We start from the raw sequence: 115343 nt of genomic DNA, 5'->3' as shown, positions 1-115343 counted from the left end.
ACTCCAGCATCAAATCCACCTGCAATATTGTTTATGGACAATGCAACTCCTAAAACAATTGCTTCAGAAAAACTAATTGTTTTAGAACCATCAAAATCTGCTTTTTCTGGATTACGTAAAACCCCCATAAGTACACTACTATCTTTAGATTCTACGGTATCTTTTTGACTCAAGAAAGGCTGACATAAAATAAACACCCCGATTATTCCTAAAACGACTGCTCCAATAATGTTTGCTGTGAACTCTGAAATAAATAATGCGATCCAATTCCCAAAAAATCCAGCTAGTAAAGTAAATAAAAATCCAAAAAATGCGATGATAAAATTGTTAAGCCACGAAATTCGAATTTTACGAATGCCATATGCAATCCCAACACCTGCATTATCTAAATTAGACGCAATCCCGATTAAAAAAATTGAAAATAAAACTGCCGTACTCATCGTACAGTCACCCCTTTTCTCACTTTTCGTTGCATATTATGAAAATGTTGAGCAACTGTGCCTGTCTGTTTCATATACTTGTAATAAATGCTCAACATTTTTTCAACGATAGACAATAGAAAAGGAGTGCCTACATTATGCCCAATGGAAATCCAAATGAGCGGCTCGGTAAATTAATAAAGAAACTGTTAAAGGAGCGCGCTCTATCTATGCGCCAACTAGGAACACTTACAAATATTGATCCTGCAACAATTTCAAGAATAATTAATGGCAAACAACAACCGAAGCAAAACCATTTACAAAAGTTCGCAAACTGTCTACAAGTTCCACCGCAATTATTACTTGATGAAATGTACCCTAACTCTCCACACATAAATAAGGAAAAAGCAGATATGTACACATCTCTCGATACAATTCAACAAACATTACAATCCTCTAACCTATTCGACTTCGAATACACAACAACTCGTGTAAAACAAGAACTTGAAAATTACGAGCGCTATGCTCAAACTACTGAAGGCGAAAAACGTATTCACGAGAGTTTCAAAAGTAAAATAGAACAAATTGATAGTGCTGGTCCTTTCATTGAGCAATTAACAAATATGTACCAACAATTTTGTACAGAAACCATTTCAACCGAAGAGCGTGCAATTATTGGGGGTGCCTTACTATATTTCATTTTATCAACAGACATTATCCCCGATTATCTTTTTCCAATCGGCTATTTAGATGATGCGATTGCCGTTGAATTAGCTAAAGAGAAATTAATTGAAATAAAACGAAAAACATAGAAAAATAAAGAACTATTTCAGTTGTTTATGTTCAACTCTGAAATAGTTCACTAAAAAAGCGTACAAGTACATACCTGTACAATTTCAATATACTAATCTATTTTTTTGTATGACACCATTCATATATGAACGCTGTTATTACTTTTGTAAATTCAATTAACTGCTCAACTTCAACTTTCTCATTTATTGAATGAGCTTCTTCTAATGTACCTGGTCCGTAAATAACAGCTGGAATGTTAAACTCACTAAACCATCCGCCATCAGTTACCGTTGCTGACATATCTAAAATTGCATTTTTAGATAAAATAGATTCATGTACTGAACTTAGCGTTTTGACAGCAAAATGTTCGCTATCTACTTCTAAAGAAGGAAAAATTTCGCCACGATCCACAATCATTGATTCTCCGCCCCACTTAAATTGTGGTGGGTTCTCTCTTAACCATGGATCTGCTGCTGCCACTTTTCCTAAATACTCTTCTATTTCTTCTATTATTTGTTCATGCGTTTCATTTGGATAAAAATGTACGGTTATCCACAATCGGCACTCATCCGCAATAAATGCCGCATGACGTCCTCCTTCAATAACAGCTGGATTAATTGTTGTTGTTCCAGATGGATAGCCTTCATATGTTTTCATGACTGCCCAATGACGCTCTAATTCTTGTAAGCTTTGGACAATCTTCATCATTTTCTCAATCGCACTCGCTCCAAATAGACGTCCTCCAGCATGGATCATTTGTCTACGTGTTGCATCATGAAACGTTTGCGGGCTTTTCACTGTAATCCATCCAGTAATTACGCCGCCCTGCCCTTGCATATGTAAATTACTTGTATCAACTACTACTGCAAAATCAGCATCATAACCACGCTTACAGCATTGAAGTGTCCCTGCTTCTCCTACTTCTTCGCCAATTACCGATTGAAAAATTAAATCTCCAGGTAATTCAATCCCCACTTCTTCTAAAAGCTGAATAGCAAATAAGGCTCCAGCTAGTCCACCTTTCATATCTGCTGCGCCTCTCCCAACTAACCAACCATCTTTTATAAACGGCTCAAACGGCTTTGTTTCCCACGGTTCGTCCTTTGATACTTCTGCAACATCTATATGTCCATTAATAATGAGACTTTTATGTGACTCACTTGCTGTCCCCTTTTTCACTCCAACAACATTCGGATCATTTGGATATACATCCCACTTATCAATACTAAAATTTCGTTTTTTTAGAAACTCCGCAACAAATTCTTGCGCCTCATTTGTATTTCTTGCTGGTGGTGCTGGTGTTTCAAAACGAATTAAAGTTTTTGTAAGTTCTAGTAGCTCCTCTTTTCGTAAATCAATCTGTTCTAATAGCTGTGAAACTTCTTGATTCATTGCTAATTCCCCTTTGCATACGTAGTATGTTTCCAAATTTATTTTCACAAAAAAAGAGACTGTTTACAATCTTACAGTCTCCAAATTAATCACTATTATAAACTTTCTAATTCAGTTGTATTTGTCTTTTCATTATGTTCTACTTTACTTCTCTTATTTCTGGTAGCACGATAAAATAGTAAACAAACAATCATAAATGGAATACCACAATACAATGCCATTCTTTGTTCTGGAATAAAAGCCATAGCTACAATTACTGTTAAATTTAACACTAAAGCAAGAATTGGAACAAATGGATACAGTGGTGTTTTAAATTTCAAATCCTTAATATCTCCCCCTTGCTTCACGTATGTCCTTCTAGCTAATAGGTTAGATAAAGCAATAGATGCCCAAACTAATATCGCTCCAAACCCAGCAATAGAAAGAAGCCATAAATAAACTGTATCTTCCGCATAAATACCTGATAGTAATGAGAGACACCCTACAAACGTACTTACAATCAATGCATAAATAGGAACACCGTTTTTAGATAACTTACCAAAAATCGGGCTAATCATTCCTTGATTAGACATCGACCATAGCATACGAGAAGTTGCATATAATCCTGAATTCGCAACTGATAGTACCGCTGTAATAATAACGAAATTTATAATATCAGCCGCATAAGGAATACCAATTTTATCAAATACAACTACGAATGGACTTTCTATCACGCCTGCTTGCTGCCAAGGAAATAGTCCCGCAAGAATAAAAATGGATAGTACAAAGAAAACAAGTATGCGCCAAACTGTATTATTAATTGCCTTCGGGATCGTTTTCTCTGGATTTTCACTCTCACCAGCTGCAATACCAACTAGTTCTGTTCCTTGGAATGAAAAATTAACTGCAATCATCGTAATTAAAATTGCTGATAATCCATTTGGGAACAATCCACCATAATCAGTAAAGCTAGAAAACATCGGTGCTGGTTCATTTCCTTTCATATCTAGAAAACCAAACATTGCTGCCCCGCCTAAAATGATAAATGCAATAATTGTAATTACTTTAATACTTGCAAACCAGAATTCAACCTCCGCAAAACTTCTTGAAGATAACGCATTAATAACAAAGAGCAATACGGCAAACACTACGCACCAAATCCATGATGATACATCTGGAAACCAACGTTTCATTAATATACTAACTGCAATTAATTCAATGCCTATCGTAGCCGTCCAGTTTAGCCACGACATCCATCCCACTACATAACCCGCTGCAGGTGAAATATGTTTTGTAGCATATGTTTGATACGATCCTGCATCAGGCATCGCAACCGCTAACTCTCCAAGACAGAGCATCGTTAAATACATAACAAATCCACCGACAAGATACGCTACAATCGCTCCTCCAGGTCCAGCTTCATGAATTGTATAACTGGATCCTAAAAAAAGCCCAGTACCAATAACCCCTCCGAGTGCAATCATAAATATGTGCCGACTTTTCAATTCCCTTTTTAATCCTTGGTTTTGATCCATCATATAAATCCCCCCTTTTCACTTTGCAAACCTATTTAATGTAAGCGTTTTTAAAATTCTTCATAGTAAAAATAATTATTTAAAAGAGCAAAAATACACACTACTTATATTAATCACTACCTGTTATTAAAAGGTCATCTCTCACTGTTATTAATAGTTTTTGATCAGCGATAGCTTGTCCTTCTACCACTTCTAATGATTCGATATAACCACTGATTCCCACTTTAATTTCCACCTGCTGCTTATCTATTGTTTCAATTAACGCTAATTTTTCCCACTCATATACGTAAGAACTTTCAGTAACAAATAATTTCTCTACTTTCCCGTAACAAGGACTATACACGCCTTCTATAACCGTCTTCACTTTATAAATTCCTCCCTCTTATTAATTGAAACTGAAACGTTGCATACACTATAAAGATTCATAATCCCCCTACTCTTTAAATTTAGAGATCTTAACTACTATTCATGCAAAATACGTACCAACCTCAATACCTATGTAAAATTAGGATTTCTTACGAAAAAAATCTGCATAACCGCAAAATTTTTCTATCATTTGAAAATTTTTAAGAGAAAATAGCAAAAAAATTTTGCGATTTTATGAGAATTTTAATAAAATTATAAAAAGTCAGTCTTCATAGGGTATAACGAGGAGAAGATAATACATGCATACAGAAGAAATCAATTTTAAAAAGATTATTGAAATGAATGTGCTATACGAAACTTTACTCAATGAACTCGATATCGGGATCCATATTATTAATGAGGAAAGTAAAACGATTATCTATAACCGCAAAATGATGGAAATTGAATCAATGGATCGCTTAGATGTGCTAGATAAAAATCCTTTAGAAGTATTTGCATTTGAAGAAAATAAAAATAGTACTCTTATAGAGGCTTTAAAACTTGGAAAAACAAACAAAAATATAAAACAAACGTATTTTAACAATAAAGGACAAGAGATTACGACGATTAACGATACTTTTCCTATAATAGAAAATGGAAAAATTAAAGGCGCTATTGAAATTTCAAAAGAGATTAGTCATTTAAAGCAAACAATGAAAACGAACCTTTCTCGAAAACAAAATACTAAGTTTACCTTTGATCACATAATTGGTGATTCTAGAGCTATTCAATCGGTCATTACAGAAGCAAAGAGAGTAATACGTACGCCATCCTCCATACTTATAATCGGGGAAACAGGGACCGGTAAAGAGCTATTTGCGCAAAGCATCCATAATGAAAGCCAGCGTTCAACAAAACCATTTATTTCGCAAAACTGTGCCGCTATACCAGAAACCTTAATGGAAAGTTTACTATTTGGTACAAATCGAGGTGCTTTTACAGGAGCAATAGATAAACCTGGTTTATTTGAAGAGGCAAATGGGGGAACTTTGTTATTAGATGAAATCAACTCATTAAGCCCAGCACTTCAAGCTAAATTGCTGCGGGCTATACAAGAAAAAACAATACGAAGAATCGGAGGTACACAAGAAAAAGAAATTGATGTTCGTATTATAGCAACTATTAATGAAGATCCTCTTGAAGCAATAGCACACAATCGATTAAGACAAGACTTATATTACCGATTAAGCGTTGTTACTTTATGTCTTCCACCTTTACGGGAACGAAAAGAAGATATTGCATATCTTGTTCAACACTTTATTGAAAAATACAATATCCAATTTGATCTTAGCGTAAAAGATGTAGATTTAAACGTAAATAACTTCTTCTATAAATACGATTGGCCTGGTAATGTGAGAGAACTAGAACATATAATTGAAGGCTCCATGAACTTAATAGAAGATGAAGATATCATTACAGCGTTCCATATGCCAACGCACTTTCGCAAACTAGCAAAAAAGGAACTGAATATGCAGACTCCGCTAACTAGTCACAATACTGATACGCCACAAACTTTAAAACGTATAATCGAAGAAATGGAAAAGAAATATATCCATCAAATTCTTAAAGAAAATAAAGGTAATATCTCACAAGCTGCAAAATTTTTAGGATTGAGTAGACAAAACTTACAATATCGAATTAAAAAATTGCACTTACACATATGAAATGAATCTTTCTCCAAGTGTAAAGAAACTGGTAAAATATGTTATAATAAACGTATAATATGCTAGAAAGGGGCAATGTATATGAGTAATGATAAGAAGTTGAAGTTATTACACTACTTAGGTCTTTTCCCTACCATTCTATGTATAATGCTATTCATTGATATGAGCAGCTTTCCTCATGCAAAGCTCTTAGGCACAATTAGCGGCTCCTTTGCAGCTATTATGCTTGCTGCTTTTTGGAATTTGAAGCTACGTATGAAGAAAGAGAAATCTTCTTAATTTCAGAGTGCAAAAAAATCGAGCCTTATCAGCTCGATTTTTTTACTTATTATTAAAATTCAACATTCTCCAAATACAATCCACTCGCCTCAGCAAGACAATTAATTTGATTACGTTGTTTTTCCTCTAAAATGTTTGGAATTGCGTCCGCCTCTAATTGCCCTAATCCAACTTCAATTAATGCTCCAACAATTTTCCGCACCATGTTATGAAGGAATCCGTTACCACTTACTCTAATTTGTACAAATCCTGATTCTTCGGAAACATCAAGTGTATACACTTCTCGAACCATAGATTTTTTCTTAGACTTTGCATTTGAAAAGGCAGTGAAGTCATGTGAACCAACTAAATGTTTCGCAGCTTCTTTCATGCTTTTCACATTTAATTGTTTATTCACGTGCATGCTGTATTTACGCATAAATGGGTTCGTATGCTCTTCATTCCAAATTTTATAAAGATATGTTTTTGCTTTAGAATTGTAACGAGCATGGAAACGATCTGGTACTTCTTCTACACTCGTAATACTAATATCATTTGGTAAATATTGATTTAAATACTTTTTTACTTTATGTTCTACTAACTTCTCATCACTTTGAAAGTTAGCTACTTGATTCAAAGCGTGTACACCAGCATCCGTTCTACTACAGCCGATAATTTCAATTTCTTTTCCGACCATTTCAGATATTATACTTTCGATTTTCCCCTGAATCGTATTGTCATTATTACCAAGACGTTGCCACCCTTTATAACGCGCACCATCATATTGAATCGTCAATTTATAATTGTTCATTATATTCTCCTTACTTCCATTCGCTAAATAAAATATACCCTCACATAGCTCCTGCTTTGTGAGGGACATATCCTTATTGAATGTTACTTTCTAACAAGTTTCACTACATTTTCTACATGCGCAGTATGCGGGAACATATCAACTGGTTGTACATACTCCACTTCATAGCTCTCCATTAATGTTTCCACATCACGTGCTAATGAGGACGGGTTACAAGACACGTAAACAACTTGTTTCGGTTTCACTTTTAAAATCGTTTCAAGTAATTTATCATCACAACCTGTACGCGGTGGGTCGACAACAATGACATCTGGACGCCAGCCTTCTTTTACCCACTTTGGTAACCATTGTTCCGCTTTACCAGCTTCATACTTTGCATTTGTGAATCCGTGGCGTTTTGCATTTTTCTTTGCATCCTCAATCGCTTCTGGAATTACATCCATACCACGTACTTCCGCTGCATCATTCGCAAGCCAAAGTCCAATCGTACCGACACCACAATACGCATCCACAATCTTCTCGTTTCCTGTTAAAGCAGCTGCTTTTTTCGCTTCATCGTATAAAACAACTGTTTGTTCTGGATTTAATTGGAAGAATGCGCGTGCTGATAATTCAAATGATAAATCACCTAGTGTTTCTTGAATTACTTCTTTTCCAGCTAATTTAAATGTTTTATCACCGAAAATAACAGATGTTTTACGCCAGTTTACGTTTTGCATAATTGATTTAACACTTGGCATTTGTTTTTGCACTTCTGCGATAAATTGATCTTTATTTGGTAATTCTTCTTTTGTTGTAATAAGTGTGACTTGCACTTCCCCTGTTTGAACTGCAGTACGTGTCACAATTGTGCGTACTAAACCTTTTTGTTTTTTCTCATTGTAAATAGAAACATTTAATTTTTCTAATATACGTCTTACAACTTTTGTCGCTTCATTCGTTGCTTTATGCTGAATCATGCAATGAGAAATATCAATTAACTGATGTGAGTTTTGCTTATATAACCCTGTAATAACCTTTTCGTCTTTACGCCCCACTTGCAATTGACTTTTATTACGATAATGCCATGGATTTTCCATACCAAGCGTCGGACGAATTTTCTCTTCCAGACTGTTATTCATGTACTTCTCAAATGCTTGTACAACGATATCACGCTTTTGATTTAATTGTTCTTTATAATCTAAATGCTGCAATTGACAGCCACCACACTCCTCATATACTGAACATGGTGCTTTCACACGATGTGGTGAGGATTTACGAACTTTTTTCACTTTCGCTTCAGCGAAGCCACGCTGAATTTTCGTTGCTTCAGCAACAACTTCTTCTCCTGGTAATGCCCCTGGAATGAAAACAACTTGTCTCTTAAAATAACCAACGCCTTCTCCGTTAATCCCAAGACGTTTAATTGTCACAGGAAACGTTTGACCAACTTCCAACTTACTCTCTTGTTGCTTTTGTATCATTATTACACCTCTACTCTATACTTTTCCATAAATATAACGCTGCATAACTGCAATATGGTTCACACTCTTGTTTCACTTTTTCTAAAAATGCATCATCAGGCTTATTATCTAATTGAAATACACCTTGCACTGCGCGCTGAATTCCAATGTCTGCTTTTGGAAACATATTTTTCCGACCAAGCCCAAACATTAAAAAGTTTTGCACTGTCCATGCTCCAATACCCCTTATTGGTAACAATTGTGCCGATACTTCTTCTTCTGTTTCGTTTTGTATCCTTGCTAAATCTAATTTACCGCCTACAATATGTTTTGCTAATCCTACTATATATTCGGCTTTTCGCTGACTAAACTTCTGCTCTCTCAATTCTTCTATTGAAATGTTTGCTACTCTTTCTGGTGTTGGGAAAAAGAAAACGCCGTTCTTCTCTGTCCCATATCGTTTTACAAATTGATCTGTTAGCACAGTAGCAAATTTCAAATTTATTTGTTGATGAATAATACAGCGAAGAAGACAAGCGAAATAATCAAATTCTAAAATAATTGGAGTATAAGCATATGTTTCAAATAGTGGACGTAATGATGTGTTTAAAAAATGATTTTGTATATTTTGAAACGGTTCATTCCAGTGAAAAATGGATCTCATTCGTTTCATTACTTTCTCTTGATCTCCTGCCTGACTAGAGATCCAAAACTGTGGATTTTGAACAGTACCAATCCCTTGCAAACGAACAACAATCTGTTCTTCGTCTATAAAAAGCGGGACATAAATTACTTTCTCGTCTAATTGAATAACGTTTAACGGGTCGAAAGATAAACGCTTTAGTACTTCCTCAAAATGGTACGGATATTCTAACGTAACATGTTCGCTCCACATACGTTTCCCCATCCTTTTTACACATCATTATAGCATGAGAAAACCGCAAGCATACATGCTTACGGTTGATTGCTTTTTACTAAATCATCTAGGCTTTTAAAATGATACCCTTTCTCGCGCAAATCATCAATGATTTTCGCAAGTGCTTCTGCATTATCTTTTGATATTGCATGAAGTAACAAAACAGATCCTGGATGAATCATAGTCATTACATTATTATGAGCGTATTGCCATCCTCTTTGCTGATCTACTTTCCAATCAAGAAATGCAAGCGACCAAAACACGTTATAATATCCCATGTCTTTCGTAAGCGCTAGCGTTCTTTCACTAAACACGCCTCGCGGAGGGCGTACATATTTCACTTCTTTTTGCCCAGTAACTTTTTTAATCTCTTCCGTTACGCTCGTTAATTCTTCACGAAGTTTTGCATCATTTACTGTTGTAAAATCTGGATGACTCCAAGAATGATTACCAATAATATGTCCTTCATTTTTCATTCTTAATAATAAATCTTTTTGTGTTTTTATATAATGTCCCGTCACAAAGAAAGTTGCTGGTACTTTTTTCTCCTTCAGTACATCTAAAATCTTTCCTGTATATCCATTTTCGTATCCATTATCAAATGTTAAATAAATATCTTTTTTCTTCGTATCTCCTAAATAAAACCCACCATTTTTTTGTAGTAATTCTGTATATAGTTTCCCTGCATCTGGCACCGTTTCATTTTTAGGACGTGGGATTCCCCAGTTATGTGGTGTATTCGTATAAGCAAATGTTGAAACTGGAACAAGTGCCATCATAATTGAAAAAATGAGACCTATATATAACCATTTATATTTCATAAATAGTCTCCTTTCCATATATAATCGTACCTGTAGTTTCTGTTTCCCTGCTTTCTTTCATGCTGAACATGTTTTTCTATATATACCAAAAAAATGCACCTCGAATAATTCGAGATGCACTTCTCTTTACTTAAATACAGGTTCTTTAAAGCTCGCCAATTTTTCAAGTGATGTTTTATCAACATCAGCATGTAGACTTTTACCATGAGAATCCATCGTTACAACTGCTTTAAAACCATCGATACGTAAATGCCACATTGCCTCTGGGATACCGAATTGTAAGAAATCAACATCTTTCACTTCTTTAATACATTCAGCATAATATTGCGCTGCACCACCAATTGCATTTAAGTACACACCACCGTGTTCTTCTAAAGCTGCTAATGTTTTAGCACCCATACCACCTTTACCAATTACAGCACGAATACCGAACTTTTTCATAATATCACCTTGATATGGCTCTTCACGAATACTTGTCGTTGGACCTGCCGCTTTAATTTGCCAATTATCATTTTCATCTTTCACTACAACTGGACCACAATGATAAATAATTTGTCCCTTTAAATCTACTGGACAATCGTTATCCATTAAATGTTTATGAATCGCATCACGTCCTGTATACATCATGCCGTTAATTGTAACAACATCACCAACACGAAGTTCACGAATTTGCTCTTCTGTAATTGGAGCTTGTAATACGATTTCACGCTGCTCTGTTTGTTCTTGCGCAGCATCTTGCTGAAGTGTATCTTCACCTTCCTGGTACAACCAATCCATAATTTCACCTGTTTCAGGATGAATTGTTACACCAAGACGACGATATGCCCAACAATTATACGCAACAGATACGTAGAAGCTCGCTGGCAAACGATTATATACTCCAATTTTGCAACCTAATAAAGTTGTTTCTCCGCCAAATCCCATCGTACCAATGCCAAGCTTATTCGCATTCTCTAATACATACTCTTCAAGCTTGTGTAATTCTGGAACTGGATTTACATCATCTAATGTACGGAATAATTGATTTTTTGCTAATTCGTAACCTGATGTGCGGTCTCCCCCGATACCGACGCCGATTACTCCTGCGCTACACCCCTGACCTTGCGCTTGATATACTGCATGAAGAAGGCATTTACGAATTCCTTCTAAATCACGCCCAGCTCGTCCAAGTCCTTCTATTTCACAAGGCAGACTATATTGAATATTTTTATTCTCACAACCGCCGCCCTTTAAAATTAAACGTGCATCAATGTAATCTTTTTCCCATTGTTCAAACTTAATAACAGGTGTACCTGGTCCTAAATTGTTTCCGCTATTGTCTCCAAAAAGAGAATCAACAGAGTTTGGACGAAGTTTACCATCTTTTGTCGCCCGCTCAAGCGCACTATAGATAGCTTCCTTCAGTTTTAATTGATTCACACCAACTGGTGTATAAATTTTAAACGTTGGCATCCCTGTATCTTGGCAAATTGGCGAGATATTATCATCTGCCATTTTAATGTTATTCGTAATTGTGCCAAGTGCCATCGCCGAACGAGTTCCTGCATTTTCTCGTTCTTTCGCTTGTTGAATTGCGCGACGAACATCTTTCGGTAAGTTCGTTGACGTTTCAACAATTAGTTGATACATGCTTTCTTGAAGCTTTTCCATTGTTACTTCCCCCTCAATTGTGAACGCTACCAAAACGTTATGAAATGAAAATTCCATTGTTATACTCTTCAGCTGTTTATTTATTTCACGCCATTAAAGGTTAAATGAAATTTTTCACAACTTGATTATACCTTTTTTTCTATATTCCTTCTATTATCCGTACAGAAAAAGGCTGCCAATTTTGTAGTGGCAGCCTTTTTAATATATTATTCGTCTTTTTTAAATTGCTCACATTTCAGTTCTAATTCATCTAACATTGCAAGAAGACGATCTACATCTTCTAATTCTACCTCTTCTGGTTCAATCGTATCAATTACTTCAATGAACATATTTAAACGTTCTTTCAAATATACTAGTTGTGAATCTTTACCTTGAATTGCTTTTCCCATGAAGGCACTCTCCTTTTAATTCGAGTTGCTTTTATTATACCGCAAAAATGATTGCTATGGGCATGTAATTTCATCAATTTCGTCACAGTAATTCATTATAATGTAAGCCCTCTCTCTTTTTTTACAAAAAAGTTTCACTTTATAAAAAGCTCATATTCTTCTATTATAGAGAATGGACAAATTGTTATTTCAATAGTCAAAGGAGTATTTCATATGACGATATCACAAATAATGAAGCCGATTACTCCTTCTTACGATCCATGGGAAGCGTATATGGACCTTGAAGAGTACGGCAAACTACTATTAACAAACGTTGAGTTTACAACGACGACGTTATGCAATATGCGTTGCGAGCATTGCGCTGTTGGTTACACATTACAGCCGAAAGATCCAAACCCGCTTCCGATGGAGCTTTTATTAAAACGATTAGATGAGATTCCTCATTTACGTTCTTTAAGTATTACAGGCGGAGAACCTATGCTTTCAAAAAAATCCGTCGACAACTATGTAACACCACTCTTAAAATACGCCCATGAACGAGGCGTTCGCACTCAAATTAACTCAAACTTAACTATAGATTTAGCACGTTACGAACAAATTATTCCCTACTTAGATGTATTGCACATTTCACATAACTGGGGAACAATCGATGACTTCGTTGAAGGCGGATTTGCAATGATGGAGCGTAAGCCTACTTATGAACAGCGCGCTAAATTATTTGAAAGAATGATTACAAATAGTAAAGCTCTATCAGAGGCAGGTGTACTCGTATCAGCCGAAACTATGTTAAACAAACGAACTCTACCACATATTGAACATATTCACCGTCAAATCGTTGAAGAAATGGGCTGTAAACGTCATGAAGTTCACCCGATGTATCCGAGTGACTTCGCTAGCACACTTGAAATTTTAACAAAAGAAGAAATTCGAAATGCAGTTGAACATTTATTAGAGATCCGTGATGAAAATGTGTGGATGTTATTCGGAACATTACCTTTCTATGCATGTAGTGATAATAAACACGATTTAGCTACACTAAAGAAATTACATGAAAGTAAAAATGTAACTGTCCGCAATGATCCAGATGGTCGTTCTCGTTTGAACGTAAATATTTTCGATGGAAATATTATCGTGACCGACTTCGGTGATGTCCCGCTTCTAGGTAATGTACAAACAAATACACTACAAGAAGCTTACGACAAATGGTGTGACTCAAAAACAGCAAAATCATTAAGTTGCCATTGTCCTGCCGTGAAATGCCTTGGACCAAACGTTCTTGTAAAAAATAGCTACTATCCAAAAGAAGATTTCTTATCAAAAACATCAAACATTATGTTATAAAGTGAAACTTTAATCAGTGGTTGTTTTGTTCATCCCCCACTGATTATTAGCCCACACCAATCGGGAGTTTACGGGCAGCAGGGCCTCCCACCTAACTTCTTTGCTCCAGCCGAATTTTGAGGTGGGAGTTTTACTGCCCGCAAATAGCGGGATAAATAAAAAACGTCAGCTTATAGGCTGACGTTTTTTATTTCATTGTGCATGCGATGAAGAAACAAATTTAAAAAATAAATGATCATGAATTGGAATAGCGGCTCCGATTCCTTGAGATGTAATATTTTTCACGACAAGCTTTTTTTGATTCCCTTTTAACACAAGGTAGACTTCTCCAAATGTTACTTTTCCTTTTTCATTTACTGCTGGTGTATACGCATATAAATATCCAAGTTGACTTGGACTAATATTATAAACACGCTCATGTCCGGTACCATAACCAATGGTTGTTTTAAATGAAAGTGGCAATTGTACTTTTTCAAGCGCTTTTAGAAGCATCATTTTTTTCACATCTGTAGTATCTTTCATATCTGCTGTTAAATCACCTTCGATTGTCTTTTGGGTTTCTTGCTTATAGCGAAGTGGGTATAAGCGATCCCCTCCGCGATTATCATATACATTTCGATTTACTTGCTTATATTCCCAATTAATCGATGTGTCTATTGACTCATAATTTAATGCCCATTGCCCTAAATAAATTTTCGCTCGGTACCCTACTGCAAGCGGTGCATTCGAAATTGTCGTTTCATTAAACATTCGAATTAAATCTGGGTTTTCAATTTTGATATTTGCTGTTTTCAATAGTTCTTGCGCAAACTTACTTGGCTGTAAACGCGGTAAATCTTGTGCATCATTTGGAAATGTATTATCCTTTGAAATATTTAAAACAGATGAAGGCATTTTTACTTCTACCGTTGTCTTTGCAAAACTACTGTTAGGAAATAATAAAATAAACGAGACCATGGTTGAAAGACATATGCTGTATATTCGTTTCACCTGTCTGGCTCCTTCCTATGTAAAGGTATATAAATTACTGTATTTAGTGTTTTCCCTCTGAAGCATTGTTATCCCTATTTTTCATAATAAATAAAAACCAATTCCCATAATGATATACGCAGCTAATAAAGTGCCTCCTTCAAACCAGTTTGTATCCCCATCATTTGAAATAGCAATAGTTAAGAAAACAGCTGTAATCATAGAAACAAGTTCTGGTATTGTAAATACTAGAGGCATCTTTTGTGTAAAAAGCATCGAAAGAAGTACTAACACAGGAGCAACAAACATGGCGATTTGTAATGTAGAACCTACTGCAATTTCTACTGCAATATTTACTTTATTTTTATATGCCATAATAATCGCAGATGCATGTTCTGCTGCATTACCAACAATTGCAACGATAATAACCCCTATAAATAACTCTGACCAGCCAAACGACTTTGCGACCGTTTCAAAAGTATGTACGAGTGCCTCTGACACATAAGCAACTGCAAGTGTTGCTATCGCTAAAACGAGTAGCGCTTTACCTTTGGACCACTCCGGCTCTTCCTCATGCGCTACTTCATCACTTTTATGTTGATATACACCGCGGTGCGTAACTAACTTAAATAGCAATGCAGCAAGATACATAATGATCATGATAATAGAAACACCAATACTTAATTGATACGTCTTTCCAGCATCCATCTTCATTGAAAAAATCTCTGGAATAACAAAAGCTACGACAACAGCAAATATTAATAAAGCTGAATTATGTCTTGCATCATAAACATTGAAACTTTGTCTTTTATACTTAAGGCCACCTATAAAGAAGGATAACCCTCCTACCAATAATAAGTTTCCAAGTACAGAACCAGTTAAGGAAGCTAAAACAACTTCTGTTAATCCTGCCTGGAGTGCAAAAATTGAAATGATAAGTTCCACGGCATTACCGAAAGTTGCATTTAATAAACCACCTATCCGAGGCCCAGAAACAATTGCTAAACTTTCTGTCGCCCTCCCCATAAAACCAGCTAATGCAATAATAGTAATGCAGTATACAGCAAACATAATAGTTTGTGGCCAATGAAGTGTTTTTCCGATTACAGAAAGTGGTACACCTATAAGCGCTACTATGAGAAATATTTTATTAAACATGCTTTTCATCCTTCCATCGTATGTATTTCTCCTCGATATTATTATTATTCATCTCCTAACTTGTCCGATTTCATCACAATTACGTTTAAAAAATCGGATTGAAGAAAACAGTATGAAAGATATTTAAATTATCTTGTCCAGACAGAAAAAATTATGAATTATGAAAAGAGGCTAAAAATATGCACTTAAAAGAAAAAATCGCAACTATTATTCAAGGTCAACGCACTGGTGTATTATCTACTGTACGTAACGATAAGCCACATAGCGCCTTTATGATGTTTTTCCACGAAGATTTTGTACTATATGTTGCAACAGATCGAAATTCAAAAAAGATAACAGATATTGAAAAAAACCCCAATGTACATGTGCTACTTGGACGTGAAGGAAAGAAATTAGATGAGGATTACATTGAAGTTGAAGGCATAGCTTCCATCGAAGAAGATCAAACATTAAAAAACAAATTTTGGACTAATAGCTTAAAACGCTGGTTACTCGGTGCGGAAGACCCTAATTACGTACTAATAAAAATCAATCCTGATACAATTTATTACATCGATGGTGCCGGTACGACCGAGCCCGAGTTTTTACGACTATAAAATAAAAACAAGCCCCCTTAGGTGGGCTTGTTTTGTCGAAAGGTTCTTCTGAAAAAAACAATAAAATAGGTGGAACTTTCTAAAGATTCTGTTATATAATAGCAGTAACTTAAATAAACTGTATTAAAACAGATTGAGGGGAGAAATTAAAATTGATGAAAAGAGAAGAACGAAAAAACATGATTGAGTTTATTGAAAAGAAAAAAGGGATTGAACGTGACGAATTATTATTTATGACAGACGATGAAGTAGAGCATATTTATAATGTAACGTACTTTTTATATGAAGAAATAGCAGAGTAGTATAATAAACCCCCACCTTATTAAAAATATAGGGCGGGGGTTTATTTCGTTTTTATACATGAGAATGATTTTCATGTATAATAATGTAAGATTGGAGGAGTTTCACTATGAGTTCATGGCTATTATTCGCACTATTATCAGCAATTGCTGCTGCCCTCGTATCTATTTTCGGAAAGATTGGCTTAGATGGAATCGATGCCAACGTCGCAACAACGGTTCGCTCTATTATTATGGCATTATTTATGGTAGGAGTTATTATTATACAAGGTAAATTTCAAAATATCGGTGATGTCCTCCTAAATAAAAAAGCACTGCTATTTATCACATTAAGTGGAATCGCTGGTGCTTCGTCATGGCTATTTTATTTTCTTGCGTTAAAAACAGGAAAAGTTTCACAAGTAGCACCTATCGATAAATTAAGTGTAGTATTTTCCATTATTCTCGCGATGATTATATTAGGTGAAAAGTTAAACTTTATGACCGGTATTGGTGTAGTCTTTATTACAGCTGGTGTATTATTTATTGCTTTCAGCTAAAAAAACCGCTATTATTAGCGGTTTTTTCTTTTCCTTATGTAAATCCACACAATCAATATTACAATTGCCGAAACTAATAAAATCCATATTCCATAATGATGTAAACTATATTCAACAAAGCGCCACTTCTCTCCCAGTTTCCAACCTAAGCCAATAAAAACACTTATCCAAATTAGTGCACCACCGTAAGCATACAAACAAAATCGCCACAATGTTAAATTTGAAACTCCAGCAAAATATGCTGTTAAATGACGTACTCCCGGTATAAAGTAGCCAATCATTAAAAGAAATGGACCGTATTTTTCAAATAAAATGTGTGTTTTTTCAATATGATGTTCCTTAATTCTAACTTTCGGACCATATTTTTTTAAAACAGGGAGCCCGAGTTTTAAACCTAATATGTAACTTAATGTAATGCCAAGCATTGCACCTGCCATTCCACTTAAAAAAGCAGCTGTTCCTGACATAACTCCTTTTGAAATGTTATATCCAATAAAAGTCAATAAAAACTCATCCGGTATAGGTAATCCAACAATCCCGCCAGCTAAAGCTATAATAATTCCAAAATATCCATAATGTGCGATTAACTCGCCAATATGTTGTTCCATTCGGAAGACACATCCTATACACGATCGTTATCCCATATTGTGCCCATTCTATCTTTAAGACAAACATGGTATACATATTCACTATACATTGTTTTTATAATGAACTCTACTTCTATTCCATTCCTTAAATAGAGATTTAATCAGTGGTTTTTTATCCATCTCCACTGATTATTAGCCTGAACCAATCGGGATTTTACGGGCAGCAGGGCTCCCACTTAACTTCCTTGCATTCGCTCAATTTTGGAGTAGGAGTCTTACTTCCTATAAATAGCGAGATAAAAAAATAAAAATTCATAGGCTTATTTTTTTGTTACAATAAAGGGAAGTTACTTTTTGCAACGGTTTAACTCTCAAGAAAAATGATATATCTAGCAAAAACATAGTTTGGTCTATATAATGCAACTTCTACCTATTAGAGTAACATGCACCCTTTTACATACAACATCATTTTTCTAAATTATACAGGGGGAACGAACATGACCATTGAAAAACAATTTATCCAAAAGATTTACTATAAAACATTTTTAACAGAAGACTCTTCCATTCCGGTAGCGGAAGTACTCGGTGAAGCATATATAAATGAATCAAAGAATGAATTCTCCAATATATCTAATGTTCGCTTTGCACAAGGTGAAGTTTATTTTCAAACTAACGACTTTGAAGCCGCTATATTCAAATGGGAGAAAGTAAATAATGAACTTGCTCTCTGGGCTATGAAGAATATTGCAGATGCTTATTTCGAATTAGATTTCTTGCCAAAAGCAGAAGAAATTTATACATCTATCCAAACAGAAGATACAACTCTTACAATGGAAGTCTCCCTACAACTTCTTTCTCTTTATATAGAGCAAAATCGTTTAGGATTAGCATTTAAGACGATTAGCGAGGCTGTTGCATTTCAACCAGACTATCCAAATATTACTGCAATCGCTCGATCGTTCTATGAAAAACAAGAAGATTGGAATAATGCTATTGAACTCGCTGTTCAAGAAGGAATTCGAACAAAATCATTACACTGGTTCGATACTTTAATCAATTATGTGAACAGAGGCTTTACTAAAAAAATTAAACCTGAGTATTTCTATGAATCTTTAAAAGCCTTATATACAATTGATCAAGTTCAATTTAAAGAGCTTGTTATCTCACTTTGGAACAGCTATGAAAATGAATCATTCCATCTACCTTGGATTCAAACAATAAATCACCTATTCTTACATGTTGAAGTAGATGCTCATGACGATTGGAATGAAATTTCTACTCGCTATCAAGAGACGTACTTCGAATTGATTACTGGACAACATTTCATGCACGAATTACAAGGACTTGTACCAGATTTATTAACAAATTGGTTTAGTTTAATGAGAGCGGAAGATTCTTTACTTGTCTCCGCAGCAGTATTAGCATGGAATGAAGTTTCACCGACAACTCTAGAATCATTACTCGTAAAAAGCGCAGGTGCCTTACTTTCAAATGCATCAGCTCATGCAAATGTTGATATGGCAGACGTATCAGCATTATTTGAAACGATTGCTGTATGGGCTGAGAAGAATGATGTAGATTTAGGTCATCAATTCACACTACTTGTTCGTGAGTTATACGATTTAACTGTTACACAACTTCTAGTAGCAGGAGCTAGCGATTATGATAAATCAGCCTTTATTAACTCTATACTAGGAGAAAATATATTAAATGAGGCTATAACAACTTCAATTACATTTAAAGATGATAGTCAAACTGAAATAACTGAGCTTACAGAACTAGATATACGAAATATACCAAACTTTGACGAACTTCATAACATACTAGCGGTACCTTCTCAGTCAAAACTAGAAAGAAAATGTATTGAAGTTAAATTACCAAGTAGATTTTTACGAAAAAATAAGTTTTCATTCCTTGTCACACCTACTGTGCATGGACAACTTGACAAAAACAGCTCTCACTTTGAATACTTACAGGCAGCAGATAGTCTCATCTATGTCCTAAATTCAGCTGCACCATTACATGATGAAGAGCTCGATACATTATTATATATTCGTGAGCAAGTACCAAATTTACAAATTAAATTCGTCTTACAAACAATTGATACGAATACTAGTGAAAATATCACGAACAGCATTAAAAAGAAAATACTCGTACATTTCCCAGAAGCACACTTTTTCCCTTACTCTCCTTCACAAGAGAGTAGTGAACAGCTAGGTAACGTAACAGACTCTATTCTTTCTAACCTTACTAAGCGTAACGTGGAAAAAGAACGCATTGAAAAATTATTATGGTTTATCCAAAAAACAATTGCATACCTTGTAAATGAACGTGTGGAATTAGAAAATACGTTAGTGAAATCCGTTCGCTGGAATAAACATATTTTAGTAAAACTTGATGGTTTTATTAATAATCTTACTGCCATTCAAAAAGATAAAATTCGTTCTATTACAGAATCTTATCTCTTAACGAAAGAAGAGATTACGCAGGATATACATTCTCAAATTCCTGAATTGTTGCAGAGTTGCTCTGACCTCGTTCAAGAAGATAGTGATTTCAAACTGGTCCATGAAGAACTAAATGTAGCAATGAATGAAAGAATTCAAAAACATGTACAGCAAGTGCTTCTTCCTAAATTTACTGGGTCTATTCAAGAATGGATTGAAACTGCTCATAATGAATTCATTCAAGCTCAGGCTTATTTAGATGAAATGAGCGATACCTTTAATAAGCTCTATGAGGAAGAGCGTATTAAACTTCCTTGTGATTTCAAATTACTAGATGACTGGGATAGAGATGTTGCAAGAATGACGAATAGAATTACAGTAGCTAACATCAATATTTTATTACGCTTTACACCGACACAATTTTTCTTAAAGAGTGCAGGGAAATTATTCGGTAATATGCAAAAAAATCAATCTATGCTATCAAATAAATATAAACAATATATTGAAACAGAAGATTATACAGAAGTTGCTCAGATGATTTCAAAACAATTCTTCCTTCAATTTGAAGTATTTGAAGGTGCGCTAGAACGGGATATCATGATGTTCTTTAAAGACCCTCTTAGCATATTGAAACAAACCGTAGAAGCAGCCCAACTTGAAATACAAGAAGATGAGCAAACATTAACAAAGCTAAGAACAAACCCAGAAACTTATCATGATCCTTTAACACTCTTTAAATTGCAATTGTTACAACGAAAATTCATGTTAAATATCGACCAAAATAATGAACATATTGCTTCACAAGAAACAATAAATAAAACACCAACTGTTTAAATAAGAAAAACCAAGCAACTAATTCGCTTGGTTTTTCTTATTTTTAATCTACAATTTTCACATGTTCAAATGGATAATATATCGCCATGAACTTTCCTAATACTTCTGTTCTATCAATGAGCCCTAAGCCGTTCCTACTATCCCTACTAACTAAACGATTATCTCCCATCACAAAAATTTTATTTTTAGGAATTGTAATCGGTCCAAAATCTTCAGTTAAATTGATAAGTAATTTTTCTGCCTGTTTTTTATTATTCTTTAAATACTCTTCATTTTTCACTTGATGATTAACATATAATTGATCATTCTTCATCTCAATTACATCTCCTGGTAATCCAATAACTCTCTTCACATAGAAATTATCTGTCTTCACGACAATAATATCCTCTCTCTCATAACTTTCAAATCTCTTTGCAAGTTTATTAATAATTACTTTATCTCCATCTTGTAACGTCGGCCTCATCGATGCTCCTTTTACAGTCGTAGGGAAAAACAAAAAGATTTTTGCCAAAAACACTAATAAACATGCAATTGCAATTATTTCAAAGAATTCACGCAAACATTTTTTCTTTTGCATCATTCCACCATCTCATCATCTTTTTATTTTTATTATAAGTACTCCGACTGGTTAATTTCCACAAAATTCTGAATTATAACATTAGAATATTACAAATATAAAAATAATAATCCCTATAAATTCACTATTTTTATATACTATGTTTTCCATCTATCAAACAGGACTTTTCCTATGAAATTTATGCTTAGAAAGTATAAGATACTACACAAATTAAACAAACAAATATAATAGCATAGCAATAAAAAAGATACTCTCAAAATAGTCTATCAACTATTTTTGAGAGTATCTTTTTATAATCCTACATATACAATACACATCTGCGCTGCGACATATGTAAACCAAATCCAAAGCGGTTCATACTTCAGTTTGCGCCCTCCGATATCTGTCACGCCGATAATAAAATCAGAAATCACAAACAGTAAACCACCAAGTGCTGGTATCCACCATATTCCTATATTCTCGTAATATAAGGCGAATGCAAAACATGCCATTCCTCCAACCCACAAACCGTAAATTAGAGCGCCTATTGTAAAAAGTTTGTCTTGTTTTTCATTTCGAATAAAGAAAAACCACCCTATAATTAGAAAGAGTCCGTATACGAATAAACCGATCCAAAAACCATTCCATGAAATACCTGTTTGTAAAAATGCTTTCACATAGAAACAATGTGCAAGAGCGAAAGTAACCATTCCTCCAATTAATCGATGACCAACTGGAATTAATCCTGCCATAAATAAATCCCCTACAGTTGATAAAGTCATACCGAGTGCAACCCACGTACTGTACTCAGCCGATGGATCTTGTAACCATATCCAAATTGCACTTCCTGTTAAAGAAAAACTAAGAATAAGACGAACTGCTAAAGGTAACGGCATATTATTTCTCGTTCTCTTCGTCTGTCCTATTGCATAAATTGCTCCCATTAAAAAAAGAATAATTTGCCCGACTAACACAATGTAAAGTACATTCATAATATGTTCTCCTCAATAAATGCATTATTCTATCTTTTTTCGTTACATATATCACGTTCTCCTTTTTCTATGTAAAAAAAGAAGAACAATACTGTTCTTCCATTTTAATCGTTTTTCTGTTCTCTATGCTACTTGTTTTTCTTGCTCAACTTTCTTTTTAACCGGGTTACGATTTACTACAATAATTCCCGCTGCGACACATGCTAAACCAAATAGTACAAAGGAATGGATTGCTTCCCCTAAAATTAGACTTGATAGTAGCACACCAAACACTGGTATAAAGAACATATACATCGAGACTTTCCCTACTTTGTTATACTTCATAATTGTATTCCATATACAGAATCCGGCTGCTGATAAGAACGATAAATATATGAGCATAAGTATTGCATGTAGATTAAATGTGAATGGCATCATTCCAACTTGAAATGCACCTATACATAGCAACCCAATTGATCCGAAAATCATCTGATATGCTGTCATATACCCAATATCTAATGTTTTACTACCTTCTTTCGCTAATATGTTTCCATACGAATACATCATGGCTGCCCCAAGAAGTAATAAGCTACCTATTCCAAAATGAAATGATAAACTTCCATCACTCGGTACATTCACTAAAATCACACCGCAAAAACCGATAGCTACTCCAATTACTTTTCGCCTATTTAGAGCATCATCTTTATATAAAAAGTGTGCGAGTAAAATTTGAAAGAATGATGATGTTCCTGAAATAATCGCTCCTTCAATTCCTGAGCTGTAACTCATTCCAATATAAAAACATATATATTGAAGAAAAGTTTGAAACAAGCCAATTTGAACTAACTGCTTTCCTGTTCCTTTTTTGAACTTCATATCTTTTCCTAACGCTTTAAAAAATAATAAGAGCATTACACCAGATAAGAAAAAGCGATAGCCAGCAAATAATATTTGTTCCCCGACTTCTTGTGGCTGAATTCCAAGTTCAGCATAGCTTAATTTAATAAAGGGAAATGCGCTTCCCCATAAAAATGTTGCTACTATTGCAGCAATAAACACGCCAATCGGATGGGTAAAAAATTTCTCTGTCTTCAACTTGATGTCTTCCTTTCCGACCTTTTTATGAACAATATTCATATATACCAAAGGAAATGCGAAAACACAAGTTTTCAGTTTATCCCGCTATTCGCCGGGCAGTAAAAGCCCGATTGGCGAGGGCTAATAATCAGCGTGGGATGAACAAAACCCCCACTAATTAAAGTTTCACTTTATACTAAAACAAAAACATATCATCTAAGAAAAACATATGCTATACTATAGAATAATTACAACATAATAACTATTAAAATCAGATTCAACAGAAATGCTGCTATCCATTATGGATGGCAGCTTTCGTCGTTTTATAGGGGTTTCGATTTTGATTCTTTTTCTCAATAAGAATTCGGAAGGAGCGAGTATTAATGAACGCAGAAGTAAAAACATTACCAGCACAAAAAGATATTTCTCATCCCTCTTTATGGGATACATTAAAGAAACATTATGAACTTATATTTGCAATCACATCTGGTATTTTTATTTTAGCTGGTTGGTTATTCACAAAAAATGATGCATTAAGTGCAGGTATTACTTTCTATATCCTTGCTTATGTAATTGGAGGATTTGCAAAAGCGAAAGAAGGTATTGAAGACACAATTGAAGAGAAAGAGCTAAATGTTGAAATGCTCATGATTTTTGCAGCTATCGGTGCCGCAGTTATCGGTTACTGGGCAGAAGGTGCTATTTTAATCTTCATCTTTGCATTAAGCGGTGCAATGGAATCTTATACATTAAGTAAAAGCCAAAAAGAAATTTCAGCGCTTCTTAATCTACAACCGGAAGAAGCATTACGTATTTCAACTGGAACCGAGGAACGTATTCCAGTTGGACAATTACAAATTAACGATATTATTTTAATTAAGCCAGGTGAGCGTGTTCCTGCTGATGGCACAATTCATAATGGTGAAACAAATATTGATGAAGCAGCTATTACAGGAGAACCTATTCCGAATGAGAAAAAATTCGGCGATGAAGTATTTGCCGGCACTGTAAATTTACGTGGTGCTATCGAAGTTAAAATTACGAAGCCGAGCGATCAAACATTATTCCAAAAGATTATTCGTCTCGTTCAAAGTGCAAAAAGCGAAAAATCACCATCACAACTATTCATCGAAAAATTTGAAGGAACATACGTAAAAGGTGTGCTGCTCGTTGTTGCGCTTATGATGTTCGTTCCTCATTTCTTACTTGATTGGAGTTGGAATGAAACGTTTTATCGCGCTATGATCTTACTTGTAGTCGCTTCTCCTTGTGCTCTAGTTGCAGCTATTACACCAGCAACTTTATCAGCAATTTCAAACGGAGCGAGAAACGGTATTCTCTTTAAAGGTGGTATTCATTTAGAACGTCTAGCTTCAGTAAAGGCGATTGCCTTTGATAAAACGGGAACATTAACACAAGGAAAACCTACTGTAACAGATGTATATGTTCGAGAAGGCATAGCAGAAAGTGAAGTACTTTCTATTACAGCAGCGATTGAAAGTCACTCTACACACCCTTTAGCAGAAGCGATTGTTAAATATGCAAAACATGCTTACGACATTACGATAAAAAAACCAGAAAACGTTGAAGATGTAACTGGTTTTGGATTAAAAGGAATATTAGAAAACAAAGCTTATAAAATTGGTAAAGCTGATTTTATCGGAGAAGAAATAAAAACATTTCATAATGGCATTTCTGCTTCACTTGAAAAAGAGGGGAAAACTGTCGTTTATATTAGTGATGAGGATGGTATTCTTGGACTGATTGCTTTAAAAGATACCCTTCGCCAAGAAACGATAGCGGCTATTCGTGATTTGCAAAGCATTGGTGTCGAAGCAATCATGATTACTGGTGATAATGAAGAAACAGCAAAAGCAATTGCCAATGAAAGTAATATAAAAGAATATTACGCATCATGTTTACCGGAAACAAAAGTTGAAACGATAAAGCAGTTAAAAGAAAAGTACGGCATAGTCGCCATGGTTGGAGATGGTATAAACGATGCACCTGCCCTCGCTACTGCTAGTATTGGTGTTGCAATGGGTGAAGGAACAGACGTGGCATTAGAGACTGCAGACGTTGTTCTTATGAAAAACGAATTATCTCGTCTCTCTCAAGCAATCCGTTTATCAAAACGAATGAACCGTATTGTGAAGCAAAACGTTATCTTCTCTTTAGCTGTCATTGCAATGCTGATTTGTTCAAATTTTTTACAGTTTTTAGCGCTTCCCTTCGGTGTTATTGGACATGAAGGAAGTACCATTCTTGTAATTTTGAATGGCTTACGATTATTAAAAGGAAATAATTAAAACGGGTCCCTCATAAAGGACCCGCTTTTTTTAATGGTAGCTATTGTGACCGTTCGCACTGCTGCTCGTTTTATGCTTTGGATGCGAACTGCTCTTTTGTTTGTTATTTTTATTATTGTGGTTCTTTTTATTATTACTCATGAAATATCCCCCCTGTTCCCTTTTATTATGGAACAAGAGCTCATTTTTCATTACGGGAATTATTGTCACCCGTTCTATAATGATGGAGTAAACCATTAATTTCACCGCCAAGTAAAATTACCCATCCAGTCAAGTAAAACCATAACATTAAAATAATAATACCACCGAGACCACCATATGTATTAGCGTAATTTGCAAATTTATCTACATAATAGGCAAATGAGTACGATACCACAATCCATCCTATAGTAGCAAATAACGCCCCTGAAACAACTTCTCTTCTCTTTAACTTACGATCAGGCGCAAATGTATATAAAAAGCTAAACAAAGCGATTAAAACGAAGAAACTTGCTACTAAACGTGTAATGCTCCAAACATAAGAAAAACTATCCGATAAACCAATTGCTTTAAACACGGCTGCCCCAATCACTTGTCCAAATACTGGGACGATTAGTGCAAACACGATCATAAAAATTATTGCTAACGTGAACACGATAGATAAAGCTCTTGTTTTAATAAAGGAGCGTGTTTCTGTTACATCATAAGCGCGGTTAAAAGCATTCATAACCGCATTAACACCATTTGAGGCAAACCATAACATCGATAATAGACCAAATGATAATAAACCACCATTTTGCTGATTTACAACTTTATCTACATTTACCTCAATCAAGTTCATCGCATCATCTGGTACATAAACCTCTAATAAACTAAGCACATCCTCTGTTTGAATGGGAATAAAGCCAAGAAGCGTAATTAAGAAAACAAGCCCAGGGAAAATCGCAAGCAAGAAGAAATAAGCGAGCTGTGCTGCTAAGCCCGCTACATCATCGCGCATCGTCCGGTCATATAAATCTTTCCCAAACGAAAAAGTGCGATTTCTTTTTGCTTTTTCTAGAAATTTTCTCATATTTTTTAGACGCTTTTCTTCTCTTCTTTATTTTGCTTTAGCTCAATGTATGCTTCAGTTTTTTTTTCCTCTGCATTTGAGTCCTTCATAAATAATTCACGCGCTTCTTTCATACCACCATCTTCAGCTACCACTGGCTCTTCTTCTGCTTTAAGCTCATCTACCTTTGGAGATACAGCTTGAATTTCAATCGTTTCCGGCTTTTCTACTGGCACAATCTTTTTCTTACTAAACATTTCTTTCGTTTCTTTTAACGTTTCTACAACAGACGGCGTCAATTTTTTAATTTCTGCTACTTTCGCTTTCACTACATTGAAATCAGCAAGTTCGCGTCCTTTATCTGTAACAGTTTGCACTTTTTCTTTTATCTTCGCATTTTCACCAATCTCAATCATCTTTGTTTTTGCTTTTTCTGCCGTATTTTTTACTTTTTCACGGTTTTCTTTCTTTAACATAGATACAGCTACACCTGCAGCTACACCAATCGCAATGTTTCGAGCAATATTATTTTTCTTTGCCATATTCCTTCACCCTTTCATTTCTTATATTAGAAAGTATTACTTTCTAAGCTTCCTCATATTCCTTGTTCATTTCGAATGAAAGCTAATAGCTTTACACACCCTTCTGTTACAAGGTCATACACTTCTTGGAAGTTCCCTGTAAAGTAAGGGTCAGGAACGTCTGTCCAGCCACCGTCTGGAACAAAATCGGACAGCCTACCAATATAGCCTCCAGTTTTACCAAAACTTTTTAAATCCGCTATATTCTTGTTGTCCATGGCAATAATATAATCAAACTTTGTTAAGTCTTCTTTTTCTACTTGCCGTGCTTTAATTCCTTCAAAAGAGACTTCATTTTCTTTTAAAATTTTTTGTGTTCCTTTATGTGGTGGATGACCAATATGCCAATCTCCAGTTCCTGCAGAATCAATGACAATTTTCTCTTCGAGTCCCTCTTTTACGACAAAATCTCGAAAAATTGCTTCTGCCATTGGAGAACGACAAATGTTCCCAAGACAAACAAACAATACTCGGACCATATTTTTGTTTCTTCCCTTCTTGGTGCATTTCTTAATATATATCTATAGTATAAGCAACCAATTATTAATTATAAAGGAAATCCCTACTAATTTAATAGGATTGAAAAGTTTCATTAACGAAAATGATAAAAAAATGTTAAGATAACCTTATGTTATTTTAAAGGGGGACACTTCGGTGGATTTATCCGTGAAATCAGAAGCAAACGTTGAATATATGGTAGAAGCTATTAAAGAAAAATTACGCATGGTTAATGCTGGAGCAATGAGAGCTGCTAGTTTTAACGAAGAAATGTACGAGGACTTACGTGACATTTATGAGCATGTTATGAAACGTGAAACATTCAGTATTAGTGAAATGCAAGCTATTACTGAGGAACTAGGTACATTAATTAAAAAATAACAAAGAGCCTCACGTATGCGAGGCTCTTTTAATTTCAACAAATTCATGACAACTCTTCTCTTTTCCTCATCACATTCTAAAATACTGTACAATGAAAGTAGAATCTCACCTTAGATTTTTTCTCCATACATACTACTCTAAAAAAATTGCCACACTACCATTGCTAACTGTTTTTACTGGGGGTGCTTACTTATGAGCAATTGGTACAGTAAGACGAAAAATCAAACATTAATCGACCTAGAAACAAATGAACAACACGGTTTAACAGATGAAATCGTAAATGAACGTTTAAAGCAATATGGTTATAATGAATTAGCTACCAAACAAAAACGTACTTTATGGCAACGCGTTTTCGCCCAAATTAATGACGTCCTCGTATATGTCCTTATTATCGCTGCCCTTATTTCCGCCTTTGTAGGTGAATGGGCTGATGCAAGTATTATCGCGCTCGTTGTAGTTTTAAATGCCGTTATCGGTGTAATCCAAGAATCGAAAGCAGAACAGGCTTTAGAAGCATTGAAAAAGATGGCAACACCTAAAGCTATCGTAAAGCGAGATGGTGAACTAAAAGAAATTCCATCTGAGCACGTCGTTCCAGGTGATATCGTTATGCTTGATGCTGGGCGGTATATCCCCTGCGATTTACGCCTTATCGAAACTGCAAATTTAAAAGTTGAAGAATCTGCTCTAACTGGTGAATCCGTCCCTGTCGATAAAGATGCAGTCTACCACCCTTCCATGCAAAGTGATGAGCAAGTACCATTAGGCGATCAAAAAAACATGGCATTTATGTCGACGTTAGTAACGTATGGACGTGGCGCTGGTGTTGCTGTTGAAACTGGGATGAACTCACAAATTGGCAAGATTGCTACCCTTTTACATGAAGCAGACGATGATATGACACCACTTCAAAAAAGCTTGGCACAAGTAGGAAAATATTTAGGTTTTGTCGCTGTAGCTATTTGCGCTATTATGTTTCTCATCGGTTTTTTACAAGGACGAGATACTTTGGAAATGTTTATGACTGCAATTAGTTTAGCTGTTGCAGCCATTCCAGAAGGCTTACCAGCTATTGTTTCCATCGTTCTTGCCATTGGTGTTCAGCGTATGATTAAACAAAACGTTATCATTCGTAAACTACCAGCTGTTGAAGCTCTCGGTTCTGTCACAATTATTTGTTCAGATAAAACAGGTACATTAACTCAAAATAAAATGACCGTTACTCACTTTTATAGTGATCGCACATACGACCAGCTAGAAAATTTGAATATAAATAATGATGTACACCGTCTATTATTAGAAAATATGGTTTTATGCAACGATGCCTCTTACAGTACCGACTCACAAACAGGGGATCCTACAGAAATTGCCCTTCTTGTTGCCGGAAGCTCTTTTAACATTCAAAAAGATCATTTAGAAAATAAACATGAACGTGTTAACGAATTACCTTTCGAGTCTGATCGTAAAATGATGTCAACTGTACATACGTACGATGAAAGCTACTATAGCATGACGAAAGGTGCAATTGATAAACTTTTACCTCACTGTACCCATATCTTTATAAATAATAAAATTGAGATCTTAACAGATTCTGATAAAAATCAAATATTAGAAGCTGCCGGGTCAATGTCACAAGAAGCCTTAAGAGTACTTTCATTCGCATATAAAAGATACGATTCAAACGATGTGAATATAAATCACCTCGAAGAAAATCTTATCTTTATCGGTCTTGTCGGTATGATTGATCCACCACGCACAGAAGTAAAAGATTCAATTACAGAATGTCAAAAAGCTGGTATTCGCACAGTTATGATTACTGGTGATCATAAGGATACCGCCTTTGCAATTGCCAAAGAACTTGGTATTGCTGAAGAAAAATCTGAAATTATGATTGGAACTGAATTAGATACCATTTCAGATACAGAACTAGCAAGTAAAATTAATCACTTAAATGTATTCGCTAGGGTCTCTCCAGAACATAAAGTGAAGATTGTAAAAGCATTACGTGCTGAAGGAAATATCGTTTCCATGACTGGTGACGGTGTAAATGATGCTCCTTCTTTAAAGCAAGCAGATGTTGGAGTAGCAATGGGAATTACAGGAACAGATGTCGCAAAAGGCGCAGCAGATGTAGTTTTAACAGATGATAACTTCTCATCTATTGTGAAAGCTGTTGAAGAAGGAAGAAATATTTATCGTAATATTAAAAAGTCTATTCTCTTCCTACTTTCTTGTAATTTCGGCGAAATTATAGCTCTCTTTTTAGCTATTTTACTCGGCTGGGCAACACCACTACGCCCGATTCACATTTTGTGGGTAAATTTAATCACAGATACACTGCCTGCATTATCACTCGGTGTTGATCCTGAAGATCCAGATGTGATGAAGGAAAAACCACGGCATGCGAAAGAAAGCTTATTTAGCGGTAGCGTTCCTTTTCTTATTTTCAATGGGGTTGTAATTGGACTTCTTACTTTAACAGCCTTTATCGTTGGGGCAAAGCTCTATACAGGAGATACAAATTTATTTCCTCTCTTCCCAGACCAAATTGATGAAGACGCGCTATTACACGCTCAAACGATGGCATTTGTCGTTCTTAGTTTCTCTCAACTCGTTCATTCATTTAACTTACGTTCAAGAACGAAATCAATTTTTTCAATTGGGATATTTACAAATAAATATTTAGTCTTCTCACTTCTAATCGGTGTTCTTATGCAAGTGTGTATTATCTCCATCCCACCTCTTGCCAATATATTTGGTGTGCATGCATTAACAATGCGAGATTGGGGATTTGTTCTCTTGTTAAGTATCATTCCGCTTGTTGTGAATGAAATCATTAAATTAGTTAAGAGAAACTAAAAGGCAATGAGGACTGTTCCTCATTGCCTTTTCTTTATCCTTGTAATTCTTTTTTGATGTTCTCTGTTAATGTAGCCATGCGCTTGCGGCTTTCTTCACGCTCACGTTTATTTTGCTCTTCAATTTGTTGTGTTTCTTGCATACCTCTTGAAATAATGTTCCAAGTTTCCTCAAGTGTTTCCATCTTAATACTAGAAGAACCTGATAATCTCGCTACTTCCACACTTTGAGTTGCGATATTTTGTGCATTTTTCTTAAGTAATTCATTTGTACGTCGATCAAGTTCAGCCATAGAGTCCGCAACAAGCTTTTGACGTTTCGCATTTACCGCTTGAATGATACCATTTTTAAAGATAGGAATCGTTGTAATAAATGCTGTATTGATTTTACCGATTAATTTATTGTTACCGCGTTGAATCATACGAATTTGTGGTGCCGTTAATAGAGCAACCATACGTGCTTTTTCTAAATCATCAATACGTTGTTCTAAAATTTCAACAGAGTTTTTAAGCGATTCTAATTCAATACCCGCTAACTGATCATTATTACGTATGCGCTCTTCGTACATCGGAACTAACTCTGTATTTAAACGCTCTAATAACATTTCCCCTGCTACTACGTATTTTTCTAAGTCTAAATAATACTTTAAGTTTTGCTCATATAAACCATCTAACGTACCAATTGATTTTTTCATTTCATCTTGATACTTCGTAATTTCTACGTATACTTTATCCATTTCGCGACCCATCGTCTGATACTTACTAAAGATTTGTTCAATCATTTTATCTGCTTTTTTGAACATACGTGAGAAGAAACCACTTTTCTCTTCCGCAAAGTCTTTACTATCAAATCTGTCCATAATTTTACCAAGCTGTTTTAATAATTCACCAGAGTCTTCTACTTTCGATAAAGACATTGTATGTAAAATTTGATCAGCGAAACGTGAAATTTCCATAGAAGGTTCTTTTCCGAGTTCAATTAATTCTAATTGATCTTTAATGTCTACTGCGTTATAAATACGTTGCACTTCTGCATCTTGTCTAAGTTGCAAGCGAACATCTTGTGCGGTTTGCTCATTCAATTCTGTTTTCGAATCTAGTACGACTGGGTTATTCATATGGTATTCTCCCTTTCCTTATAAAAATGGACGAAATAGTCCTTTTATTGTTTGTGATAAATTTTTATAGGCTGATGAACCATGAAATTCAAGATCGAAATTAACTTCTTCAAGCCAATGTGAATCAAATGCTCCTGATTGAATATACGGTTCAATATCGTTTCTCCCCGTTGGATTAAAGTGGAATACATCTACTCCAATTTGATTTAAAAATAGTAATAACACAGCATCAGAACGACTTAATTCTCCGCTCTTCTCATTATTAAATATAACAATTTTCGGTACTTCTTGCGAATAATCAAATTTCTCAAGCTGCTCTAAAATGTTCGGTGGTATTTGAGAGAGTTGTGCGAAAACATACAGTGCTACATCTTGTTTCGTCTCTTTCGCAATTGGTTTACACATTTCACTTTCGCACGTATGGATGATTGCTTCTGCAATACCATGTTGTAATCCTTCTGGTAAACGCTTATGCGGCCACCAATGGCTGTTCATAATTAAATCCGGATGTAACTTCCCTGCGCGGTCCAATGCATCTCGATAATGATATTGGAAATTCGCTTTTTGTTCTTTCGTGAACGGGAATGTATTAATCAAGAAACTGTTATCAAATGATGTAACAGCCTTTAGTCGCTGAAAATATTCTTTATCATTCTTTGAAACACCTGATATTTTTGCAAATAAAGAAGGAATATAAATATGCTTATTTTCAACAAAGAATGTTGGGCGTACAAATGCCTTTTCTTTCGTAATTAAAAAGAGTTCATCGTACGTTGTTTTGAGCGTACGGGCTACAGGTGTATACGAACGGAATTGCCACGGTTTGTATAATAATGAATTATCGTGGTGAAGTACTTGCTCGATTTCTTTTGAAGCTTGATAAGCTACTGTTGCGACGCGTTCACGACGCCGATCAGGAAATGGTTCCAATGAAATACGGCCTGAATGAGATACGACAAAGGTCTTTCCTTCCTCATCTACACTCTCAAATCCATCTTTTCCTTCTGGGTGATAATAAAGCACATCACAGCCGAGCATAATAAGAAAGTATAAGAAATATATACGACTCTCCGTCGCATCACCGTACCAAACGATACGTGGCATTTGTTTCTTATAATTAATCGTAGAGAACCACTTCGCTACGTAATTTTCACTTAATTTAATCATATCGATTAAGAAACGCCGGAATCCTTCTGTTTTTAAAGATTGATTATGTTGTTTCTCATACAATTTCAATACAGAAATAAACGTCGTATGTATATAATGCTGTAAATCAGGATTGTCTACTTGCGGTAATAGTTGTTTTCCAGACAAATGTGCTACAAGCCTATTTACTGTAAGTCCATTCGGCGCTTCTTGATGTAATGCAAAAACTTCTTGAATATGGCGCAGTTTTTCGGGATCAATCACCTTATTTAAATTTTGTTCATGCAAAACCTCGATCCCTTTTGCTTCATTATAATCAAATAGTTCATTGAAATATTCATCTACATCATTCGGAACACCAAGAATGCGACTTGCTATATAACTAAATTTCATCTCATTCTCTGTCAGTTCATATTGTGGACGTTTTTCTAAAAGCGCTTCAAATTGCTTTAAATCTGATTCATCTTTTAATGCATATGGTTGAAGTGTAAAACGTGAAAACACAACAGTTCACCTCCAAAAACATTTACGTTTTTTATAAAGTCTCTCTTCTATTATAAACTATTTCTAGTTATAAAAAATGGGCGCTCGCATAACGAGCAAACCCATTTCAACTATTTATGTTCATTTTTAGTAGCTGCAACTTCTTCTTTAGCTTGTCCAGAATTCTTCATGTAGTGAAGTATAAATGTTGCTCCAAACGCTATAACTAAAATAATAAAGAACAGCGTATGACTTACCTCAATATGAATGACAGACAGTAGCATTTTTGCTGCAATAATTAAGATTAAAATATATGCTGTCGTTTCAAGTTCTGGAATACGCTCTAACAATTTTAAGAATACGCCAGCAATACCGCGCATCATTAAAATACCGAGCATTCCACCTAATAGTAAAATCCAAACTTCATTCGATACACCAAACGCAGCAAGTACACTATCTACAGAGAATGCGATATCCATTAATTCAACCATCGCAACCGTCCCCCAGAAAACACCGAACATTCTGAAGAGAATACTATTTTGGTTCATACCATGGGCTTCTTCTTCTTCTGAAGTGCCTTTTCTTTTATCAATGAAATATTTAATTGACAGCCAAGCTAAGTAAAGCGCACCTAACACTTTTACCCATGCCAATTTAATTAAGAACATTCCGATTCCAATTGCAATAAAACGGAATACATAAGCTCCAATAAGTCCATAGAATAATGCTTTTTTTCGTTTTTCTTCTGGAAGATGTTTTACCATTACCGCTAACACAAGTGCATTGTCAGCAGATAATAACCCTTCAAGTACAACAAGTGTACCTATTAACCCCCAAGATACTGGATCTTGTAACACTTTAATCCACATGTCCAAGTCGAAAAACTGAGCATACGTATCAAGGATTCCTTGCAAAATACTCATCTTACCTTTATCCCCTATTCTTTGCTAGATTTATAGAAAGGTCAAAAAAAGGAAACGAATACCGTTTCCCTTCTTATGCATCCAAGCCATACGCTCTTACAAGCGCACCTAATCCACCTTGGAATCCACTTCCTACTGCACTAAACTTCCACTGTCCATTATGACGATATAATTCACAAAAGACAACTGCTGTTTCAATGGAGAAATCTTCCCCTAAATCAAAACGAAGAACTTCTTCGTTTGTTTCTTCATTTGCTAAACGCACGAATGCATTTGCAACCTGTCCAAAGTTTTGATTACGGCCTTCTCCATCATAAATTGTAACTGTAATAGCAATTTTATGAACATCTGCTGGAACCTTTTTCAAATCGACAACAAGTTGCTCATCATCACCGTCACCTGCACCTGTACGGTTATCTCCTGTATGTAAAACTGATTCACAAGGAGACTGTAAATTATTATAGAAAATAAAATCAGTTTCCTTCGTACATTTCCCGTTCGCATCTAATAAAAAGGCAGATGCATCTAAATCGAAATCAGATCCACCATCATAAGATTTAATATCCCATCCAAGACCAATTACTGCTCTTGATAAACCTGGGCTTGTTTTAGCTAAATCTATTTTCTGTCCTTTTTGCAATTGAATAACCATATATTTTCACCTCTATATTTTAATTTCAAAAAATATATCCATCAGTAAATACGCGTTTCACCGATGGATATATAAATCTATTACTCTACATCTAAACCAAAGTTATTACATAGAGAACCTAATCCACCTTGGAATCCACTTCCGATTGCATTGAATTTCCATTCACCTGCGTGACGGTATAATTCACTTACTACTACTGCAGTTTCAATAGAGAAATCTTCTCCTAAATCGTAACGAATTAATTCTGCATTCTTTTCTTCATCCATAATGCGTACGAAAGAGTTAGAAACTTGTCCGAAGTTTTGGCTACGGCCTTCTCCATCATAAATTGTGATTGTGAAGCAAATACGCTCGATATGTGCAGGAACATTTTTTAAGTCTATTTTAATTGTTTCATCGTCGCCTTCACCTGCACCTGTACGGTTATCTCCTAAATGCTCTACAGCACCATTCGCACCTTTTGGATTATTATAGAAGACGAAATCCTCTGCTCCTGAAACTTTACCGTTAGCACCTACTAAGAAGATACTAACATCTAAATCGAAATCGCTTTGTCCGTCATAACGATTCGTATCCCAACCAAGTCCTACAAGAACTTTCGAAAGACCTGGATTTGTTTTTGTTAAGTCTACCTTTTGTCCTTTTTTCAATGAAATTGATGCCATATACAATTCCTCCTTGGTTTATCTTATTGGTAACGTGATACAATCTCACTTAAGTTTTTATCTTGTGTTCCTTCTCCAACTGCTGAAAACTTCCATTCGTTTCCGTCTCGATACATTTCCCCTGCAATTAAAGTCATTTTGCCAGCGTAATTATCTGACAAGTTATAACGTGCTAATTCTTCACCTGTTTGTGGGTTTTGAATACGAATATATGCATTGCGAATCATCCCAAAATCTTGACGACGATTTACACAGTCATAAATATTTACAACGAATACTAAACGATTAATACGGCTCGGAACTTTATGTAATTCTACGAAAATTGTTTCGTCGTCACCAGCGCCTTCACCTGTTAAATTATCTCCTGAATGAATGATACTACCACAAGTAGAAAGTTTGTTGCCGAAGTAAACTAGATCATTTTTGTTTAAAAAACGATCCCCTTCTAACATAACAACAGATGCATCACAATCTACACTTGGTTTACTTCCAAATAAAGAAGACAGAAACCCACCTGATTGCCCAATTGGATCCCAGCCTAAGCCAACCTGCAGTTTCGCTACTCTCGGTTGTCCTTTTGTTAAATCAATCTTTTGTCCTTTTTCTAAAATAATAGGCATGAAGTTTCTTCCTTTCTACAAAGCATTTTCCAAATCGGAAAACATTGTATTCTCCTCTTATATTGTAGCATTATTTATCTAATGAGAAAAAGGATAAATTCTCAATTATATGAAAACAGATACTATATTTATTTATACTGATGTAATAAGTGGTAAATAGAACCAATCATTCCTGCACAATTACCGCTTTGCGCAAGTTTAATCTCACAATTACTATAAATCTCTTGATTTAAGTATGTTCCTATCTCTTCCTTCACTTCATGTAAGAAATCATCTCCTCTTTCAGTAATTCCCCCACCAATAATAATCATTTTCGGATTAAAAATATAAGCAAGATTGCTAATACCAATCGCCAAATGTTTAAAGAAAATCTTCACGGCTTGAGTAACACCGCTATCACCCTTATCATATAATTCGAAAATTGTTTTACCATCCCACTCCTTTTTACCTTTATATCTTCGTACGAGATGAATTAATCCTGAAATTGAGGCAACCTCCTCAAAAGTTTTCCCTTCTATTAACATGTTCCCCCATTCCCCAGCGCCAAACGAATGTCCACGGTATAACTCTCCATTTATAACAATTGCTCCACCAATGCCCGTTCCAAGCGTAAGCATAATAAAATCGCTTTCTCCCCTCCCTGTACCTTTCCATTTCTCACCTAAGGCTGCACAATTAACATCATTTTCAATAGATACAGGAACTTTTAATACTTCTTGTAATCTCTCAACAATAGAAATATTAGCATAACGTGGAATATGATCCACACCTCCCGTTATAACTCCTTTATCAATATCAACAATTCCCGCTGTACTAATACCAATTCCGGAAATAGTATGTTCAGTCATTAACTTTTTTGATAAACATATAAGTTTTTGAACAATTTGTTCCCCGCCCAAGTGAATTTCTGTTGGGACCTTTTTATGTATTAGTACTACCCCTATTTCTGAAACAATTCCATATTTAATTTGCGTACCACCAATATCAAATGCAATATATTCTTTCATCCGTTGCCACTTCCTCTACTGTTATGAGTGTAAATTCTCCAACACTCTACTATTTGCAAGGAATTTACATTAACTCTTTTCTCCCTTTAGAAATACACCACCTTTTTCTATATATAGTTTTTTTTGCATAAAACTCTTTTTTCTATGAAATATTACAAAGGGGTGTATTTTAGATGGAACAATAATTTTTTCTTCAGGAGGAAAACAATGACAAAAATCTTCATTTTAGCATCAACACTTTCTTTATCCTTTTTTAGCGGCTTAAATATTGGTAATGCTGCAACTGAAAACTTCCATCCAATAACAAACGCTATTGTACAAAATAACGATACTTTAGCAGAAGGTAATTCAAAAGATAATAATAAACCTCCAGGAAACAATGGTTCTCAGGACGATAGTGGTTCTGGTGGCAATGGTTCTGGTGGCAGTGGTTCTGGTGGCAATGGTTCTGGTGGCAGTGGTTCTGGTGGCAGTGGTTCTGACGGCAACGGTTCTGGTGGCAGTGGTTCTGGCGGCAATGGTTCTGGTGGCAGTGGTTCTGGTGGCAGTGATTCTGGTGGCAGTGGTTCTGGTGGCAGTGGTTCTGGTGGCAGTGGTTCTGACGGCAACGGTTCTGGTGGCAATGGTTCTGGCGGCAATGGTTCTGGTGGCAACGTTCTGGTGGCAATGGTTCTGGTGGCAGTGGTTCTGGCGGCAGTGGTTCTGACGGCAACGGTTCTGGCGGCAGTGGCTCTGGTGGCAATGGTTCTGGCGGCAGTGGTTCTGGCGGCAGTGGTTCTGACGGCAATGGTTCTGGTGGCAGTGGCTCTGGTGGCAGTGGTTCTGGCGGTAACGGCTCTGGTGGCAACGGTTCTGGTGGCAGTGGTTCTGGTGGCAATGGTTCTGGTGGCAACGGTTCTGGTGGCAACGGTTCTGGTGGCAACGGTTCTGGTGGTAACGGCTCTGGTGGCAGTGGTTCTGGTGACAATGGTTCTGGTGGCAATGGTTCTGCAATGGTTCTGGTGGCAGTGGTTCTGGTGGCAGTGGCTCTGGTAGCAATGGTTCTGGTGGCAATGGTTCTGGTGGCAGTGGTTCTGGCAGTGGTTCTGGCAGTGGTTCTGGTGGCAGTGGCTCTCAGGGCGGCAACCGTGTTAAAGGCGATAGCAGTTCTCAAGGTGGCAATGGCTCTCAGGGCGGCAACCGTGTTAAAGGCGACAGCAGTTCTCAAGGTGATAATGGCTCTCAAAATGGCAAAGCAAAAGATAATTCAGTAAAACAAGGCGATAAGTTACCTAATACTGCAACACATTATCCTGCATCTATTTTAATGGGACTTTCAACATTCCTAATTGGTATGTTACTATTTATTCGCCGTAAAAACGCAAAATAAAAAACAACATCCTTCCATCTAAAAAATACATGAAACAAATTGTAAAACTAAAAAGGACTTTGGATTGCATTTTATTATGCAGCTCAAAGTCCTTTTCATCATCTATCAAAAAAGCATTAATACGCTTTTCCCCAATACACCATTTGCTTAGCTTCTTTACCACAGCAAATACATTCGTCAGCTAAATGCTCTTGCTCAAAAGGCATACAGCGTGAAGATACTCCAACTTCTTCTTTTAGTTTCTCTTCACAAGCTAATTCTCCGCACCACATTGCCTTAATAAACCCTTGCTTTTCATCAGCTATTTTTTTCATCTCTCCGAAATTCGTCACACTATAAGTACTCTCATCTCTAAATACTTTTGCTTTACTAAATAAAGAATGATGAATCTCCTCAAGTAATGATGGGATGCGCTCTTCTAATTGATCCATTGCTATAAACTCTTTTTCTTTCGTATCTCGCCTTACAAGTACAACTTGATTCTTTTCAATATCCTTTGGACCAACTTCTAATCTAATTGGAACACCCTTCATTTCATACTCATTAAATTTCCAGCCAGGTGTTTTATTACTAGCATCTATTTTTACTCTCGCAACCTTTTGAATACGCCCTTGTAACTCTGTTGCTTTTTCTAAAACTCCTTCTTTATGCTGAGCAATAGGTACGATAACAACTTGTAATGGTGCAACTTTTGGCGGCATTACAAGTCCGTTATTATCGCTATGAACCATAATAAGTCCACCTATCATTCTTGTTGATACACCCCAAGATGTTTGATGTACGTATTGCCATTTACCGTTACGGTCTAAAAACTTAATATCAAATGCTTCAGAGAAATTCGTTCCAAAGTTATGAGATGTTCCTGTTTGAAGTGCTTTTCCATCATGCATTAAACTTTCAATCGTATAAGTTGCCTTCGCTCCTGCAAACTTTTCTTTTTCTGTTTTTTGCCCTTTAATAACCGGAATCGCTAAATACTCTTCACAAAAAGCAGCATATAGATTTAAAATATTTAATGTTTCAATTTGAGATTCTTCTGCCGTTTCATGAATCGTATGACCTTCTTGCCATAAAAATTCAGTTGTACGAAGGAATGGTCTCGTCGTCTTCTCCCAACGAACTACTGAACACCACTGGTTATATAACTTTGGTAAATCATTATATGATTGAACAATTTTTGAAAAATGCTCACAAAATAAAGTTTCAGATGTAGGGCGTATACAAAGTCTTTCCGCCAATTTCTCATCCCCGCCATGAGTAACCCATGCTACTTCAGGAGCAAATCCTTCAACATGATCTTTCTCTTTTTGTAATAAACTCTCTGGAATAAACATTGGCATGTACACATTTTCATGACCAGATTCTTTTAATTTTTCATCCATTACTTTCTGCATATTTTCCCATAATGCATAACCGTATGGACGTAAAATCATACAACCTTTCACACTTGAATAATCAACAAGCTCCGCTTTTTTTACAATATCGGTATACCACTGAGCAAAGTCTTCTTCCATCTTCGTAATGGCTTGTACTTGTTCTTTTACCATAGTTATTCTTCCTCCTTTAGAAAATAGAAAAAGCCCGCGTCCCCAAATAGGGACCGAGCTTTGTCGGCGTTACCACCCTGATTCATACACAAAAAAATTGAGTATGCTCTCTTTTTGATAACGGGAATTTCCCGCTGCATATGCAGAACTCAAAGGTAGGTTCCATATCGCCTCTTTAAGAATCTTCCAGCCAAAAGGATTCTCTCTCTGCAAAAAGGTAAGACATGTACTATTCCTTTTTCATCGTTATAACAAAATAAATTTGTTGAATATCATAATATAAATTTTATTTCAAAACAAGAGCCAATTTTCTTATTTTTATACATTATTTTCAATTATCACTGTTTTATACGTAACTTTTCCGAACTATTTTTACAAGTTGATGAGCAACCATACCAATTAGTGTACCAATTAAAACGAAGAAACAAATAAATCCGTATCCCATTCCTTCCCAACCACCAATAGCGATCATTGTTACAGGAAAGAAAGCTAAACAAAGAAGTACTAAACTAAGTGCAAATATAATATCAAACTGTTTGTCTGGAAAACGTTTCTTTAGTAAATATGACATAAAAAATACAAGGAGAACGGTGACTCCACCAATGATGTAAAAGATACCAAATCCATCTAGCCAATCCATAGTATTCCCTCCTTCCATTCATTCCCTTATACTTATTATATGTTTAATTTTTCTGAAAATAAATAACGAAATTTTATTCAAAAATATATTTTTATTACCAGGTATTAATAGTAATATATAAGAATAGGTTTTATATAATCAGGAGGGAAACTTTATGGATAAAGCATTAACAAATCGCGTCATTATTTTATCTTTCGACTGCTTATCAGCTTTAGATTTTCCTATATTACAAAAACTACCTAATTTCCAAACTTTAATAAAAAAAGGCGCGATTGCGAAAAAAGTGGAGCCAATTTATCCTTCTGTAACATATCCAAGCCACTCAACAATCGTAACCGGTAATTATCCTAATAAGCATGGCGTTGTCAGCAATACATTACTTCAACCAGGACGTGATTCACCAGATTGGCATTGGTACCGAAAGTCCATTAACGGGACAACTTTATATGATGAAGCACGCAAAGCAAATTTAACGACAGCAGCCCTTCTATGGCCTGTTACTGGAAGAGCAAATATCGATTACAATTTACCAGAAATTTTTCCAAATAGACCGTGGCAAAATCAAATTTTAGTTTCATTATTTAGCGGTAGCCCGCTATATCAATTAGATTTAAATCGTCGTTTCGGCCATATACGAAATGGATTGTCACAGCCTGAGCTTGATAATTTCGTCCTTGCTTCTGCCGTACATACAATTCAGACGAAAAAGCCTAATGTTATGTTTGTACATTTTACTGATTTAGATACTCAAAGACATTACCATGGCTTCGAGTCTGAGGAAACAGTAGCTGCAATCCACAGACACGACGAACGCCTCGGAAAAATTATCCATACATTAAAAGAAAGTGGTATATACGAAGAAAGTACAATTATTGCACTTGGTGACCATAGCGCTTTAAGTGAAAACAAAGCAATCCAATTAAATGTCCTATTCTGTCAAAAAGGGCTTATATCCGTAAATAAACGTGGAAAAATACACGATTGGAAAGCTTATTGCCAAAGCTGTGATGGATCTGCCTACGTACATGTAAAGGATAAAAATGATACTGAAACGATTAAAGAGATTCAACTTCTTCTTGAAGAGCTTCTTCAGGATAAACAAAATGGAATTGAATTTATTCTGCACGATGAAGATGCAAAAGAACGTGGCGCTGATGGTAATTGCTTATTTATGCTAGAGGCCATGGAAGGTTATTACTTCATTGAAAATTATACAGGTGATTTCATAAAAGAAATTAATAAAGAAGATGTTAATTCTAGTAAGAAATATACATTTGGAACACATGGATATTCCCCAACAAAACCTAACTATGAAACAATTTTTATGGCTGCTGGGAAAGGCATTCAAAGCGGCGTTACAATTCCGTATATGAGACTGATTGATGAAGGTCCGACTATCGCTAGGTTACTCGGTTTGCACTTAGGTGAAACAGACGGCGCAATTGTAGAGGATTTACTTCAATTGTAAAGAACTGTGTATATATGTAAAAGTTATGTAAAAATCATCACTGTTTCTCTTTTTATAATTTTTATTTTTGTACACTGTTAGTAGAACAAATTTAAGGGGGAACATTATATGAAAAAAATGTCCAGACAAGAAAAAAGCTGGATATTGTACGATTGGGCGAACTCGGTATATTCGCTCGTCATTACAACTGCATTATTTCCAATTTACTTTAAAGCAGCTGCAAAAGAAGCTGGACTATCTGGTGCAACTTCAACAGCCTATTGGGGATATGCAAACTCGTTCGCTACACTTTTAATTTCTATACTCGCTCCTATTCTCGGCACGGTTGCTGATTATAAGGGATTTAAAAAACGATTTTTCACATTCTTCTTTGGACTCGGTATCGTATTTACAAGTATGCTAGCAGTTGTTCCAACATCTCAGTGGTACTTATTACTAGGATGCTATATGCTCGCATTAGTTGGCTTTGCTGGAGCAAATATTTTTTATGATGCATTTCTAGTAGATGTTACCTCTGGAGATAGAATGGACCGAATTTCTACGCGAGGTTTTGCATTAGGTTACATTGGGAGCACAATTCCTTTTATCGGTTGTATTGCTCTTATTATTCTTGCTCAAAAAGGAACTATCCCCTTATCAGTCGGAATTGCTAGTCAAATTTCCTTTGCAATAACAGCTCTTTGGTGGGGACTATTTACGATACCAATGCTAAAAAATGTAGAGCAAACACACTATATTGAACGTCATCCAAGACCAATTGCAATGAGCTTCAAGCGCCTTGCTAATACGTTTAAAAATATTAAAGAATATAAAACTGTATTTATGTTCCTAATAGCTTACTTTTTCTACATTGATGGGGTAGATACAATTATCACTATGTCTACTGCTTACGGAACAGATCTCGGTATTAGTGCAACCAATCTATTAATCATCTTATTTGTAACACAAATTGTTGCTTGTCCATTTGCTTTATTATATGGAAAACTATCGGAAACATTTACCGGTAAAAAAATGCTATATGTCGGCATTATCATTTATATCATTATTTGCACATATGCTTATTTCTTAAAAACGACGTTTGATTTCTGGATTTTAGCAATGTTAGTTGCTACTTCTCAGGGCGGAATTCAAGCACTTAGCCGTTCTTATTTCGCAAAACTAGTACCGAAAGAATCTGCAAATGAATTCTTCGGATTTTATAATATCTTTGGTAAATTCGCGGCAATTATGGGTCCGGTATTAGTTGGTGTCACAACCCAATTAACAGGAAAAACAAACGCTGGTGTCCTTAGTATTATTGTCTTATTTATTATCGGTGGATTCTTATTAACTAGAGTACCCGAAAATAATACGTCCGTTACACCATCTAATCCGAAAACTAAAACAATATAAGAGAAAGATCCCCTTCACACAAGAAGGGGATCTTTCTCTTATATTTTTAACGATAACGCCCTACAATTAAAAACTCTAAAGCTTGTACAAAAATAGTTTATCGACAGTTGTTCCTAATACTTCTGCTAACCGGAATGCTAGTGCTAAGCTTGGATCATATTTATTATTCTCAATTGCATTTATCGTCTGTCTTGATACGTTACACTTATCCGCTAATGCACCTTGTGAAATACTATTTGCAGTGCGCAATTCATAGATTTGATTTTTCACACCGTTTCTCCTAACCTGTAAAATCGTTTTTACATCATCAGTATATAGTTGGGGCATGTCATTGTCAAAAAATTGCCACAAGAAAAGGGAGCAATTCTGCTCCCTTACAATAGCTATTTCGAAACTAATCAATTCGTCATTTCCTCTCGATTCACAATATCTTCTTTCTTTATTTGCATACGTAAAACCGGACCTATGGCTAATAAAATAAGTGACACCGCTATACAAAACACAATAACTAGTGACGTCATTTCCTTCAATCCTCCAGCTAGTGAAGTTCCAATTAGCATTGCACCCATAAACAGTGGTAAAATTGTCCCATTTACCCTTCCAATCATATTTTCTGGTACAAGTTGAATCATAAGCGTACCGACAACGATATTGACACAGGCTAAACAAATACCTGTTCCAAATCGCATCAAACTAGTAACCCAAAATGATGTAGACAACCCTTCAACTAAAAATGAGATTGCTAATATACTCATACCAAATACAAACATCTTTTTCGGATTTACTTTTGCAGCGAAAACAGCAGCAACAATACCACCAATTAACATACCGATTCCATCAGCTGCGGCTAAATATTGAACGGCTTCCTTTTCCATTCCAAGCCGTTCTATTACAAGAAACACTTCTAATGGATTCGTTAGTCCAACAGCTAAGCCCATAATGGTGAAAGTGATCGTAATCATACGTAAATTTTTCGTATGAAGAACGTATTTCCAACCTTCTTTTATATCATTTTTTAATGAACCTCTCGCCACTTGCTCTTGTTCCACCCATTTTGGTAAAAATGAAAGAGCGATAGCAGATAACAAAAATAAAATAATTAAGCTATATAGTGACGTAAATAAACCAAGTTGTGTGTACACAAGCGATCCTACCACTGGTCCAAAAATCATAAATAGCGACTGTAATGTTTGATTAAATGCAATCGCATTTGCTACCTGTTCTTCTTTTACATAGCGTTTAAATATACGCGAAGATGATGGCTGAGAAAACTGACCTACAATCGCGGAAATGAGTGTTGCAAAAAATATAGCCTGCCAATAATCCAGCTTTAGCAACAAGACAATTCCTATAATAGATAGTACGCTTAATACATCTCCAGCAACCATCGTTCTTTTCGGATTCCAGCGATCAGCTAGCGCCCCACCGATAAACGAGAAAATAAAAATAGGTGCATATTCCATAACCGATAATAAAGAAACTGAAACTGGATTATTATTCGTTCGCTCCATTATGAAATACAAAAGAGCCATATTTCTGATCCAAATTGCAAATTGTTGTAAAATATCAGATGCCATAACAAGCATAAATGCTCGGTTTTTAAATAAAGCGTTCATTTTCATTCCCCTTTCATAAACCGACCGTTCGGTCTAATTTATTTTGTAAGAAAAGCAACTGACCTATTATTCAGCTGCCATTCCTTTTAACAATACATCTATTGCCTTTTTATAAATACGTTTCAGCTCTTTATAATCTAACTCATAGTAAAGTACTCCAAGCCCTGATAATAACCCATTCATAATATACATGAGATCGCGAGTATTATCTTCAAGGAACTCTCCAGACTTTATGCCTGTTTCAATTAATTTCTCAAAAATAACATACGATTCTCTAGTTAGAGCTAACATTTCATCTAAAATCTCTTTACTTACAACTTGGCTCATAGAAAATTCTTCTATTGCACTAGAAATAGGTTGCTGTATGTCCTCTACATAATATTCCGCGAGACCATATAGTTTTTCAGTACTAGTACTATACAACTTCTCTTTTTCATTCCATTTTTCAAGCCAATCATACGTATGCTGTTTTACTACAAATAAAAATAATTCTTCTTTACTTTTAAAGTGATAATAAATGCTTCCTTTACTTCGCTCTGTAATTTCACAAATCTCTTCCATAGATGTGGCTGCATAGCCCTTCTGTGAAAACAGACTTTCTGCTTTATATGCAATTTCTTTCTTTATCTCTTCTGCGCTTCTTCTCATATTCACACCTCTTTAAACCGACCGTTCGGTCTAATGATAACAAATAAAAACCTCTATCGCAAGAGGCTATACTCCTTATTTAAGAAAACGTACTTTCAAACCACATTCGAATCATGTGTATTATTCCAAATTTAAATCCTAATTTAGTAAGAAATACGGTTCCCTTTTCATTTCCCCTAGCATGTTAAAAATATTTAATCAAACGTTTGTTTAACTGTTTTTATGCATATGTAAGCCAACTAATCAAACGTTTGTTTAAAAAGAAATACGCCCCCTATAAGGCGTATTCTCATCAATCACCGCCGCCTCCACCACCGCAGCTACCTCCACTATCTCCACCAAAAGAACCTCCGCAATCATGTGAACCTCCATCGTGCGAGCTATCATTATCCGATCCAGCAAAGAAAAATAGTGGTGATGAACTGTTAGACGTACTATGTGTATTACTCTTTTTAGTAAGACTTACTCTTCGTTTATTTGATTTAACTGATGCTGCAATCATCCAAATTAAAACACAAAATAATAATGCCGCTATAACAAACCCCATATAAAAACCTCCCTAATTCTCGAATAATTGAATGGTTCTCTCTAGATTTTCAAGCGAAATGAAGCGTGATTCACGAAGGATCTCTTTTCCATTATAAAATAATAAAACTGTTGGCCCTGTAAATACTGCATATCGCCCCGCAATCTCTTGCATGTCTTGTAGTAATATTTCTACTTTCTCTACGTAATCATAATTCTCTAATACGCAATTTACTTTTCTTAACATAACATCACAAACACCACAATTTTCCGTTTTAATAAACAGCAGTACTAATTGTTGTCCTTCAATATATGTCGCTAATTCTTCTATCGTTTCAAATGTATTCATCTTATCCCTCTTAGCGTAATTTACGAAATACTTTACCCTGATACATACGAAAAGCTGAACTATCTTTAATCTTTCTCTTTTCCATTACCTGCTGAAAACGCAGCGTTTTTGCTGTTAACTCTTCTTGTAATTCTTTTCTCTCTACTTCATCATAACAGCACGCAATTAAGTCTTCTATTTTTAATATATCTTTTTGTAGTTCCATTTCTGGTGGAATCATACCTGCATTTTTCAAGATTTTATAACTCATTCTAAGTTCTGGAGGTACCATTGAAAGGTCTTCTAATTGTAGTGGTTTTCCTTTCCCCGGAATATGATCGAGATCACCATTCCGTATTGCTTGTCGAATTTTTTCTTCAGCAATGTTCAAAAAGACATCCACACCATTCGCTCCTTTACATATTTTTACTATTATTTTACATGATATTTTCTCATCTTGCTACGCTATTACAAATTGCCTTTATACAATTTTTTCTCAAATTTAATTACAAGGAGCCTTTTCCTCCCTAATCAATATTTTATTTTCATGTGTAGTCTGTATTAGAGCCATTTAATATTGAGAAAATCTTTGCGAATCAAATTAAGCGTTTACACCAAATCTTGCATTTGCTACGATTTAATCACCCCCAGCTCCCTTGTATAGACTTCGTGATGTCTGATCATTTTTATCTAGACGTTTCATACGTCTAGATTCACTTTGGTTTATTGGCGCATGCCTTTAAATATATCTTTTATTTTGAAAGGAGAAATGACTATGAAATCAAAAAAATTCACGCTACTATTACTATCCCTACTACTTTTCTTACCTCTTTTTCTCACAAACTTTATTACTCCAAATTTCGCATTAGCAGATTCACCAAAGCAAGGTCAAAAAATTGTTGGGTATTTTCCTTCATGGGGCGTTTACGGACGTAATTATCAAGTTGCAGACATTGATGCATCAAAGCTAACTCATTTAAACTATGCTTTCGCTGATATTTGCTGGAATGGAAAACATGGAAACCCTTCTACTCACCCCGATAATCCAAATAAACAAACGTGGAACTGTAAAGAATCTGGTGTACCACTGCAAAATAAAGAGGTCCCTAATGGTACTCTCGTACTCGGTGAACCATGGGCTGATGTCACAAAATCTTATCCGGGATCGGGTACAACTTGGGAAGATTGTGATAAATATGCCCGCTGTGGAAATTTCGGAGAACTGAAACGATTAAAAGCTAAGTATCCTCACTTAAAAACAATTATTTCAGTTGGTGGCTGGACTTGGTCTAACCGCTTTTCTGATATGGCCGCTGATGAAAAAACAAGAAAAGTATTCGCTGAATCTACAGTAGCTTTTCTTCGCGAATATGGATTTGACGGCGTTGATTTAGACTGGGAATACCCGGGTGTTGAAACGATTCCTGGTGGTAGTTATCGTCCTGAAGATAAACAAAACTTCACCCTTCTGCTTCAAGATGTTCGAAATGCATTAACGAAAGCTGGTGCAGAAGATGGTAAACAATATTTACTAACAATCGCGTCAGGTGCAAGCCAACGTTATGCGGATCATACAGAGCTAAAGAAGATTTCTCAAATACTGGATTGGATTAATATTATGACATACGATTTCCACGGTGGGTGGGAAGCTACTTCTAACCATAATGCTGCACTATACAAAGATCCAAATGACCCCGCAGCGGATACGAAATTTTACGTAGATGGTGCGATAGACATTTATACAAATGAAGGGGTTCCAGCGGATAAACTCGTATTAGGTGTACCTTTTTACGGACGTGGATGGAAAAGTTGCGGAAAAGAAAATAATGGGCAATACCAACCTTGTAAACCAGGTAGTGACGGAAAGCTCGCTTCTAAAGGCACTTGGGATGATTATTCTACCGGTGACACAGGTGTGTACGATTATGGTGATTTAGCATCTAATTATGTGAATAAAAATGGTTTTGTTCGCGGATGGAACGATGTAGCGAAAGTACCTTATTTATATAATGCGACTACAGGAACCTTTATTAGCTATGATGACAATGAATCTATGAAATATAAAACAGACTATATAAAGACAAAGGGTTTAAGTGGCGCAATGTTTTGGGAACTAAGCGGGGATTGCCGTACAAGTCCAAAATATAGTTGTAGTGGACCAAAATTACTTGATACGCTAGTAAAAGAATTACTTGGTGGACCTATTACTCAAAAAGATACTGAACCACCAACAAACGTAAAAAATATTGCTGTTACAAATAAAAATTCAAACTCAGTTCAATTAAACTGGACTGCATCTACTGATAACGTAGGAGTTACGGAATATGAAATTACTGCCGGAGAAGAGAAATGGAGTACAACAACAAATAGCATTACAATTAAAAACTTGAAACCTAATACAGAATACACATTTTCAGTATTAGCAAAAGATGCTGCTGGTAACAAATCACAACCTACTTCTATTCTTATAAAAACAGATGATGCTAACACAACACCTCCTGGTGGAAATGGCAATGCTACCTTTTCAGTCACTTCAAATTGGGGAAGTGGTTACAACTTCTCAATTATAATTAAAAATAGCGGAACGACCCCTATTAAAAACTGGAAATTAGAATTTGATTATAACGGTAATTTAACACAAGTTTGGGATTCTAAAATTAGTAGTAAAATAAATAATCATTACGTAATTACGAATGCAGGATGGAATGGTGAAATTCCTCCTGGTGGATCAGTTACAATCGGAGGGGCAGGAACAGGCAATCCCGCCGAACTTGTAAATGCATCCATTAACGAAAACTAAACGTAACCTCCATTAATTATTTCACTAAAGTTTGAATTTAGGTTTGAGTGCTCTATCCTAAATTCAAACTTTTAATTTTATGAAAAATCACAATTTACATTATAATAACCTATTATAGTTATATTTAGTTTCTAATATGAAGTTCGCGTGAAGTTCATCTGAATTTTACATGAATTTCCTTTAAGTTCTATTGTCTTCCCATACTAATCACATTATCCTTTACATATAGGAATCATTTCCATTTCATTTCAAACTATCTATATATATATAAAAAGATAGTAGCCTATTAGGGAAAGGCATCTAGTATTATTATAAATATAACCAAAGAAAAAGAACTCTTATGGTGCGCTTATAAGCGCACCATAAGAGTTCTTTTTCTTACAATTCTCATTTGAGAGTTCTCGAAAATCATGTTAATCACAAAGAAAAGGCATTAGCTCATAAAAGCTAATGCCTTTTCTTTGTGATTATTGTTAAACGTTCCATTTTTCGATATTCCATATTTTCGTTATCCATGCTTCATAGAAAGAGGGCTCATGTGAAACAATTAAAACTGTACCTTTATATTGTTTTAACGCTTCCTGTAAATCCGTCTTAGTCTCTGCATCCAAATGGTTAGTTGGTTCATCTAAAATTAAAACATTGCTTTTAGTTACGATAAGTTCGCATAATCGTACTTTTGTTTGTTCTCCTCCACTTAATAACTGGATAGGTTTTAATATATGTTCTTCTTTCAATCCGCACTTTGCTAATGCTTGTCGGATTTCTTTTCTTGTCATATCTGGTCTCCCTGCCCATACTCTTTCTAGTGCAGTTATTTCTGAGGAAAATTCCTCTTGTGCAAAATAAGCGGGTTTTACTCGTTCCCCAACAGAAACTGAGCCGCCTAACGGTTTTATTTGTCCTAGTAATGTTTTTAACATTGTTGTTTTTCCAATCCCATTATGACCAATAATCGCAATCTTTTCCCCTTTTTTCACTTGAAAATCCAATTCTGGAAATAACGGTTCACCATAACCAATTTTCAGTTTCTCTACCTGTAATATACGACTCACTGGCTCAGTATAAACATTAAAATCAAAACGGGCGCGAGGTACATCGTTAACCTTTTCAACCTTTTTCATTTTCTCTAATACTTTTTCACGACTTTTCGCTTGTTTCGCTTTACGAATTTTATTTTTTTGAATAAAACCCTCTAAATGTGCAATTTCTTTTTGTTGTTTCGCATACGCCGCTTGTAATTGTTTCCTTTGTAATTGATAACTTTGCAAAAAGGTTTCATAATCTCCCGCATAGCGCTTAACCTTTCGTTCTTCTAGATGATAAATAACATTCGTAATATTGTTCAAAAATATTTCATCATGCGAAATGATAATATAAGCTTTTTCATACATTTGTAAATATGATTGCAACCATTCTATATGTGCTGTATCTAAATAGTTAGTTGGCTCATCTAATAATAAAACATCCGCTTTTTCTAAAAGGAGTTTCCCAAGTAACAACTTTGTCCGTTGACCACCACTTAACTTTGAAACATCCTTTTCCAATCCTATCTCAAACAAGCCTAAACCTGTTGCTACTTCCTCAATTTCTGTATGAATTTGATAAAAATTAGAATTCTCCAATATAGTTTGTAACTCTCCATACCTTACTAACAATTTCGCTACTTCTCCTGCTCCAGCCATCTCTTCTGTAAGTTTTAACATGTCACGTTCCAACTCATACAGGTTAGAAAACGCACTTTGCAAGTATTCTTCAATTGTTATGCCTTCTTGTAAATCTATATGCTGTTGCAAAAAGCCAATCTTCACATGTGGAAACCATTCAATGTTTCCATCATCATGTATAAGTTCTCCTGTTAACAAGCGTAATAATGTGGATTTTCCAATTCCATTTTTCCCTACTAGCCCAACATGTTCGCCCTTTAATAATCGAAAGCACGCATTATATAAAATGGTTTTCTCACCATATGAATGACTTACATTTTCTACTGTTAATATACTCATCTTTTTTCTCTCCTTTTCTTATGATCCATAAGCTAAATAGAGAGAACAACAGTATAAAGCCTTATTTAGTTATACATATAAAAATGGGTAAGGTGAATACACCTTACCCATTACATATTATCGTAAGAAAGGATTAAGGTTCTTTACCTGCTGTCTTCAATTTAGCTTATTTGTTAAAAATGGGCAGACTTCTCCCGTATCAAGCTAAAACCATTTGAAGAACAGTTGATAAAGTCATTTTATCCTTTCACTCCTTTAACATTTGTTATATTAAGAGTATAAACCACTCTGTTATATTCTATTCTCTACTTTTTCTTTTGTTCCTTCTTCCAATTTATCCGATGTTAATGAACCCACTATTTCCCCTATAGATTTCATCTTTCTCCTTCAATAGAAAAAAGCCTCTTAACAGCAATTATACAAAAAACTGTTAAAAGACTTTTTTCTATTTTTTCATGTAAGGAGCCAATACTCTTAAAATTTCTTCCTTATCCTTCTTTAACTCAAGAGATGTTAACATATCCATCGTTCGCGGCCTAGGTAATTCCACTTGGACCTCGCCAACTATTGATGCTGGTCTTTGAGATAAAATAAATACGCGATCAGAAAGTAAAATTGCCTCATCTAAGTCATGTGTAACCATAACAATTGTTTGCTTTTCTTGATGCCAAGAATTTAAAAGCCAACTGTGTACTTCCATTTTTGTAAATGCATCTAATTTTCCAAAAGGCTCATCCAGCAGCATAATTGGCTTTTCACATAAATACGTACGAAGGAAACTAATTCTTTGACGCATTCCACCTGATAATTCATCTGGATAATGATCTGCATATTCATCTAGCTCAAATTGCTTTAATGCTTCCATTCCTTCTGTCAGCCTTTGTTTTTTAGGCTTCCCTTCGATTTCCAATGGAAGAACGATATTTTGCAAAGCCGATCGCCACGGTAGTAATAAATCTTGTTGCGGCATATAACTAACAACATCTTGTTTTTTTACATACTCCTCGTTATAAAACACTTCTCCGCTCGTTGGCTCTTCAACACTTGCAATCATATTTAATAATGTACTTTTTCCACAACCACTCGGACCTACAAAAGAGACAAACTCTCCCTCTTGTATAGACGCACTAATATTTTCTAATACATTCTTTCCATCGAAAGCTTTTAAAATATCTTTTATTTGTAATCCACTCATTTTTCACTTGGAAGGAATTCATTTGTAAAGGCATCTTTTACATCGATTTTCTTTTTAATAACTTTGTTGTCATATAAGAAATTCATGTAATTTGTCCAAATCTCTTCCTTCTGTACTCCCCACGCTTTTGCATCATCTTGATACTTTGTACTTAACCACTTTTGGCTTTCTTGTACTAATTCTTTATTCACATCCGGAACAGCTTTAATTAAAATATCCGCAGCTTCTTTCGGTTCTTTAATTGCAAAATCATAACCTTCTGTCGTTGCCGTCATAAATTTTTTCACAAAATCTTTATCTTGCTTCGTATGTTTTTCACTTGTAATAATAACAGGACTATAGAAATCAAGCGCTGGATCTAAGTCTTTTACCATAATTGTATTTAACTCTTTTCCTTGACGCTTCGCTTCAATTCCATCCCATCCATAATAAATCCATTCAAAGTCTGCATCACGACCGATTGATTTAAAGAAATCTGTTTGTCCAAGAATAATTTTTTCAACTTTATTAAAATCAGCTTGATGTTTCTCCATAATCGTCTTTAACGTCGCTTCTTCTGCTGGTCCCCCCCAGCCGCCATAACGTTTACCTTCAAAATCTTTCGGTGCCGTCATATTATCTTTTTTTAGAGATGCAAAAGCAGAGGTATTATGCTGAATAATTGCACCAACAGAAACAACTGGGATTCCTTCAACACGAGCTAATGTTACATTTTCTTGTGCGCTTATCGCAAAGTCTGCTTTCCCAGAAGCAATCATCTGCTCTGCCGTTACATTATCACCAGGCTGGATAATTTCTACATCAAGCCCTTGCTTTTTGTAATAATCTTTCGTTTGCGCTACATATAAGCCAGTATGATTCGTATTTGGAAACCAATCTAAAACGACTTTTACTTTTTTATCTTTACTTGAACTTTCTTCTTTCTTCGCCGGATTACATCCGGCAACAGTTACTGCTAATAATGCAGCTAACATAATTTTTAAACCTTTTTTCATTTTCTGCCGCCCTTTCTGTATATCCATGGTGCTGTTATTCTTGCCATAAATTCAACAATAAAGTACAGACATAATGTCACCATGACGATAATCGCTGCAACACCAAATACTCGAGCCGTTAAAAAGGATTTTGTTGCTCTTGTAAGCATAACTCCTAATCCTTCGCTGGCACCAAGCCATTCCCCAATAATCGCCCCCATCACACTATATGTAACAGCAATTTTTAAACCTGAGAAAAAGTATGGGAGTACTGCTGGAAACTTTACTTTCTGGTAAACTTGCCATTTCGTTGCCTTCATTGTTTGTAACAGTTTCAGCATATTTTTATCTACCGTTTGGAAACCTTCTAAAATGCTAAGCGCAATTGGAAAGAAACAAACAAGAATAACAACCATTACTTTTGGCAACATTCCGTATCCAAACCAAATAATAAATAATGGTGCGAGCACAACGATTGGAATTGTTTGCGAAATAACGAGCAATGGATTCATTAAAATCCGAAATAAAGGGATGACATCCATAATGATAGCAATACTCGTCCCAAGTAAAATTGCAAAAAACAACCCAATTATTACTTCCTGTAACGTTTGCACTGTATTCGGTAATAGTAAATCTTTCATTCCAATTAACTCTTGCACAATTGCAGACGGCTTCGGTAAAATCCACGGCTCAATTTTAAATAATGAAACAGATCCTTCCCATATAGCAATGAGAAGGATAAGCCAAATTGTTGTGATTATTTTAGATCGCTTCTGGTTTTGCATATTCATCACGGTACTTCCAAACTTTTTCGTCAATCGTTACGCCTGTACTTGGACGATAGTGAATTTTAATAGAAGTGATTACTTCTTCTGCTCCAGCATCGACGCAAGCTTGTTGCGCGCGTTTAATGACGTCAAGAAGTACATCTAATTCTCCTTCCAACGTTGTTTCCATTGCCCCTACTTCATAACGAACTCCCGACTGTTGTACAACTTCAATTGCTTTATCAACAACGGAATACACATCTTTGTTCTTCGCTTGTGGTACTACTGAAAATGAAATTGTAACTTGTTGTGACATAATAAAATCCCCCTTACAAAATATGGTTTCAAAAAAAGAAAAGGCTTTCCTACCATGTAGGAAAGCCTTGTATACAAGTTATTCTATAATAACTTATGCTACATCACTTTAAAGTAACTCCCTACGCTGGCATTATCCAGATCAGGTTGAGGGTCGATGTATACTTACATCCTCTCAGCCAATTGGCTCCCCGGTTCTTAATTCGTTTTCATTGTAGCATGATTTATTTTATTGAACAAACAAAAGCATGCATAATCACTTCATTTAACTTTTGAATTCCCCAATTAACTCTTGTAACTCCTGTGAAAGCCAACTTAAAGAACTAGCTAATTCAGCAATATCTTGTACAGACATTTCCTGTTCTTTCATACTTTCTTGAACATTACTACTACTATTCGCATACTTATTTGCGATAAGTGATAGTTCATTTACAACACGAACAATATTTTGGCTATTTTGCAATATATCACTTGAATTGCTAGAAACAGCTCTAACTTGATTGGTAACAGTTTGTGCTGATTTCGAAATTTTTTCAAAGAAAGCACCACTACTTTCAACAAGTTTAATTCCTGATTCTACTTCTTTTGAAGCTTTTTGCATTGAAACAACAGCTTCTTCCGTTCCAGCTTGTGTTTCCCCAATTAATTTTGCTATATCTTTTGCTGATGCTTCCGTCTGCTCTGCTAATTTACGCACTTCATCAGCAACAACGGCAAATCCCTCTCCAGTTTCCTCAGCACGTGAAGCTTCAATAGTAGCATGTAAAGCTAGCGAATTAGTTTGATTTGAAATACCTGTAATTTCAGTTACAATATCACTAATTTCTTTTGATCTTGCTTCCAAAGAATAAATAATAGAAGATAAATCTTGTACTGCATTTTGTATTATGTTCATTTGATTAATCGCCTGTTTAATAACACCATTTCCTTTTCCTGAATGATGCTCTATACCTTCAGACTCTTTCGCCATTTGTTTTGCAGCATTCGTTATCTCTTCCATCTTATCTTCCATTTCATATACAATACCTAAATACTGTGGTACTGAAGTTTCTTGTGACTGGGCGCCAGCTCTTAACTCAACCATAGAACTTACGATTTCTTGAACTGCCATGCTATTCTCTTTCGTACTCACTGACAATTCTTTTGAAGATGAGGAAACCTGTTCTGCTGTCTGCTTCACTTTATCTATAATTCCTTTAAACTTCTCGATGGTATTATTAAAATACGCATTAATAATACCAATATCATCTGGTCTTTCCTCTAATTTAATACTTAAATCACCTTCACCGACTTTGCGCAACCCTTCACGTAAATCCCGCAATGGAGCAAGTGCGTTACGTACGATTAAGAATTGAATAACAGTTGCAATTAAAACAGAAATACAAATAAACATTAAACCTTGTATAATGAATTTTCCCTTTGTAATAGGAACAATAGAGGCATCTACATCGGCTGCAACAATTGCCACAATATTATCTTCTCCATCTTTAATTGGCTCTAATATCGTTACCCATGATCCTAATGCGTCTTCATATACTACTGTCATGTTTGCTTTTTTCGTGCTCATTACCTTATCATATGCTTTCATCCAAAGATCTGGTTGTTTATAATAGTCCCCTGGCTTTACTTCAACAACATTTGCTAAGTCTGTAGACAAGTCGACGATTTGTAACTCACCTTTTTCATTTTCTTTTGCTCCAACAATATACGTTTGTCCAACACTGTTCAATTCTTCCGTTGATTCATCTAATTTCTCTGTTAACTTCTCTCTCTTTTCTCTTTCTGCCGTTGGATCTTTTGCAACATCTCTCACTATTTCTGCGTCTAATTTATGTAATACCGTATCTCCTGTTTCAAAAGAATGCCTTTCAAATATAGACATCATACTATTTTGAAACATGTTAAAACTTAACGCCCCCATACTACCAACAAGCGTCAAAATAACTAATACAGTTAACAATACATTTTTTTGAAGAAATGATAGCTTGTGCCAATACTTTCCCATTAACATCACCTTTCTAAATTAACTTAGTATAAAGTAAAACTATTAAAATATAAACCTCATCAATAAATGATAACAATTCTCATTTGTTTACAAATAAAAAAAAGACCAATGAAAAAGCATTGGTCAAAACCAACCCTATCCGTCCGGTAACTGGCTAGCATAGTCATTTGACCTTAGCCCCTGTAGTTTTGCGCCCTCATGTTTCCATCAGTTTGCCTTTCTCGCTGAACGAGTTGAACGATATGGGAGTTCTATGAGAATTTAAATATTCTCTTTCAAAGATTACAACATAAAAATTAAAATGTCCACTTATTTAGAGATTTAAATATAAAGTTTTAATGTATTATTTTTTCGAAATAATTTAACAAAGTTCGTGAATGTTACATTTCTTGTGTTATATAATAAAAAACGTATACAACACAAGGGTTATTCTGGATATTAATTTAATTTTCTTTCAAATTAAATTATTCGAATATATCTTAACTTACGAATTTCGGAGGTAGTTTATCATGTTTTGGCTACAATTTCTTACGTTACTACTCTGCATTTTTATTGGTGCACGCTTAGGCGGAGTTGGTCTAGGAGTAATGGGTGGCGTTGGTATGGCAATACTTGTTTTCGTCTTCCACTTACAACCTACAGCTCCTCCTATTGATGTAATGCTTATGATTTTAGCAGTAATTACAGCTGCCGGTGCTTTGCAAGCTGCTGGAGGAATGGATTACCTTGTCTACCTTGCTGAGAAAGCATTACGAAAAAATCCAAAGCGTATTACATTTTTTGCTCCTATTGTTACTTATTTATTCACGCTATGCGCGGGAACTGGTCATGTCGCTTATTCTGTACTTCCCGTTATCGCCGAAGTATCTCGCGAATCAGGAATTAGACCTGAACGACCAATGTCAATTGCCGTTATCGCTTCCCAGCAGGCAATTACAGCTAGTCCAATATCGGCTGCAACAGTTGCACTTTTAGCAATGTTAGCCGACTATAAAATCACCTTGTTAGATATTTTAAAAGTCAGTATCCCTTCTACTTTTATTGCTTGTATGGTAGCTGCATTCGTTGCTAGTAAAATGGGAAAAGAATTAAATGAAGACCCTGAATACTTGAAGCGATTAAAAGAGGGAATGATCCCTAAACTTGAAGAGAAAAAAGAATTTGCGGGTGTAAAAGGCGCTAAATTATCAGTTATCCTTTTCCTAGTAGGAACTTTCCTTGTCGTACTTCTTGGTTCATTTGAAGCCCTTCGTCCGGGATGGATGGTTGACGGGAAGTTAGCTCGTCTTTCCATGCCAAACACAATTGAAATGGTCATGTTAACCATTGCTGCTCTCATTATTATTTTCTGTAAACCAAATGTGGAAAGCATTGTAACTGGTAACGTCTTTAAAGCAGGCGCAACAGCAGTTGTTGCTATTTTTGGTATCGCTTGGATGGGAGATACTTTCTTCAACGGAAACTTAAATATAATTCAAGGATCAATTCAACACTTAGTGACAAGTGCACCATGGCTATTTGCTATTGCACTATTCATTCTATCTATTTTACTGTATAGCCAAGCAGCAACAGTTCGTGCTTTAGTGCCACTCGGACTATCACTTGGTATTCCGCCGGCATTACTTATTGCGATGTTCCCTGCAGTAAATGGATATTTCTTCATTCCAAACTACGGGACAATCGTTGCTGCAATTAACTTTGACCGTACTGGTACAACAGGAATTGGTAAATATGTTTTAAATCATAGCTTTATGATTCCGGGCCTGATCGCAACCTTTACTTCTATCGGAATTGGAATGCTCTTAATTTCAATTATGTTTTAAATAAAGTGAAACTTTAATCAGTGGGGGGTTTTGTTCTTCCCCCACTGATTATTAGCCCGCACCAATCGGGCTTTTACCGGCGTAAGACTCCCACAAATAGCAGGATAAACGAAACAACTCATTTTGCGACTCTACAAACTCTTATTTACTTCCTCAACTAATTTCTTCGTACCTTCATACGCAGATTCCGCTAAGCTAATCGCTGAAATAACTGAAACACCATCCGCACCCGCTTCTATAACAGAAGCTGTATTTTCAATTGTAATCCCACCAATCCCAACGATCGGTATTGTAATCTCTTGTTCCCTAAAATACTTTAGACCTTCCGTTCCTTGAACCGCTTTTGTATCTTTTTTCGTACTCGTCGGGAAAATTGGACCAACTCCTAAATAATCAGCTCCATTTTCAATCGCCCAGCGTGCTTCTTCAATTGTATGTGTAGATACACCAACAATTTTATCACCCATTTTTTCACGAACAGAAGTAATTCCTTCATCATCTTGTCCAACATGCACGCCATCTGCATCTAACTCGAGGGCTAGTTCCACATCATCATTTACGATGAATGGTACACCGTACTCCTTGCAAATCGCTTGTAGTTCTTTCGCAAAATCAATACGCTTCTCTCCCATTAAAGCCCCTTCTCCCTTTTCACGAAGTTGAAAAATTGTTATACCACCTTCTAGTGCATCTCTCAATACTTGTAGTGGCTCCTTCGTACAATTGTTACTTCCCATAATAAAATATACTGGTAATAACCTAGACATTTCATCCATTGTAATGCGCGACATCTAGTTCCTCTCCTTACTGTATAACCTCAATCTTTCCATACTTCTCAATATCATCTGAAGTTGTATTCGCTAACTGATTTAAAAATTCAATTTGAAAGCTTCCTGGTCCATTCTCTACTGTTTTCGAAGCCGCTACTTCTGCTGCTACTCCATAGAATGTTAATGCGGCTACTGCTGCCTTTACATAATCCTTTTCTACCGCTACAAATGCTCCTATTACAGAAGTTAGTAAACAACCTGTTCCAGTAACTTTCGTTAAAATAGGATGGCCATTTCGAATAAGAATAGTTCGCTCTCCATCTGTAACAACATCTTCTTGTCCAGTAATTATCGCAACTGTATTTAATTCATCCGCTGCCTGTTTTGCAATATTTACAACATTACCGTTTCCAGTACCAGCATCTACACCTTTAATTTCCCATTTCTCATTAATAACGTTAGCTATTTCAGCCGCATTTCCGCGGATAACAGCTAAATCGATTTCAGCTGGAATATATCTCGCAACTTCTGTTCGATAAGAAGTTGCTCCTGCCCCAACTGGATCAAACAATACTGGTACATCATTCTTATTTGCTGATTTACCAGCAAGTAACATCGCTTCTACCTCTTCAGGACGAAGTGTACCCATATTTAAAACAAGGGCTCCCGCAATGCTAGCCATTTCTGCTACTTCTTCTTTTGCATACGCCATTACAGGTGATGCTCCTAATGCTAACAAACCGTTTGCTGTAAAATTTGTTACAACAACATTTGTAATATTATGCACGAGTGGATTAGACTCTCTCACCAAATCCACTACTTTACTAATTTCTTTCATATTCATCCTTTTCATCTCCTAACTATAGTAATGGGAGATACACAAAAAGGCACTTTGCGCGTACGCAAAGTGCCTGAACATGTGCTTTTACACTCTCCCTACGCTGGCATTATCCAACAGGTTCAAATGGTCAATGACGGACTAGTCATACTCTCAGTTTGCATCCACAAACTCCCATGTGTTTATTATTCATCTACTTCAAAGTCTACTCTTATTCTAGTAAAATAACAAGTTCTTTACTTTTATAGAATGATAGAGATCAGAACTCTCCTGGTTCAACCATTCTTCGCCTTTATATAAGTAAAACTCTCACACGTATATTTCACCACAAATAACTCAAACCGTCAGCAAGACTGAATAGAACAAAGATGTATGCTATATTTAACGTATGGAAATTTGAAAGGATGTTTTTAAATATGGCAAAAAGTATTGTAATTGCTGAAAAACCTTCTGTTGCACGTGATATCGCACGTGTACTGAAATGTGATAAAAAAGGGAACGGCTATCTTGAAGGTAGTAAATATATTGTTACTTGGGCTTTAGGTCATCTCGTTACATTAGCTGATCCAGAAAGCTATGATGTGAAATATAAACAGTGGAATTTAGAAGATTTACCAATGCTACCGGAGCGTTTAAAACTAACCGTTATTAAACAAACAGGGAAACAGTTTAACGCTGTAAAAAGTCAGCTTCTTAGAAAAGATGTAAATGAAATCATTATAGCTACTGACGCCGGTCGTGAGGGCGAGTTGGTCGCACGCTGGATTATCGATAAAGTTAAAATGCAGAAACCGATTAAACGTCTATGGATTTCATCTGTTACCGATAAAGCAATTAAAGATGGCTTCGCAAATTTAAAACCAGGAAAAGCATATGACAATCTATACGCTTCAGCTGTCGCACGTTCAGAGGCTGACTGGTATATCGGACTTAATGCGACTCGAGCATTAACTACTCGCTTTAATGCCCAACTAAATTGTGGTCGTGTTCAAACACCTACTGTAGCCATGATTGCAAGCCGTGAAGATGAAATCAAACATTTCAAAGCTCAAACTTACTATGGTATCGAAGCTCAAACAGCTGAGAGATTAAAGCTAACCTGGCAAGATACAAAAGGAAATAGCCGTAGCTTTAATAAAGAAAAAACTGATGCAATCGTGAACAAAATTAGTAAACAAAATGCTACTGTTGTAGACATTGATAAAAAACAAAAGAAATCGTTCGCTCCTGGTCTTTACGATTTAACTGAACTACAACGTGATGCGAATAAAATATTTGGTTACTCTGCGAAAGAAACATTAAACATTATGCAAAAATTATATGAACAGCATAAAGTTTTAACGTACCCTCGTACAGATTCACGCTATATTTCATCTGATATTGTCGGAACACTTCCAGAGCGTCTGAAGGCTTGCGGAGTTGGAGAATACCGTCCTTTAGCACATAAAGTATTGCAGAAACCTGTAAAATCTAATAAATCATTTGTTGATGATAGTAAAGTAAGTGATCATCACGCAATTATTCCAACAGAGAGCTATGTAAACTTCTCAGCTTTCACAGATAAAGAACGTAAAATTTATGACTTAGTTGTAAAACGTTTCTTAGCTGTTTTATTCCCGGCCTTTGAATATGAACAACTAACATTGCGCACGAAAATTGGTGACGAAACGTTCATCGCACGCGGAAAAACGATTTTACATGCTGGTTGGAAAGAGGTTTATGAAAATCGATTTGAAGATGATGATGCAAGCGATGATGTAAAAGAACAAATCTTACCTCGCATCGAAAAAGGCGATACATTAAACATAAAACTAATTGTCCAAACATCAGGTCAAACGAAAGCACCTGCACGTTTTAATGAAGCAACATTACTTTCAGCGATGGAAAACCCAACAAAATACATGGATACGCAAAACAAACAACTTGCTGACACGTTAAAGTCAACTGGTGGATTAGGTACTGTAGCTACACGAGCTGATATTATCGACAAGTTATTCAATTCGTTCTTGCTTGAAAAACGTGGTAAAGATATTCATATTACTTCAAAAGGCCGTCAGTTACTTGATTTAGTGCCAGAAGAACTGAAATCTCCTACACTAACTGGTGAATGGGAGCAAAAGTTAGAAGCTATCGCTAAAGGAAAATTAAAGAAAGAAGTATTCATTTCAGAAATGAAGAACTATACGAAAGAAATTGTTGCTGAAATTAAATCGAGTGATAAAAAATATAAACATGACAACATTTCAACGAAGTCTTGTCCAGACTGTGGTAAACCAATGTTAGAAGTAAACGGTAAAAAAGGTAAAATGCTTGTATGCCAAGATCGCGAATGTGGTCACCGTAAAAATGTATCCCGCACTACAAACGCACGCTGTCCTCAGTGTAAAAAGAAACTAGAACTTCGTGGTGAAGGAGCGGGCCAAATTTTCGCATGTAAATGTGGCTATCGTGAGAAACTTTCTACATTCCAAGAGAGACGTAAAAAAGAATCCGGCAGCAAAGCTGATAAACGTGATGTCCAAAAATATATGAAACAACAGAACAAAGAGGAAGAACCATTAAACAATCCATTCGCAGAAGCATTAAAGAAATTAAAATTTGATTAAACAAAAAGGTTCCTACCACTATCGGTAGGAACCTTTTATTTTTAATGAATAATTTTACTTCCTTTTGCGTTCTCAACAAACTTTTCACTTGATTTGTTAATTGGTGTTTTCAGTAATAATGCAGCCACAACCATGATTACTACGAAAGCACTTAACACAAGTAAATCTCTAGTTACTATATCCCAAAGCATTCCACCTACTGTTTCACGAATTGCACTAATAGCATATGTGAATGGCAAGAATGGATAAATCGCTTGGAAGAATGGTGGTGTCATTTGAATTGGGAACGTACCCCCCGATCCTGCTACTTGTAGTACAAGTAAAATAATCGCCATCGATTTCCCAACGTTTCCGAAAATAGAAACGAGTGAGTACACGATACAAACAAATACTCCCCCAATAAATAAACTAAATAACACAAACCAGAACTTATCGACTACGTACGTACCGAGTAAGAATATATCTCCCATTGATACGATAAACGCTTGTGAAAGACCTATCGTTAAGAATGTTAATAAACGTCCGAAGTAAACTTCATGGCTCTTATAATTCGCGCCCTCTTCGTGTACTTCTACGGTTAATAATGAAACCATTAATAATGCGCCTACCCATAATGCAAGCACTGTATAGAATGGTGACATTGCTGAACCGTAGTTCGGCATTGCAAATAATTTATTCTCTTTTAAATTTACTGGATTTGCAAAGTAGTCACTTTGCTTTTCAACATCATTCTTTAATAAGCGTATGATGTCTTTTATATCCTCTTCAGATTCAAAATCACGAATTTTATCTGCTAATTCTTTAATCTTTTTCTCAGTAGCTGGCATTTCAGCTTTAATATCTGCAATTTTCTTTTGACCATCTACTAAGCCTTTTGATGAATCTTCAAGTAATTTTTTCACATCTGGAAGCTTCTTATCTGCCTCGCCTAAAATTTGAGATGTATTTTTAGACATCTCTTTTGTACGAGCAATTGCTGCATTGAAATTTGGAGTGATTTCTGAGTCATATTTAGCTAAAATGTCACCAATTTGGCCCGAAACATTTTTAGACACTTGATTAATACTTTCAATAACATCTGCTGCTGGTTTTTGACCTTTATTAATAGCGTCAATTCCTTTATCAGTTAAATCGATTCCTTTTTGCAAACCATCTTTTGCTTTATTTAACTTAGCAATTGTGCCATTAAGATTTTTATCACTATTCACATCGCCCAAAACTTTATTTGTACTTTCCATAACCGGAATCATATCATTAACTAAATTCCATCCTGCTTTGAACTGTCCATTTAAATCATTTAAGGCTACTTTTGTAGAATCTAATCCATTAACACCTTTGTTACTTAAGTCTTCTCTTGCTTTTTCAAGCTCCGTTTTTAATCTGCTGTAATCATTTACAGCCTTATCATATTTTTCTCTACCATTGTCTAATGCTTCATTTGTTTGGTTTACTAAATCATTTGCTGCTTTTATATCTTGATTTAAATTCCCTCTTAACTGCTGAGCATCTTCTTTTACATTTTCAGCTTTGTTTTTCAATTGCTCAGCTGTGCTTACTGCTTTTTCGAAATCTGCTACAAACGTAGCATTATAATCTGCTTCTGCTTGATTTACCAAGTTATTTATTGCATCTAATTTTTTATTAGTAGCGTCTCTTACATCTTGTTTCACTTCTTGCCCTGTACCAATAATATTGGCAATATCTTTAACGCCACCATTTGCATTTTCAATAGCTGATTTAAGGTTTGTTAATTTTTCTATTCTCTTTTGGAAGAATTCTTTTCCAAAATCAGTTGATGCAGACTCTTTAAATTTAGTAAAGACATCAATTAAATATGAAACACTATCTGCTCGACCTTGCAGCGTCTCAGAAACCTTATTAAGATCTTGTTTCGCTTTTTCCGGATCCAAATTACCATTTTGCAACCCGTTTATAACACCTTGTGCATAAGTTGTTCCGACACGTATCGAACTAAAAACATTATTTACAGTTTGATCAATATTTTTAGCAATATTTTTATACCCCTCACCATTCACTTGCGGTAACGCTGGAATTTCTGGTATTTGTGGTACTTGCGGAATAGTTATATTAGGCAACACTGGGAATTTAGCCGGATCTGGAAGTGTCAGATTAGAATCAAATGATGGATTTTTTAAGAAATCAGTAATTGCTGCCGCACTATCTAAACCTTGTTGCATTACAATTAAATTATTCTTAATTGTTCCAGGTGCACGTTTCAAGGTTTCATCATTTCTCGCAAAGAATTTATCTAAATTCCCTAACGCTTCCTGCCCATCATTCATAACACTTTCTACAACTGGCAACTCTTTTTGTGCTACTTTCACAACATCTTCTGCCCGAGTCGCATCATCTAATGCCTTATCCACAAGTGTATTCATTTCTGGGAACTGTGCTTCTAACTTAAATACAAGATCTTTTACTTTCTCGATGCTTGGTAAGTTAGTTTCTAAATCGATTCCAAGGTCATTGAAGATTTCAAAAATCTCACCGTTTGCTGTTTTAACAAAGTTTTTACTAACCTCTTCTGTAAGACCCGATGCACCTTTAGCTGTAATTTTCGGTGCAATCGCATTTACTTTTTCATTTACATAGTAATCAAGTTCTGGTTTCTGTGGATTTTCATTCAAGACCGTTGCAATCTTTTCAGAAAAATCTTTTGGAATAGTAATACTTGCGGAATAATCTCCACGCTCTACTCCATAAATTGCTTGCTTTTCATCAACAAACTTCCACCCGAAATTTTTGTCCTTCTTAAGTGAATCTACAATTTCTTCCCCGATGTTAATATCTTTCCCTCTTAAATTTGATCCAACATCTTGGTTAGAAACTGCAATTTGGATTCCTTTCGTATTTCCGTAAGGATCCCAAGAAGCTTTAATGTTAAACCATGCATATAACGATGGTAAAATCATTAACCCTAAAACAATAACAATTGCAGCCCAATGTTTGGCTACATTCCGTAAATCTGTCTTATAAATACGCCAAATCTGTTTCATATAAGCAATCACCTAATTATATATTTTTCTTTCTTTGGAAAATGATACATACATTTTGCAATTATATCACTTTCTACATCGTGGATTAAACGAAAACATACTATTTTTCCCATTAAATATTTCACTTACTTCATTATATAACGAAGTAAAAAAAGTATGCATACAAAATGACCAAATTAGTTTTACATTCAATAATAACAAATATATAGGAAATGTCATAAAAAATACAAGTATTTTCTCTTGGGAATACTTGTATTTATCAAAAAATCCTCACAGCTTTTCATTATCTGTGAGGATTTCTTCTATTATATATCTAATTGTACTTCCACACCGAAATGGTCAGAAATTACATTTCGATTTGTTCCATTAAAAATGACTTTTGAAGAATTAACTGTTTTACTTTGATTGCTTAATATTAGGTCGATTCGTAAGTTTTGTTTATTTTCATCCCAACCAGCAATCTCTCCTTGGACAGTTGTTCCTTCATCCTTCTCTATCGCTAGTTCATATGTGTCATATAAACCTTTTTGCATCATATACTCATAACCCTCTCCTTCCAAACGAGCATTGTTATTAAAATCACCCATTAAGAAGGAAAGTTCATTGCTATTTACACGCTCCATTAAACGATCAACTTGGTCTTTGAATGATTCTTCTTCATCATTCCACCAACCGAGATGGCAAGAATAAAACGTTATATTCTTATCATTATAAGCAATTGTTGCACTTACAATTTTGCGTGTTTTCCAATACGTTGTATCCTTATTTTCTGAGACAAAGAACGTATCTTCCTTTACAATGTTGTGCTTTGTTATAATTGCTAATCCTTCTTCGTACACATCATATCCAATATGAGAGAAATCCCAAATAATATTGTATTCTTTTACATTTAATGCTCTTAACTCTTCTAGCAGTAAAAGTCCAAAATTATCTTTTTTCTTGTTACCGCATACATTTTCAGCTTGTATAGACTGACTTACTTCTTGCAATGCGATCACATCATAATCTTCTTCTTGAATTGCTTTAGCAAGATACTTTATTTTTTCAATTTGATTCTCTTCTTGCCAAGAGTGACAATTTAAAGTTAGCAATTTCATATTATTACGCACCTAACATATCTTGAATATCTGACTTTAATACGTCAGCTTTCGGGCCATATACTGCTTGTACACCTTTATCTTTTACAATAAGTCCTAAAGCACCATTTTGTTTCCATTTTGCTTCTGGTGCAACGGCATCTAAATCTTTTACTGTTACACGTAAACGTGTCATACAAGCATCTACGTCAGCAATATTATCTTTTCCGCCCAATAAATCAATAACTTTTGTTGCTAATGAACCATCTTGTACATTTCCTGTTCCTTCTGTTGACTCATCTTCATTATCAATATAGTTTCCTGCACGCCCTGGCGTTGGTAAATTGAATTTTTTAATTAAGAAGTTGAATAACGTAAAGTTAAGGCCGAAGAACACTAATGAAACAATGACAAAGTTGATTAAATCTCTCGTTAAACCTGCATTGATCATCATTGGTGTACGTGTAATTAACTCAATAAATCCAAATGCATGAACACGTAAATTAATTAAATCCGCTAATGCGAATGCAAGTCCTGTTGTAATTGCATACACAACATATAATACTGGTGCAATAAACATGAACATGAATTCAATTGGTTCTGTTACACCTGTTAAGAATACTGCTAATGCAGCTGATAAGAACATTGGTTTATATTTTGCACGTTTTTCTTTATCAACATTACGGAACATCGCAAACGCAATCCCCATTAACGCTGCCGTTGAGCCGATAACTTGTCCAGCTTTGAAACGAGCTGGTACAACGTTATTTAATAAATCGTTATATGCTTTCGTATCTCCATTTGCTAATAAGTTATTTAAATCTGTAATCCATGCAAGCCATAACGGATCTTGTCCCGCTACAATTTGTCCAACCTTTGAGCCAGTTAACATCGTATATGTTCCGCCTAGCTCTGTGTAGTTCATCGGAATTGTTAACATATGATGTAATCCAAATGGTAATAATAAACGTTCTAACGTTCCATATACAAACGGTGCAATAACTGGTGCACTATCTTTAGATGCTGCAATCCAGCGACCAAATTCATTTAATCCACTTTGGATAAATGGCCATACAAGTGATAATACAATCGCAGTGACTGTAGACCAAACAATTACAACGAATGGTACGAATCGTTTTCCATTAAAGAATGCTAATGCCTGTGGCAGTTTATTATAATTGTAGTATTTGTTATATAAAGTAGCTCCTAAGAAACCTGTGATAATCCCTACGAAAACTCCCATGTTTAATGCTGGTGCACCAAGTACAGAAGTAAAGTAATCTTTTACAAGTAAATCTCCTGCTAAAAATGAAGAAACTGTCGCTTTTGAATCCGTTAACATTTGAGCGTTTACGCCAAATATAGCTCCTGTAATTCTGTTTGTTAAAACGAATGCTAATAGTGCTGCAAATGCACCACCTGCGCGATCCTTCGCCCAAGATCCCCCAATTGCTACTGCGAATAAAATGTGTAAGTTTGTAATAATTGCCCAACCGATGTCTTCCATTACACGAGCAATTGTATGAACTGCGTTAATATCCCCAGCAGACATCCCAATTAGCTTACCGATGGAAATCATTAAACCAGCTGCTGGCATTACAGCTACAACAACTAATAATGCTTTCCCGAACTTTTGCCAAAAATCAAAAGACGTAATTTTCATCTGTTCTTCCTCCCCTTTATTTATAACAACATAATGATTTAAATTATAATTTCTGTTCCTCTTATGAAAACGATTCCTTATATCCCTTTTTCTCTTTTCCTTTTTGTTACGCAACCGTTTTCATAAATCTATTTTAATAAAAGCGTTTTCACATTGCAATAGAAATTTATTTTTTTTCATAAAAAAAGATGCTCAAGGAGCATCCTTTTTTATTATAAAATGCGATAAACCCTTGTTTCATAAGGTTTTAACGTGATTGTAGTTACTTTTTCATCTTCCGCAACTTCATAGTTATTTAAAAGCAAACGTTTGCGTTCTAGTGCGAATAAAGGCTCATTATACACAACTTCCTCTTTTGAGATATTACTAATTACAATGACTTTTTCATCCTGTAACGTACGTGTATATGCATAAATTTGTGGATCGTCTTCTAAAAGTAAATCATACGTACCGTAGTTCAGTACATCGTGCTCTTTTTTCAAGGCAATCATTTTCTTATAGAAATTGAAAATAGACTTCTCTTCATTTTTTTGCTTTTCAACATTAATTTCTTTGTAATTTGGATTCATGCCAAACCAAGGTGCATTTGTTGTAAAACCAGCATTCATCTCATCGTTCCACTGCATAGGTGTACGTGAATTATCGCGGCAAGAAGCCCATATAATTTCCATCATATCTTGATGCGATACTCCTTCTGCAATTTTCTCACGATATAAATTTTTAACTGCTACATCATCGTAATCTTCAATATTTGGGAACTGAACATTTGTCATACCAATTTCTTGTCCTTGATAAATAAACGGTGTGCCGTGCATAAAGAAATACATCGCACCTAAAGCCGTTGCACTTTCACGCCAATATTCTTTATCATTTCCCCAAGTAGACACAATACGTGGCTTATCATGATTTTCAATGTATAAAGCATTCCATCCCTTATTTTCTAAACCTTTTTGCCACTTTGTTAATACTTTTTTCAACTCAACAACATCAAGATCTTTCTTCTTTTCTGCATCCCATAAGCTTAAATGCTCAAATTGGAATACCATATTGAATTTACCATTCTCTTCTCCAACCCAAAGATCAGCATCTTCAACTTTCACACCATTTGCTTCTCCAACAGTCATAATATCGTATTTAGCAAATGTGTTTTCTTTTAATTCTTCTAGTAATGGCTGAATACCATTTACATTCATATGTTTGTCAAAAGAAGGCACATACTTTAACCCTTTTGGGTTTGGCATATCCTTGAGGCCATCTTCTTTTTTTATATGACTAATCGCATCGACGCGGAAACCATCAATACCTTTATCAAGCCACCAATTAACAGTATCATATAAAACTTCACGAACTTCTTTATTCTCCCAGTTCAAATCTGGTTGTTTACGCGAGAATAAATGTAAATAATATTGCTCTGTCACTTCATCATATTCCCATGCAGAACCATTAAAGATACTTTCCCAATTGTTTGGTTCCGCGCCGTCTTTACCATCCTGCCAAATATACCAATCACGCTTCGGATTGTCTTTAGAAGAACTTGATTCAATAAACCATGGATGTTCATCACTTGTATGATTAATAACTAAATCAATAATAAGCTTCATGTCACGCTTATGAACTTCATCTAGTAGCATATCAAAATCTTCCATCGTACCAAATTCATCCATAATATCTTGATAGTCACTAATATCATAACCATTATCGTCATTAGGTGATTTATACATTGGACAAATCCAAATTACATCTATACCTAAATCTTTTAAATAATCCAGCTTTGCAATAATCCCCTGTAAATCTCCAATACCATCACCATTTGAATCCATAAAGCTACGTGGATAAATTTGATAAGCGACAGCTTCTTTCCACCATGTCTTATTCATACTAATTCTCTCCTTTTGCATCCCATCGGTTTTTTTATGCAAACGTTTTCGTAACACTATCATAACAAAATATGAATAGTTTGCAACTGTTTTCATTGAACTCTATGTAGTTTCCTTATTCTTATGCCTTATTTATTCCTCACAAAGATAAAGTGAAACTTTAATCGTTAAGGAGATGTCCATTCCCCGCTGATTATTAGCCCTTACCAATCGAGCTTTTACGAGCAGCCCTATCTTCTTTGTTTCAGCCGGATTGTCTTACTGCTCGCAAATAACGGGATAAATCTAACCCTTCTCTTCTTCTCGTCCATGCGTGTTAAATACACTCTTCATATACTAATACAAGCTCATATTATTTCAGAAAGGAGATATAAATTGAAACAAACAAAATTAACTGGTCGTATCGTCGTTCCCTCGGATCCTAGGTATGACATAGCCCGAATAAATTTAAATTTAAGCATTCCAAAATTCCCTTGTATTATTGTTTTTTGTCAAAATAAAAATGATGTGTGTAACGCCTTAAAATGGGCACGTGAGCGTCATATACCATTTCGCTTAAGAAGTGGACGACATAGCTACGAAAATTTCTCTCTTTTAAATGGCGGGCTTATTATTGATGTGAGTGAAATGAAGCAAATTACGGTTAGTACAGGAAAATTAACAGCAACAATTGAAGCGGGTGCAAATCTTGGCACTGTGTATAAAGAACTTTGGAAATATGGTGTTACAATACCAGCTGGCACAAGTGCAAGTGTCGGAATTGTGGGGTTAACACTCGGCGGTGGCATTGGCATGCTTTCACGCTTATTTGGACTAACATGTGATCAATTAGTAGAAGTCGAAATGGTACAAGCGTGCGGGAAATTTGGTGCAAAAATCATTCGTGCAAATGAACAAGAAAACCCTAACCTATTTTGGGCATGCCGTGGCGGTGGCGGTGGAAATTTCGGGATTATTACTTCCTTAACCTTTCGAGTCCACCCTATTAAAAACGTATCAATTTTCTCACTTACATGGGAATGGAAAGACTTTATTGCTGCATTTCAAGCTTGGCAAAACTGGGCACCTTATATAGATGAACGTCTCACTTCATCAATTGAATTATTCTCTAAACAACGAAATAAAATCGAGGTGAAAGGTGAATTTGTCGGCTCTCCTTCTGAACTCTATCCTCTATTATCTCCTCTTCTTGAAACTGGTAATCCTTCTCTCTTTATAGATGAAGTCCCGTATATAAAGGCTGTTCAATTCTTTAATAGCGGCAATATTCCTGAAAAATTCAAACGCTCTGGTTCCTACGTATATAAACCTATCCCTCTTAAAGGTATTCAAATCTTACAATATTTTCTTTCTCATGCACCAAATAAAGATGCGAGTATTTGGCACCAATCACTCGTAGGTGCTGTAGAAAACATTTCGCCTAATGAAACAGCTTATTTCCACCGCAAGGCAATTATTGCTCAAGAATATATTACTTCTTGGAAATGCAACGATGAAGAAAACCGAAATATACGCTGGGTTAAAGATTTACGGGAAAGCTTAGATCCTTACACACTGGGAGACTATGTCAATTGGCCCGATATCGACATAAAAAATTGGCAAACTAGTTATTATGGCTCTAATTTTCAAAGGTTGCGTAAAGTGAAGACAGCATATGATCCTTGTAATGTTTTTCGTTTTCAACAAAGTATTCCACCCTTTCATACGTAAAAAAGGGGATAAAATAAAAAATCATCCAATATGCCGTTACCTCACAGCATGTTGGATGATTCAAGTTGATTTTCTATATCGTTTCAAATTATTGCTCCTACTCATAAACTTTCAATTACGGATTAATTGTATTTCTCATCATTTTTATGCAATGAATGTAATTTAATGTTTGGTACTTTATCTTTTTCAATACCGCTATTATAAGCAACAGGAATTTGAAATTCGAATTGCTTTGTCTCATGTTTTTGTAAATAGACTGGTTTCGGTACTGGATAACCTTTTGAATTCTCGTTTACATTATCATATAAAACAACTTTTAATGCCTGTGAATGATTACGATAATTTTTTAAAGTCACAATGCACTTTTGTTCGATATCCTCTCCATTTTTCTCCATTCTACACTGACTATCTTCTTTTTTATATTCTATCGCCTCTACCCCTGTTTTTCCTGCGTAGTACCATGTTTTATTCAATGTATGGAGGATGCTATTTAGAATAAACGGCATCATTAAAATCAAAATACTAATGCCTACTACTTTTATCTTATTCATTGTTCTAAATGTACTAGATTTCTTTTTTACTAGCCATTTTACAAATAATATAAATGCGATTACATGTAGTACGAAAGAAACAATTAATATATTTGAAACTTTATAATCCATATAAGTATATGTATATACCGGAATCTTATAGAAATTGAATAGTTTTTCCCCAATTAATTCATTATCGTTTGGAATTTTTAATAATAACAAAACCCCTATACTGTAACAAATAGCTACTAATCGATCATACTCAATTCGAACCATTCCTTCTCCCCTTCCCTTTGCTTTTTTATTATCGATTTTAGCTATTATTACCATACTATACAATCATTTTATAGAGGATAACGTAAAAAAGTTCCTTATAAATATATAAAGAACCTTATTAATATACAATATGAATTAGAAAATCAATATGCAATTTTCACATAGAGATCTCCTCAAAATATGTTGGGTTATGTATTGTAATTTTTTTATCCAGAATTGTAACAATACTATCATTTTTTAATTGTTTTAATACGCCGCTAACCGTCTCTCGAGACGTACCAGATATTTTTGATATTTCAATTGTTGTAAGTGGGCATGAAATTACAATTGTTTCGCCACTCTGTTCTCCTAAATCCTGCATTAAATAATTTAATGTTTGAATGACCCGATCTTGTGCATTAGGAATTGTAATATTTTGTACTCGATTTTCGTTTAATTTTAATATCGATGATAGTTGCTGAACAACGTACATTAATTGTGTCCTACTAGATTTCACCATATCTTCGAAAATTACTGTCGGAATATAATATACTTCTACGTCTGTCATCGCTTCTGCCGTATAGTTATATCCTCTGTCTGTAAACATACCACCATAAGGAAAAATAGAATACCGCTTTACATAGTCATCATATAATAAATTTCCACTTTGATTTACCCGCTCTAACTTTACAAAACCATCTAACATGAAGTAAATTCTTTCTCTTGAATCCCCTTCTAAAAATAAAAATTGACCCTTTTTATAAGTTCGCCAATAGACAAACTCAGTCAAACCTTTCAATTTCTTTTCTGTTAAATGAGCAAATAATTCAAATTGCTTTAAATCTTTTACTACGTTCCGTCTATTCATAAAATTCCCTCTCTCTTGCTGTATGTTGGAGCGAAAAACCAAGAAAGCGTATTCAAATTAAATTTTATCATAATTAACTTGTATATTCGGATTTCATCATGAAAACTTTATGAACAATGAGTACAAAAAATATTAATAAATAAAAAGAATGAAGTTACTAACTCCATTCTTTTTTTACTAATAAATAGCGTACATAATTATTTAAACATACATGCATACATTCTGTTTAGAAATAATAGTACCAGCTTTTTCTTCTAGTGCTTCATATACTTTTTCTAAAGACGTAATAATTGTTTTTCTTTTTGGATTTGTATTAACAAAATTAATAGCAGCTTCAATTTTTGGAAGCATACTTCCCGCAGCAAATTGTTTTTCTTCAATGTATTCTTCTAATTGATTCACTGTGACATGCTCTAATTTCTTTTGATTCAGTTGATTATAATTTACATACACATGATCAACTGCAGTTAAAATTACAAGCGTATCGGCATCTACTAATTCAGCTAATTTCTGCGCAGCGAAATCTTTATCAATAACCGCTTCAGTTCCTTTTAACCCTTCTTCGGAATCAATTACTGGAATTCCACCACCACCAACAGCTATCACTATATTTCCATCCTCAACTAAAGAATTAATTACTTTATGCTCATGAATACTTACAGGCTTCGGTGATGGAACAACACGTCTCCACCCTCTGCCAGCATCTTCTTTAAACACTGCTTTTGTTTCTTCCATTAATCTTCTGGCCTCTTCTTCTGTATAAAAAGGACCAATTGGTTTAGTTGGATTTTTAAATGCCTCATCTTTTTCATCCACGACAACGCGTGTTATAACCGTTGCTACGTCTTTTTTTATATTCCGTTTTTTCAATGCCTTTTCAATCGCATTTTCCATCCAATATCCAATCATCCCTTGGCTCATTGCACCACAAGTATCTAATGGCATTGCAGGTGTCTTTTCCGTTTCTGCAGCTTTTTGCTGTAATAAAATATTTCCCACTTGTGGGCCATTTCCATGCGCAATTACTATATCTACATCATTTTCCATTATTTTCACAAGTTGTTCTGCTGTTTTTTCCAGCGCTTCTTGCTGTGCCCCTGCAGTAGCTTTTCCAGACTGTATCGCATTTCCCCCTAGTGCAACTACAATTTTTCTTCGTCCCATATTTCAGCCCTCCAGTTGATTTCACTTTCACAACGTTTTATAAAGTAATACTGCCTGTAATTAATCCATAAATCGCAAAGAATGCTAAAGCACCAATTGCTACCGATGATGCTAATTCCACTCGAGTAAATATTTGCTTCGAACTCTTTTGCTTTTGAACATTATAAAAAATAAAAATACCTGGCGCATATAAAGTCATTGTTAATAATAAATACTCTAAACCAGCTGCATAAACTAACCACACACCATAAATACTTGCTATCAAACCAATTATTATATTTTTATTTCGATCCGCTTCTTCAGACTTTAAGCTATGCTTCAGTTGATAAAATGCTGAAAAAGCATATGGGATTAAAATAGCTGAAGATGCTAACGAAAATGCAAAGTTATACGCCTGATCGGAAACAACGAATGTTAATAAGAACATTTGAATTAAGCCATTTGTTATCCATAATGAATTTATTGGAGCCTTATTTTTATTTTCTTTTGCAAACCATTTTGGAAATACTCCGTCTTTAGCCGCCAAATACGGAATTTCAGATGCGAGTAAAGTCCAACCTAACCAAGCACCTAATACAGAGATAACTAAACCTAAATTAATAAAGATAGCACCCCATTTTCCAACAACACTTTCAAATAAATAAGCCATAGACGGATTTTTTAAATTAGCAATATCTGCTTGCTGCATAAGTCCAAGAGACAGTAATGTAATTAAAATGTAAATGATGAGTGTACCCACTAAGCCAATAACCGTTGCTTTCCCTACATCACTTCTATTTTTTGCTCGACTAGATAAAACAACAGCCCCTTCTACCCCGATGAACACCCATAAAGTTACAAGCATTGTACTTTTAACTTGGCCGCCAACCGCTCCCCATGAAAAAGAACCAGTTTGTCCCCAAAATCCATCTAGGAATGTATCAATATGAAACGCGAAGATTCCTATGACAATAAATACAAATACAGGTACTAATTTTGCGATTGTAGTTACTAAATTCACAAGTGCTGCTGATTGAACTCCACGTAAAATTAACATGTGAACACACCATAATAATACGCTTGCACCAATAATGGATGCTACATTTTGACCGCCTTCAAAGATTGGGAAGAAATACCCTAATGAAGAAAACAATAATGTGCCGTAAGCTACATTACCAAGCCAGGCAGATAGCCAATATCCCCACGCACTATTAAATCCCATAAAATTACCAAATCCTGCTTTTGCATAGCTAAAAATACCACCATCTAAATCTGGCCGTTTTACAGTTAGATTTTGAAAAGATAATCCAAGCGCAATCATCCCAATTCCTGTTATAACCCAACCAATAATAATGGCTCCAGCTCCAGCTCCTTTTGCCATATCACTTGCTAAATTAAATGCTCCACCGCCAATCATAGACCCCACTACAAGTGCCGTTAATGTAAACAACCCTAATTTCTTATCTTCACCCATTCCACTCACCTCTCTTTAATTGCAATAACACTACGAAAGCAATAGTGGATGATAGTGTCTAAAGGAGGAGAAAGAAGAAAGGAAGACTCCCTTTCTTCTTTACTCCATGTTTCCTAAAGTAGCTGCCATAACCGCTTTAATTGTATGCATTCTATTTTCAGCCTGATCAAATACTTTTGAATGTTTACTGCGGAATACTTCGTCAGTTACCTCCATTTCCCTCAACCCATATTTTTCATAAACTTCCTCACCATACATCGTTTCAACATCATGAAATGCAGGTAAACAATGTAAGAAAATCACATTTTCATTTCCTGTTTCTTTAATCATTTTCATATTTACTTGATAAGGTTTCAATAACTCGACACGTTCAGCAAATTTTTCTTCTTCCCCCATAGACACCCATACATCTGTATAAATTACATCTGCATTCGCAACAGCTTCTTCCACATTACTTGTTATCATTACCTGTTCATTATATTTTTTTGCTAAATCAATTACTTCTTGCTCTGGCCATAAAGATTCTGGTGTACAAATACGTACATCCATTCCAACGATCGCTCCACCAACTAGTAAGCTATTAGCAACATTATTTCGTCCATCTCCAACGTAAACGAGCTTCACATTTTTTAATTTCCCTACATGTTCTCTAATTGTTAATAAATCTGCAAGTGTTTGTGTTGGATGCCACATATCTGTTAATCCATTCCAAACCGGCACACCAGAATTTTGTGCTAAAGATTCTACAGTTTCATGATTAAATCCACGAAACTCAATTCCGTCAAACATGCGTCCTAACACTTTTGCTGTATCCTCTACGGATTCTTTTTTCCCAAGCTGAATATCACCTTTCCCTAAATATTCAGGGTTCGCTCCCAAATCTGTACATGCTACTGTAAATGCACATCGCGTACGAGTAGAGGTTTTTTCAAATAATAGCGCTACATTTTTACCTTCTAAATAATGATGTGGGACACCGTTTTTCTTTTTCTCTTTTAATTCTGCTGCTAAATCTAGAAAATATAATAATTCTTCTTGTGTAAAATCTTTTTCAGCTAGAAAGCTTCTTCCTTTTAAATTTGGTCTAGTCATTAACATACTTCATCCCTACTTTCTCCGTTATTTATACTAAATATCTTTACGAACAATTGGCATACTCATGCAACGTGGACCCCCACGACCACGAGATAATTCCGAACTTAGCACCTCAATGACCTCTATACCATGTTCCCGTAATAACGTATTGGATACATAGTTGCGATCATATGTAACAACTACACCTGGCGCAATTGCTAATGTATTAGAACCGTCATTCCATTGTTCACGAGCGGAAGCAATTGCATCTCCTCCTCCACAAGGAATAAGAACTAATTCACTTAAACCTAATACCTCTTTTAATGCTTCCGTTAAAGAAGTACGATGTGTAATTTTAAGAGTTTCCACATCTGGGCCTTTTTCTAAAATATAAATATTCATATTTCCTTTTGGCCCTTGAATGGCTGGATGAATTGTAAACTTGTCATAATCAACCATTGTAAACACTGTATCTAAATGCATAAATGCTCGGCATTTTGGAATTTCTATTGCTAACACTTTCTTAATTTTATTTTGTCGGCTAAAAAGATTTTTAGCTAAACGTTCAATTGCTTTAGCTGACGTACGGGCAGATACTCCAATTGCAATTGTTTCTTCATTTAAAATTAGCTCATCGCCACCTTCAATCGGAAACTTATAATCACGATCTAGCCAAATTGGCACATTGTGATTTGCAAATCTTGGATGATATTTAATGATGTACTCCATGAATAATGATTCACGTCTACGCGCCGGTTCTCTCATCTTATTTATCGTTAAACCATCGCCCACGCTAGCTGCTGGATCACGAGTAAAATATAAATTAGGCATTGGGTCTAAGTAAAACGGATAATGATCTTCCATTAATTCGTATAAATGTGTCTTCTTACTTGTTTCAATTTCGTTTTTCCGTACACCACCCATAATTTTTTGAACTAATTCTTCATTTGAAAAGGAAAGTAAATATTCTTTTAAAGTTTGATGTGCAACATTTACGTCAGCCTGTCCTTCTTCTAAAATACGATCAACAAATTCTTCTCGAAGTTTTTTATTTACTAATGCCTCAGCAGCTAGTTTTTCTAAATAAAGAACTTCAACACCCCGATTGCGTAATGTTTGTGCAAAATAATCATGCTCTTTTTGAATAATTGGTAAGTATGGAATATCGTCAAATAATAATTGTTGCAAATAATCTGGCGTTAAGTTTTCCACTTCTTTACCAGGTCGTTTTAATAAAACTGTTTGTAATTCCCCAATTTCTGAAGTAACATGTATCGGATGCTTCATTTGTTGTACCTCCTTTTAAATATGTTTGATGTCTTACAAGTACATAATAAATGCTACGCGCTTTCATCTTTGTGAAAACATCTACATTATCATTGTGAAATATTAAACAAGTTATTTTTTAAAAATCATATGAATTTGTATTTTTATAACATTCCATCCCGCTTTTTCAATAAAAAAATACATATATTACGCATATATGCTGAATATTTAACTTCCGTATTTTTAAAAAAATCCTGTTTTTAATTTTTATTAAAAACAGGATTTTGCATCTAAATAATTAAATTTAACCTTTCTTCTAAAATCTCCCTATCTGATTTCGACTGAGAAATTATAAGGCATGTATCATTTCCACATATACATCCTATTTTTTCTTTCCAATCTAACTCATCAAACAAAACACCAATAACATGTGCATTACCGGGTAATGTTTTAATAACCATTAATTGATCTACACAATCAATTTTTACAACAACCTCTCGTAATTTTTTCTTTAACTTTATATCAGTTTGTAAATGCTCTTCTGAGAAAAATTTATATATCATTAATCCTTCTTGAGAAGGTACCTTCGTTAAGTTTAACTCACGAATATCTCGAGAAACTGTAGCTTGTGTTACTAATACATCTTTTTTTGCTAACAATTCTACTAATCTTTCTTGCTTCTCTATTTCATACTCCTTTACAAATTGTTTAATTAATCGTTGTCTTTTTTCTTTTTTCATAAAAGACACCCCTTTTAATATTATAGCTCGCTATAATTTTCATCCGAAAGGGACAGAAAAGAATGTTGCGGAAACGTTCATAGTTTATACTTTTTAACTGTAGATATTAAATCTCGCTAAAAAAAGAGAAGAACAGCATTCTGTTCTTCTCTTTTACATTGAAAACCGTTCAATTGTTTGTTTTAAATCCGCTGATTGCTTCTCTAAGTCTTTTAATAATTGATCGATTGCTATCATATTTTTAGACTGTTGTAATGTCACACGTGCCACTTCTTGTGAACCAGCTGACGTTTCTTCCGCAATTGCTGCTACAGCCTTTGTTTGTGCTCCTGTTTGATGAATGTGACTCGCTTGTTCATTCATATAACTACTAATTTGCTTGGTTGCATCGGCTACTTCCATAACACTTGATGACATTTCTTTTAAAATTAATTCTGTAGCTTCTCCGCGTTTCGCCTCTTCTTTAGCTGTCTTCACCTGCTCTGTCATTTTCAATGCGACTTGCTGTACTTCATCTTGCATATCCCGTAATAACTGCGATATATTTCTTGCGGAATGATCACTTTCATCAGCAAGTTTACGTACTTCTTCTGCTACAACCGCAAAGCCCCTTCCATGCTCTCCTGCACGAGCTGCCTCAATAGAAGCGTTGAGTGCTAATAAATTCGTTTGACTAGCAATCTCACTCACAACAGAAACAATATGTTCAACTTGTTTCATTCGCTCTTCTAATTTCTGTACATTTTCCATCGAATCTTCATTTTCTCTCGCCAATGTTTGAATACCTTGAATTAAAGAAGTAAAGACACGTGTACTTTGTCCTAAAGCTTGAACCATTTCTGAAGACAACTCGTCAGACTGTTTTGCTTTTCCTTCTACTTCATTTGCAATAGAAGTCGTTGTATCAACAGTAGAAACGATCGCTTGAATCGATGCTGCTGATTGCTCGGCACCGGAAGAAATCTCCGCAAGAGTTTCAGACACACCTTGTGCTTGCTTTGTCGCTTCACCTGTTTGTTTTCTAATTTGCTGAACTTGATTATTTGTATACGAAAATGTAGTATCGATATTTTTTACCATGCCCCTTAAGTTCCCTAGCATCATATTAAATGCAACACTTAAAGATTTAATCTCATCATCGGTCTTTGGCAATGGGACATCTTCACGAATATCACCTTCAGCCGCTTTCCTTGCTGCTTCTTCCAACTTTCGAAGTGGTTTAATTAAAAATATTGCTGCCCCATACGCTAAAATTCCAGACCATACTACACCTAATAACATAACGATAATATTATAAACAGTTTGACTTACATAACTTTGAAAGTAATCATATATAACGTAAATGAAAATTAAACTTGTTGAATATGTAATGAAAGCTAAAACTGTAGTAAATAACATAAGCTGTATACGCAAGCCAAAGGAAAATGTTTTTCTTTCTTTTCCCATCTCTTCTTTCCCCCTTCTTATAAGCAATATAAGTACTACCTATATATTATTATCCATATTTTCGTTATAGAAAGATATAAGGATTTTAAAAATCATTATTTCTTTGAATATTAAATCCCCCTGAAAAAAATAAAGGATTCTGACAATTTATGACTAATAACAGAAATAAGGGGCAACATTTGTAAAATATATTTTTGACTGGGGGTTTTGTATGATTCAAGTTCGAAATCTAGTAAAATCATTTGGCTCACTTGATGTTTTAAAAGGAATTGATTTAGAAGTAAAAGAAAAAGAAGTTGTTGTTTTAATCGGTGCCAGTGGTTCCGGCAAAAGTACATTACTTCGCTGTCTTAACTTTTTAGAAATGTACGATGAAGGTGAAATTCACTTACAAGGTGAACGAATTGATCCGAAGCATTCAAATTTAAACAAAGTCCGTGAAAATGTCGGTATGGTTTTTCAACACTTTAACCTCTTTCCTCATATGACCTCACTAGAAAACATCATAGAAGCACCTATTCACGTAAAAAAATTGGAGACAGCAGACGCGAAGGATGTTGGGAATCAACTCCTACAAAAAGTCGGCCTACAAGATAAGGCGGATGTAACTCCTCACCTACTTTCAGGTGGTCAAAAACAACGCGTTGCGATTGCACGAGCTCTTGCTATGAACCCTAAAATTATGCTATTTGATGAACCTACCTCAGCCTTAGACCCTGAACTTGTTGGAGAAGTATTGCAAGTTATGAAAGAACTTGCTGAAGAAGGAATGACCATGATTATTGTTACTCATGAAATGAATTTCGCAAGAGATGTAGCTGATCGCGTCATATTTATGGATGACGGAAAGATTGTAGAGGACGCTCCGCCAGCACAATTCTTTTCAGCTCCATCACATGAACGAGCAAAACAATTTTTACGCAACGTTTTATAATGTAACTTCTGTTTCAAATGAAAAGAAATACATCCATACGGTGCACAACTAATTGTCCAAATAAAATATCTCAGTAACATACTTAAAACCATCCGTATGATCAATATATAGGAGGGGTTTTATGAAAAGAAAACTATTAACCATTGTTGCGAGTATTACATTATGTACATCCTTCATACTAGGAGCCTGTAGTAAGGAAAGTGCTACTACTTCTTCAAATGGTGAAAAAGAATTTCGTTATGCGATGAGTGGATTATATAAACCTTTTAACTATAAAGAAAATGACGGAAAGCTTGCCGGTTTTGATGTGGAAATTGGTGAGGCACTTGCGAAAAAAATGAATATGAAACCCACTCCTATTACAAATCCATGGGAAACGCTAATTCAAGGTCTACAATCGAAAAAATATGATGCTATATTGGGCAGTATGGCAATTACAGAAGAACGCTTAAAAGCTGTTAGTTTCTCCAATCCTTATTATCGCTCTGGTGCCCAAATTTTTGTGGCTAAAAAGAATACATCTATCTCTTCTCCAGAAGATTTGAAAGGTAAGAAAATTGGGGTTGTAAAAGCTAGTACCTTTAAAGACCTTGTTGCAAAACATACAGATCAAATCACAGAATATGATAGCGATATTACTGCACTTATGGACTTAGAGCCTGGACGTATTGATGCAGTAATCACTGATCAAATGGTCGGTTTACGTATGATCAAAGAAGGTAAATCAAATATAAAAGAAGCTGGAAAACCATTAAATCTTGATGAAATGGGAATTGCTATTCGTAAAGATGATAAAGAAATGGTTGAGAAAGTAAATAAAGCTTTAGATGAAATCATTAAAGATGGTACGTATGAAAAGATCAGTAAAAAATGGTTTGGGCGTAATATTCTTGGAGACGAGGCAAAAACAAAGTAAGTTAGCCATTTAGAGATTTCATAAATCATGCCCCACTTTGTATGTGGGGCACTTCATTCACTACTAAAATCCATACAATATGAGGTGACACATATGTTTGAAATTTTTATCTCTACCTATCCCACACTCTTAAAGGCTACTATTGTCACATTACAATTAACATTAACATCCCTATTACTCGGTTCACTAATTGGATTACTAGTCGCTTTCTTTCGAATCTCTAACAATAAGGTTTTAAATAGTATTGCTCATGTATATATCGCCATTATTCGTGGTACACCTTTAATTGTTCAAATTGCCATTCTCTATTTCGGTATTACATCGATTATTGTCTTCACTCCTTTTTGGGCAGGAGCAATTGCTTTAGCAATCCATAACGGTGCATATATTACTGAAATTTTCCGCGGATCCATTCAGTCCGTTGATCGTGGACAATTGGAAGCTGCTCGCTCTTTAGGGATGCCTTACCCTTTAGCGATGCGCCGGATTATATTACCACAAGCATTTCGTCTGTCTCTTCCCCCTCTAGGGAACCAATTTATTATTGGATTAAAAGATTCTTCACTTGTCGCTTATGTAGGAATGTCCGAATTATGGGGATCCGGTTTATCAATTGCCGCAGGTAACTTCCAGCAATTAGATACATATATCATTGTTGGTGTATACTATCTCGCACTAGTTCTTCTATTTACTTATCTTGTCAGTCTTCTAGAAAAACGACTACAACGAAAAGAAAATAACTCTGTCCAGGTCAAGACGAAGAACAAGAAAGAAGTCTCTTTATAACAAAAAGCAAGCTCTAAGAGAGCTTGCTTTTTCATCGTAAGATATGTCTATTATTGATTTACTTTTTTTATAGTCTCTTTTTCCTCTATATGTTCCTCACGATATGAAATATTATGAGGATCCAATCCATTTCCTAAAGAACCATAGAAATGCTCCCTATGCGGATCAACTAATTCACTTCCGTGATAATACACACGTGGTGTATTCCAAAGTGCTGCCAAAGCTTTTGTCATCGGCATTTCATGATAGCGTTCCGGCCACATTTCTTTAATTTTATCTTTTACTAATGGATAGTATTTAGAACTCATAGCAGGAAACAGATGATGTTCTGTATGGTATGAGAAATTGAAATGTAAAACGTCTACCCAGCGCGGTACTGTTACTGATAAACAGTTTGCTAAAGGATCATTTACTGGAACAATAGGATTTAAGCGGTGATTTGTTGCGATATACGCCATTACAATAAAGTTAGCAATTAACAACGGAATCACGTATGCAAAGAACCACTTTGTAGGTCCCATAATAAACAATAAACTAATCCAAACTGTCCAGGGCAAAAGAAGTTGAAGCCATACAGATTTTTGATTGGATGACTTAAATTCTTTTATAAAATGAAAGAACATTCGAGTCGAATGTAACGTAAATTGAATTGTTAGTGACAGGAAACTAAAGAATGAACGTACATGAAGAGGCATGCGATATACCCAGCTCAAAAACTTACTCTTTTTCAGTTTCTCAAATGTCGGCCATGCATCTGGATCATTCTCTTCATGCTGTGTGTGAACATGATGCGTTGCATTATGCCACTTTCTCCAAAGTTTTGGGCCAGTTGATAATGGCATAAATGCTATCGCACCTAAAAAATCACGAAGCCATGCCTTTCTTACAACTGTTCCATGTAAAATTTCATGTCCTAAAAATCCAAGTGAAGCAAAACATAATCCAAGAACAATTGCAATTCCTAGATTTGCCCACACATTCAATTCAAATACACCGATCGTTATTAAACCAGCCAATGCCACAAGTAAATAAGCCAGTCCACCAAATAATCGATTAGGAACTGGTTTAAATGCTTTTTTCGGCAAATGTGGTGCTACACGTGCTGCATACCACCCAAACGTATGAAGCTCCTTCATCCTTTTGCCCCTTTCTTATGCCGCGCCCCGCGCAACTTGCATATATCAATTCTTGCTTCCAGATTGATTTTACTACGTGATCCAAAAAGCATTTATCATAAGGAAAATATACTCACTCTATCGTCACTTAATTTTCGCTTTTATTATCAATGAAAAACATTTCTCTTTTTACTCTCTATCAACCTTTCCACATGATGAATCATAACAATAGAATTTCTATATTGTCAACAACTTTTATGACCTAGTAATAAAAGTTGGTTATATTTTTATAATTATACTTTATTTCACTAAAGAAAAAGCATAGATTTCATAAGGCTTTATCAGGTATATATACATATCCACTTAAACAACATAGACTCTATCTTATTCAAGAACTCTCTATGTAATCAACAAATGGAATCACTTGAATTTAGCTTTATATAAATCCTACTTCTTCATACTGCCCCAATAAAATAATTATATTAAAATATTTTTTCTTTCATTTAGTAAGAATAGAACGCTACGAAAACAACATACATGAATTCCATATAATATGGAAATATTAAAAGGAAAATTGTTCTAATTTGGAGGTTTTCAAAATGACAGATGACACATTTCCGCAGTTACCATCATCCTATTGGATTGAATCTACTCAATTTCCTACTTTTCCTCATTTATCCGAAAATATAAAGACAGAAGTTGCTGTTATCGGAGCTGGTATTACAGGCATTACCACCGCCTATTTACTCGCTAAAGAAGGAATGAAAGTCGTTTTAATTGATTCTGGTTCTGTTTTAAATGGAACAACTGGGCATACAACCGCAAAAGTAACAGCTCAACATGATCTTATTTATGATGAATTAATAAACAATTTTGGTGTTGAAAAAGCCAGGCTTTACTACGAATCAAATAGTAAAGCTCTACAATTCATAAACGAGACTGTACAAACATATAAAATCGACTGTAATTTCACAAATGAAGATTCGTATTTATATACAACTACCAATAATGGCCTGCGAAATTTAACGAAAGAATATGAAGCCTATCAAAAATTAAATATTCCTTGTGACTATGTTCAATCCCTGTCGATTCCTATTCCCGTACAATCTGCACTTGTGATGAAAAATCAAGCGCAATTCCATCCCCTCCTTTATTTAAAAACACTTTTAGAAAAGTTTGTGGAAATGGGTGGAAAAGTTTATGAGCAAACAACAGCCATTGATGTGGAAAAAGGAGATTATCCACAAGTTATTACAAAGGGTGACCATCGCATCACTTGTAAATATATTGTCTCTTGTTCACATTTTCCTTTTTATGATGCTAATAGCTTTTTCTTTACGCGAATGTACGCAGAACGCTCCTATGCCCTCGCAATAAAAGCAAAAACGGATTATCCAGGGGGCATGTATTTAAGTATCGATGATCCAAAACGCTCCATACGTTATACGACAAGCAATGGAGAAAAGTTGATATTGATTGGCGGAGAGAGCCATAAAACAGGCCAAGGAATTAATACGATGCTTCATTATGATGCACTATATTCCTTTGCTGAATCTACTTTTGGAGTAGATGAAATTCCTTATAGATGGTCAGCGCAAGATTTAATTACGCTAGATAAACTCCCTTATATCGGACATATTAACGAAAGGAATCCAAATATATTTGTGGCAACTGGATATCGTAAATGGGGAATGACGACTGGAACTGCAGCAGCTCATTTACTGAAGGACTCCATTCTAAAAGTCCACAGCCCATATAAAGAACTGTTTGCACCATCACGCTTTCATGCAAATCCGGATATAAAAACTTTCCTCTCTCAGAACATTGATGTTGCTAAACACTTAATTGAAGGAAAAATTGAAACCGCATTACGTAAGCCAGAAAATCTTGAAGTTGGCGAAGGTTCTGTTGTACATGTCAACGGTAAACGAGCAGGTGCTTATAAAGATAAAGAGGGAAAATTACATATCGTCGATACAACTTGCACACACCTCGGCTGTGAAGTTGAATGGAATAGCGGTGATTGTACTTGGGATTGCCCTTGTCACGGTTCCCGTTTTTCAATTGATGGGGATGTTATGGAAGGTCCAGCAGATCAACCATTAAAGCGAGTTGATAACGAATAAAAAAACAAAGAAGTTCAACGGGAATCCTGTTGAACTTTTTTATTTTTCATGACACCTTTTCATATAAATTTCGACATACGCAGGGAAATATTAACATTAAATAAAATAATATATTCATCTACAAATAAAAGGAGTGAATACTATGCAACCTTCTGCTCCACCTCATCTAGAATCTACAGAAACTATCTTTTCAAGTTCTATTACAAAACTTGTTGTTTTTATTTGTTGGCTAGCCATTCTAGCTGACGGATATGATTTAGGTATTTACGGCGCCGTTCTGCCAAAGCTCCTAGAAGACAAAAGCTGGGCACTATCACCAGCCCACGCTGGAACAATTGCCAGCTATGCTTTATTTGGGATGTTTATTGGTGCTATTCTAGTTGGAACCATTACAGATCTAATTGGACGAAAATGGACACTTATATGCTGTTTAGCCCTTTTTTCTATCACAATGGGCTTAGCTGCAATTGCTCCTTCTCCTGAATTATTTGGGTTATCTCGATTTATCGGAGGAATCGGATTAGGCGGTGTTATCCCAACGGCTTCAGCACTTACTGTTGAATATTCACCAAAAAAACGGCAATCTTTTATTTATGCTCTTATGTTTACCGGCTATCCTTTAGGTATCGTGTTAGGCGCTATTTTATCCATGTTTATGCTAGAAGATTTCGGATGGAGAATTATGTTTGGCATCGGAATGATTCCGCTACTCCTCATTCCTTTCATTATTCGTTATTTACCTGAGTCCATTCAATTTTTATTATCGCGAAATCGACAAGAAGAAGTGAATAAAATTCTTAATCGCTTTCAAATTGAATTCCATGTAAAAGATGAAATTCCTGAAACACCATCTAATATACAAAAGAAAAATGGATTTCTTACGTTATTCTCAAAAGATTACATAAAAGCAACACTACTTTTTTGGCTCACTTATATAATGGGAATGTTTTTAATATACGGTTTAAATACTTGGCTACCACAGATGATGCGCCAGGCAGGATACCCTCTTGGATCTAGTTTATCATTTCTACTTATACTAAATATTACTGCAGCTATCGGTGCATTATTTGCTGGGGCGATTGCCGATCGTATAGGAGCAAAAATTGTTATTAGTATCTCCTATCTTATGGCAGCCATATGTATTGGACTATTAACAATTAAACCATCTGTTACAATCATTTATCTTTTAATTGGTCTTGCTGGAATTGGATCAGTCGGTATTACTCAAATATTAAATGCTTATGTAACACAATACTTCCCATCACATATACGAGCTACCTCCTTAGGCTGGGGACTTGGACTTGGCCGAGTTGGTGCGATTGCTGGCCCTATTCTTGTCGGTATTATTATGACAATGCAATATGACTTGGCGTGGAATTTTTACTTATTCTCCTTTGCAGGTCTTATCGCAGCTATATCTGTTTTCTTTATTCCTACAAAATAAAGTGAAACTTTAATCAGCCCTCACCAATCGGGCGTTTACGGGCAGTTGACCTCCCACCTAACTTCTTCGCTCCAGCCGAATCTTGAGGTGGGAGTCTTACTGCCCGTTAATGCGGGATAAAAAAGAGCACAAACTCACTTGTGCTCTTTTTCATATACTTCAAACAACATATCTCGAAATAATGTATTCAAACTCTCAATATCAATCCCTAATCCCTTTTCAATCCCTTTCACGTATTGCTGATAATAATCAATTTGTTCTTCTAAAAATTGATTTAACGCCTGAACTTTCAATCCAACATCTAATTCCGTACCCGCTTTTTTCTTTACTAACAACTTCTCAATCTCATTCAATACACTACGTTCTATAGATAGTTCTATAAGTAATCGGTCAAATTCTACTGGAGGTAATGTCCCTTTCTCTTCTAGCCACTGACAAGCTAAAATAGGACGTAATACATAAAAGTACTTTTTCAACTTTACATTTTCACCTTGCAAAAAGTCACGATAATTTTTTGAAGCCATATGTAAGTAATGATATATCGTTGCTTTTGGATCAAAATTCTTTTCACTCTTTTGCTGAAGCTGCTCTGGAAAGTTAGAGTTTTTCGAATAAAAAATTGGTGATTGAATCCACTCAAGTAAAGCTGGATTTGACTTCGCGAATAGTTGCAATGCCTTTTTAATATCCCAACCACTTATGTCTAAATCATCACTAATTGAATATTCGATTACATCACGCTTATCATGGATTGATAAATACCATTCTACAGGGTGTATATAAACAAACCTAACATCATAATCACTATCTTTCGATGGAAACCCCCACGCCCGACTCCCTGATTCCACAGCGAATAAAATTTTCACACCATTCTCTTTTTCAATTCGCTCTAGTTCTAATTCAATTTTCTCTCTCATTTCATACCATCTCCATTTTTTGATTATTTCCCTGGGAATTCGACAAATATACGACTAATTTTACTATATACCAAAACAGCTGTCAGACAATTTCTGACAGCTCAATAAAGCACTTATTTTTTCTTTTCAATTACAGTAGCAGTAATTCGTTCAAACTCTTTTTGAATTTCCTCTTTATATGCATCCACTTTTGAAAAATCCATAGCAGCAATATAAATTCGTTCTAATTTATCACGAACTGATTTTGCTTTTGCTAAGAAAGACATTGCCTCATTCATTTTTGCTTTATATTGAATGGAAACGTCACGAATTTCTGTAGCATACTTCTCATCCGTCCCTGGTTTAACAATAAGAGTATACATATCTATAATCTCATCACCTTCGCGACTTGGAAAATATTCATGTGGTGCGGTACTATCAAAAATTGCAAATCCTAATTCTCTTACGATAACCATATCAAGACTATTCGGGTCAAACCCGCAATGATATACTTCAACGTCAAAACCTTTTTCTTCTGCTGCCTTCGATAACTTTTTAAGCATTGTTGATTTTCCAGAACCCGGGCGTCCTTTTATAAAATAACGATGTGGTAATCCTTCTGTTAAATTAGGAACAAAATCAACTGCTCCTTTCGGTGTAGCAGCTCCTAAAAAACGATGTTTCACAATCGATTGTTCTCCCTTTTTATCTGCAAATAATTTCTGAATTAGCTGTTCTGTTAGTTCATTTGCTTTATTAAAATCAATGTTATTAATATATATTTTCTCCCACTCATCATGTATAACTAACGCCTCTTTAAAACATCCGTAAGCAGATTTGAAAGCCTTGCCCGCTTCTAATACAAACCGTTCAATTTCTAACTTCTGCTTTCTTAATTTATCTGAGTCCCAAGCAACTCCTAAATTTATATACTCTTCAATAACTCCTGGCATTTTCGGCTCAATAACATGCGGTGATGTTCCATCAACAATTCCTACTTTTAATTTCGGAATAATCACCCCATCAACTGACTTATTATCAGAAGAACAATGCAAAAGTTCAATATCATATCCTTTTTCAACCCATTCACGACCTATTGCCTTAATTAAAGAAGATTTTCCCGTTCCTGGGCCTCCCTTTAAAATAAACAACCTGTCTAGCCCCTTCAAATTCTCTTCGTATAAGCTGTGAAATCCTCTAGCTGTATTTCCACCGGCATAATAATTTAATACATTCCCTGTCACTGCACTCACTCCTTCGCAACAGTCTACTTACATAAGCTACAATATGCGAGCAACTTTATTTGGGTGAACACCTAATTTGTATTGCGCGAAAAAAGGAAATGAATTACAATTTAAATATCACGAATATTCCGAATTTAAAATCGAATAAACCTTTATCAAGAGAGGCAGAGGGACCGGTCCTTTGAAGCCCAGCAACCTCAGTTTATGCAAACTGAATAGGTGCTAATTCCTGCAAAATGCATTGCATTTTGGAAGATAAAACTCAACTAGTATGTAAAGCTTATCTTTCTTGATTATGAAGGATGGGCTTTTTATTATTTGAAAAAAATATATTGGAGGTATGTAAAATGAAAGTAATTGATCTATCACAAACGTTTGAAAATAATATGTCTCAATTTCCTGGAACACCAAAAATCCAACTAGAAGCCATTACAAGCGTTGAAGAAACAGGTTATCAAGTTACGAATTTTCATTCTGTCGTTCATGTTGGTACGCATTGTGATGCGCCTGCTCATTTCATTTCAGGCGCAACCACTATTGATCAATTACCCCTAAATCAATTTGTAGGCGAAGCTGTTCTTATCGATGTGACTCATGTTCAAGAGCGAAAATTACCTAAGGAAGTATTACATACTGTCGACATAAAAGAAGGCGATATTGTCATTTTCCATTCCAATCTATCTAATAAATGGAATACCGAAGCTTATGAGAAAGAAGCGTTTTATCTTTCCGAAGAATTAGCTGAAGAACTAGTTCAATTAAAAGTAAAATCTGTCGGTTTAGATTTTATTTCTCCTGATGAGGTAACGACAGAAACATCACCGATTCATCACATACTGTTAGGAAATAATATTTACTTAATTGAAAACTTAACAAACTTAGATGCCATTAAAGCTAAACGATTCTTTTTCTCAGCAGCACCTTTAAAAATTAAAAATAGTGACGGTGCTTTCGCAAGGGCATTCGCTGTTATTTTTTAAACATGGTCTACAAAAAAAGCAAAGATCACTTTTGACCTTTGCTTTTATATTTTTTATTTAAGTTAAAAAAGAATTGCTCCACCCTTGGTCGTATCCAAGCTAAATAATCTTTATCTTTCTTCTTTGTACAAGCTATCTCTTCTCCATCTACCATTTCGACAAGTTCTAGCTCTAACAGTTGCCTCGTAAATGCTACCATATTTACTTCTTCTGCTGGATATTCTTCTTTTAATTTCTCCTCAATTTCTCCCAATAAAAAACCGTCACGCATCATTGCTAGTGCATCAATCCAAAGTGGCGGCATTTCATATGTCTCTCCTGTAATCGTATCTTTTACAATATAGTTCTTTTGCTCTTTTCGAAATTGAATCGTGTGTAAACATACAGTCGAATTTAATGTTAATTCCATCATACCACCCCTTTCATCATATCCGCATAGAAAAAAGGATGCGCGTGCACCCCTTCTTTTCTTTTCATAACACTACTGAACCGTTACATGAGCTAAAAGCTCTATGTCGATATTTTCCTCCATTATAAACGAAGTTTTTTATAAAAAAAACCCTTCTTGAAACATTTTATAAAATGTTTATATTTACACAACAAGAACACTTTTCTGAAAAGTAATTTCGTCTAATGCACTACACTGTTGGTAAATAAATTTCCACTTTCGTTCCTATCCCCATACTACTTTCAATCGCGATACTCCCTTGATGTTCTTCAATAATTTTATATGTAATCATTAATCCAAGACCTGTACCATTCTCTTTTGTTGTATAAAAAGCTTTTCCGATCTTTTCTATTTTCTCATTTTCTATCCCAAGACCTTGATCTTCAACAGAAATACACAAGTTCTCTCCAGCTTTTTCATATGCCAGAATCTGAATATTCCCGCCTCCTGGCATCGATTCAATTCCATTTTTGATGATGTTTAACAACACTTGTTTTAATTGCTTATCATCACCATTTATAACGGGTAAATTTCCATCTACTTGCAAATTAAATTTCACTTTATATTGAGTCGCATAGCTTTCCATTAACTGTACAACATATAAAAGGATTTCCCCTATATTACACCATTCATAATTTGTTGGTTTCGGTTTTCCTAATAACATCAATTCACTAACAAACCCATTAATTCTCTCAATTTCTTGCAGCATAATCTCATAGCTCATCGTATCTTCAGGATTTCTTTCTTTTTGAATTTGTGTAAATCCTTTTAAAGCTGTTAATGGATTTCGAATTTCATGAGCGATTGTTGTAGACATAGTCCCAATAACCGCTAAATTTTCTGTCTCTTCCATACTGTTCATCATCTCAACAACTGTCCTTACATAAGATTGAAATCTCTTTAATAAAGAATGCGAAATGATGAAAAAGAATATACATAATACAAGCGGAATCACAACTTTTACATCTTGTAATATCAAAGTAAAAAATACATATTTTCCAATTACACTACAGGAAACGAAATAAAAATATTTTCTGTTCACGAAAATCGGTGCAAATAAAATTAAAAATATTTCAACCATATTTCCATTTTCAAAAACACGATCACTGTGTAAATAAATCATTAAGTTATTAATAAGATCAATAAGCATATACCCAATTAAAAATAAGTATTTCACAAAATATACATAACCTTGTTTTTGAAGATATATTGAAATAGGAAATAAAGATATTACTAATATATATACACCTATTCCCATACCACCTTCTGGCCACCCTACCCTTGCTTCATTAATATTCATAGCGGGATAAATAAAATAATAGATAACGCCATATAAAAATAATATAATATAGAATAATAATATAAATACTTTTAAAACTTCTCTTTCTTCATAAATCAAGCTCTTGTATTTGTTCATATAAAAACTCCTCTTGATCAATACAAAAAAACATTTCAAGTGTTATCTCTTTAAATTATAATTATGAAATTGCTTTCAGGGCAACATGTAACCTTCTAATACTAAAAGGAAGGAGATACATCTCCTTCCTTTTCAGTTACAATTTATATCCATCTTACCCTATCATTTAGCAATCCATCTGTGAAATTATTATGTCCTACTACAAAATCCTTCATATATAAATTTAAATATTCCCCATACTTACTTTCAGTATTTAATAATAATTCTTCTACATAATAAGCGCCTTGTCCAAAAGTATCTAACAGTAAACTACATAAGCCAGCATAAATTCCACACCCTACTTGGAAGTACGTCGCATTTGTTTTATATTTTTGAAAAACTTGGCTACTATTCATTACATTATACATGTATGTCTCATTATGTTCATAAACGAGTAACACACCGACTAAATCTTCTCCTATAATATCATCTTCTGCTGGATTAAATACTTTACGATTCCAATTCCATAAATCTTCCACTTTGTCTAAGTTCTGTCTAATTAAGTTTGTTGTATACTCATTGATCCGATAAAGAAAACCCACTTCCATATTAAAAGATTTCCCTAAAATTAAAACTTCTTCATGTGGCATTAAGCAACCATAAAATTCTTTTTCACCTAACTTTACTTTATACTCTGAAGCATATACATCCTCATAAAAGTAAAGTGGACGATGATGACTCATATACATAGGATAACTCCATATCGCTTCATCAAGAAAACGCTCAACTGCCCATGATGCATAAAGTGTATGAGGTTTTATAAGCTCTTTATCATTCAAAAATGAATTATCATGTTCTACAATATAGCATGCTCGCGGCTTTTCATTTGGACGTTCTTTCATAAGCTCAACAACCATCCATTGAACAACACCAGGATTCATACCTGAGCCTATAATCGCTCTTGTATTTGTAAATGTTTCTTTCTCCTTCTCAAACCTCGTATACCTTTCCGTAAGCTGAAAACCAAGTAAACTATCGTCTTGATCTACTGCCTCATTTTCCAAAGCCGAATTAATATAACAAATGCCAAGGTCATTACAACAACTCAGTACCCTAATTGTATCTGCACCTGAAACATCAATAACAACCTTCGTTCTTTTTTCCTTTAAATGATGTTTAAATTTGACTACATCTTGAAGGTTTATTTCATATAAAAAAAATTGCTCTTTCAAATTTGGAAACAACTCATCATAATAACTTTTATCTTTTTGTTTTATATCCACCAAATGGAAGTTCACATTCTTTATCACTTCATAAATTGGATCTTTTTCATTTACTACCGCTTGATTCAAAATTGCTAACACTGCTTTTGCTGCTCCACCCGCACTGCCAAGTAATGTAATCGAAAACGAATCTGGAAACTGCTCCACAAACAAAACCCCTTTAATAAAGTAGTTGAGCAGCACTTCCTCAAAAGTGAGTTGAATACACAAAAAGGTAGCTCGTACACCTTTAGTACAAGATTGCCCCTTCAAAGATCACACTAACATACCTATATGATATTCAATTCATTTTCCCCCTCATATCCAAATCGAATTAAACAAATAGGCTCGACCTTTTCTTCCCTATATATAAAAGAAAAAGCCAGCCCTCTCAACTAGTCTACGGACAATGGACAGATTTTACATGTTGAATATTTACATACATTTTTGCATCACGTGCTTTTAATATTTCAATATGCCCTTCATCAATTTTCGCCATCTTTCCGATTTTGTTAGATTCTTCACCTAAATCAAACACCATAATTTTCCCAGACATTTTAATAAGCTGTTCTTCGAACGTTCTCGCTAAAGTAATATTTAATGGATTTACGGGGAGTTCATTTTTATTGAGGGAATAAGGGACTTGGTTCTCTTTATAAGGAATTAGCCATTTCAAATGCTTTAAAGATATATATACCGTTTTATAAACTGGACTATAAAAAACAATATAATCGTTCATTACACTTGTAACATAACCGTGTATCGGAACATTTCCTGCCACATAAATTTCTGTAAAAATCCCTTTAGATGTGATTAATACTTTTCTCAAAGAAATTGAAGGTGATTCCCTCTTAATTACAGAGTCCACACCAGGCTTTAATATTTCTTCATCATGCTCTCTTAAAAATTTATAATATTGGATATGGTATAAAGATATATATACATAGTCTTGTCCATTGTAAAGAACAACAATATCATTCCCTACATCAATTAATATACCTCTAAACTTTCTTTCACCGATTAATTTAACGTATATATTTTCCCCAATGTTCTTGTTTAACTCATTCATCTATATCCTCCTTTCTATGAAATTGCGCTTTTCTGTCTTCCATTTCAAAAAAATAATCAGGGGCAATGTTCCGTCTTTTAATAGTAAGAATTCTTTTTCATATACCGCGAAATTATTGCAGCAAAATATGAAATCGTTCTTCACTTTCAATCATAATGCCCCTTTTATTTATTAAACATTATTCTTCTTCATTCTTTTTGTTTTTAACTATTTGACTCACACTCTTAATATGAGAATTAATTATATAAATGACCTCATCACCGTTTACTAGTGTAATACTTCCATCATGTATATCACTTAATAAACCTTCCACACACTCTGGTCCACCACGATTAATCTTTATCCATTTATACTTCAAGTCATTTAATACATCTAAAAAAGTATCTTCATCAGCATAGAAATATGAACCATATTCTCCCGGTGCTTCTTTCACTTTCCTAACTAGACTCTTCACATGTTTCAACTGGTAATATACTAATTCTCCAAGAGGCAATTGTAGTGTAAGGTAATCTTTTCCTAATGATACGAGTACACCTACTCTACTTTCTGGTCCGCGAAGATTTACTTTTACATTTTCACCGACTAAACCTTTAATTTGATCACAGCATAATACACTCTCCAATTTTGTACCCTCCTTTCTTATTATCTTCCTCTACTTGATTGTCTTTGTGCACGAGCGCGACTTGAATTATTACTGTTTTCATTACTTTTCTCATCGCTACTCTCATCACTATTCTCTCCACTTACTGGTGCATTATAATTAACACTCTTAATATGAGATAGTGCAATTAATACCACTTCTTCTTTTATAATTAACGTTACATAATCGCAAGAAACGTCTTGTAAAATACCTTCAACTTTCTCTGGACCACCACGATTAATTTTCACCCAGCGGTATTTGAAGCCTTGAAGTAGCGTTTCAAAGTCTTCTGCACTGTCTTCTTCCGACCATACAGAATCACCTATCCCACCATCTTTCGTATTTTTTGTAATGCTTTTCAGATGGCGAAGCTGGTAGTAATGGTACTCTCCTTTTTCATTCTGTAATACGACGTAGTCCGTACATACTGACACTATTATTCCTTTTTGAGATTCCGGTCCACCTCTGTTTACTCTTACATAAGATCCAATTAATTCTTTCAAAAAATCCCAATGAAATAAACTCACGAGAAAACCCCTTCCATTAATTTATAAGCTTTTGCACTGATAGTATATGTATCTGTACAGGTTACGTTCTCTATGTTTGTCCCCTGTATAAAAAAATATGCTTTTAACTAATAGTACTAATCCCTATAAAATCTTCTTTCCCTTAAAGTAACTCTGGGATTTCGGATGACTTTTTCATCCCTTAATATAAAAAGCCCCCGTATTAAGATACATTTCTGCATATCTTAATACGGGGGCTTTTATAAATTTAATCTTCGTCTTTAACATCCATATCTTCTGGAATTGGTTCGTTTAATATTTCTTCCACTAACTGCTTATATTTCTCCATTTGTTCTAAATGTGTATTAAACTGTTCCTTGTTTATTAAATATTGCTCTCCATCAAACAGTGCACGAATTTTCTTTTGCTGAATTAAGTCTTCAACATACGATTTTGGTAATTTCAAATACTCCGCAGCCTCTTCTATCGTTATATACAATGTGTTCATTCCTTTATTATTTTTTCATATATATACTGTATCTTACTTTATTTTTGTAAACAAATAAAAAAGATTTTGTAAATACAAATTAAAAAGCAGGTAGATGCATTCCATATATTGTATAATAGTATAGTAAGTATTTTTTTAAATATAGAATGGTATTACCCATTTACACAAAGGAGAGTTAACATATGGCTACTCGTCACATCATTACAATGTTAGAAAAAACATTACAAGTTGAAACAGAAAACACAATTTCTCATCTATCTAATTCTTTATCCGATCGTATTCTTTCACAAAGTGCAGCAGTACATGAAAACAATTGCTATCATACAATTGGCGAATGGTACAAAAATCATTTCTTATTCCAACAAGATGATTTCCTTTGGGCTAAATACGTTTTCTATGACGCATATTGTGAGTCTATAAAAAAACAGGGTCATCTTACAAAACGCGTTCGTCAAATATTAGAATCATTAGCTCGAAAACATGGAAAACAATACATTGCGTCTATACTAAATATTCCATTTCCTAATGAACAGGAAAAAGGGACAGCATAATTTAATAATGGTCCGCACAAACCAACTATAGATTCATTGTTCACTGGAAATATTTACAAATAAAATGTTCAAGTCTTTGTGTTCCCTTTTTATAGAAATACATTCATATGACATGAACTAATGAAAACGGTGTCATGAAAATGATTGAAAATATAGTAAACAGGAAAAACCCCATTTGTATCTCTCGTCCATAGAAATAGAGATGTAAATGGGGGTATACTTGTTCCTTTATTATTTCATCATCTGCTTAATCAATTCTCGATTTCTCTTCTTAAATACTTCATTATGGGAAGAAACCATTCCGTACTCACTTGCATCAGGTTGAATAAATTGTTTCGCTTTATTCACAGCGTTTCCAGCATCTTGGAATGCCCCTGCAATTAAATGTAATTTCCCGTCATGCTTTAAAATATCTCCAGCAGCATATAATCCATCTACAGACGACTCACTATTTGCATTACCTGCAATATAAAAATTATCTATAATTGCAACATCTAGCTCACTATTTTCTAATAATGTTATATCACGTTCATATCCATGATTAATAATAACTTCATCGATAGATAAATGAGAAATCTCTCCTGTTTCATGATTTGTTAATTCTACATATTCAATCGCTTCATGGTTATCACCAGCAATTAATTTTGTAATCGATGTATTAAAGAAACATTCTGCCGAACTGTTCATAAGTTGTTTTACTTGTGCCTCATGACCAGATAATTCTTCTTTTCTATATGTTAAATAAACTTTTTTCGCAATCGGTTCTAATTCATTTGCCCAATCAATTGCAGAGTTCCCTCCGCCTGAAATAATTACCGTTTTATCTTTGAAACGTTTTAACGATTTAACTGTATAATTTAAATTTGAGACTTCGAATCTCTCAGCACCTTCAATTGATAACTTTTGTGGATTCAATATACCACTCCCAGTTGCGACGATCACTGTTTTTGAAAAATGTTCTTCCCCAGAGCTTGTTTTCAACGTAAAAATACCCTCTTCATTACGAATAATTGATTCTATTTTTGTATTCAATACAACTTCAGGCTGAAATGTTAATCCTTGTTGTACAAGTTGCTCAATTAATTTCTCACCAGTGACCGGTAATAATCCGCCAATATCCCAAATCATTTTCTCCGGATAAACATGTATTTTTCCACCTAACTGTGGTTGAAATTCTATTATTTTCGTTTTCATCTCTCTTAGTCCACTATAAAAAGCTGAATAAAGCCCTGCAGGTCCTCCGCCTATCACAGTTACATCAAACAATTCTTCTTGATTCATTCGTGTCACTCCTCAGCTACTAATAATTGATTATCATTCTCAATAAAATATAACTTGTTTTTATAAATTTTACAATCAAAATCACTATTGACAATACACCTATATAAAATTATAGTATTTAAAGAATCAATAGTGATAATCATTATCAATTTGTTAATTATTAGCAACTGTGAGATTACATCTTCTTCTATTACTATGGTGAATACTACATGGTAAAATCTCAAGTTCAAGATTGTTAATAAGACTTTTGTATTACCACTAACTTTTCAAAAGATCAAAGCTAAACAATTTATTGTATATCACATATCATCTATCAAAAGGAGAAAGACGATGAAAAAATTATTTATTTCACTAACAGTTCTGTTCGTCCTTGTTATGAGTGCTTGTAGCAACGGTTCAACAGACAAGAAGAACGACGCAAAAGGTAAGAAATCAGAAACAATTACATACCAATCTGAAAATGGTAAAGTAGAAGTTCCAGCAAATCCACAACGTGTTGTTGTCCTATCATCATTCGCTGGTAACGTAATGTCATTAGGTGTAAATCTTGTTGGGGTAGATTCATGGTCTAAACAAAACCCACGTTTCGATAGCAAACTGAAAAATGTCGCTGAAGTATCAGATGAAAATGTTGAAAAGATTGCAGAATTAAATCCAGATTTAATCATTGGTTTATCAAATATTAAAAATGTTGATAAGTTAAAGAAAATCGCTCCTACTGTAACATACACTTACGGAAAAGTTGATTACTTAACACAACACTTAGAAATCGGTAAATTATTAAATAAAGAAAAAGAAGCAAAAACTTGGGTTGATGATTTCAAGAAACGCGCACAAACAGCTGGAAAAGACATTAAAGCGAAGATTGGTGAAGATGCAACAGTTTCTGTTGTTGAAAACTTCAACAAACAGCTTTACGTATACGGCGAAAACTGGGGCCGTGGAACAGAAATTCTTTACCAAGAAATGAAATTAAAAATGCCTGAAAAAGTAAAAGAAAAAGCTTTAAAAGAAGGATACTACGCATTATCTACTGAGGTATTACCTGAGTTTGCTGGTGATTACTTAATCGTAAGTAAAAACAAAGATACTGATAACTCATTCCAAGAGACAGAATCATATAAAAACATTCCAGCAGTAAAAAATAATCGTGTATATGAAGCAAACATGATGGAATTCTATTTCAATGATCCACTTACATTAGATTTCCAACTAGACTTCTTCAAGAAGAGCTTTCTTGGTCAATAATACAAACATGAGGAATTCTTAATTTAAGAATTCCTCTTCCTTTATTCTATGAAAAGAAAAGATGTGAAACGAATGAAAAAAGAGCAAGACAAACTACGTTCCAACGCTTTTACATACAAATTAATTTTGAGTATCATTGCATTCTTTCTTATTTTTATGTTTGCAATGGTGTTAGGCGCTGCAGATACTTCTATAAAAGACGTATGGTTAGCACTTACTTCCTCTGCTAAAGGAGATAAGCTATCCATCCTTCGTGAAATACGTTTACCACGTGAAGTTGCTGCTATTTTTGTAGGAGCTGGACTCGCTGTTTCTGGTGCAATTATGCAAGGATTAACGCGAAACCCACTTGCCGATCCTGGATTACTTGGCCTAACTGGTGGCGCAAATGCTGCACTTGCACTAACACTTGCCTTCAATCCTTCTATAAGCTATCTTTACTTAACACTAGCTTGCTTTATCGGTGCTGCAATTGGCGCTATTATGGTATTTGGAATTGGCATGGTGAAAAAGGGCGGACTTTCCCCTCTTCGAATTGTATTAGCTGGTGCTGCTGTTTCAGCATTTCTACTTGCAATCTCAGAAGGTGTTGGCATTTACTTTAAAATTTCACAAGATGTATCAATGTGGACGGCTGGGGGCGTAATTGGAACGAGTTGGAGCCAATTAAAAATTATTATTCCGGTTATTTCAATAAGTATATTTATCGCTATCTTACTTGCAAAGAAATTAACAGTTCTTAGTTTCAGTGAAGAAGTTGCTGTTGGACTCGGTCAAAAGATTATCGTCATTAAAACAATTTTATTTATCATTATTATCTTGCTTGCAGGTGCTTCTGTAGCGCTTGTCGGAAACATGGCATTTATCGGCTTAATGATACCTCATATGGTTCGTCCAATCGTTGGACCAGATTACCGTTTTGTTATACCGATGTCAGCGATCGCTGGTGCTTCCTTTATGCTGCTCGCAGATACAATCGGACGCACAATTAACGCTCCGTATGAAACACCAGTTGCTGCAATCGTCGCAATTGTAGGATTACCATTCTTCCTATTTATTGTACGTAAAGGAGGAAGATCTTTCTCATGATGCAATCTATTCTAAAGAAACAACGCCTTATCATACTTGCATTACTCATACTTACCATCACAACAATTGTAATTGGAATGGGGCTCGGTTCTGCCGCTCTCTCCTATGACAGATTAATCCCAACACTTATGGGACAAGGTTCATTTAAAGAAGAATTCGTTTTATATTCTTTAAGGCTACCTAGAATCGTCATTACATTATTAGCCGGTATGGCACTCGCTTTATCAGGTGCTATATTACAAGGTATTACCCGAAACGATTTAGCTGAACCTGGTATTCTCGGCATTAACGCTGGTGCTGGTGTTGCAGTTTCTGTTTTCTTTCTATACTTCCCGATAGACGTAGGTTCATTTCTTTACCTACTACCAGTCATTGGATTTATCGGTGCGTTTCTAACAGCTGTTCTAATTTACGTATTTTCATATAGCAAATCCACAGGCCTTCAGCCAATAAGATTAACATTAACCGGCATCGGTTTTTCCTTTGCACTATCTGGCGCGATGATTGTACTTATTTCATCTGCAGATCGTATGAAAGTAGACTTTATCGCTAAATGGATTGCCGGAAACATTTGGGGAGATGACTGGACATTTGTTTTAGCAATGCTTCCTTGGCTAATCGTATTAATCCCATTTGTTTTCTATAAGGCAAATAGATTAAATATACTAGCATTAAACGAGCCAGTAGCAATCGGTGTTGGAATTGAAATTGAAAAAGAACGAAGATACTTATTAATCGCAGCCGTTGCACTTGCTGCCGCTGCTGTTTCCGTAACAGGAGGCATTAGCTTTATCGGACTTATGGCTCCTCACATCGCCAAATCTTTAGTAGGTCCAAGGCATCAAATATTCATCCCTATCGCCGTTTTAATCGGCGGATGGTTATTACTACTAGCGGATACAATTGGACGAAATATCGTCGAACCTAGCGGTATTCCAGCTGGTATTGTCGTTGCTTTAATTGGTGCACCTTACTTTATGTATTTGTTATTGAAGAAGGCATAGAGAAACACCCTCAAGATTTTTTTCTTGAGGGTGTTTTCATTTCATTTTACTGCTGCCCATACCCTTCAAACTTCTTCGCCAAATTCTCCATCTCGTCTTCTGGCAGTAATTTCGGTTCTCCGACACTTTTCGTTTGATAATAAATTTGAGCACAAAACTCTATTTCTTCTGCAATAGTAAACGCCATTTTTATATTATTCGCTCCGGCCATTAAACCATGGTTCGCAAGTAAAACTGCACGGCGATCAATCATGCCCTCGAAAGCTGCCTCTGCTAATTGCTTCGTACCAAATGTTTCATATGGTGCACAGCGTACATTCGGGCCTGCGAAAGCAATTAAATATGATACAGCAGGAAGTTCCCATCCTAATGATGCGATTGTCTTCGCATAAGGAGAATGTGTATGTACAAGCGCATTTATATCTTCACGATTTCTATAATAGATAAGGTGCATATCTAATTCGCTTGATGGTTTTCTCTCTCCTTCTATCACTTCACCATCTAAATTCAATATAACTACATCTTCAGGCGTCGTTTCATAATAATCTAGACCACTTGGGCTAATTGCAACAAGACCTTGTTCACGATTGAAAATACTAATATTACCGCCAGTCCCCTTTGTTAAACCACTAGAAATCATTTTCTTTCCGTACGCTACAACTTCTTCTCTTTCTTTTTGCAGTAACATATACATCCCCCTAGTAAGAAACTTATGATGACTATTTTTCTAAAAACTATCTACTTATTGAAATAGCTTTTTTAAATTCTCCATAAACGGTGCTCTCACAATTCCTTTTTCCGTAATAATCGCTGTTACATTTTCATATGGCGTGACATCAAATGCCGGATTGTATACTTTACTTTCTTGAGGAGCAGAGTATTGTCCGAAACGATTGATCACTTCAGAAGCATCCCTTTCTTCAATTGGAATTTCTTTTCCTGTCAGTGTTTTCAAATCAATTGTCGGCGTTGGTGCTGCTACATAAAACGGAATGTTATAATATTTAGCCAAAATCGAAACACCTAATGTTCCAATTTTATTTGCTACATCCCCGTTTGCTGCTACACGATCACATCCAACGATTACTGCATCGATTTTCCCTTGTGACATGACCATTGCCGCCATATTATCTGTAATGACCGTTACATCAATTCCCGCTCGCTGCAGTTCTAATGCCGTTAACGTTGAACCTTGTAATCTAGGGCGTGTTTCATCGGAATATATTTTTAAGTCCCATCCTTTTTCTTTCGCTAAGTACATTGGAGCTGTCGCAGTTCCATACTTAGTCGTTGCTAACGCACCTGCATTACAATGCGTTAATACCCCCATGCCATCATGGAATAATGTTAATGCATGTTCTCCAATTTGACGGTTAATTTCTTCATCTTCTCTATGAATCTCTTTTGCTTCTTCTAATAATCTATCTTTCAACTGCGCAATTGATAAGTGAGCATTCTCTTTCGCGACACTTTCCATTCTTTCAAGCGCCCAAAATAAATTTACTGCCGTCGGTCTTGATGTCGCTAAGTATGCACATACCTTTTTTACTTCCGCTATGAATTCTTCCGCCGAACTTTCCGCAACTTCCTTTACTCCTAAATACACACCGTAGGCTGCTGAAACACCTATTGCCGGCGCTCCTCGTACTTTCATTACTTGAATCGCATCCCACACACCCTCAGCCGTTTTAAAAGATTCATAGACTACTTCGTTCGGTAATACCGTTTGATCCAATAACACTAAAGCATCATCTTTCCACTGAATTGGTATTAATTGCTCTGCCATCATCTTCTCCCCTTATTTCGCACTATGCATTGACTGTTTTTTTAACGTTTCTACAAAGCTGCTACCTGTTTTATATTGATTCGCTTGTAAAATAAACTTCTTCGCTGTCTGAAGACAAATTCGCTCCGCTCTAGCACGCGCCTCTTCATTCACAATACAAGTCATATCCTTTACCTTCGCTAGACCAACAATACGACGAATTAACTCAAGACCCGTCACTGCAGCTGTATCCTCTAATACAGATTGTAAATAAACTCGGTTAAAGCCTTCTTCCTTCGCCATAATCTCTGTCACATGAATATCCCAAGCATCTAAAAACTTCTTCTTAAATAAATCAATTACATCTATCATGGTAGATTCTATCCAGTTCATATATGTATCTTTCTCAATACCAGATTGCATCACTGCATCTGCATTCACCCATGCAAACATTAAATTCGCCATTATATTCCCAACGTCATATCCCATAGGTCCATAAAAAGCAAATTCAGGATCAATAACCTTTGTAGAATCACTTTTTACAAAAACAGAACCAGTATGTAAATCACCGTGAAGTAGCGCTTGTGCATTCGTCATAAACGAAAACTTAAGTTTTGCTACTTCCATACGAAGCTCTTTATCACTATAAATATGCTCCCTAATCCATCCTTCATTTAATTGAAACAATTCGTTGCGTTTATTATGGTTTGTGAATGGCTCTGAATATACGAGGTCCTCTGTAATCTCACATAACTCAGGATTTATATAATTCTTCACGAGCTCCTTCTTCTCTTTATGATTCATTACAACATCTGATGTTAATAGAAGGGTATTTACCATAAAAGTAGTTAAATCATCAGCAAGCCTCGGAAACATTTGATGATTTATGAGTGCTGTACGCAATATTGTGTGATCTGATAAATCTTCCATCACGCAACAATTCATCACACTATCAAACAAATATACATTTGGCACGAGTCCAGATGCTAACTCTCCTTCTAATCGCAAAACATCTGATTCTATACGGATTCGATTCGTCGACAACTTAAACTCATCTGAAATACGCGCTGTATCCCCAGCTTGCTTTACAATGACAGACATGTTCTTCTGTTCATCCCAAACGCGGAACACATAATTTAAATTACCATCACCTATTTCTTTACACTTTAGCCCCTTTGCATGCTCGAACTTAGGTAATTTCTCTTGCACATATGCAATCACATCTTTAGCTTCCATTAAAAAATACTTCGTGAACTTAGACATGGTTTCCCCTCCACACTAAATGTAAACGTTTTCTAAAAGCCGTAAAAAATAATAGACTGAAACTTTTTCAATCTATACTATATCTTCTCTATTGCAATACATATCTCGCTTTTATTATATCTTGTTAGAAATGAGCGTCAATGTTTCTATTTCTCATTGCAATATACTTCTTATTATATATATTTAAGATGACAATAATTGTTCACAAAGATTCCGATACATTTTGTTTTATTTATTGCACAATTCTTTGTAAAATAGAAGTAAGCAGTTCCTTTTCAAATCCACAACTTCTAAGAAATATTTCCTTCCTAAGAATTTATACTTACACCATGTCTCTAACATACACACTACTCTTTCAAACACTCATTGAAAATTTATGACTTGAAAATTACCTTTTAATTCCCTAGCAGCCTTAATTGAGAATAAATATTAATTAAATTGGTATAAAGTTGGTTTATTCTCTTGACAAAATAACCACTTCTATATGATAATTAATATCGAATTAGAATTATTATAGTTAATTAAAAAATATATTTTATGAGCAAACTAATTTCCGATGCTCAAAACCAACCTTTAGGAGGAATTTTAATATGTTATTAATCGGCACAGAAGTAAAACCGTTTAAAGCTAATGCTTACCATAATGGAGAATTTATCCAAGTTACTGACGAAAGTTTAAAAGGAAAATGGAGCGTAGTTTGTTTCTATCCAGCAGACTTCACATTCGTTTGTCCAACTGAACTTGAAGACTTACAAAACCAATACGCAACTCTAAAAGACTTAGGCGTTGAAGTATACTCTGTATCTACAGACACTCACTTCACTCACAAAGCATGGCATGATAGCTCAGAAACTATCGGCAAAATCGAATACATTATGATTGGTGACCCAACTCGCACAATCACTACAAACTTCAACGTTTTAATGGAAGAAGAAGGTCTTGCTGCTCGTGGTACATTCATCATCGATCCAGACGGCGTTATCCAATCTATGGAAATCAATGCTGACGGTATCGGCCGTGACGCAAGCATTCTTGTTAACAAAATTAAAGCAGCTCAATACGTACGTAACAACCCAGGTGAAGTTTGTCCAGCTAAATGGCAAGAGGGTTCTGCAACACTTAAACCAAGCCTTGACCTTGTAGGCAAAATCTAAGGAGTTCGATCAAAATGATACTAGATGCAGATATAAAAACACAACTATCCCAATACCTTCAGTTAATGGAGAACGATATTTTACTTAAAGTGAGCGCAGGAGACGATAACGTATCTAAAGATATGTTATCTCTAGTAGATGAATTAGCTACTATGTCATCTAAGATTACAGTAGAAAAAGTTGAACTAGAGAGAACACCAAGCTTTAGCGTAAATCGCCCTGGTGAAGACACTGGTGTCGTATTCGCTGGTATTCCATTAGGACACGAATTTACTTCATTAGTGTTAGCTTTACTACAAGTTAGTGGACGTGCTCCAAAAGTTGAACAAAAATTAATCGATCAAATCAAAAACATTCAAGGCGAATATCATTTTGAATCTTATATCAGCCTAAGTTGTCATAACTGTCCTGATGTTGTACAAGCTCTTAACGTAATGAGCGTTCTAAACTCTGGTATTACACATACTATGATTGATGGCGCTGCATTTAAAGAGGAAGTAGAAAGTAAAGACATCATGGCAGTACCAACTGTTTACCTAAACGGTGAATCTTTCGGAAGCGGTCGTATGACACTTGAAGAAATTTTAGCTAAAATGGGTAACGGTCCAGATGCATCAGAGCTTTCTGATAAAGATCCATACGATGTTCTTGTTGTTGGTGGCGGCCCAGCTGGTGCAAGTGCAGCAATTTATGCAGCACGTAAAGGCATCCGCACTGGTATCGTTGCTGAGCGCTTCGGTGGTCAAGTAATGGATACTATGGGTATTGAGAACTTCATCAGCGTAAAACGCACTGAAGGTCCTAAGCTAGTAGCAAGCCTTGAAGAGCACGTAAAAGAATACGACATCGATGTAATGAATCTACAACGTGCGAAACGTTTAGAGAAAAAAGAACTTATTGAAGTGGAACTTGAAAACGGCGCTATTCTGAAAAGTAAGAGCGTAATCGTTTCAACAGGTGCTCGCTGGCGTAATGTTGGCGTACCGGGTGAAGCTGAGTTCAAAAACAAAGGTGTAGCATACTGCCCACACTGTGACGGTCCATTATTCATCGGAAAAGATGTAGCGGTTATCGGCGGTGGTAACTCTGGTATTGAAGCAGCTATTGACTTAGCAGGTATTGTTAAGCACGTAACTGTTCTTGAATTCATGCCAGAATTAAAAGCTGATGCTGTATTACAAGAACGTCTTAACAGCTTACCTAACGTAACTGTTCTGAAAAACGTTCAAACGAAAGAAATTACTGGTACTGACAAAGTAAACGGTATTTCTTACATCGATCGTGAAACTGAAGAAGTACACCATGTTGAATTACAAGGTGTATTCGTTCAAATCGGTCTTGTGCCAAACACAGACTGGTTAGGCGAAACAGTTGAACGCGTTCGCGGTGAAATCGTAACAGACAAGCACGGCGCTACAAACGTACCAGGAGTGTTTGGTGCAGGTGACTGTACAAATAATCCGTACAAACAAATCATCATCTCTATGGGTTCAGGTGCGAATGCAGCTTTAGGTGCATTTGATTACTTAATCCGTAACTAATTATATAGACGTGAGTTTTAAAAAAGCAGGTGCCAAGGCACCTGCTTTTTTTATAATCCTAATGTATAAACTAAAAATCTCTCATTCCCATTCTTCTCATAAGCACCCGGCAATCTAACCTCTCTCTTCAATTCAAACGCAGTCTGGTTCTCTAAGAAGAAAATATAATCTTCAGAAGGATAGTATAAAATAATATCCACTTCCCTCTCTATTTCCTCTACCGAAAGCAAAATGTTATTCACTACGTTCATAAACACTTGTACAGAAAATGGATTGAAGAAATAAAACCGGTTATCACGTGGATCAATCTCATATTCCTGCGCTAAACAACATTCAAACCGAATTTTATCTTTACTGTTTCTCACTTTTCGCGCATAACGATCACGATTATCCATTGCTTCTTTATAAAACTCTTCATTCATTTCAATTCCAACCGCTAATGCATCGCACTTATGGTGCATGTAAAAATTCAATCTCCCTTTTCCGCACCCAAAGTCTACAATTCGATCGCTACTTGTTATTTCATATTGATTCAATAACTCATCTAATCCGCTATATGGCGTCGGTTCATAACGGTGATAATGCATAGACTTATTAAATCCTTTTTGCTCGCCGACAGTTTTTATATTTAATACAGCATCGTAATATTGTTCGTTCATTCGTTTGCTCCTATTAAGAAATATTACTATTATTATACACCACGTACTGAATGCTCATTTTTATCAAATTAATTGGTACGTGAAATTATATTATCGCGAAATCAAATATATCGACTTAACAACAAATTCCTACCAAAAAAACAGGAGCTTTCTAGCCCCTGTCTTCTAATACTTTCAATACAGTTTGTTTCAATATTTCTACTCCATCCATTATACAGCTATGATCAAACTTCATATACGGATGGTGTAATCCAGGTTGTAAGTTCGCCCCTAGTCCAAGCATGACAGCTTTTAAATGGGGTCTTTTCACTGTATAGTAATGGAAATCATCGCTTCCTGTCGTATACAGTGGTCCAGTACATCCCTCTTCCCCGTACACTTCAAGAATGCCTTTCCGCATGAAACGCTCAGCTTCTTCTGACACTTCAGCTCCTGGTGCGAGATCAATCCACTCATAAGAAAGTTTAGATCCCATTGATTCAGCTGACTGAATTACTTGCTCTATTCTTCGCTTCAATTCATCTAGTAATATGTTATTTTCTGCTCTTACATCTAAACTAAAATGCCCGTTACCTGGAATAATATTTAGATTATCACCACCAGCTTGGCATCTCGTCATCTTAACAGAATAAGACGTCTGCGGCGGTAACCATATATTTTTCAATCCAATATTGATCATCGAAATGACATCAATTGCATTTATACCTTGATGTGGGCGTGCACCGTGTGCATCATCTCCATGAATCATCCCTTCTAAAAATGCTGCAGCTCCGTGACGAATAGATGGGGCTGCTTGTTTCAAAGGCAGTTCTTCAATCGGCCTTAAATGAACACCAAATAAGAAATCAGCATCATCCACGGCGCCCTTCTCTACCATCTTTAAGGAACCATTTCCTTTTTCCTCTGCCGGCTGAAAAATAAATCTAACAGTACCACTATCCCATCTCATATTTTTCAATTGTAAAATAAGGCCCATCACAATTGTCATATGAGCATCGTGGCCGCACGAGTGATTCGCTTTAAATTCTCCGTCTACTTCTTGCCATAGTGCATCCATATCAGCACGAATCGCGATAACTGGATTCCCTCTTCCGATTTCAGCAATCACGCCAGGGCAATCATCAAATATTTTATATGAAATTCCTTCTTCTTTTAGAAAGTTAGTAATATAAGCTGTCGTTTCATATTCCTTCCAGCTTACTTCAGGGTTTTCATGTAAATGCTGAAAAATTTCAGTTAAACGCTCTTGTAGTTCTAATGTTTTCAAAGCTTCATTCTCCTTCCCCTAATTACAAACCATTCAGATTAATTATACTTATGAAAAACAGATGTTTTTATGAACATATTGAATTTTAAGAAAAAAGTCAATTGTTTATTTTTTAATACCATTAATACCCGATTTCAACTCATCTTATAAAGATATCCATACAAATAGAAGATTCGATATTTTCTGTTTATATATTGACGCTTATATCTATTTTTAGTTATTATAACTTAATAACGTCTATTTTGCGACAATTCTAAAAATACAAACATACATAATGAGGAGGCAGTTTATGAAAAGAGAAATACCTTTTGGCATAGCAATAATCCCTATTATCATTACAGTTGCAGTTATGATGGTTACAATTGTTGTATTAGAACAAAGCCCTCACGTCCCACTTATTATTGGTACAACCGTTGCTTCGATCGTCGCTTGGCGATACGGTTACAAATGGAATGACATTGAAGAATCGATGTATAAAGGAATTCGCCTTGCATTACCCGCTATCGTTATCATTATTCTTGTAGGTTTAACGATCGGTGCTTGGATTGGCGGCGGAATCGTCGCTACTATGATTTATTACGGCTTAAAACTTTTAACTCCATCACTATTTTTAGTTTCAATTACAATTATTTGTTCTATCGTTGCATTAGCAATCGGTAGCTCTTGGTCTACAATGGGAACAATCGGTGTTGCTGGAATGGGAATTGGCCTAAGTATGGGAATCCCAGCTCCAATGGTTGCCGGTGCTATAATTTCCGGTTCTTATTTTGGCGATAAAATGTCACCGCTTTCAGACACGACAAACTTAGCCGCAGGATTAACAAATACAGATTTATTCACACATATTCGTCACATGTTATTTACTACAATTCCAGGTTTAATTATTACTCTTATCGTTTATGCGTTCTTAGGAAGAAGCTTTGGCGATAACAATATTGATTCAAAAAGCATCGATCAAACGTTACAAGTATTGCAACAAAACTTTGTTATCTCACCTTTTCTATTAATTATACCAGTAGTTGTTATGGTATTGGTCGCTAAAAAAGTCCCTGCTATACCAGCTATTCTCGTAGGTGTTATTTTAGGATTCTTATCACAAGTCTTTATTCAAGGTGGCTCTGTCTCATCAGCTGTCGGTGCACTCCAAAGTGGATTTGTCATAGACACTGGAAACAAGTTAGTAGATGAACTATTTAACCGTGGTGGCTTAAGCTCTATGATGAATACAGTTTCTATGACAATTGTCGCTATGACTTTCGGCGGAGTACTAGAACATACTGGCATTCTTCGCTCAATTGTAAATCAAATTTTAAAATTAGCGACATCATCAAAAGGACTTATCGCTTCTACCATCGCATCTTGCTTTGCAACGAATCTTACTTGCTCTGAACAATATATTTCGATTGTTGTTCCTTCAAGAATGTATGCAAATGCGTACACAGAAAAAGGACTACATTCTAAAAATTTATCCAGAGCATTAGAAGATGGCGGAACATTAACTTCTGTTTTCGTACCTTGGAATACATGTGGTGTATTTATACTCGCAACACTTGGAGTCGGTGCATTCGAATATGCTCCTTATGCTATATTGAATTTCATCGTACCTATTATCTCAATCATTTATGGTATAACTGGCTTCACAATTACGAAGCTATCTGATATTGAAAAAGCAGACCTACTGAAAAAACAAAAAGCACAACTAGAAGCTTAAAATTTTCGAAACGAATACAACGGTAAATTCAGCTCATATATTGCACGAGGGCGCCCTTGTTGATAGGGCATTTCCTCGCCGCAAATATTGGCATATCTGTAATCAACTAATTTCTTTAACAGCCTTTCCGTCGATCGCCGAGTCACTTGTAAGTACTCAGAAAGATCCGCCGCTGTAAATTTCAATGATGGATGCGATTGACTAAACTGAATAATTTTTGACAAGTTTGCAGGACTAAGCTTCGTTTCCTTCGCTATTTTCATTAATTCAGGATTATCGTTTTTTAAACTTTGTACTCTCTGTTCTTTCGGGAACGGACCAAATAATTCTTTATCACTTGCTAGTATATAAAAGCAGCTTTCTATCGGATTATTCTTTGCGAAACCTCGAGCGATTTTTGCATTTTGTTCCGCTTCATTTACTGTTTTTCCGTAACCAAATCCAATAGATACTGCGCCTTCTATATTCATAAATAAACGATCTATCGTATTTGTTTTTATACTCAATTCAATATCACCACGAGTTGTATACAAAATAAAAGTCATTTCATCAACTTGTTTAAATGAACCACGTAATTCTTTTGAAATTACATTTAATTGTTCAAGCGAGCTTTCTTGTAACTCTATAAAGGATATAATACAAGCACCAACAGTAGCTGAATGGCTTTTTGCTAACTCAGCTTTTATTTTTGCATCTTTTAATCCATGTATAATTGATTGCGTTGGATCTATCATACGCTCTGAAGGAATACCTATTTTTTGAAGTTCATCGTAGACAGCGTGAATACTAGTTAAAGCTAAATCAGCCTCTCCTGATTGATATTTAGCTAAATGAAAATCAATGATTCTCTTAATTTCATCATTACTCCATAACACATTTTCATAATCCATCACTTGCGGAGTTTCTTTCAGACCGATATCATGGAACACATTTTTAATAAACGAACGATCTACTAAATCAATTGAAATTTTATGAGGTTGAATACTTTGATGATATATTATAGAAAGAAGTGAAGAAGCGACAGTTGTCTCGTCTTGCTGTAAGTACGTACTTGGAATTGGTAATTGTTCTCTTATTTCTTTTGCCATATAATAAGGTAGGGCACCCGAGAAAAAAATAACATCACAAGGTTTTAAACGCTTTAATAGTTCAGAAGATTCTGCCGGGTGAAGGTAAATATATGGATCAATCTCTATCTCTTCTAGTTTATGAGCAATAGGTAAAAGATTCTCCATAAACTCTTTTGAACCGACAACTGCAATTTTTATCATCATTTTCTCTAACTCCTTATCATTAATTAACGACTATTTAACGTCAACTATATCAAATGTACAAAACCATTGTAAACAGGAAGGGGTCTTTATTCAATGAAAATTACAGCTATTCACCTTTACGCAATTCGTTTACCGCTTCGCGATCCGTTTGTTATTAGTTATGGTTCTTATTCTGATATGCCTTCTATTATCGTCAAAATGGAAACAGATGAAGGCATTATCGGTTACGGTGAAGGCGTTGCTGATGATCACGTTACAGGTGAATCATGGAAAAGTACTTTCCATGTTTTAAAACATACACTAGCTCCTGCTCTAATTGGGAAAAATCCAATGAATATCGAAAAAATACACGATATGATGGACAATACAATTTACGGTATTCCTACTGCGAAAGCTGCGATTGATATCGCTTGTTTTGATATACTGGGTAAAAAACTAAATCAACCTGTATATCAATTAATTGGAGGACGCTACCATGAAGCATTTCCTGTCACTCACGTCTTAAGTATCGCCGATCCAGAAAATATGGCTGAAGAAGCAGCTTCCATGATTAAGAAAGGTTACCAATCTTTCAAAATGAAAGTCGGCACGAATGTAAAAGAAGATGTAAAACGAATTGAAGCTGTACGTGAACGTGTAGGAAATGATATCGCGATTCGTGTTGATGTAAACCAAGGCTGGAAAAATAGCGCAAACACATTAACAGCACTTCGTTCATTAGGACATTTAAACATCGACTGGATTGAACAACCTGTTGTAGCGGATGATATTGACGCAATGGCTCATATTCGTTCGAAAACAGATCTTCCGCTTATGATTGATGAAGGACTAAAAGGCTCTCGTGAAATGCGCCAAATTATTAAATTAGACGCAGCTGATAAAGTGAATATAAAACTAATGAAATGCGGCGGCATATATCCAGCTGTAAAACTCGCTCATCAAGCTGAAATGGCAGGCATTGAATGCCAAGTTGGATCCATGGTCGAATCATCTGTTGCCTCTTCCGCAGGATTCCATGTCGCTTTCTCAAAAAAAATCATTACTAGCGTCGAGCTAACAGGACCATTAAAATTCACGAAAGACATCGGAAACTTACATTACGACGTACCATTTATTCGCTTAAACGAAAAGCCGGGACTCGGCATTGAAATAAACGAAAATACATTACAAGAATTAACCGTCTTTCAAGACGTTGTACGCTAAAGGAGGACTAACACATGACGATTCTTTACGAAGGAAAATTAAAACAAAACAACGATTCATTTCACGTTACATTACTATCTTTAGAACATATGGAACAAATTTTATCATTACAAAACGTTATAGTTGAAGCGCTAGAAGATAAAGGTCGTTTACAACCACTCTCGCTAGAAGAAT

103 protein-coding genes, 3 pseudogenes, 4 riboswitches and 1 other annotated feature (2 of these 111 only partly in view) are annotated in these 115343 nt (G+C 35.3%); of the genes and pseudogenes, 33 read left to right on the top strand and 73 right to left on the bottom strand.

Features of this window, described 5'->3' with window-relative positions:
• Positions 1 to 440, bottom strand: partial view of a sporulation membrane protein YtaF gene (ytaF, locus tag MKY90_RS02470; protein ID WP_341090236.1) — the 5' portion only. Its footprint begins 172 nt before the window's first position; only the first 440 of its 612 coding nucleotides appear in the window; the start codon lies at positions 438 to 440; its stop codon lies beyond the left edge, outside the window.
• Between the two features lie 137 nt (positions 441 to 577).
• Between ytaF and MKY90_RS02465 the strand changes: the two genes are divergently transcribed.
• Positions 578 to 1231, top strand: coding sequence for a helix-turn-helix domain-containing protein (locus MKY90_RS02465; protein WP_002029602.1), 654 nt, complete (start codon positions 578 to 580; stop codon positions 1229 to 1231).
• Positions 1232 to 1328: 97 nt separating this feature from the next.
• Here the strand turns inward: MKY90_RS02465 and MKY90_RS02460 are convergent, their stop codons facing one another.
• From MKY90_RS02460 to MKY90_RS02450, 3 genes are all read right to left on the bottom strand, one after another.
• Positions 1329 to 2651, bottom strand: a complete 1323-nt coding sequence (locus MKY90_RS02460) for an acetylornithine deacetylase (RefSeq protein WP_280526913.1) — start codon at positions 2649 to 2651, stop codon at positions 1329 to 1331.
• Between the two features lie 47 nt (positions 2652 to 2698).
• The gene (locus MKY90_RS02455; RefSeq protein ID WP_061674659.1) at positions 2699 to 4120 is read right to left on the bottom strand and encodes an amino acid permease; all 1422 of its coding nucleotides are present in this window, start codon (positions 4118 to 4120) and stop codon (positions 2699 to 2701) included.
• Between the two features lie 106 nt (positions 4121 to 4226).
• Positions 4227 to 4481, bottom strand: a complete 255-nt coding sequence (locus MKY90_RS02450) for a biotin/lipoyl-containing protein (RefSeq protein WP_002010281.1) — start codon at positions 4479 to 4481, stop codon at positions 4227 to 4229.
• Between the two features lie 301 nt (positions 4482 to 4782).
• On the opposite strand from MKY90_RS02450, the gene MKY90_RS02445 reads away from it, so the two are divergent.
• Together MKY90_RS02445 and MKY90_RS02440 are read left to right on the top strand one after the other, a co-directional pair.
• A complete protein-coding gene (locus MKY90_RS02445; RefSeq protein WP_341090225.1) occupies positions 4783 to 6186 on the top strand; it encodes a sigma-54 interaction domain-containing protein in 1404 nt (467 codons plus the stop codon).
• Between the two features lie 81 nt (positions 6187 to 6267).
• Positions 6268 to 6465 (top strand): hypothetical protein, encoded by a 198-nt coding sequence (locus tag MKY90_RS02440; RefSeq protein WP_002140273.1) that lies wholly within the window; start codon positions 6268 to 6270, stop codon positions 6463 to 6465.
• Positions 6466 to 6517: 52 nt separating this feature from the next.
• On the opposite strand, the gene truA is transcribed toward MKY90_RS02440, so the two are convergent.
• The 6 genes from truA to MKY90_RS02410 all read right to left on the bottom strand — a co-directional run bounded on the left by truA (position 6518) and on the right by MKY90_RS02410 (position 12473).
• A complete protein-coding gene (truA, locus tag MKY90_RS02435; RefSeq protein WP_002125027.1) occupies positions 6518 to 7255 on the bottom strand; it encodes a tRNA pseudouridine(38-40) synthase TruA in 738 nt (245 codons plus the stop codon).
• A gap of 83 nt (positions 7256 to 7338) precedes the next feature.
• On the bottom strand, positions 7339 to 8718 hold the full coding sequence (gene rlmD / locus MKY90_RS02430) for a 23S rRNA (uracil(1939)-C(5))-methyltransferase RlmD (RefSeq protein WP_002029595.1): 1380 nt from the start codon (positions 8716 to 8718) through the stop codon (positions 7339 to 7341).
• A gap of 10 nt (positions 8719 to 8728) precedes the next feature.
• Positions 8729 to 9592 carry a DNA-3-methyladenine glycosylase family protein gene (locus MKY90_RS02425; RefSeq protein ID WP_002125025.1) on the bottom strand — a complete coding sequence of 288 codons (864 nt, stop codon included), beginning with the start codon at positions 9590 to 9592 and terminating at the stop codon, positions 8729 to 8731.
• A 59-nt stretch (positions 9593 to 9651) separates the two neighbouring features.
• Positions 9652 to 10434: a delta-lactam-biosynthetic de-N-acetylase gene (pdaA, locus tag MKY90_RS02420; RefSeq protein ID WP_002029593.1), complete on the bottom strand. Its 783-nt coding sequence runs from the start codon at positions 10432 to 10434 to the stop codon at positions 9652 to 9654.
• A 126-nt stretch (positions 10435 to 10560) separates the two neighbouring features.
• Positions 10561 to 12084: a class I fumarate hydratase gene (gene fumA, locus MKY90_RS02415; protein ID WP_088293327.1), complete on the bottom strand. Its 1524-nt coding sequence runs from the start codon at positions 12082 to 12084 to the stop codon at positions 10561 to 10563.
• A gap of 206 nt (positions 12085 to 12290) precedes the next feature.
• Entirely contained in the window at positions 12291 to 12473 is a 183-nt protein-coding gene (locus tag MKY90_RS02410; RefSeq protein WP_002010264.1) for an SE1561 family protein, read from the bottom strand.
• Positions 12474 to 12686: 213 nt separating this feature from the next.
• Here MKY90_RS02410 and yfkAB point away from each other — a divergent pair, with 213 nt between their 5' ends.
• Positions 12687 to 13814 carry a radical SAM/CxCxxxxC motif protein YfkAB gene (yfkAB, locus tag MKY90_RS02405; protein ID WP_063219475.1) on the top strand — a complete coding sequence of 376 codons (1128 nt, stop codon included), beginning with the start codon at positions 12687 to 12689 and terminating at the stop codon, positions 13812 to 13814.
• Between the two features lie 192 nt (positions 13815 to 14006).
• Here the strand turns inward: yfkAB and MKY90_RS02400 are convergent, their stop codons facing one another.
• Together MKY90_RS02400 and cax are read right to left on the bottom strand one after the other, a co-directional pair.
• A complete protein-coding gene (locus MKY90_RS02400) occupies positions 14007 to 14804 on the bottom strand; it encodes a YfkD famly protein (protein WP_063219476.1) in 798 nt (265 codons plus the stop codon).
• 81 nt (positions 14805 to 14885) lie between these two features.
• Positions 14886 to 15941 (bottom strand): calcium/proton exchanger, encoded by a 1056-nt coding sequence (gene cax / locus MKY90_RS02395; RefSeq protein ID WP_341090219.1) that lies wholly within the window; start codon positions 15939 to 15941, stop codon positions 14886 to 14888.
• A 179-nt stretch (positions 15942 to 16120) separates the two neighbouring features.
• Here cax and MKY90_RS02390 point away from each other — a divergent pair, with 179 nt between their 5' ends.
• The 3 genes from MKY90_RS02390 (at position 16121) to MKY90_RS02380 (ending at position 17375) form a co-directional block, all read left to right on the top strand.
• Complete coding sequence (locus MKY90_RS02390) at positions 16121 to 16537, top strand: pyridoxamine 5'-phosphate oxidase family protein (RefSeq protein WP_002125015.1); 417 nt, start codon at positions 16121 to 16123, stop codon at positions 16535 to 16537.
• 155 nt (positions 16538 to 16692) lie between these two features.
• Positions 16693 to 16839, top strand: coding sequence for a BH0509 family protein (locus MKY90_RS02385; protein ID WP_000817786.1), 147 nt, complete (start codon positions 16693 to 16695; stop codon positions 16837 to 16839).
• Positions 16840 to 16946: 107 nt separating this feature from the next.
• Positions 16947 to 17375: an EamA family transporter gene (locus MKY90_RS02380; RefSeq protein ID WP_002029573.1), complete on the top strand. Its 429-nt coding sequence runs from the start codon at positions 16947 to 16949 to the stop codon at positions 17373 to 17375.
• A gap of 14 nt (positions 17376 to 17389) precedes the next feature.
• On the opposite strand, the gene MKY90_RS02375 is transcribed toward MKY90_RS02380, so the two are convergent.
• Positions 17390 to 17983 carry a DedA family protein gene (locus MKY90_RS02375; protein WP_002029574.1) on the bottom strand — a complete coding sequence of 198 codons (594 nt, stop codon included), beginning with the start codon at positions 17981 to 17983 and terminating at the stop codon, positions 17390 to 17392.
• Between the two features lie 476 nt (positions 17984 to 18459).
• Here MKY90_RS02375 and MKY90_RS02370 point away from each other — a divergent pair, with 476 nt between their 5' ends.
• On the top strand, positions 18460 to 21243 hold the full coding sequence (locus MKY90_RS02370) for a tetratricopeptide repeat protein (protein WP_098167588.1): 2784 nt from the start codon (positions 18460 to 18462) through the stop codon (positions 21241 to 21243).
• 43 nt (positions 21244 to 21286) lie between these two features.
• Here MKY90_RS02370 and lepB read toward each other — a convergent pair whose 3' ends face one another.
• The 3 genes from lepB to MKY90_RS02355 form a co-directional block, all read right to left on the bottom strand.
• A complete protein-coding gene (gene lepB / locus MKY90_RS02365) occupies positions 21287 to 21823 on the bottom strand; it encodes a signal peptidase I (protein ID WP_002029576.1) in 537 nt (178 codons plus the stop codon).
• A gap of 287 nt (positions 21824 to 22110) precedes the next feature.
• Positions 22111 to 22791: a lysoplasmalogenase gene (locus MKY90_RS02360; RefSeq protein ID WP_063219479.1), complete on the bottom strand. Its 681-nt coding sequence runs from the start codon at positions 22789 to 22791 to the stop codon at positions 22111 to 22113.
• A gap of 123 nt (positions 22792 to 22914) precedes the next feature.
• Complete coding sequence (locus tag MKY90_RS02355) at positions 22915 to 23865, bottom strand: DMT family transporter (RefSeq protein WP_002125011.1); 951 nt, start codon at positions 23863 to 23865, stop codon at positions 22915 to 22917.
• A gap of 365 nt (positions 23866 to 24230) precedes the next feature.
• On the opposite strand from MKY90_RS02355, the gene MKY90_RS02350 reads away from it, so the two are divergent.
• Positions 24231 to 26156 (top strand): heavy metal translocating P-type ATPase, encoded by a 1926-nt coding sequence (locus MKY90_RS02350; RefSeq protein ID WP_341090210.1) that lies wholly within the window; start codon positions 24231 to 24233, stop codon positions 26154 to 26156.
• 181 nt (positions 26157 to 26337) lie between these two features.
• Here MKY90_RS02350 and MKY90_RS02345 read toward each other — a convergent pair whose 3' ends face one another.
• From MKY90_RS02345 to MKY90_RS02335, 3 genes are read right to left on the bottom strand one after another with little or no spacing between them, the layout of a single operon-like run.
• Positions 26338 to 27207 carry a YihY/virulence factor BrkB family protein gene (locus MKY90_RS02345; protein ID WP_002125008.1) on the bottom strand — a complete coding sequence of 290 codons (870 nt, stop codon included), beginning with the start codon at positions 27205 to 27207 and terminating at the stop codon, positions 26338 to 26340.
• A gap of 5 nt (positions 27208 to 27212) precedes the next feature.
• On the bottom strand, positions 27213 to 27728 hold the full coding sequence (locus MKY90_RS02340; RefSeq protein WP_002125007.1) for a DUF4075 domain-containing protein: 516 nt from the start codon (positions 27726 to 27728) through the stop codon (positions 27213 to 27215).
• 53 nt (positions 27729 to 27781) lie between these two features.
• A complete protein-coding gene (locus MKY90_RS02335) occupies positions 27782 to 28246 on the bottom strand; it encodes a low molecular weight protein-tyrosine-phosphatase (protein WP_002125006.1) in 465 nt (154 codons plus the stop codon).
• Between the two features lie 175 nt (positions 28247 to 28421).
• Between MKY90_RS02335 and MKY90_RS02330 the strand changes: the two genes are divergently transcribed.
• Together MKY90_RS02330 and MKY90_RS02325 are read left to right on the top strand one after the other, a co-directional pair.
• The gene (locus MKY90_RS02330) at positions 28422 to 28646 is read left to right on the top strand and encodes a DUF1128 domain-containing protein (protein ID WP_002010236.1); all 225 of its coding nucleotides are present in this window, start codon (positions 28422 to 28424) and stop codon (positions 28644 to 28646) included.
• A gap of 192 nt (positions 28647 to 28838) precedes the next feature.
• The gene (locus tag MKY90_RS02325) at positions 28839 to 31505 is read left to right on the top strand and encodes a cation-translocating P-type ATPase (protein ID WP_003187179.1); all 2667 of its coding nucleotides are present in this window, start codon (positions 28839 to 28841) and stop codon (positions 31503 to 31505) included.
• A 34-nt stretch (positions 31506 to 31539) separates the two neighbouring features.
• Here MKY90_RS02325 and MKY90_RS02320 read toward each other — a convergent pair whose 3' ends face one another.
• The 7 genes from MKY90_RS02320 to MKY90_RS02290 form a co-directional block, all read right to left on the bottom strand.
• Complete coding sequence (locus MKY90_RS02320; protein ID WP_002029585.1) at positions 31540 to 32622, bottom strand: toxic anion resistance protein; 1083 nt, start codon at positions 32620 to 32622, stop codon at positions 31540 to 31542.
• A gap of 18 nt (positions 32623 to 32640) precedes the next feature.
• Positions 32641 to 34272, bottom strand: a complete 1632-nt coding sequence (locus MKY90_RS02315) for a YceG family protein (protein ID WP_002125002.1) — start codon at positions 34270 to 34272, stop codon at positions 32641 to 32643.
• Between the two features lie 110 nt (positions 34273 to 34382).
• Entirely contained in the window at positions 34383 to 35174 is a 792-nt protein-coding gene (locus tag MKY90_RS02310) for a TerC family protein (RefSeq protein ID WP_002125000.1), read from the bottom strand.
• 73 nt (positions 35175 to 35247) lie between these two features.
• Positions 35248 to 35826 carry a TerD family protein gene (locus MKY90_RS02305; RefSeq protein ID WP_002010227.1) on the bottom strand — a complete coding sequence of 193 codons (579 nt, stop codon included), beginning with the start codon at positions 35824 to 35826 and terminating at the stop codon, positions 35248 to 35250.
• Positions 35827 to 35906: 80 nt separating this feature from the next.
• Positions 35907 to 36491 (bottom strand): TerD family protein, encoded by a 585-nt coding sequence (locus tag MKY90_RS02300; RefSeq protein ID WP_002124998.1) that lies wholly within the window; start codon positions 36489 to 36491, stop codon positions 35907 to 35909.
• Between the two features lie 23 nt (positions 36492 to 36514).
• A complete protein-coding gene (locus tag MKY90_RS02295) occupies positions 36515 to 37111 on the bottom strand; it encodes a TerD family protein (RefSeq protein ID WP_002029589.1) in 597 nt (198 codons plus the stop codon).
• Between the two features lie 128 nt (positions 37112 to 37239).
• The gene (locus MKY90_RS02290; RefSeq protein WP_061676176.1) at positions 37240 to 38118 is read right to left on the bottom strand and encodes an ROK family protein; all 879 of its coding nucleotides are present in this window, start codon (positions 38116 to 38118) and stop codon (positions 37240 to 37242) included.
• Positions 38119 to 38325: 207 nt separating this feature from the next.
• Between MKY90_RS02290 and MKY90_RS02285 the strand changes: the two are divergent.
• Positions 38326 to 39487, top strand: a pseudogene (locus MKY90_RS02285) (cell wall anchor protein).
• A 116-nt stretch (positions 39488 to 39603) separates the two neighbouring features.
• On the opposite strand, the gene proS reads toward MKY90_RS02285, so the two are convergent.
• Both proS and MKY90_RS02275 read right to left on the bottom strand, forming a co-directional pair.
• The gene (gene proS, locus MKY90_RS02280) at positions 39604 to 41034 is read right to left on the bottom strand and encodes a proline--tRNA ligase (protein WP_215599081.1); all 1431 of its coding nucleotides are present in this window, start codon (positions 41032 to 41034) and stop codon (positions 39604 to 39606) included.
• A gap of 45 nt (positions 41035 to 41079) precedes the next feature.
• Positions 41080 to 41287, bottom strand: a binding site (T-box leader).
• 93 nt (positions 41288 to 41380) lie between these two features.
• Complete coding sequence (locus MKY90_RS02275) at positions 41381 to 41674, bottom strand: YesK-like family protein (protein ID WP_002124993.1); 294 nt, start codon at positions 41672 to 41674, stop codon at positions 41381 to 41383.
• 154 nt (positions 41675 to 41828) lie between these two features.
• On the opposite strand from MKY90_RS02275, the gene MKY90_RS02270 reads away from it, so the two are divergent.
• Positions 41829 to 43142, top strand: a complete 1314-nt coding sequence (locus tag MKY90_RS02270; RefSeq protein ID WP_098167857.1) for an alkaline phosphatase family protein — start codon at positions 41829 to 41831, stop codon at positions 43140 to 43142.
• 108 nt (positions 43143 to 43250) lie between these two features.
• On the top strand, positions 43251 to 44534 hold the full coding sequence (locus MKY90_RS02265; protein ID WP_341090206.1) for an MFS transporter: 1284 nt from the start codon (positions 43251 to 43253) through the stop codon (positions 44532 to 44534).
• 75 nt (positions 44535 to 44609) lie between these two features.
• On the opposite strand, the gene MKY90_RS02260 is transcribed toward MKY90_RS02265, so the two are convergent.
• The 7 genes and pseudogenes from MKY90_RS02260 to MKY90_RS02230 all read right to left on the bottom strand — a co-directional run bounded on the left by MKY90_RS02260 (position 44610) and on the right by MKY90_RS02230 (position 48054).
• Positions 44610 to 44861: a helix-turn-helix transcriptional regulator gene (locus tag MKY90_RS02260; RefSeq protein WP_033715363.1), complete on the bottom strand. Its 252-nt coding sequence runs from the start codon at positions 44859 to 44861 to the stop codon at positions 44610 to 44612.
• A 71-nt stretch (positions 44862 to 44932) separates the two neighbouring features.
• Complete coding sequence (locus tag MKY90_RS02255; protein WP_215599084.1) at positions 44933 to 46150, bottom strand: MFS transporter; 1218 nt, start codon at positions 46148 to 46150, stop codon at positions 44933 to 44935.
• A 66-nt stretch (positions 46151 to 46216) separates the two neighbouring features.
• The gene (locus MKY90_RS02250; RefSeq protein ID WP_098167858.1) at positions 46217 to 46798 is read right to left on the bottom strand and encodes a TetR/AcrR family transcriptional regulator; all 582 of its coding nucleotides are present in this window, start codon (positions 46796 to 46798) and stop codon (positions 46217 to 46219) included.
• A gap of 79 nt (positions 46799 to 46877) precedes the next feature.
• A pseudogene (locus MKY90_RS02245) lies at positions 46878 to 46961 on the bottom strand (histidine kinase); the annotation flags it as partial.
• Between the two features lie 129 nt (positions 46962 to 47090).
• Positions 47091 to 47345 carry a hypothetical protein gene (locus tag MKY90_RS02240; RefSeq protein ID WP_078204727.1) on the bottom strand — a complete coding sequence of 85 codons (255 nt, stop codon included), beginning with the start codon at positions 47343 to 47345 and terminating at the stop codon, positions 47091 to 47093.
• A gap of 12 nt (positions 47346 to 47357) precedes the next feature.
• Complete coding sequence (locus tag MKY90_RS02235) at positions 47358 to 47672, bottom strand: thioredoxin family protein (RefSeq protein WP_078204728.1); 315 nt, start codon at positions 47670 to 47672, stop codon at positions 47358 to 47360.
• 10 nt (positions 47673 to 47682) lie between these two features.
• Positions 47683 to 48054, bottom strand: coding sequence for a DnaJ family domain-containing protein (locus MKY90_RS02230; protein WP_002010200.1), 372 nt, complete (start codon positions 48052 to 48054; stop codon positions 47683 to 47685).
• Between the two features lie 372 nt (positions 48055 to 48426).
• On the opposite strand from MKY90_RS02230, the gene MKY90_RS02225 reads away from it, so the two are divergent.
• Complete coding sequence (locus MKY90_RS02225; protein WP_098167860.1) at positions 48427 to 50451, top strand: glycosyl hydrolase family 18 protein; 2025 nt, start codon at positions 48427 to 48429, stop codon at positions 50449 to 50451.
• A gap of 473 nt (positions 50452 to 50924) precedes the next feature.
• Here the strand turns inward: MKY90_RS02225 and MKY90_RS02220 are convergent, their stop codons facing one another.
• The 6 genes from MKY90_RS02220 to MKY90_RS02195 form a co-directional block, all read right to left on the bottom strand.
• Positions 50925 to 52457 (bottom strand): ABC-F family ATP-binding cassette domain-containing protein, encoded by a 1533-nt coding sequence (locus MKY90_RS02220; RefSeq protein ID WP_098167861.1) that lies wholly within the window; start codon positions 52455 to 52457, stop codon positions 50925 to 50927.
• Between the two features lie 445 nt (positions 52458 to 52902).
• Complete coding sequence (locus MKY90_RS02215) at positions 52903 to 53652, bottom strand: ABC transporter ATP-binding protein (protein ID WP_341090201.1); 750 nt, start codon at positions 53650 to 53652, stop codon at positions 52903 to 52905.
• A complete protein-coding gene (locus tag MKY90_RS02210) occupies positions 53649 to 54647 on the bottom strand; it encodes an ABC transporter substrate-binding protein (protein ID WP_098167862.1) in 999 nt (332 codons plus the stop codon). The genes MKY90_RS02215 and MKY90_RS02210 overlap by 4 nt, the downstream gene beginning before the upstream one ends.
• The gene (locus MKY90_RS02205) at positions 54644 to 55417 is read right to left on the bottom strand and encodes an ABC transporter permease (RefSeq protein ID WP_002091231.1); all 774 of its coding nucleotides are present in this window, start codon (positions 55415 to 55417) and stop codon (positions 54644 to 54646) included. Before MKY90_RS02205 ends, MKY90_RS02210 begins: the two co-directional genes overlap by 4 nt.
• Complete coding sequence (locus MKY90_RS02200; RefSeq protein WP_000082898.1) at positions 55389 to 55709, bottom strand: MTH1187 family thiamine-binding protein; 321 nt, start codon at positions 55707 to 55709, stop codon at positions 55389 to 55391. Before MKY90_RS02200 ends, MKY90_RS02205 begins: the two co-directional genes overlap by 29 nt.
• A gap of 101 nt (positions 55710 to 55810) precedes the next feature.
• A riboswitch (TPP riboswitch) is annotated at positions 55811 to 55912 on the bottom strand.
• Between the two features lie 61 nt (positions 55913 to 55973).
• Positions 55974 to 57713: a methyl-accepting chemotaxis protein gene (locus tag MKY90_RS02195; RefSeq protein ID WP_016121405.1), complete on the bottom strand. Its 1740-nt coding sequence runs from the start codon at positions 57711 to 57713 to the stop codon at positions 55974 to 55976.
• 142 nt (positions 57714 to 57855) lie between these two features.
• A riboswitch (cyclic di-GMP riboswitch) is annotated at positions 57856 to 57940 on the bottom strand.
• Between the two features lie 282 nt (positions 57941 to 58222).
• On the opposite strand from MKY90_RS02195, the gene MKY90_RS02190 reads away from it, so the two are divergent.
• Positions 58223 to 59536 carry an anaerobic C4-dicarboxylate transporter family protein gene (locus tag MKY90_RS02190; protein WP_002029556.1) on the top strand — a complete coding sequence of 438 codons (1314 nt, stop codon included), beginning with the start codon at positions 58223 to 58225 and terminating at the stop codon, positions 59534 to 59536.
• A 131-nt stretch (positions 59537 to 59667) separates the two neighbouring features.
• On the opposite strand, the gene thiE is transcribed toward MKY90_RS02190, so the two are convergent.
• Together thiE and thiM are read right to left on the bottom strand one after the other, a co-directional pair.
• Positions 59668 to 60327, bottom strand: coding sequence for a thiamine phosphate synthase (gene thiE / locus MKY90_RS02185; RefSeq protein WP_341090198.1), 660 nt, complete (start codon positions 60325 to 60327; stop codon positions 59668 to 59670).
• 13 nt (positions 60328 to 60340) lie between these two features.
• Positions 60341 to 61150, bottom strand: coding sequence for a hydroxyethylthiazole kinase (gene thiM, locus MKY90_RS02180; protein WP_002091241.1), 810 nt, complete (start codon positions 61148 to 61150; stop codon positions 60341 to 60343).
• Between the two features lie 72 nt (positions 61151 to 61222).
• A riboswitch (TPP riboswitch) is annotated at positions 61223 to 61332 on the bottom strand.
• A gap of 228 nt (positions 61333 to 61560) precedes the next feature.
• Between thiM and topB the strand changes: the two genes are divergently transcribed.
• The gene (topB, locus tag MKY90_RS02175) at positions 61561 to 63750 is read left to right on the top strand and encodes a DNA topoisomerase III (RefSeq protein ID WP_002124971.1); all 2190 of its coding nucleotides are present in this window, start codon (positions 61561 to 61563) and stop codon (positions 63748 to 63750) included.
• 41 nt (positions 63751 to 63791) lie between these two features.
• Here topB and MKY90_RS02170 read toward each other — a convergent pair whose 3' ends face one another.
• From MKY90_RS02170 to MKY90_RS02155, 4 genes are all read right to left on the bottom strand, one after another.
• Positions 63792 to 66767 (bottom strand): YhgE/Pip domain-containing protein, encoded by a 2976-nt coding sequence (locus MKY90_RS02170; protein ID WP_098167865.1) that lies wholly within the window; start codon positions 66765 to 66767, stop codon positions 63792 to 63794.
• A gap of 305 nt (positions 66768 to 67072) precedes the next feature.
• Positions 67073 to 67864, bottom strand: coding sequence for an endonuclease/exonuclease/phosphatase family protein (locus MKY90_RS02165; RefSeq protein WP_002169267.1), 792 nt, complete (start codon positions 67862 to 67864; stop codon positions 67073 to 67075).
• 4 nt (positions 67865 to 67868) lie between these two features.
• Positions 67869 to 69506 (bottom strand): PTS transporter subunit IIBC, encoded by a 1638-nt coding sequence (locus MKY90_RS02160; RefSeq protein ID WP_061688653.1) that lies wholly within the window; start codon positions 69504 to 69506, stop codon positions 67869 to 67871.
• 212 nt (positions 69507 to 69718) lie between these two features.
• A complete protein-coding gene (locus tag MKY90_RS02155; protein ID WP_341090194.1) occupies positions 69719 to 71383 on the bottom strand; it encodes a glycoside hydrolase family 13 protein in 1665 nt (554 codons plus the stop codon).
• 375 nt (positions 71384 to 71758) lie between these two features.
• Between MKY90_RS02155 and MKY90_RS02150 the strand changes: the two genes are divergently transcribed.
• A complete protein-coding gene (locus MKY90_RS02150; RefSeq protein ID WP_002124960.1) occupies positions 71759 to 73093 on the top strand; it encodes an FAD-binding oxidoreductase in 1335 nt (444 codons plus the stop codon).
• Between the two features lie 122 nt (positions 73094 to 73215).
• Here the strand turns inward: MKY90_RS02150 and MKY90_RS02145 are convergent, their stop codons facing one another.
• From MKY90_RS02145 to MKY90_RS30345, 9 genes and pseudogenes are all read right to left on the bottom strand, one after another.
• The gene (locus MKY90_RS02145; RefSeq protein ID WP_098167866.1) at positions 73216 to 73899 is read right to left on the bottom strand and encodes an ABC transporter permease; all 684 of its coding nucleotides are present in this window, start codon (positions 73897 to 73899) and stop codon (positions 73216 to 73218) included.
• 157 nt (positions 73900 to 74056) lie between these two features.
• Positions 74057 to 74746 (bottom strand): Crp/Fnr family transcriptional regulator, encoded by a 690-nt coding sequence (locus MKY90_RS02140; protein WP_001081909.1) that lies wholly within the window; start codon positions 74744 to 74746, stop codon positions 74057 to 74059.
• 201 nt (positions 74747 to 74947) lie between these two features.
• Complete coding sequence (gene arcC / locus MKY90_RS02135) at positions 74948 to 75910, bottom strand: carbamate kinase (protein WP_002186827.1); 963 nt, start codon at positions 75908 to 75910, stop codon at positions 74948 to 74950.
• A gap of 37 nt (positions 75911 to 75947) precedes the next feature.
• Positions 75948 to 77363, bottom strand: a complete 1416-nt coding sequence (gene arcD / locus MKY90_RS02130) for an arginine-ornithine antiporter (protein WP_002016693.1) — start codon at positions 77361 to 77363, stop codon at positions 75948 to 75950.
• 99 nt (positions 77364 to 77462) lie between these two features.
• Positions 77463 to 78461 (bottom strand): ornithine carbamoyltransferase, encoded by a 999-nt coding sequence (argF, locus tag MKY90_RS02125; protein WP_000930304.1) that lies wholly within the window; start codon positions 78459 to 78461, stop codon positions 77463 to 77465.
• A gap of 30 nt (positions 78462 to 78491) precedes the next feature.
• Positions 78492 to 79724: an arginine deiminase gene (arcA, locus tag MKY90_RS02120; RefSeq protein ID WP_002139467.1), complete on the bottom strand. Its 1233-nt coding sequence runs from the start codon at positions 79722 to 79724 to the stop codon at positions 78492 to 78494.
• Positions 79725 to 79993: 269 nt separating this feature from the next.
• On the bottom strand, positions 79994 to 80443 hold the full coding sequence (gene argR / locus MKY90_RS02115; RefSeq protein WP_000711835.1) for an arginine repressor: 450 nt from the start codon (positions 80441 to 80443) through the stop codon (positions 79994 to 79996).
• Positions 80444 to 80596: 153 nt separating this feature from the next.
• Positions 80597 to 81523 carry a methyl-accepting chemotaxis protein gene (locus MKY90_RS02110; protein ID WP_429705361.1) on the bottom strand — a complete coding sequence of 309 codons (927 nt, stop codon included), beginning with the start codon at positions 81521 to 81523 and terminating at the stop codon, positions 80597 to 80599.
• 15 nt (positions 81524 to 81538) lie between these two features.
• Positions 81539 to 81724: pseudogene (locus MKY90_RS30345) on the bottom strand (HAMP domain-containing protein); the annotation flags it as partial.
• A 376-nt stretch (positions 81725 to 82100) separates the two neighbouring features.
• Here MKY90_RS30345 and MKY90_RS02105 point away from each other — a divergent pair.
• The 3 genes from MKY90_RS02105 to MKY90_RS02095 all read left to right on the top strand — a co-directional run bounded on the left by MKY90_RS02105 (position 82101) and on the right by MKY90_RS02095 (position 84525).
• Positions 82101 to 82823 carry an amino acid ABC transporter ATP-binding protein gene (locus tag MKY90_RS02105; RefSeq protein WP_002029539.1) on the top strand — a complete coding sequence of 241 codons (723 nt, stop codon included), beginning with the start codon at positions 82101 to 82103 and terminating at the stop codon, positions 82821 to 82823.
• Positions 82824 to 82944: 121 nt separating this feature from the next.
• Entirely contained in the window at positions 82945 to 83739 is a 795-nt protein-coding gene (locus MKY90_RS02100) for an ABC transporter substrate-binding protein (RefSeq protein WP_002091263.1), read from the top strand.
• A 93-nt stretch (positions 83740 to 83832) separates the two neighbouring features.
• Entirely contained in the window at positions 83833 to 84525 is a 693-nt protein-coding gene (locus MKY90_RS02095) for an amino acid ABC transporter permease (RefSeq protein ID WP_002169270.1), read from the top strand.
• 50 nt (positions 84526 to 84575) lie between these two features.
• On the opposite strand, the gene MKY90_RS02090 is transcribed toward MKY90_RS02095, so the two are convergent.
• The gene (locus MKY90_RS02090) at positions 84576 to 85661 is read right to left on the bottom strand and encodes a fatty acid desaturase family protein (protein WP_002091268.1); all 1086 of its coding nucleotides are present in this window, start codon (positions 85659 to 85661) and stop codon (positions 84576 to 84578) included.
• A 578-nt stretch (positions 85662 to 86239) separates the two neighbouring features.
• Here MKY90_RS02090 and MKY90_RS02085 point away from each other — a divergent pair.
• Positions 86240 to 87766, top strand: a complete 1527-nt coding sequence (locus tag MKY90_RS02085; RefSeq protein WP_002016701.1) for an FAD-dependent oxidoreductase — start codon at positions 86240 to 86242, stop codon at positions 87764 to 87766.
• Positions 87767 to 87908: 142 nt separating this feature from the next.
• Positions 87909 to 89210: an MFS transporter gene (locus MKY90_RS02080; RefSeq protein WP_002016702.1), complete on the top strand. Its 1302-nt coding sequence runs from the start codon at positions 87909 to 87911 to the stop codon at positions 89208 to 89210.
• A 134-nt stretch (positions 89211 to 89344) separates the two neighbouring features.
• Here the strand turns inward: MKY90_RS02080 and MKY90_RS02075 are convergent, their stop codons facing one another.
• Positions 89345 to 90127, bottom strand: coding sequence for a nucleotidyltransferase domain-containing protein (locus MKY90_RS02075; protein ID WP_341090191.1), 783 nt, complete (start codon positions 90125 to 90127; stop codon positions 89345 to 89347).
• A gap of 113 nt (positions 90128 to 90240) precedes the next feature.
• The gene (locus MKY90_RS02070) at positions 90241 to 91350 is read right to left on the bottom strand and encodes a PRK06851 family protein (RefSeq protein ID WP_002186823.1); all 1110 of its coding nucleotides are present in this window, start codon (positions 91348 to 91350) and stop codon (positions 90241 to 90243) included.
• A 149-nt stretch (positions 91351 to 91499) separates the two neighbouring features.
• A riboswitch (SAM riboswitch) is annotated at positions 91500 to 91612 on the top strand.
• An 85-nt stretch (positions 91613 to 91697) separates the two neighbouring features.
• Here MKY90_RS02070 and MKY90_RS02065 point away from each other — a divergent pair.
• Complete coding sequence (locus tag MKY90_RS02065; protein WP_002091277.1) at positions 91698 to 92330, top strand: cyclase family protein; 633 nt, start codon at positions 91698 to 91700, stop codon at positions 92328 to 92330.
• A gap of 25 nt (positions 92331 to 92355) precedes the next feature.
• Here MKY90_RS02065 and MKY90_RS02060 read toward each other — a convergent pair whose 3' ends face one another.
• From MKY90_RS02060 to MKY90_RS02030, 7 genes are all read right to left on the bottom strand, one after another.
• Positions 92356 to 92739: a hypothetical protein gene (locus MKY90_RS02060; RefSeq protein WP_033708170.1), complete on the bottom strand. Its 384-nt coding sequence runs from the start codon at positions 92737 to 92739 to the stop codon at positions 92356 to 92358.
• Between the two features lie 229 nt (positions 92740 to 92968).
• Positions 92969 to 94195, bottom strand: a complete 1227-nt coding sequence (locus tag MKY90_RS02055; protein WP_098167870.1) for an ATP-binding protein — start codon at positions 94193 to 94195, stop codon at positions 92969 to 92971.
• 143 nt (positions 94196 to 94338) lie between these two features.
• Positions 94339 to 95604: a hypothetical protein gene (locus MKY90_RS02050; RefSeq protein ID WP_002016709.1), complete on the bottom strand. Its 1266-nt coding sequence runs from the start codon at positions 95602 to 95604 to the stop codon at positions 94339 to 94341.
• 232 nt (positions 95605 to 95836) lie between these two features.
• Positions 95837 to 96505 carry a hypothetical protein gene (locus tag MKY90_RS02045; RefSeq protein WP_002029528.1) on the bottom strand — a complete coding sequence of 223 codons (669 nt, stop codon included), beginning with the start codon at positions 96503 to 96505 and terminating at the stop codon, positions 95837 to 95839.
• Between the two features lie 178 nt (positions 96506 to 96683).
• Complete coding sequence (locus tag MKY90_RS02040; protein WP_002029527.1) at positions 96684 to 97127, bottom strand: hypothetical protein; 444 nt, start codon at positions 97125 to 97127, stop codon at positions 96684 to 96686.
• A 20-nt stretch (positions 97128 to 97147) separates the two neighbouring features.
• On the bottom strand, positions 97148 to 97672 hold the full coding sequence (locus MKY90_RS02035) for a hypothetical protein (RefSeq protein ID WP_002029525.1): 525 nt from the start codon (positions 97670 to 97672) through the stop codon (positions 97148 to 97150).
• 247 nt (positions 97673 to 97919) lie between these two features.
• Positions 97920 to 98159, bottom strand: coding sequence for a helix-turn-helix domain-containing protein (locus MKY90_RS02030; RefSeq protein WP_002029523.1), 240 nt, complete (start codon positions 98157 to 98159; stop codon positions 97920 to 97922).
• A gap of 182 nt (positions 98160 to 98341) precedes the next feature.
• On the opposite strand from MKY90_RS02030, the gene MKY90_RS02025 reads away from it, so the two are divergent.
• A complete protein-coding gene (locus MKY90_RS02025; protein WP_002029521.1) occupies positions 98342 to 98710 on the top strand; it encodes a hypothetical protein in 369 nt (122 codons plus the stop codon).
• Positions 98711 to 98941: 231 nt separating this feature from the next.
• Here the strand turns inward: MKY90_RS02025 and MKY90_RS02020 are convergent, their stop codons facing one another.
• Positions 98942 to 99991 carry an NAD(P)/FAD-dependent oxidoreductase gene (locus MKY90_RS02020; RefSeq protein ID WP_002124939.1) on the bottom strand — a complete coding sequence of 350 codons (1050 nt, stop codon included), beginning with the start codon at positions 99989 to 99991 and terminating at the stop codon, positions 98942 to 98944.
• A 330-nt stretch (positions 99992 to 100321) separates the two neighbouring features.
• Here MKY90_RS02020 and MKY90_RS02015 point away from each other — a divergent pair, with 330 nt between their 5' ends.
• From MKY90_RS02015 to MKY90_RS02005, 3 genes are read left to right on the top strand one after another with little or no spacing between them, the layout of a single operon-like run.
• Positions 100322 to 101239, top strand: coding sequence for an iron-hydroxamate ABC transporter substrate-binding protein (locus MKY90_RS02015; RefSeq protein WP_000732562.1), 918 nt, complete (start codon positions 100322 to 100324; stop codon positions 101237 to 101239).
• Between the two features lie 48 nt (positions 101240 to 101287).
• The gene (locus MKY90_RS02010; protein WP_341090188.1) at positions 101288 to 102328 is read left to right on the top strand and encodes a FecCD family ABC transporter permease; all 1041 of its coding nucleotides are present in this window, start codon (positions 101288 to 101290) and stop codon (positions 102326 to 102328) included.
• Complete coding sequence (locus MKY90_RS02005) at positions 102325 to 103332, top strand: FecCD family ABC transporter permease (RefSeq protein ID WP_341090186.1); 1008 nt, start codon at positions 102325 to 102327, stop codon at positions 103330 to 103332. The genes MKY90_RS02010 and MKY90_RS02005 overlap by 4 nt, the downstream gene beginning before the upstream one ends.
• A gap of 46 nt (positions 103333 to 103378) precedes the next feature.
• Here MKY90_RS02005 and MKY90_RS02000 read toward each other — a convergent pair whose 3' ends face one another.
• From MKY90_RS02000 to mtnK, 3 genes are read right to left on the bottom strand one after another with little or no spacing between them, the layout of a single operon-like run.
• Positions 103379 to 104020: an L-fuculose-phosphate aldolase gene (locus tag MKY90_RS02000; RefSeq protein WP_061676147.1), complete on the bottom strand. Its 642-nt coding sequence runs from the start codon at positions 104018 to 104020 to the stop codon at positions 103379 to 103381.
• A 54-nt stretch (positions 104021 to 104074) separates the two neighbouring features.
• Positions 104075 to 105118: an S-methyl-5-thioribose-1-phosphate isomerase gene (gene mtnA, locus MKY90_RS01995; RefSeq protein WP_002124936.1), complete on the bottom strand. Its 1044-nt coding sequence runs from the start codon at positions 105116 to 105118 to the stop codon at positions 104075 to 104077.
• A 12-nt stretch (positions 105119 to 105130) separates the two neighbouring features.
• Entirely contained in the window at positions 105131 to 106360 is a 1230-nt protein-coding gene (gene mtnK / locus MKY90_RS01990) for an S-methyl-5-thioribose kinase (RefSeq protein WP_341090185.1), read from the bottom strand.
• 590 nt (positions 106361 to 106950) lie between these two features.
• Here mtnK and ahpC point away from each other — a divergent pair.
• On the top strand, positions 106951 to 107514 hold the full coding sequence (ahpC, locus tag MKY90_RS01985; RefSeq protein WP_000924420.1) for an alkyl hydroperoxide reductase subunit C: 564 nt from the start codon (positions 106951 to 106953) through the stop codon (positions 107512 to 107514).
• Positions 107515 to 107528: 14 nt separating this feature from the next.
• Positions 107529 to 109055: an alkyl hydroperoxide reductase subunit F gene (gene ahpF, locus MKY90_RS01980; RefSeq protein WP_002124933.1), complete on the top strand. Its 1527-nt coding sequence runs from the start codon at positions 107529 to 107531 to the stop codon at positions 109053 to 109055.
• 50 nt (positions 109056 to 109105) lie between these two features.
• Here the strand turns inward: ahpF and MKY90_RS01975 are convergent, their stop codons facing one another.
• Together MKY90_RS01975 and MKY90_RS01970 are read right to left on the bottom strand one after the other, a co-directional pair.
• The gene (locus tag MKY90_RS01975; protein WP_002169275.1) at positions 109106 to 109714 is read right to left on the bottom strand and encodes an SAM-dependent methyltransferase; all 609 of its coding nucleotides are present in this window, start codon (positions 109712 to 109714) and stop codon (positions 109106 to 109108) included.
• A 151-nt stretch (positions 109715 to 109865) separates the two neighbouring features.
• Positions 109866 to 110981 (bottom strand): M20 peptidase aminoacylase family protein, encoded by a 1116-nt coding sequence (locus tag MKY90_RS01970; protein ID WP_003187097.1) that lies wholly within the window; start codon positions 110979 to 110981, stop codon positions 109866 to 109868.
• 289 nt (positions 110982 to 111270) lie between these two features.
• On the opposite strand from MKY90_RS01970, the gene nhaC reads away from it, so the two are divergent.
• Entirely contained in the window at positions 111271 to 112692 is a 1422-nt protein-coding gene (nhaC, locus tag MKY90_RS01965; protein WP_002151541.1) for a Na+/H+ antiporter NhaC, read from the top strand.
• Here the strand turns inward: nhaC and MKY90_RS01960 are convergent.
• Complete coding sequence (locus MKY90_RS01960) at positions 112689 to 113966, bottom strand: transcriptional regulator (RefSeq protein WP_341090183.1); 1278 nt, start codon at positions 113964 to 113966, stop codon at positions 112689 to 112691. The two genes, nhaC and MKY90_RS01960, sit on opposite strands and share 4 nt — an antisense overlap.
• Before the next feature lie 93 nt (positions 113967 to 114059).
• Here MKY90_RS01960 and MKY90_RS01955 point away from each other — a divergent pair, with 93 nt between their 5' ends.
• The gene (locus MKY90_RS01955; protein WP_341090181.1) at positions 114060 to 115169 is read left to right on the top strand and encodes a mandelate racemase/muconate lactonizing enzyme family protein; all 1110 of its coding nucleotides are present in this window, start codon (positions 114060 to 114062) and stop codon (positions 115167 to 115169) included.
• A gap of 14 nt (positions 115170 to 115183) precedes the next feature.
• A protein-coding gene (locus MKY90_RS01950) for an N-acetyltransferase (protein ID WP_078178035.1) crosses the window boundary here: on the top strand, positions 115184 to 115343 show its start. 536 nt of this gene lie beyond the right edge of the window; only the first 160 of its 696 coding nucleotides appear in the window; the start codon lies at positions 115184 to 115186; its stop codon lies off the right edge, out of view.

It is taken from the genome of Bacillus sp. FSL P2-0099 (assembly GCF_038007445.1).
GTDB classification, from domain to species: domain Bacteria; phylum Bacillota; class Bacilli; order Bacillales; family Bacillaceae_G; genus Bacillus_A; species Bacillus_A mycoides.
This window is presented reverse-complemented; position numbering and strand designations above follow the sequence as displayed.

Coding starts and splice junctions, on each gene's coding strand:
- MKY90_RS02465 (WP_002029602.1), top strand. CDS start 578: ATGCCCAATGGAAATCCAAATGAGCGGCTCGGTAAATTAATAAAGAAA.
- MKY90_RS02455 (WP_061674659.1), bottom strand. CDS start 4,120: ATGATGGATCAAAACCAAGGATTAAAAAGGGAATTGAAAAGTCGGCAC.
- MKY90_RS02445 (WP_341090225.1), top strand. CDS start 4,783: ATGCATACAGAAGAAATCAATTTTAAAAAGATTATTGAAATGAATGTG.
- MKY90_RS02440 (WP_002140273.1), top strand. CDS start 6,268: ATGAGTAATGATAAGAAGTTGAAGTTATTACACTACTTAGGTCTTTTC.
- truA (WP_002125027.1), bottom strand. CDS start 7,255: ATGAACAATTATAAATTGACGATTCAATATGATGGTGCGCGTTATAAA.
- rlmD (WP_002029595.1), bottom strand. CDS start 8,718: ATGATACAAAAGCAACAAGAGAGTAAGTTGGAAGTTGGTCAAACGTTT.
- MKY90_RS02425 (WP_002125025.1), bottom strand. CDS start 9,592: ATGTGGAGCGAACATGTTACGTTAGAATATCCGTACCATTTTGAGGAA.
- pdaA (WP_002029593.1), bottom strand. CDS start 10,434: ATGAAATATAAATGGTTATATATAGGTCTCATTTTTTCAATTATGATG.
- fumA (WP_088293327.1), bottom strand. CDS start 12,084: ATGGAAAAGCTTCAAGAAAGCATGTATCAACTAATTGTTGAAACGTCA.
- MKY90_RS02410 (WP_002010264.1), bottom strand. CDS start 12,473: ATGGGAAAAGCAATTCAAGGTAAAGATTCACAACTAGTATATTTGAAA.
- yfkAB (WP_063219475.1), top strand. CDS start 12,687: ATGACGATATCACAAATAATGAAGCCGATTACTCCTTCTTACGATCCA.
- cax (WP_341090219.1), bottom strand. CDS start 15,941: ATGTTTAATAAAATATTTCTCATAGTAGCGCTTATAGGTGTACCACTT.
- MKY90_RS02390 (WP_002125015.1), top strand. CDS start 16,121: ATGCACTTAAAAGAAAAAATCGCAACTATTATTCAAGGTCAACGCACT.
- MKY90_RS02385 (WP_000817786.1), top strand. CDS start 16,693: ATGAAAAGAGAAGAACGAAAAAACATGATTGAGTTTATTGAAAAGAAA.
- MKY90_RS02380 (WP_002029573.1), top strand. CDS start 16,947: ATGAGTTCATGGCTATTATTCGCACTATTATCAGCAATTGCTGCTGCC.
- MKY90_RS02375 (WP_002029574.1), bottom strand. CDS start 17,983: ATGGAACAACATATTGGCGAGTTAATCGCACATTATGGATATTTTGGA.
- MKY90_RS02370 (WP_098167588.1), top strand. CDS start 18,460: ATGACCATTGAAAAACAATTTATCCAAAAGATTTACTATAAAACATTT.
- lepB (WP_002029576.1), bottom strand. CDS start 21,823: ATGATGCAAAAGAAAAAATGTTTGCGTGAATTCTTTGAAATAATTGCA.
- MKY90_RS02360 (WP_063219479.1), bottom strand. CDS start 22,791: ATGAATGTACTTTACATTGTGTTAGTCGGGCAAATTATTCTTTTTTTA.
- MKY90_RS02350 (WP_341090210.1), top strand. CDS start 24,231: ATGAACGCAGAAGTAAAAACATTACCAGCACAAAAAGATATTTCTCAT.
- MKY90_RS02345 (WP_002125008.1), bottom strand. CDS start 27,207: ATGAGAAAATTTCTAGAAAAAGCAAAAAGAAATCGCACTTTTTCGTTT.
- MKY90_RS02340 (WP_002125007.1), bottom strand. CDS start 27,728: ATGGCAAAGAAAAATAATATTGCTCGAAACATTGCGATTGGTGTAGCT.
- MKY90_RS02335 (WP_002125006.1), bottom strand. CDS start 28,246: ATGGTCCGAGTATTGTTTGTTTGTCTTGGGAACATTTGTCGTTCTCCA.
- MKY90_RS02325 (WP_003187179.1), top strand. CDS start 28,839: ATGAGCAATTGGTACAGTAAGACGAAAAATCAAACATTAATCGACCTA.
- MKY90_RS02320 (WP_002029585.1), bottom strand. CDS start 32,622: ATGAATAACCCAGTCGTACTAGATTCGAAAACAGAATTGAATGAGCAA.
- MKY90_RS02310 (WP_002125000.1), bottom strand. CDS start 35,174: ATGAGTATTTTGCAAGGAATCCTTGATACGTATGCTCAGTTTTTCGAC.
- MKY90_RS02305 (WP_002010227.1), bottom strand. CDS start 35,826: ATGGTTATTCAATTGCAAAAAGGACAGAAAATAGATTTAGCTAAAACA.
- MKY90_RS02300 (WP_002124998.1), bottom strand. CDS start 36,491: ATGGCATCAATTTCATTGAAAAAAGGACAAAAGGTAGACTTAACAAAA.
- MKY90_RS02295 (WP_002029589.1), bottom strand. CDS start 37,111: ATGCCTATTATTTTAGAAAAAGGACAAAAGATTGATTTAACAAAAGGA.
- MKY90_RS02290 (WP_061676176.1), bottom strand. CDS start 38,118: ATGAAAGAATATATTGCATTTGATATTGGTGGTACGCAAATTAAATAT.
- proS (WP_215599081.1), bottom strand. CDS start 41,034: ATGGTAAAAGAACAAGTACAAGCCATTACGAAGATGGAAGAAGACTTT.
- MKY90_RS02275 (WP_002124993.1), bottom strand. CDS start 41,674: ATGGATTGGCTAGATGGATTTGGTATCTTTTACATCATTGGTGGAGTC.
- MKY90_RS02270 (WP_098167857.1), top strand. CDS start 41,829: ATGGATAAAGCATTAACAAATCGCGTCATTATTTTATCTTTCGACTGC.
- MKY90_RS02265 (WP_341090206.1), top strand. CDS start 43,251: ATGAAAAAAATGTCCAGACAAGAAAAAAGCTGGATATTGTACGATTGG.
- MKY90_RS02260 (WP_033715363.1), bottom strand. CDS start 44,861: ATGCCCCAACTATATACTGATGATGTAAAAACGATTTTACAGGTTAGG.
- MKY90_RS02255 (WP_215599084.1), bottom strand. CDS start 46,150: ATGAACGCTTTATTTAAAAACCGAGCATTTATGCTTGTTATGGCATCT.
- MKY90_RS02250 (WP_098167858.1), bottom strand. CDS start 46,798: ATGAGAAGAAGCGCAGAAGAGATAAAGAAAGAAATTGCATATAAAGCA.
- MKY90_RS02240 (WP_078204727.1), bottom strand. CDS start 47,345: ATGGGGTTTGTTATAGCGGCATTATTATTTTGTGTTTTAATTTGGATG.
- MKY90_RS02235 (WP_078204728.1), bottom strand. CDS start 47,672: ATGAATACATTTGAAACGATAGAAGAATTAGCGACATATATTGAAGGA.
- MKY90_RS02225 (WP_098167860.1), top strand. CDS start 48,427: ATGAAATCAAAAAAATTCACGCTACTATTACTATCCCTACTACTTTTC.
- MKY90_RS02220 (WP_098167861.1), bottom strand. CDS start 52,457: ATGAGTATATTAACAGTAGAAAATGTAAGTCATTCATATGGTGAGAAA.
- MKY90_RS02215 (WP_341090201.1), bottom strand. CDS start 53,652: ATGAGTGGATTACAAATAAAAGATATTTTAAAAGCTTTCGATGGAAAG.
- MKY90_RS02210 (WP_098167862.1), bottom strand. CDS start 54,647: ATGAAAAAAGGTTTAAAAATTATGTTAGCTGCATTATTAGCAGTAACT.
- MKY90_RS02205 (WP_002091231.1), bottom strand. CDS start 55,417: ATGAATATGCAAAACCAGAAGCGATCTAAAATAATCACAACAATTTGG.
- MKY90_RS02200 (WP_000082898.1), bottom strand. CDS start 55,709: ATGTCACAACAAGTTACAATTTCATTTTCAGTAGTACCACAAGCGAAG.
- MKY90_RS02195 (WP_016121405.1), bottom strand. CDS start 57,713: ATGGGAAAGTATTGGCACAAGCTATCATTTCTTCAAAAAAATGTATTG.
- MKY90_RS02190 (WP_002029556.1), top strand. CDS start 58,223: ATGTTTTGGCTACAATTTCTTACGTTACTACTCTGCATTTTTATTGGT.
- thiE (WP_341090198.1), bottom strand. CDS start 60,327: ATGTCGCGCATTACAATGGATGAAATGTCTAGGTTATTACCAGTATAT.
- thiM (WP_002091241.1), bottom strand. CDS start 61,150: ATGAATATGAAAGAAATTAGTAAAGTAGTGGATTTGGTGAGAGAGTCT.
- topB (WP_002124971.1), top strand. CDS start 61,561: ATGGCAAAAAGTATTGTAATTGCTGAAAAACCTTCTGTTGCACGTGAT.
- MKY90_RS02170 (WP_098167865.1), bottom strand. CDS start 66,767: ATGAAACAGATTTGGCGTATTTATAAGACAGATTTACGGAATGTAGCC.
- MKY90_RS02165 (WP_002169267.1), bottom strand. CDS start 67,864: ATGAAATTGCTAACTTTAAATTGTCACTCTTGGCAAGAAGAGAATCAA.
- MKY90_RS02160 (WP_061688653.1), bottom strand. CDS start 69,506: ATGAAAATTACGTCTTTTGATTTTTGGCAAAAGTTCGGGAAAGCATTA.
- MKY90_RS02155 (WP_341090194.1), bottom strand. CDS start 71,383: ATGAATAAGACATGGTGGAAAGAAGCTGTCGCTTATCAAATTTATCCA.
- MKY90_RS02145 (WP_098167866.1), bottom strand. CDS start 73,899: ATGGTTCGAATTGAGTATGATCGATTAGTAGCTATTTGTTACAGTATA.
- MKY90_RS02140 (WP_001081909.1), bottom strand. CDS start 74,746: ATGAATAGACGGAACGTAGTAAAAGATTTAAAGCAATTTGAATTATTT.
- arcC (WP_002186827.1), bottom strand. CDS start 75,910: ATGGGACGAAGAAAAATTGTAGTTGCACTAGGGGGAAATGCGATACAG.
- arcD (WP_002016693.1), bottom strand. CDS start 77,363: ATGGGTGAAGATAAGAAATTAGGGTTGTTTACATTAACGGCACTTGTA.
- argF (WP_000930304.1), bottom strand. CDS start 78,461: ATGTTAATGACTAGACCAAATTTAAAAGGAAGAAGCTTTCTAGCTGAA.
- arcA (WP_002139467.1), bottom strand. CDS start 79,724: ATGAAGCATCCGATACATGTTACTTCAGAAATTGGGGAATTACAAACA.
- argR (WP_000711835.1), bottom strand. CDS start 80,443: ATGAAAAAAGAAAAAAGACAACGATTAATTAAACAATTTGTAAAGGAG.
- MKY90_RS02110 (WP_429705361.1), bottom strand. CDS start 81,523: ATGGTAAAAAATATCGATACTACATTTTCGTATACAAATAATCAAGTT.
- MKY90_RS02105 (WP_002029539.1), top strand. CDS start 82,101: ATGATTCAAGTTCGAAATCTAGTAAAATCATTTGGCTCACTTGATGTT.
- MKY90_RS02100 (WP_002091263.1), top strand. CDS start 82,945: ATGAAAAGAAAACTATTAACCATTGTTGCGAGTATTACATTATGTACA.
- MKY90_RS02095 (WP_002169270.1), top strand. CDS start 83,833: ATGTTTGAAATTTTTATCTCTACCTATCCCACACTCTTAAAGGCTACT.
- MKY90_RS02090 (WP_002091268.1), bottom strand. CDS start 85,661: ATGAAGGAGCTTCATACGTTTGGGTGGTATGCAGCACGTGTAGCACCA.
- MKY90_RS02085 (WP_002016701.1), top strand. CDS start 86,240: ATGACAGATGACACATTTCCGCAGTTACCATCATCCTATTGGATTGAA.
- MKY90_RS02080 (WP_002016702.1), top strand. CDS start 87,909: ATGCAACCTTCTGCTCCACCTCATCTAGAATCTACAGAAACTATCTTT.
- MKY90_RS02075 (WP_341090191.1), bottom strand. CDS start 90,127: ATGAGAGAGAAAATTGAATTAGAACTAGAGCGAATTGAAAAAGAGAAT.
- MKY90_RS02065 (WP_002091277.1), top strand. CDS start 91,698: ATGAAAGTAATTGATCTATCACAAACGTTTGAAAATAATATGTCTCAA.
- MKY90_RS02060 (WP_033708170.1), bottom strand. CDS start 92,739: ATGGAATTAACATTAAATTCGACTGTATGTTTACACACGATTCAATTT.
- MKY90_RS02055 (WP_098167870.1), bottom strand. CDS start 94,195: ATGAACAAATACAAGAGCTTGATTTATGAAGAAAGAGAAGTTTTAAAA.
- MKY90_RS02045 (WP_002029528.1), bottom strand. CDS start 96,505: ATGAATGAGTTAAACAAGAACATTGGGGAAAATATATACGTTAAATTA.
- MKY90_RS02030 (WP_002029523.1), bottom strand. CDS start 98,159: ATGAACACATTGTATATAACGATAGAAGAGGCTGCGGAGTATTTGAAA.
- MKY90_RS02025 (WP_002029521.1), top strand. CDS start 98,342: ATGGCTACTCGTCACATCATTACAATGTTAGAAAAAACATTACAAGTT.
- MKY90_RS02020 (WP_002124939.1), bottom strand. CDS start 99,991: ATGAATCAAGAAGAATTGTTTGATGTAACTGTGATAGGCGGAGGACCT.
- MKY90_RS02015 (WP_000732562.1), top strand. CDS start 100,322: ATGAAAAAATTATTTATTTCACTAACAGTTCTGTTCGTCCTTGTTATG.
- MKY90_RS02010 (WP_341090188.1), top strand. CDS start 101,288: ATGAAAAGAAAAGATGTGAAACGAATGAAAAAAGAGCAAGACAAACTA.
- MKY90_RS02005 (WP_341090186.1), top strand. CDS start 102,325: ATGATGCAATCTATTCTAAAGAAACAACGCCTTATCATACTTGCATTA.
- MKY90_RS02000 (WP_061676147.1), bottom strand. CDS start 104,020: ATGTTACTGCAAAAAGAAAGAGAAGAAGTTGTAGCGTACGGAAAGAAA.
- mtnA (WP_002124936.1), bottom strand. CDS start 105,118: ATGGCAGAGCAATTAATACCAATTCAGTGGAAAGATGATGCTTTAGTG.
- mtnK (WP_341090185.1), bottom strand. CDS start 106,360: ATGTCTAAGTTCACGAAGTATTTTTTAATGGAAGCTAAAGATGTGATT.
- ahpC (WP_000924420.1), top strand. CDS start 106,951: ATGTTATTAATCGGCACAGAAGTAAAACCGTTTAAAGCTAATGCTTAC.
- ahpF (WP_002124933.1), top strand. CDS start 107,529: ATGATACTAGATGCAGATATAAAAACACAACTATCCCAATACCTTCAG.
- MKY90_RS01975 (WP_002169275.1), bottom strand. CDS start 109,714: ATGAACGAACAATATTACGATGCTGTATTAAATATAAAAACTGTCGGC.
- nhaC (WP_002151541.1), top strand. CDS start 111,271: ATGAAAAGAGAAATACCTTTTGGCATAGCAATAATCCCTATTATCATT.
- MKY90_RS01960 (WP_341090183.1), bottom strand. CDS start 113,966: ATGATGATAAAAATTGCAGTTGTCGGTTCAAAAGAGTTTATGGAGAAT.
- MKY90_RS01955 (WP_341090181.1), top strand. CDS start 114,060: ATGAAAATTACAGCTATTCACCTTTACGCAATTCGTTTACCGCTTCGC.